Genomic DNA, 112,411 nt, shown 5'->3' with positions numbered 1-112,411 from the left:
TGAATGCCTTTGCCAACATGACCAGCAACTTCGCCGGTGTGCCCCTGGCCTTCGCGTTCATCATTCTGCTGGGGTTCAACGGCAGCTTCACCATCATGCTCAAGCAGGCCGGGATCATTCAGGACTTCAACCTGTACTCGAAAACCGGGCTGATCATTCTGTACACCTACTTCCAGATCCCATTGGGCGTGCTGCTGCTCTACCCGGCTTTCGACGCCTTGCGCGAAGACTGGCGTGAGTCCGCCGAGCTGCTCGGCGCCAACGGCTGGCAGTTCTGGCGCCACATCGGCTTGCCGGTGCTGACGCCTGCGCTGCTCGGCACCTTCGTGATCTTGCTGGCCAACGCCCTCGGCGCCTACGCAACGGTCTACGCGTTGACCACCGGCAACTTCAACGTGCTGCCGATCCGCATCGCGGCGATGGTTTCCGGCGACATTTCCCTTGATCCGAACCTCGCCAGCGCCCTGGCCGTGGTGCTCGTGGCGTTGATGACCCTGGTGACCATCGTGCATCAGTTGCTGTTGAAGAGGAGCTACCATGTCTCGCGCTGAACTGGGCCCCGTCGGTGTCTATCACCGGGTGGTGGTGTACTTGCTGTTTGCCATTCTGTTATTGCCGCTGGCCGGGACATTGATCTACTCGATCTCCAGCAGTTGGTCGGCGACCATTCTGCCCAGCGGCTTTACCTTCAAGTGGTACATCCAGCTGTGGAGCGATCCACGCTTTCTGCATGCCTTCGGGCAGTCGCTGCTGGTGTGCGTCGGCGCGTTGATTCTGTCGGTGGTGCTGATTCTGCCGCTGCTGTTCGTGGTGCATTACCACTTCCCCAAACTTGATGCGCTGATGAACATCCTGATCCTGCTGCCCTTCGCGGTGCCGCCGGTGGTGTCGTCGGTGGGGCTGTTGCAGCTCTATGGTTCCGGGCCGTTTGCGATGGTCGGGACGCCGTGGATTCTGATCGGCTGCTACTTCACCATCGCGCTGCCGTTCATGTACCGGGCGATCACCAACAACCTGCAAGCGATCAACCTGCGCGACCTGATGGACTCCGCTCAATTGCTGGGCGCCAGCACCTGGCAAGCCGCGTTCCTGGTGGTGCTGCCAAACCTGCGCAAGGGTTTGATGGTGGCGTTGCTGTTGTCGTTCTCGTTCCTGTTCGGTGAGTTCGTATTCGCCAACATCCTGGTCGGCACCCGCTACGAAACCCTGCAGGTCTACCTCAACAACATGCGTAACAGCAGCGGCCACTTCACCAGTGCGCTGGTGATCTCCTACTTCTTCTTTGTGCTGGTTCTGACCTGGGCGGCCAATATCTTGAACAAGGACAAAAGCGAATGAGCTATGTCAGCGTCCAACACCTGCAGAAAAACTACGCAGGCACCACGGTATTCAGCGACATCAACTGCGAAATCCAGAAAGGTGAATTCGTCACCCTGCTCGGCCCGTCCGGTTGCGGCAAGTCCACGCTGCTGCGGTGCATCGCCGGCCTGACCTCGGTGGATGGCGGCAAGATTCTGCTTGATGGTGTCGACATCGTGCCGTTGAGCCCGCAGAAACGCGGGATCGGCATGGTCTTCCAGAGTTACGCGCTGTTCCCGAACATGACCGTGGAACAGAACATCGCCTTCGGTTTGCGCATGCAGAAGGTCAACGCCGACGACAGCCACAAGCGCGTCGCCGAAGTGTTGAAACTGGTGGAGTTGAACGACTTCGCCGCGCGTTATCCGCATCAACTGTCGGGCGGCCAGTGCCAACGCGTGGCCCTCGCCCGCTCATTGGTCACCCGTCCACGACTGCTGTTGCTGGATGAACCGCTGTCGGCCCTCGATGCACGGATTCGCAAGCACCTGCGCGAACAGATCCGTCAGATCCAGCGCGAACTCGGCTTGACCACGATCTTCGTCACACACGATCAGGAAGAAGCACTGACCATGTCTGACCGGATTTTCCTGATGAATCAGGGAAAGATCGTACAGAGCGGCGACGCCGAAACCCTTTACACCGCGCCCGTGGATGTTTTTGCCGCGGGCTTTATCGGCAACTACAACCTGCTGGACGCCGACAGCGCCTCGAAACTGCTGCAACGGCCGATCAACCACCGCATTGCGATTCGCCCGGAAGCCATCGAACTGAGCCTCAATGGCGAGCTTGATGCGCAAGTGCGCAGCCACAGCTTGCTGGGCAATGTGATTCGTTATCGGGTCGAAGCCCGCGGCGTGGAATTGGTGGTGGATGTGCTGAACCGCTCGGCGGCCGATCTGCATCCCGATGGTCAGCGCCTGGCACTTTCCATCGATCCGACTGCCCTGTGTGAGGTAGCTTGAAAGCAGCGGCAAGCTTCAAGCCATAGGCTTCAAGTTGTAGACTGCTGAGCACCTCAATCCACTCTTGCAGCTTTTAGCTTGAAGCTTGAAGCTGTTCTCGAAGAGAACCCCACTGATGGCCCTGGCAATTTTTGATCTGGACGAAACCCTGATCCGCGGCGACTGCGCCACCCTCTGGAGCGAGCAAATGGGCCGCCTGGGCTGGGTCGATCCCGAGTCGTTCATGCGTCAGAACAACGAACTGATGGACGCCTACAGCCACGGCAAACTGCGGATGGAGGACTACATGACCTTCAGCCTGGAGCCGATGATCGGGCGCACACCCGAAGAGGTCGACCATTTGGTGGGGCCGTGGGTGGAAGACTTTATCGAGCCGATCATCTTCAGTGACGCCACCAAAGCCATCGCAGCCCATCGCAAGGCCGGCGACCGGATTCTGGTGATTTCGGCGTCGGGCACGCACCTGGTGAGGCCGATTGCCGACCGTTTGGGCATCGACGAAATTCTCGGCATCGAGCTGGAAGTGTTACACGGGGTTTATAGCGGCCACACCGTCGGCACCCTGACCTACCGCGAAGGCAAGATTACTCGCTTGCTGGAGTGGCTGGATGCGGAAGAAGAAAACCTGGAAGGTGCGAGTTTCTATTCCGACTCACGCAACGATTTACCGCTGCTGTTGAAGGTGGATTTCCCACACGTGGTGAACCCGGATCCGGTGCTGCTCGAGCACGCCGAAAAAGCTGGCTGGCCGATCCACCTCTGGAAATAACCAAAATCCCTGTAGGAGCGAGGCTTGCCCGCGAAAGCGGTGTATCAGTCAACACAACTGTTGAATGTAATTACGCCTTCGCGGGCAAGTCGGATCGCCGCACCGCTCGCTCCTACAAGGATCGGTGTTGTCAGGTCAGGCTTGGGTCGATCACCAAGACCAACTTCCCCGCCACCTTATTACTCGCCAGCTCGGCAAACGCCGCTTCCGCATCCTTGATCGCAAAGGTCTTCGCCAACTGCGGACTCAACCGCCCTTCAGCAAACAACGGCCACACATGCTGGTTCAAATCACTGAACAAATCCGCCTTGAACTGCTCATCGCGACTGCGCAAGGTCGAACCCAGCAGTTGCACGCGCTTGGCCAGGACCTGGGCCAGATCCAGCGTCGCTTCACGACCGCCCATCAAACCGATCAGCACCCACCGACCATCCTGAGCCAGCATCTTCAGGTTCAGCGCGGCGTAGTTGCCACCGACCGGATCGAGAATCACATCGAACGGCCCCAGATCACGCAAGCTGTCCAGGTCGCCAGTGCGCACAACACCACCCTGCGCACCCAGCGCTTCGCAATACGCCAGACGCTCGGCGGAGCCGACGCTGACCCAGACCGGGTTACCAAAGGCCTTGCACAGCTGAATGGCAGCTGAACCGATTCCACTTGCTCCGGCGTGCAGAAGAACTTTCTCACCCGGTTTGAGCGCAGCCAGTTGAAACAAATTCAGCCAAACGGTTGCATACACTTCCGGCAACGCCGCCGCCTCGGCCAGGGACAAACCTTCGGGGACGGGGAGCACGTGCCGTCCGTCGACAACTACCTCCTCGGCCATCCCGCCCCCGGCCAGCAAGGCGCAGACCCGATCGCCGACCTGCCAGGACGAGCCCGGGCCGACCTCGCTGATCACCCCAGAACACTCAAGACCCAGTACCTGACTGGCTCCCGGCGGTGGCGGATAAAGCCCCGCTTTCTGTAACAAATCGGCGCGATTGAGGCCCGCTGCCGCCACTCGAATACGAACTTGTCCTACATCGCATGTAGGACTGGGCTCTTCAACCCACTCCACTTGACCTTCCACGCCTTGCAATGCCTTCACAGTGCCTCCATAGTGAGTCTGGACTGAGCCCGTAGCTGTAGCGCCGGGCTTTCTTGCATTATGCGACCGGCCCCTGTGGAACCGGCGACTTCAAAGACGGCCTAATATGCGTGATCAATTGTCCCCGCGTCGAATCAGCATGAAGCATTTTTTACCCAGCACCGCCCTAGCCCTATTCATTGGTATCGGCCTGTTGCCGATGTCGAGCAGCACATTCGCAGCCAATAGCTGGGACAAGCTTCAGCCTGATCGTGACGAAGTGATCGCCAGCCTGAACGTCGTCGAACTGCTCAAGCGCCATCACTACAGCAAGCCGCCGCTCGATGACGCGCGCTCGGTGATCATCTATGACAGCTACCTCAAGCTGCTGGATCCGTCGCGCAGCTATTTCATGGCCAGCGACATTGCCGAATTCGACAAGTGGAAAACCCAGTTCGACGACTTCCTCAAAAGCGGCGACCTGAACGCCGGGTTCACCATCTACAAGCGCTACCTGGACCGCGTCAAAGCGCGTCTGGACTTTGCTCTTGCCGAGCTGAACAAGGGCGTCGATAAAATCGACTTCAACGCTAAGGAAACCTTGCTGATCGATCGCAAGGACGCCCCTTGGCTCAAGTCCACCGCCGAACTCGACGACCTGTGGCGCAAACGCGTCAAGGACGAAGTCTTGCGGCAGAAGATCGCGGGCAAGGACTCCAAGCAGATTCAGGAAACCCTGACCAAGCGCTATAAGAACCAGTTGGCGCGCCTGGACCAGACCCGTGCGGAAGACATCTTCCAGGCGTACATCAACACCTTCGCCATGTCCTACGACCCGCACACCAACTATCTGTCGCCGGATAACGCGGAAAACTTCGACATCAACATGAGCCTGTCCCTCGAGGGCATCGGCGCCGTGTTGCAGAGCGATAACGATCAGGTAAAAGTCGTGCGTCTGGTGCCTGCCGGCCCGGCCGACAAGACCAAGCTCGTGGCTCCAGCCGACAAGATCATCGGCGTTGCCCAGGGCAACAAAGAGATGGTCGACGTGGTCGGCTGGCGTCTGGACGAAGTGGTCAAGCTGATCCGTGGTCCGAAAGGCACCGTGGTGCGCTTGGAAGTGATTCCGGCCAGCAATGCCCCGAACGACCAGACCTCCAAGATCGTGCCGATCACCCGTGAAGCGGTGAAACTTGAAGACCAGGCCGTGAAGAAGTCGGTCCTCAACCTGAAACAGGACGGCAAAGACTACAAACTGGGCGTCATCGAGATCCCGGCCTTCTACCTCGACTTCAAGGCTTTCCGTGCCGGTGATCCGGACTACAAGAGCACCACTCGCGACGTCAAGAAACTGCTGACCGAGTTGCAGAAAGAGAAAGTCGACGGCGTAGTCATCGATCTTCGCAACAACGGCGGCGGCTCCTTGCAGGAAGCCACCGAGCTGACCAGCCTGTTCATCGACAAAGGTCCGACCGTGCTGGTGCGTAACGCCGACGGCCGGGTCGATGTGCTGGAAGATGAAAACCCGGGCGCCTTCTACAAAGGCCCGATGGCGTTGCTGGTCAACCGCTTGTCCGCCTCGGCTTCGGAGATTTTTGCCGGCGCCATGCAGGACTACCATCGCGCACTGATCATCGGCGGCCAGACCTTCGGTAAAGGCACCGTGCAGACCATTCAGCCGTTGAACCATGGCGAACTGAAACTGACCCTGGCCAAGTTCTACCGGGTTTCCGGCCAGAGCACCCAGCATCAGGGCGTACTGCCGGACATCGATTACCCGTCGATCATCGACACCAAGGAAATCGGCGAAAGCGCCCTGCCGGAAGCCATGCCGTGGGACACCATCCGTGCGGCCATCAAGCCGGCGGTCGACCCGTTCAAACCGTACATCGCGCAGCTCAAGTCCGAGCATGATTTGCGCTCTACCAAAGACGCAGAGTTCGTGTTCATCCGCGACAAACTGGCCCTGGCCCAGAAGTTGATGGAAGAAAAAACCGTCAGCCTCAACGAAGCCGATCGTCGTAAGCAACACGCCGACATCGAAGCCAAGCAACTGGTCATGGAAAACCTCCGTCGCAAGGCCAAGGGCGAAGAACCGCTCAAAGAGCTGAAGAAAGAAGACGAAGACGCGATCGCGGCCGAGCCGGACAAGACCAAGCCAGAAGACGATGCCTATTTGAGCGAGACCGGGCGGATTCTGCTGGACTACTTGAAACTCAACACTGCGGTAGCCAAGCACTAAGTGGTTACGAGCAAGATGATGGCAATTTAATGCTGACGCTCTCCGGAGCGTCATCATACAGTCATCATTCTGTCGTGAAATACAGGACTGGGAGCCCTCTTGAACAAGAGCGTGCTCCCAGTCCTTTTTTTATCGCCAGAGATTGCCATGACCACGACAGAACAGCTGAGTGCCTTGAGTTCCATACTGGCTCAAAGCGGCTTGCACAGCCTGTTCCAGCCGATCATCTCCCTCTCTGAACGACGCATTGTCGGCTATGAAGCCCTCTCCCGCGGCCCCTCGAACAGTCCGCTGCACTCCCCCATCGCATTGTTTGCGGTCGCGCGTCAGGCCGGTCGCTTGAACGAGCTGGAAATCGCCTGCCGTGAAAGTGCCTGCCGACGCTTCAATGAACAGCAGTTGCCCGGCAAACTGTTTCTTAACGTCTCTCCGGAATCCCTGCTTGAAGCCGCTCATCAACCGGGGCGAACCCTGCAATTGCTCCAGGACTTCGGCATACCGCCGAGTCAGGTGGTGATTGAACTCACCGAACAGACCCCGACCGACGATTTCCAGTTACTGCAAAACGCCCTGCATCACTATCGGGCGATGGGGTTTTCCATTGCGCTGGATGATCTGGGCGCCGGCTACTCAAGCTTGCGATTGTGGTCTGAACTGCGTCCGGACTATGTGAAGATCGACCGGCACTTCATCGACGGCATTCATCAGGACGCGCTCAAGCGTGAGTTCGTCGGCTCTATCCTGCAAATCGCCAAGGCCTCGCGGGCGCAGGTGATCGCCGAAGGTATCGAACTGCCCGAAGAACTCGCGGTGTTGACCGAGATGGGTGTCGATCTGGTGCAAGGCTATTTGCTGTGCCGGCCTCAAGAGCATCCACCTCGCGATGCCCGAGCCTTGATGCCCAAACACGACAGCACCGCCGTGGCGCTGAATGACGAAAGCAGTGACCTCAGCGCCTTGCTCAACGATCAACCAGCCGTGCACCGGGACACACCGACAGCCACGGTGCTGGAAGCCTTCCGCCGCCAGGCCAACCTGAACTCACTGGCGGTGCTCGACGAGCAAGGCCATCCCTGCGGCATCGTCCATCGACATTCGCTCTCGGACGCACTGCTCAAACCCTTTGCGACCGACCTGTTTGCCCGCAAGCCCATCAGCCGCTTGATGAACGACGATTTCCTCGCCGTGGAGATGAGCCAGTCACTGCAGCAGGTCAGCCGCTTGATCACCAGTCGCGCGCGTCAGCGCATTGAAGAAGATTTCATCATCACCCTCAACGGCGGTTATCTGGGATTGGGCCGGGTGATCGATGTGCTCAAGCTGATTACCGAGCTGAAAATCCAGCAAGCCCGTTACGCCAACCCGCTGACCCTGTTGCCAGGCAACGTGCCCATCCAGCAATGCCTGACACGGCTGCTGCAACAGGAACGGGAATCGGTGATCTGCTACGTCGACATCGACAGTTTCAAACCCTTCAACGACATCTACGGCTACGGCCGTGGGGACGAAGTCCTGCTGTGCCTGGCGCAATGCCTGAACGATCGCGTCGACCCGTCCCGCGACTTCGTCGGCCATATCGGCGGTGATGACTTCCTGCTGGTGCTCGGCCCGGAAGACTGGCGCAAACGTTTGAACCAGCTGCTGGACGACTTCCAGAGCCAATGCCGACGCTTCTACCGCAGCGAACACCTGGAAGCCGGCTGCTTTATCGCGCCAAATCGCCAAGGCGTGCGCCAGGAATTTCCGCTGCTGTCATTGTCGATCGGCGTGGTGCATTTGCACCCACAGGCCTGTGGACACCTCGATGCAAGCCAGTTGGCGGAAATGGCCTCGCAGGCCAAGCATCACGCGAAGAATGTGCCGGGGTATAGCGTGCATGTGATTGATAGTCTGGCGGTGCCGGTGCAGAACGAGGAATTGTTCATTGGGCAGCGGTGATTGAACGGACGCCTTCGCGGGCAAGTCGGATCGCCGCACCGCTCGCTCCTACAGAGTTTGGTGTCGTTCGCAATTATTGTGAACAACTCAACCTCTGTAGGAGCGAGCGGTGCGGCGATCCGACTTGCCCGCGAAGAGGCCCGACCAGACAACCAAAATCTCTGGAATTAATCCGCTTCTGACCTCGCCCCCAACCGCCGCCCAACCACATCCAGCACATCACAGCCATCGCGGAATGGAATCGCACATAGCAATGCGAAGTCGCTGAGAATCATGGAGTCGCACTCAATCGAACCGCGCATGGACAGGTTCTCCAGCACTTGGGTTACGGCTCGGATTCGATAGCGGGCAGCGTCGGTCAAAATATCGAGCGGCGCGTGGGTGTCGACGAACAAGGTGGGCATGTCGCTGCAGTTGCTGGTGAGCGCCATGAAGCGGTTCTTTGGATGGGAAACCGGTTTTTCGTAGGGTGGATCAGGATGAAGTGTTGGCATTTGAGACCTTCCGATGAAAATGGGGGCTGCCAAAAAGCCTTCCTACAGGCTTGGGTGGCAGCTATACGCGGGGTAGGAATACCGAGCATCGGAGACTCGACCACGCCGAAGCGTGCCCGCGCATAGCCGCCGCAACTGATCTTACGGACGCACATGGACGGCCGCAAACCCGGTTTCGACGCTTACGCAATACCGATGCTGAAAGGGTTCCTACACCCCACCACTGAATTTTCAGTGACCATCAAAGGCTATCGGTTGAACTCACTTCGCACCAGTTCATGGAAACCGCCGCAACTCGAAGGAAATCTCCGATGGATTTACACGGCATCAAACGCGGAGGACTTTGCGGGTGCTCGATCAGAAAAGAAGCCAGCAAAGGATGATGATGGCGTAGGACAATTCCCTAATACGCCGCCACCAATTCAAGAACCGTCAGAAACGCAAACGTGGCGGGAGGTTTCCCTCACGCCACGCTTGTTCTTCGGGCAACGATGGGTTACTTCGCAGCATCGCGAGGCGCCAACACTTTCAGCTTCATCTCGAAAAAAAACGGGGCGGATCTATTTTTTCGTGCATTTGCACCCACAGGCCTGTGGACACCTCGATGCGAGCCAGTTGGCGGAAATGGCCTCGCAGGCCAAGCATCACGGGAAGAATGTGCCGGGGTATAGCGTGCATGTGATTGATAGTCTGGCGGTGCCGGTGCAGAACGAGGAATTGATCATTGGGCAGCGGTGATTGAACGGACGCCTTCGCGGGCAAGTCGGATCGCCGCACCGCTCGCTCCTACAGGGTTTGGTGTCGTTCGCAATTATTGTGAACAACTCAACCTCTGTAGGAGCGAGCGGTGCGGCGATCCGACTTGCCCGCGAAGAGGCCCGACCAGACAACCAAAATCTCTGGAATTAATCCGCTTCTGACATCGCCCCCAACCGCCGCCCAACCACATCCAGCACATCACACCCATCACGCAACGGAATGGCGCAGAGCAGCGCGAAGTCGCTGAGAATCATGGAATCGCACTCAATCGAACCGCGCATGGACAGGTTCTCCAGCACTTGGGTGACCGCACGGATTCGGTAGCGGGCGGCGTCGGTCAAAATATCGAGGGGCGCGTGGGTGTCGACGAACAGCGTGGGCATGTCGCTGCAGTTGCTGGTGAGCGCCATGAAGCGGTTGTCTGGATGGGGAATTTGTGGGGTGTATGGCGGATCCGGAGTCAGTGTTTTCATAATTTAATGCCTAACGTATGGATTGGAGCCGCCAGAAATCACTTCCACGCGATAGGTGGCGGCTGAACGCGGGTGTGGAAGACCGAGACGTTAGGCACTCGGCGCACTCGAAAGCGCCCCGCGCACAGCCACCATAAAACACAGACGAAAAACGCCGAACTGGTGGCGCTTGACGCGCCTAACGATAGAAGGGCTTCCACGCCCTGTCACTGAATTTGCAGTGACCGCCAGAAGACTATCGATGAGACACGACGCGCACCAGTTCATGAAAGCCGCCACAACTCGAAGGAAATCTCCGATGAATTTGCCCGGCTTTAAACGCGCTGCACTTTGCGGGTGATCAATCAGGAAAGAAGTCAGGAATGGACGAAGTTGAAGTAGGGCGATTCTCTAATACGCCATCACTAATAAACGAACCGTCAGAAACGCAAACGTGTCGAGAGGTTTCCCTCACGCCACGTTCATTTGTCGAACCGCTATGTCTTTATTTCGCAGAATCGCGAGACGCCATCTCTTTAAGCTTCATCTCAGCCAACGGATGCCCCGCCTTCGCCGCCATTCCCCAAAACCGCGCCGCTTCATCCGGATCCGGCGCCTTGCTCGGCGTCCCCGCCAAACTGATCACGCCCACCTGATACGCCGCTTTGCCATCCCCCGCCAACGCCGCCAGGCGCAGCAATCGAACGCCTTCCTCACGAGCCCCAAGGCCAACGCCGCGAAAGGTCAGGATGTGGCCATAGAAGCTTTGCGCGCCGACGTCACCCAGATTGGCCATGCGCGCGAACTGGCCTTCGAGCCAGCTCCAGCCACGGGGCTGTCGCACGAACCACGACCAGTGAAACAACCGGCGGGCCAGCCAGTAACCGGCCCGTGCCTTGAGCTTTAAAAACACTCAGGCCTCCGCCGATTCCGGGTACTCGTATTCGAACACGCGCACCACTTCCGAGGCGTGCCACGAGGCGGCAGCAACGCCGTCGGACGGCCCGGAGAAACGCCCCAGACGTTCGACGCACTCGAAGAAACCGGTGCGTGGCAAGCGACTGGCGCCCTGGCTGATCACCAGCGAGCTGCGCAGCGGCTGCTCGGCCTTGGCATCCAGCGCGGCCAGATGCTCCAACGCAGCGGTGAGTGTTTGCATGGCCGGCGTGGGCAACTGCAAGCGCTCCAGCAAGGCTCGATAAGTCAGCAGATGGCGCTGGCGCCGGGCCTGATCCAGCTCACCCAGCAACCCGTCCCAATGTTGACGACTGATGCGTACGCTCACGTTTCATCCCTCCACCCTGGCACCGTCAGTTCCCAGGCCAGGCTGCGGCGAATCGCAGCGTCGGGCAGACGCTCGCCACTTTCGATCAAGGCCAGATAAGACGGGCTGATGCCTACCGTGCGGGCGAGCGCCTCAATGGCGATGCCCTTCCCTTCGCGCAAACTGCGTAGTTGATCCAGCCCCGGAAGAATCTGGTCTGGTGATGCTGCGTGACGCGCCGGCTTATCGGGTGCCGGTTGTTCGTTGATGCCTGCTGCTTTCAGTAGAGCCTGGTACTGAGCCCACGGCAAAACCGCGTATTCGGGCTCGCCTTCGCGTGTGATTATCTGAATATCCATGACTTCCCCGTAGGACAACGACACTTAGCGAGTCGGCACTTTTCCCTAGAAGTGTAATCCTAACAGCGGCCACGGTCGCGGGGGGTATGAATATAAGGGCGATCCTCACTCAAATCAGGTTTTTTTCGGGCCCTGAAGCTGAAGCTGCTCTGGGGTATCGGGGAGGCGCTCAGCCATCGCGAGCTTCTCCGGCAATTGGCGATTACGCCAGGCACGGAACGCATTGAGTTCGTCATCGAGGACTTTCATCAACCAGGCCAGCACGGCGATGTCATCGAGCATGCCGAATAACGGGATGAAGTCCGGGATCGCATCCACCGGGCTGAGGAAGTACATCAGGCCGGCAACCACCGAGAGCAACGCCTTCGGGCTGATGGCGCGGTACTCGCCGCGCCAGTAGGCCAGGCACAGTGCCTGCAACAGGCGCAAATCGTCCTTGAGTTTGCCCAATCGGTTGCCTTGGCTGGCACCTTTGCTGGCGACGGCGAACAGCAGGGTCGGCAAACGCCCACGGGCGAGCAGGCGTCCGGCGAGTGGCAGGAAACGAGCGAAATTCCAGGGTGCTTTCATCATTCCTCCCTCTGAAATGTTATCCACACAAATTGTGGATAACCTTGTGAACAGAGCTATTTTTCACGGCTGAAAGCCACGTTTCATAAGGGCTCAACTCAGATCGGGCGTTTTTTACTCACATAAAAAAACCCAAGATTTCATTGACTTGGCGCACCGGCGCGGCTAGCACGGCGTCCTCAATGGCTATGACTGCAACGTACAGCATCCGTTCGCTTTGTTTACCCTCGCTGAACGCCAGATGCAACAACGCCCCGCATAAAGCGAGGCGTTGTTTTTAAATCAGACGCTAATTACTTGGCGGCGTCTTCTTTTGCTGGATCCTTGATCGCCAGCAGTTCCAGGTCGAATACCAGCACCGAGTTGGCTGGAATCGCCGGGCTTGGGCTTTGGGCGCCGTAGGCCAGTTCGCTAGGGATGTACAGTTTGTACTTCTCGCCAACGTGCATCAGTTGCAGGCCTTCGACCCAACCCGGAATCACGCCGCTGACCGGCAGATCGATCGGGCTGCCACGATCGACGGAGCTGTCGAAGGTAGTGCCGTTGGTCAGCTTGCCGGTGTAGTGAACAGTCACTACGTCGGTCGGCTTAGGCTGTGCGCCATCAGCTTTCTTGACCACTTCGTATTGCAGACCCGAAGCAGTGGTGGTTACGCCGGCTTTCTTGGCGTTGTCTTCGAGGAATTTCTTGCCGGCGGATGCCGACTCTTCGCTCATTTTGGCCATACGCTCTTCAGCACGCTTCTGCAGTGCTGCGAAGGCTTCGACCAGCTCGTCATCCTTCAGCTTCTGTTCTTTCTTGCCGACGGCATCTTCGATGCCTTGGGCTACGGCTTTGGAATCAAGGTCATCCATGCCTTCCTGAGCCAGGCTCTTGCCCATGTTCAGGCCAATCCCGTAGGAAGCTTTTTGCGCCGGGGTTTTCAGCTCTACGCTGGTCTGCGAATCACAACCCGCAAGTACCAGGCTAACCAGGGCCACCGCCGCCGCCAACCGATGCTGTTTCATGCTATTTCCTTGTTCATGCGCCTAAAGGGCAATCGAGTAAAGCCGCGAGCTTATCAGGCGGCCACGACCAATGGCTACCGGCATGAGAGCAGGAAACTTCTGATAAGTTCAGGTGTTTTAACGCATTTCGGGATTGGAATGATGAAGCTTCTGTCATCTTGGGCTCACAGAGATGGGTGCCGTATCCCACAGCATCTGGCGTAATGGCCACTTGCCGCACCTCGAACACTGAGGCATAAGAGAGCTACAAATCGACAAGGATGTTTATCTTGCGCCTCTTATTCCGCCTGCTGGTGCTGTTCGCTGTGCTGTTGGGGCTGGGCCTGGCCGTGGTTCTGTATTACGTCGCCAACCCGAAACTGCCGACCTGGTCCCCCGTACAAAAGGTGCGTTATCTGGATCAGTGGAGCGCCGCTGACCGCCAGACTTACTACTTCACCCCCCAGGGCACTCAAGTCAAAGGCCTGCGCTATGACTGGTTCAAGGAACTCGAACTGCCCTTCTCGGAACAACGATTCGCCGCCCCCGAGTATCTCGCGCGCTTTGGTTTTCTGATCGACCCCGAGCAAAAAACCACGCCGAACAACAATCCCGGCAACTTGCCCGTGGGTTTTGCCCGCCATCAAAACCCCGGCAGCCAGGACGAGTACCTCGACATCACTTGCGCCGCCTGCCACACCGGTGAGTTGCGCTTCAATGGCCAGGCCGTGCGCATCGATGGAGGTTCGGCCCAGCATGTCCTGCCTTCCAGTGTTCCTACACTGCGCGGCGGCAGTTTCGGACAGGCGCTGGTGGCCAGTCTGATCTCGACTTACTACAACCCGTGGAAATTCGAACGCTTCGCCCGCAACGTGCTGAAAGAGAACTACGACACCCGGCACCAACAACTGCGCGAGGACTTCAAAACCTCTCTGTATACCTTCGTGAAGGTTGCCTGGAACGATACCCATCGTGGGCTCTATCCGACCGAGGAAGGCCCTGGCCGAACCGACGCCTTCGGACGCATCGCCAATGCCAGCTTCGGCGACGCGATTTCAACCGATAACTACCGCGTGGCGAATGCCCCGGTGGACTACCCGCAACTGTGGGATATGTGGACCTTTGACTGGGTGCAATGGAACGGTTCGGCGCAGCAACCAATGGCCCGCAACATTGGCGAGGCGCTGGGCGTTGGCGCCACCCTGAATTTCTTCGACGCCAACGGCCAACCGCTTAAAGGTGACGAGCGCTATCCGTCGAGTGTCCGCTTGCGCGATTTACACAAGATCGAACAAACCCTGCAACGGCTCAAACCGCCGGCCTGGCCGGAAGAAGAGCTGGGCGCTGTCGACAAGCCAATGGCCGTCAAAGGTCGCGAATTGTTCAGCGAAAACTGCGCCGGTTGCCACGTGCCTCGATCGGTCCAGACCAACGGCCGCTGGGTGCAACATCTGAAAATGCTGCCGGTGGACTACATCGGCACAGACCCGGGCGCGGCCAATAACATTGCCGACCATCGCTTCGACCTCAGCGCCTTGCAATGGGACCCGGCGGAACTGGCGAAACTGGATGTGCAGTTGCAGCCACCGCCCGCCGACCCCCTGGACATGAGCAAACTCTCGTCCGCCAAGGGCCTGGCCTACGTCACCGCGTTCGTAGGAAACCGCGCTTACCGCGAGGCGAAAATCCCCGAGGCCGAGCGCCCGGACATGGATGGCTTCGGCCTGCCGATTGGTGTGCGCGAACTGCGCGCCTACAAGGCCCGCCCATTGGCCGGTGTCTGGGCGACGGCGCCGTTTCTGCACAACGGTTCGGTGCCGAGCATTTATCAACTGCTCTCGCCCCAGGATGAACGCGCAACGACCTTCTACAATGGCACGTTCGAGTACGACCCCAGGCATCTGGGTTATCGCACCGAGGCCTTCACCAATGGCTTCAAGTTCGACACGCGCATCACCGGTAATCACAACAGCGGGCACGAATTCCGCGCCGGCAAGCTTGGCAACGGCGTCATTGGTCGCCTGCTGCAACCGGAGGAGCGCTGGGCGCTGCTGGAGTATCTGAAAGTGTTGGGCGGCCCGCTGGAGGCACAATTGCCATGAGCAGACTCTGGATCTGGTTTGGCGCGTTTCTCGGCAAAGCCCTGTTTTGCTTGTTCGGCTTGGGATTGCTGGGTTGGGCGCTGGCCACGGCCTGGTTTGCCTGGCAGCACCGGGGGCCGGTCTCGGCTGAAGAGCTGATCCCGGACGGTGAAGCGGCGATGACTCAGGCCATCATTCAGACCGCCGTGCGCATCGTCGATCAGCACCGTGAAAGCACCCGCTACCTGCGCGATGCGCATGCCAAGGCGCACGGTTGCGTGAAGGCCGAAGTCCAGGTGTTGCCGGATCTGGCGGACGGGCTGCGTCAAGGCGTGTTCAGCGAACCCGGTAAAACCTGGCAAGCGACGATGCGGCTGTCCAACGGCAATGCCTATCCACAGTTCGACAGTATCCGCGATGCCCGGGGCATGGCGATCAAGCTGCTCGATGTGCCCGGCAAACAACTGCTCGCCGATCAACAAAGCCGTGGTGAACAGGACTTCGTGATGTTCAGCCACCCGAATTTCTTCGTCAGTGATGTCGCCGAATACCGTCAGAATGTGGCCGCTCAGGCCGATGGCAAGAAGCTGACGGCGTTTTTCCCCGGCTGGGATCCGCGCACGTGGCAGGTTCGGCATCTGTTTATTGCCTTGGCGACACTCTCCCCGGCGCCGGAAAGTCCGACGCAGACCACTTACTTTTCGGTTTCGCCCTACAAGTTCGGTGACGCCAACGCCAAGTTCCGGGTCATGCCGGACCCCGACAGTTGCCCGGCCTACACCTTGCCGACTCAGAATCAGAAGCTGCCGAATTTTTTGCGCAATGCGCTGAACCAGCAATTGTCGACGGATCGGGTGCCGGCGTGCTTCGTCTTGCAGATCCAGCGGCAGGATCCGGACAAATACATGCCGATCGAAGACACGAGTATTGAATGGAAGGAAAAAGATGCGCCGTTCGAAACCGTGGCGCGAATCAAACTGCCCGCCCAGGACTTCGATACACCGGCGCTGAACCTGCAATGCGACAACCAGTCGTTCAATCCGTGGTTCGGGCTTGAGGCCCATCGACCGATTGGCGGCATCAACCGCCTGCGCAAAGCGGTGTATGAAGCCGTGAGCGATTACCGCCATAGCCGCAACGCAGAACAATGAGAAGCAGGCAGGAATAAAACGCCTCTACGATCGACGCGGGCCAACGCACTACCGCATACGCGCAGCTGGCGAAGCCTGCGTTCGGCTGCGCAGCAGTCGCAAAACCACACAACGCGGTGAGTCAGATCCATCCGAGACTTAGGATTTACGACTGCTGCGCAGCCGAACGCAGGCTTCGCCAGCTGCAGATCGCATGATCGCGTGATGGCAGGATTCGCTTTTCATCGATTGTCGGCAAAAACCCAAATCCCGAACAGCAAAAAGCCCGCATTAAGCGGGCTTTCTGTGTGGTGACCTGGCGTTCAGCGTTCCAGGTTACCGAATATGGCGCAGCGGACGGGACTCGAACCCGCGACCCCCGGCGTGACAGGCCGGTATTCTAACCGACTGAACTACCGCTGCGCGTAGCGTTGAAAGTAAGTGGTGGGTGATGACGGGATCGAACCGCCGACATTCTGCTTGTAAGGCAGACGCTCTCCCAGCTGAGCTAATCACCCTTTACCTTCGTTGCGGGGCGCATTGTGCCACAGATTTTCATAAAGTGTTGATTTAATTGAATAATTTTTCAAAAAAATCTGAAAACCGGTAAAACGACACGACCTGCAGGAACAACGTACAAACTTCGGGCAGAAAAAAACCCGCGTGAGCGGGCTTTTCCGTGGTGACCTGGCGTTCAGCGTTCCAGGTTACCGAATATGGCGCAGCGGACGGGACTCGAACCCGCGACCCCCGGCGTGACAGGCCGGTATTCTAACCGACTGAACTACCGCTGCGCGTAACACTAAAGCGAATGGTGGGTGATGACGGGATCGAACCGCCGACATTCTGCTTGTAAGGCAGACGCTCTCCCAGCTGAGCTAATCACCCTTCACTTTCGGTGTGGCGCGCATTCTACGGAGCGACCCAACCTCTGGCAAGCACTTTTTTAAATAATTTTTGCAGGCCTTCCAAAGGCTTAGAGAAGGGTTGGCCTATGGCTTCGCTAAGAGAATAATGCCCCCCTTTGTATAAAGGAGAGACTCGCCCCATGTGGTTCAAAAACCTGCTTATCTATCGCCTGACCCAAGATCTGCCTTTTGATGCCGAGGCGTTGGAAACTGCACTGGCCACCAAACTGGCGCGTCCATGTGCAAGCCAGGAGTTGACCACCTACGGTTTCGTCGCGCCCTTCGGCAAAGGCGAAGATGCACCCCTGGCGCACGTCAGCGGCGACTTCCTGCTGATCTCCGCCCGTAAAGAAGAGCGCATCTTGCCGGGCAGCGTCGTGCGTGACGCCGTGAAGGAAAAGGTCGAAGAGATCGAAGCCGAACAAATGCGCAAGGTCTACAAAAAGGAACGCGACCAGATCAAGGATGAAATCATCCAGGCGTTCCTGCCGCGTGCCTTTATCCGTCGTTCGTCGACCTTCGCCGCCATTGCGCCGAAACAGGGCCTGATCCTGGTCAACTCGGCCAGCCCGAAACGTGCCGAAGACCTGCTGTCCACCTTGCGTGAAGTGATCGGCACCCTGCCGGTGCGTCCACTGACCGTTAAAATGTCGCCGACCGCGACCATGACTGAATGGGTCACCACCCAGAAAGCCGCGGACGACTTCTTTGTGCTGGACGAGTGCGAACTGCGCGACACCCACGAAGACGGCGGCATCGTGCGTTGCAAGCGTCAGGACCTGACCAGCGAAGAGATTCAGCTGCACCTGAGCACCGGCAAAGTGGTGACTCAGCTGTCGCTGGCCTGGCAAGACAAGCTGTCCTTCGTCCTCGACGACAAGATGGTGGTCAAGCGCCTGAAGTTCGAAGACCTGCTGCAAGACCAGGCGGAACAGGACGGTGGCGAAGAAGCCCTCGGCCAGCTGGACGCCAGCTTCACCCTGATGATGCTGACCTTCGGTGACTTCCTGCCGGCGCTGGTTGAAGCGTTGGGCGGTGAAGAGCTTCCGCAAGGGATATAAAGTCTTGTGATTACTACTGTGGGAGCGAGCCTGCTCGCGATGGCGGAGTGTCAGTCAACATCAATGTTGAATGTCAGTCCCTCATCGCGAGCAGGCTCACTCCCACATTGGTTTTGTGGTGTTCAATAAAATAAGGATCAGCCCGTGCGCGCCCTCGCTACATTGAGTCGTTTTGTCGGCAACACCTTTGCTTATTGGGTTCTGATATTCGCGGTCGTGGCGTTTCTTCAGCCGACGTGGTTCATCGGCCTGAAAGGCGCGATCGTGCCCCTGCTGGGCCTGGTGATGTTCGGCATGGGCCTGACCCTCAAACTCGAAGACTTCGCCGAAGTCGCTCGCCATCCGTGGCGCGTGGCGTTGGGCGTGGTTGCACATTTCGTGATCATGCCGGGCGTGGCGTGGTTGCTCTGCCAGGCGTTTCACCTGCCGCCGGAAATCGCCGTCGGCGTGATTCTGGTCGGTTGCTGCCCAAGCGGTACTTCGTCGAACGTGATGACCTGGCTGGCGCGCGGTGACCTGGCGCTGTCGGTGGCCATCGCCGCCGTCACCACCCTCCTCGCTCCGTTGCTGACACCCGCGTTGATCTGGCTGTTGGCTTCTGCGTGGCTGCCGGTGTCCTTCATGGAGCTGTTCTGGTCGATCCTGCAAGTGGTGCTGTTGCCAATTGTGCTTGGCGTGTTTGCCCAGCGCCTGTTGGGCGATCGGGTTCGCCATGCAGTGGAGGTGTTGCCGCTGATTTCCGTGGTGAGCATCGTGATCATCGTCACCGCCGTGGTGGCCGCCAGCCAGGCGAAGATTGCCGAATCCGGCCTGCTGATCATGGCCGTGGTGATGCTGCACAACAGTTTCGGCTACTTGTTGGGCTACTTCACCGGACGCCTGTTCAAATTGCCGCTGGCCCAGCGCAAATCCCTGGCACTGGAAGTCGGCATGCAGAACTCGGGGTTGGGTGCCGCGTTGGCCAGTGCGCACTTCTCGCCATTGGCGGCGGTGCCTAGCGCGTTGTTCAGCGTCTGGCACAACATTTCGGGGGCGTTGCTCTCGACGTATTTCCGCCGCATGAGCGAGAAACAAGACCGGAAAATCGCGGCTCAGCAAGCGGCCAAGTAACCCGAAAACTTGATCCCCGGATTAATGATGGGCACTCTATGGCGCAACGCGAGGACGACCTCGCGGCTCGATCGAGTCATTAATCTGGGGACGACCCCGTCAATCGATGGAGGTCTTTCATGTCTTGGATTATTCTGTTTTTCGCCGGCCTGTTCGAAGTGGGCTGGGCCGTCGGCCTGAAATACACCGACGGTTTCAGCCGCCCACTCCCCACCGCATTGACCGTTGCCGCCATGGCCATCAGCCTTGGCTTGCTGGGCCTTGCCATGAAGGAATTGCCGCTGGGCACAGCCTATGCGATCTGGACCGGCGTGGGTGCGGTGGGCACGGTCATCGCCGGGATCATTCTGTTTGGTGAATCGATGGCGCTGTTCAGGCTGGCCAGTGTGGCGTTGATTATTGCCGGGTTGGTTGGCCTGAAGGTTAGCGCCTGACCTTACGATCGCCTTCGCGGGCAAGCCTCGCTCCTACATGGATCTGTTAACCCTGTAGGAGCGAGGCTTGCCCGCGAAGAGGCCCTTACAATTACCGACTACCTGACGGTCCCACGCAAATCCCCCACCATCGCTTGCAACGCCGCAGGCTCAGCCACCTCAACCGCCACCGCCGGCCCCGCCACCAATGTCACCCGCGACCACAACCGACGAAACAGCCCCTTGCCCGGATCGCGGCTGAAGAAACTCCCCCACAACCCTTGCAACGCCAGCGGAATCACCGGCACCGGTGTCTCTTCGAGGATCCGCACCAGCCCGCCCTTGAACTCGCTCATCTCCCCGTCAGCGGTCAACTTGCCTTCCGGGAAGATGCACACCAGTTCGCCGTCCTTCAGATATTGAGCAATCCGCGTGAAAGCCTTTTCGTAGATTTGAATGTCTTCCTGGCGCCCCGCGATCGGAATCGTCCCGGCCGTGCGAAAGATAAAGTTCAGCACCGGCAGGTTGTAGATCTTGTAGTACATGACAAAGCGAATCGGCCTACGGACCGCGCCGCCAATCAGCAACGCATCCACAAACGACACATGGTTGCAGACCAGCAATGCCGCGCCTTCATCCGGGATCAAATCGAGGTTGCGATGCTCCACGCGGTACATGGAATGGCTGAGCAGCCAGATCATGAAGCGCATGCTGAACTCGGGGACGATGCTGAAGATGTAGGCGTTGACGCCGATGTTCAGCAGCGACACCACCAGAAACAGCTGCGGGATCGACAGCTTGACCATACTCAGCAGAACGATCGAGACAATCGCCGACACCACCATAAACAGTGCGTTGAGAATGTTGTTGGCGGCAATCACCCGCGCCCGCTCGTTCTCGGGGGTGCGCGACTGAATCAGCGCATACAGCGGCACAATGTAGAAACCGCCAAAAATCCCCAGCCCCAGAATATCGATCAGCATCAGCCAGGTGTGGCCAAAACCAAGGATTTCGATCCAGCCATGGCCGTCAACGCTGCCTGGAATACCGCCGGAATGCCACCACAGCAGCAAGCCAAACACCGTCAGGCCGAACGAGCCGAACGGCACCAGACCGATCTCGACTTTGCGCCCGGAAAGCTTCTCGCAGAGCATCGAGCCGAGGGCGATACCCACGGAGAACACCGTCAGAATCAGCGTCACCACGGTCTCGTCACCGTGCATCCATTCCTTGGCATAGGCCGGGATCTGCGTCAGATAAATCGCCCCGACAAACCAGAACCACGAGTTGCCGACGATGGAACGCGACACCGCAGGCGTTTGCCCCAGGCCCAGTTTCAAGGTGGCCCAGGATTGGCTGAAGATGTTCCAGTTCAGGCGCATCTCCGGCGATGAGGCCGCCGCCCGGGGAATGCTGCGACTGGCCAGGTAACCGAGCACCGCAACACCGATGATCGCAGTGGAAACTATGGGCGCGTAATGACTGGAGGACATCATGATCCCGGCGCCGATGGTGCCGGCCAGAATCGCCAGAAACGTGCCCATTTCCACCAGCCCGTTACCGCCCACCAGCTCTTCTTCGCGTAGAGCCTGGGGCAGGATCGAGTATTTCACCGGCCCGAACAGCGCTGAGTGCGTGCCCATGGCGAACAGCGCCACCAGCATCAGCGACAGGTTATCGAACAGGAAACCGACCGCGCCGACCGCCATGATGGCGATCTCCCCGAGCTTGATCAGACGAATCAGCGCATCCTTGGCGAACTTTTCCCCGAACTGGCCGGCCAGTGCCGAGAACAGAAAGAACGGCAGGATAAACAGCAACGCACACAGGTTGACCCAGATCGAACGGTCACCCTCGATCGTCAGCTTGTACAGAATGGCGAGGATCAACGACTGCTTGAAGATGTTGTCGTTGAACGCCCCGAGGGACTGCGTGACGAAGAACGGCAGGAAGCGCCGGGTGCGAAGCAAGGTGAACTGTGAGGGGTGGCTCATCTTCCATGTGTCCCTGATGTTGGGTAAAGAGTGGCGAGGCGATGGTTATTGGAATGTCGAACGTCGATCCAGGCCACACATTACCTAATCTTTGCCGGTTATTTGTTTAATCCTGCAATGCACGGCGAGACAAATAACTCGCCCCGCCACGCGCCCTGCACCGTGCGTAGGGAGACGATCAGCCACATCACCGCCAACATCGCCACCAGCACGCAGCCAAAGACACTGAAAAAGGTCAGGTTCAGGGTGCTGCCCAGCTTCAACGTCGTCAGAGAATAGACGCCCAGCGGGAAGGTGAAGCCCCACCAGCCAAGGTTGAACGGGATACCGTCGCGCAGGTAACGCACGGTGATCAGTACCGCCATCAGCATCCACCAGAAGCCGAAGCCCCAGAGCGTGATCCCGGCCACCAGACCCAACCCGGCGGCAATTTCACCGATGCCCGGCAGGCCGTTGGCCGCGAAGATGGCCGGCGCGTCGGCGCCCAGCAGCAACATGCCCAACGCCCCGGTGCCGATCGGCCCCAGCGCCAGCCAGCTGGAGGCGGCCATGTTTTCGTGAGGCAGTTTATGGAGCGCCATGCGCAGCAACAGAATAGTCAGAATGCTGAACGCCACCGGCAGGGAAAAGGCCCAAAGCACGTAGCTGGTTGTCAGCACCACCAGTTGCGAATGGGCATCGGCCAGGTGCGGTGCCAGCAAACCACCGCTGGCGGCCGCCACTTCCGCCGCGACCACTGGCAGCAGCCAGACTGCTGTCATCTGGTCGATGCTGTGTTCCTGACGGGTGAACATCATGTAGGGGATCAGCACGCCGCAGGCCACAGACATGGCCACATCGAGCCACCACAGCACTTCAGCGACATGAATCACGCCGTCGCCCCAGCGCGGCAAACCAAACACCAGGAAGCCGTTGATGATGGTCGCCAACCCCATGGGAATGGTGCCGAAAAACATCGAGACCGTGGAGTGGCCGAAAATCCGTCGCGCCTCATCGAAAAACAACACCCAGCGTGCCGCGTACGCTGCGGTGAACAATGCAAACAGGCAGATATTGAGCAGCCAGAGACCTTCGGCCACCGCGTGCAGACCGGGTATGACTACGGGCAATTGCGCCAGCGCCAATGCCAGCACGCCCGTCCCCATCGTTGCGGCGAACCAATTGGGGGTGAATTGGCGAATGGCCTCAAGCGGATGCTGCAAATGGCTGAGCGGTTTGAAACCGGGGGTGGTGGTGTTGGGGCATGTCATGGCGAATTCCTCTTCCTCTTGTGAGGTGGAATTCATGGTAGAGCTGAATCGAATATCTATATAACGGGTAATATCTCTAACTGTTATCTGTTTTGCAGATATAGCGTCACACGCTACCTTCCGTCTCGATCACCAGGATCCTCGCCGCGCCTAGCGGGTGGGCGACGTGTTCCGTGCCCACCGAGGCGTAAAAAATGTCGCCGACATCAAGCAGCGTGTCCTTTTCAAGACCGCCCTCGCGATAGCGCATCTGCACCTGGCCATCGAGTACGACGAACACTTCCTGCCCATCGTTGACGTGCCATTTATACGGCTGGTCAGTCCAGTGCAAACGGGTGGTGATGCCGTTCATGTTGGCGATATCCAGGGCGCCCCAGGCACGGTCAGCGGTGAAAGATTTGCTGCGGATAATCTTCATGGGGCGGTCCGTCGAAATGAATGACGAGGCCAAGGCTAGCGGTCATCGAAGATCGACGCCACAGACTTTGACAGGCCGCTGCCGCATCAACCCGAGCAGTGCACCGACCGACAGGACTATCAGCACCGCGCCATAGCCATCGGTCGTGGTCACCAGACCAAAGGCTCGCGTCAGATTCCCCGCCAGCAGCGACGGCAGGCAGAACGCCAGATAACTCAGCACATAAAACGCCGACATCAACCCGGCCCGTTCGTGAGGCAAAGCCATCGGCACCACACTGCGCAACGAGCCGAGGAAACTGGCGCCGAAACCGCATCCGGCGACCAGCGTCCCGATGAAAAACAGCGGCAGGCTGGCGCTGTGGACCGCCAGTAAAACCAGCGCCACACCCACGGGCAGAATGCTCGCGCCGATCAGCAAGACTTTGTCCGCGGGGCGACTGCGCAGACTGTAGATCATCAACGCGCCCGTGACAGTCAGCACGGCCACTGTGGCGCCGCCAATCAGATTCGACGTCGATCCGGTGGCCGTGCGCACAAGGGACGGAGCGAGTGACGCATAGAAACCACCCAGCGCCCACGCGGCGGTGTTGATCGGCAGCACCAGCCACAACGCACGCCGCGCCTGGACGGGCACATGCAGGGTTGGACGCAGCGAAGCCAATGCACCCCGTTGCGCACTGACGCTTTCCGGCAGACGCCAGACGCACAGCGCCTGCATCCCGAACAACGCGAGCAGCACCCAAAAAGTCAATTGCAGCGGCAGCGGCGCGAACTCGGCCAACAAGCCGCAGCCCATGGCGCCAACCGCCATGCCGAGCAGCGGCGCGACACTATTGACCAGCGGCCCTTGCTGGCGATCAGTGTCCAGCAACGCGGCACCCAACACAGCCGTGGCCATCCCGGTAGCAAAGCCCTGAAGCACTCGGGCACTGATCAACAAGGCGACGCTGTCGGCATTGATAAACAGCAGCATGGCCAGCATGTTCAGCGCCACCGCGGTGAAAATCACCGGTTTGCGGCCCAGGTAATCCGAGAGCGAACCGACCGTAAGCAGCGCCGCGAGCAGGCTGATGGCGTACACGCCGAAAATCAGGGTCAGGGTCGCTGCCGAGAATTGCAGGTGTTCCTGATACAAGTGGTACAGAGGCGTCGGCGCAGTGGAAGCGGCGAGAAAACTCAGTAAAGTGATCGCCAGAAACCACAGGCTGGAACGGTTTGATATCGAGCTGGACATGCGCACACTCCGCAAAAGCTAATTTATTGCTTTTGCGGAGTGTGCTACTGGCCAGCGCTTAAAGCAAATTCTTTGTGTTAAGGTCCGCCGTATGGCTATTAAAGAAGGTTTACGCCCGGGCGGCCGAAGCGCCCGGGTGCAAGAGTCGATTCATACGGCTGTCCGCGATCTGCTTGAAGAACAGGACCGCTCGACCGTGACCGTGCCGCAAATTGCTGCGCGCGCCGGGGTGACGCCGTCGACCATCTATCGTCGCTGGGGTGACTTGCCGACGCTGCTGGCCGACGTCGCCCTCGCCCGCCTGCGCCCGGACAGCGAGCCGGCCAACACCGGCAGCTTGCACGGTGATGTGCGGGCCTGGGCGGAGCAGTACCTGGACGAGATGAGTTCCGAACCCGGCCGCAACATGCTGCGCGACGTGCAATGCAGCGCCACACCGGTCTATTGCGCGACGATCATTGGCGGACAATTGCAGGCAATTCTGGATCGCTATCCGGATCAGCCGAGACCGAGTGTCGACCGATTGATCAACCTGGTGGCGGCACCGACGGTGTTTCGTATCCTGTTTTCGTCGGCGCCGTTAGAGGTTGAGGAGTTGCATCGGTTGATCGAGATTGCGTTGAATCAGTGAGGCCGCCTTCGCGGGCAAGCCTCGCTCCTACAGGTTCTGTGTCGTACACATAATCGGTGAACAACACGAAACCTGTAGGAGCGTGCGATGCGGCGATCCGACTTGCCCGCGAAGAGGCCCGCCCAAACACCAAAGATCCAACAGACAAACACCCTGCGACACCCCACCACGCCACGACCTTGGTCGACACTGACTAACCCCTGCCATCGTGCGAGACTGTCTGACCGGGCGGGAGTCCCGGGTGTCCTTTGTCTGGAGTTCCCATGTCGCTGTCCAGCGGGCTGATCGCCGCCGTCGCCCTGGCCTATATGGCCATCATGTTCGCCATCGCCTTTTACGGCGACCGGCGCAGCACGCCGTTGCCGCCGCGTGTGCGCGCGTGGGTGTACAGCCTGTCACTGGCGGTCTATTGCACCAGTTGGACCTTTTTTGGCGCAGTCGGCCAGGCCGCCGAACAACTCTGGTCTTTCCTGCCTATCTACCTCGGGCCGATCCTGCTGCTGGTCTGCGCGCCGTGGGTCCTGCAAAAAATGGTGATGATCAGCAAGCAGGAGAACATCACCTCCATCGCCGACTTCATCGCCGCCCGCTATGGCAAATCCCAGTCGCTGGCGGTGGTCGTGGCGCTGATCTGCCTGGTCGGCGTGTTGCCCTACATCGCGCTGCAACTCAAGGGCATCGTCCTCGGCGTGAACCTGCTGATCGGCGCCGGTGCCGACGCCATGGGCACCCGCGCGCAGGACACGGCGCTGATCGTGTCGCTGGTGTTGGCGCTGTTCACCATTGTCTTCGGTACCCGCAACCTCGACGCCACGGAACACCACCGCGGCATGGTGCTGGCGATTGCCTTCGAATCACTGGTCAAGCTGTTCGCGTTTCTTGCGGTTGGCGCGTTCGTGACCTACGGCCTGTACGACGGCTTCGACGACCTGTTCAACCAGGCCATGCTCGCCCCACGCCTGGAGCAATACTGGAAGGAAACCATCAACTGGCCGTCGATGGTGGTTCAGACCGGCGTGGCGATGATGGCGATCATTTGCCTGCCCCGGCAGTTCCACGTGACGGTGGTGGAAAATATTGATCCGCAGGATCTGCGCCTGGCGAAATGGGTGTTCCCGGCTTACCTGGCGCTGGCGGCGTTGTTTGTCGTACCGATCGCCCTCGCCGGTCAGATGCTGCTGCCCAGTTCGGTACTACCGGACTCTTTCGTCATCAGCCTGCCCCTAGCCCAAGCGCACCCGGCCCTGGCGATGCTGGCCTTTATCGGTGGTGCCTCGGCGGCGACCGGCATGGTGATCGTTGCCAGCGTGGCGCTGTCGACCATGGTCTCCAACGACATGTTGTTGCCGTGGTTACTACGGCGAAACAACGCCGAGCGGCCGTTCGAAGTGTTCCGCCAGTGGATGCTGTCGGTGCGCCGGGTCAGCATCGTGGTGATTCTGTTGCTGGCTTACGTCAGTTATCGCCTGCTTGGCTCCACCGCAAGCCTGGCGACCATCGGCCAGATCGCCTTCGCCGCCGTGACCCAACTGGCCCCGGCCATGCTGGGCGCGCTGTACTGGAAACAGGCCAACCGCCGGGGCGTGTTCGCCGGCCTCGCCGCCGGGACATTCCTCTGGTTCTACACCCTGATTTTGCCGATCGCGGCCCACAGCCTCGGCGTGTCCCTGAGCAGCTTCCCGGGGCTGGCCTGGTTGCACAGCAACCCGCTGAACCTGCCACTCACCCCGCTGACCCAAGGCGTGGCGTTGTCGCTGGCGGCCAACTTCACGCTGTTCGCCTGGGTGTCGGTGCTGTCACGCACGAGGGTTTCGGAGCACTGGCAGGCCGGGCGTTTCATTGGCCAGGAAATCAGCGCCCGCCCCAGCGCCCGCTCGATGCTGGCGGTACAGATCGACGATCTGCTGCAACTGGCCGCCCGCTTTGTCGGTGAAGAACGGGCGCGGCAGAGCTTCATCCGATTTGCCTACCGCCAGGGCAAAGGCTTCAACCCGAACCAGAACGCCGACGGTGAATGGATTGCCCATACCGAGCGCTTGCTGGCCGGTGTACTCGGCGCTTCGTCGACGCGCGCGGTGGTAAAAGCCGCCATCGAAGGTCGGGAAATGCAACTGGAGGATGTCGTCCGGATCGCCGACGAAGCCTCGGAAGTGTTGCAGTTCAACCGCGCTCTGCTGCAAGGCGCTATTGAAAACATCACCCAGGGCATCAGCGTGGTCGACCAATCGCTGAAACTGGTGGCCTGGAACCGGCGTTATCTGGAGCTGTTCAATTACCCGGACGGGCTGATCAGGCTTGGCCGACCGATTGCCGACATCATTCGCTACAACGCCGAGCGCGGACTGTGCGGCCCCGGCGAGGCCGAAGTGCACGTCGCCCGCCGTCTGCACTGGATGCGTCAGGGGCGCGCCCATACCTCTGAAAGACTTTTCCCCAACGGACGTGTGATTGAGCTGATCGGCAACCCGATGCCCGGCGGCGGTTTCGTCATGAGTTTCACTGACATCACCGCGTTCCGCGAGGCCGAGCAGGCGCTGACAGAAGCCAACGAAGGCCTGGAGCAGCGGGTCACCGCGCGAACCCACGAACTGTCACAACTCAACGTTGCCCTGACCGAAGCCAAGGGCACCGCCGAATCGGCCAACCAGTCGAAAACCCGCTTTCTGGCAGCGGTCAGCCATGACTTGATGCAACCACTGAATGCCGCACGCTTGTTCTCCGCCGCCCTCTCCCATCAAGACGATGGCCTGTCCAGCGAGGCGCAGAAACTGGTGCATCACCTCGACAGTTCGCTGCGCTCGGCCGAGGACCTGATCAGCGACCTGCTGGACATTTCCCGCCTGGAGAACGGCAAGATCAACCCGGACCCCAAACCCTTTGTGCTTAACGAGTTGTTCAATGCGCTCGGTGCCGAATTCAAGGCGCTGGCTCAGGAACAAGGGCTGAAATTCCGTGTTCGAGGCAGCACGTTGCGGGTCGACAGCGACATCAAACTACTGCGCCGGATCCTGCAGAATTTCCTGACCAACGCTTTCCGTTACGCCAAGGGGCCCGTGCTGCTCGGCGTCCGGAGGCGCAAGGGCGAGTTGTGCCTGGAGGTCTGGGACCGTGGGCCGGGGATTCCCGAAGACAAACAGCAGGTGATTTTCGAAGAATTCAAACGCCTCGACAGCCACCAGACGCGCGCCGAGAAAGGTTTGGGCCTGGGACTGGCGATTGCTGACGGGCTGTGTCTCGTTCTGGGTCACACCTTGCGCGTACGGTCCTGGCCAGGGCGCGGTAGCGTGTTCAGTGTCAGCGTGCCGCTGGCGCGGGCACAAACCGTCGCGCCGGCCAAGGTCATCGAACTCAATGGCCATGTGTTGAGCGGCGCGCAGGTGCTGTGTATCGATAACGAAGACAGCATCCTGATCGGCATGAACAGCCTGCTGACACGCTGGGGCTGCCAGGTCTGGACCGCACGCAACCGTGATGAATGCGCGGCGCTGCTGAGCGACGGTGTACGTCCGCAGTTGGCGCTGGTGGACTACCACCTGGACCATGGCGAGACCGGGACGGAGTTGATGGCGTGGTTGCGCACCCAACTTGGGGAGCCGGTGCCCGGGGTGGTGATCAGTGCCGATGGCCGGCCGGAGACGGTGGCCCAGGTGCATGCGGCGGGCCTGGATTACCTGGCCAAACCGGTGAAACCGGCGGCGTTGCGGGCGTTGTTGAGTCGGCATTTGCCGTTGTGATGCGGCAGGTTTTAACCCTGAAGTGTCTGAACTGACGCCATCGCGAGCAGGCTCACTCCCACAGTAGAGCGGTGTCGTTGCACAAATAGAGTGAACAACACAAAAACCCTGTGGGAGTGAGCCTGCCCCGGGCGGCGTTCCGACGATGCTTTTAGCTTTTTGGCTATTCAGGCAACTCGGCCAATCCATCGACATCGGTCATCGCCCGCTCCAACAGATCGGCCGGCAAGCTCTTGCTGGCCCGTGCACCCAGCAACTTCAACTGCTCACTGCGACTGACCAGGTTGCCGCGCCCTTCTGTCAGCTTGTTGCGCGCTGAGCTGTAGGCCTTGTCCAGTTGCTGCAAGCGATTGCCGACTTCGTCCAGATCCTGGATGAACAACACGAACTTGTCGTACAGCCATCCGGCGCGCTCGGCGATTTCCCGGGCGTTCTGGCTCTGGCGTTCTTGCTTCCACAGGCTGTCGATGACTCGCAGAGTCGCCAGCAGCGTGGTCGGGCTGACGATGACGATGTTGCGATCAAACGCCTCTTGAAACAGTGTCGGCTCCGCCTGCAAGGCAGCGGAAAACGCCGCTTCGATCGGCACGAAGAGCAAGACGAAATCCAGGCTGTGCAAGCCGTCGAGTCGCTTGTAATCCTTGCCCGACAGGCCTTTGACGTGATTACGCAGCGACAGCACGTGCTGCTTGATGGCGACTTGGCCGATGGCATCGTCTTCGGCCGCCACGTACTGCTGATAGGCCGTGAGACTGACTTTGGAATCGACCACCACCTGCTTGTCGCCCGGTAGATAAATGATCACGTCCGGCTGGAAACGCTCACCGTCCGGGCCCTTGAGGGTGACCTGGGTCTGGTATTCGCGGCCCTTCTCCAGCCCGGCGTGTTCAAGCACGCGCTCAAGAATCAGCTCGCCCCAGTTGCCCTGGGTTTTCTGCCCTTTCAACGCACGGGTGAGGTTGGTGGCTTCGTCGCTCAGGCGCAGGTTCAGCTGCTGCAAACGCTCCAACTCTTTGGCCAGGGAAAACCGTTCGCGGGCTTCGGCTTGATAGCTTTCCTCGACGCGTTTTTCGAAAGACTGGATGCGTTCCTTCAAAGGATCGAGCAGTTGGCCCAGACGCTGCTGGCTGGTTTCGGCGAAACGCTGTTCACGCTCGTCGAAGATCTTGCCCGCCAGTTCGGCGAACTGTGCTCGCAGCTCGTCTCGCGAGCCTTGCAGGTCGTTGAGGCGCTGCTGATGGCTGTCCTGCTGCTCGCGCAGTTCGGCGTTGAGCGAGGCCGCCTGGGCGTCGAGGCGCCGCAGCTCGGCTTCTTTGCCGGCACGTTCGATGTTCCAGGCGTGAGACGCGTCGCGGGCGTCGTCACGCTCGATTTGCAGCAGTTCAATTTCACGGCGCATGGCCGCCATGTCTGCCTGCTTGGCGGCGTTGGCCTGGCCCAGATCACCGATTTCATCGCGGCAGGTTTCGAGCTGGGCGTTCAAGCCGTCCTGCGCCAGTTGCGACATGGCCAGACGCTCTTCCAGCATGGCCAGCTCGGCTTGCCCTGCGCTCGCACGGCGCTGGATTTGCCAGGCCAGTACCAGCAATGGCAGTGCAGCGCCCGCCAGACCCAGCAAAATGCTGGTCAAGTCCATAGCCATAGCGACTCCTGCCGATGAGATAAAGCTTGAAGGTTAACCAAGGCGTCAGAACTTGGACAGCTCAGTCTTCGATCAGGCCCAGTTCCTGTTGGGCGCGCCGATCGCCTGCTCGCGCGGCCTGGCGCAACAGGTCCTGACCAATGCGGCGATCCCGGGCGTTGCCGCATTCGCGGCACATCAGCTGGCCGAGACGACTTTGCGCGGCCACCACACCTTCGCGGGCAGGCTGCTTGAGCAAATGTCCGGCGAAGTGTTTGACGTTGGTGTTTTCACTCAGGCGCGGGCTGTCCAGCAACCACTCCGCCACGCGCATCGAAAAGCGCTTGGGAGGGGTAACACTGGGGGGTGTGGAGGTGGCAGAAACTGATACGGAGCGAAACTTCATAAAGCACTGTGGGGCAGATCGGAAGGCGCGCCACTCTACTCTTTTTTTCTTACAGGTAAAGCCTAAAAAAACCCGGCACGCCCGTCCTAGAGCAAGCGCTCGGGACAATCCACAGAAGCTGTGGATAACTCAGTGGACAACCGCCCTTGAACTCGCGCAAAGCCCTGTGGAATGGGGCTCGCAGTCAAACTGACGATTTTTTCACCAGTAAAAAAAAGCGATGTTTTTCATTGACTTAAATTTCCAATACAGGCACCCACTGCGGTCGGGGCGCGGATGACAGTCCGGTTACAGTCTGCGCAACTTATGTGCACAAGTACCTTCGTGGCAGTTATATCGATGCGCTTTTTCGGAGCGTTTTGTAGGGCGTTTCTGGGGATAACCCTGGCAAACCCTTGCCCCAGGCTTGTGCCGGACCGACGACCAGTGGTCGGAAATTGCCCCATTGCGGAGCGAGATTGAGGGACTTAGGAATTATTTCGCCTTTATGCTTCCCTTCGCTCACTCGATCCGTTAGTATCCGCGGCGTTAGTACCAAGCTGAAAGTCAATTCTGGTCGAACAAATCCTCCCGGTCAGCCTTCCCAAAGGAAGCCTCCACCGAACAAGCGGGATCGACCACCTCGATGGTTTCCAGGTAAACCTTGCGCCAACACAGCCTTTGAATCGAAAGCAAAGGGTGTTGCGAAGCTCACTTACTCTGACCGAACCAGCCTGCAAATTGATCAGGATCTTCACCCCGGGCCCAGAACCTTTGCCCTTGATGTGTTGCCTGCCCTCCTAAGTACCTACCTGCCAGCCCAAGCGCGCCAATTATCAGCGCTTCAAACTGGCTGCTTTGTTCCAGTCGGGTTCTTCGTTCGACCAATGGTGGTCGTCGTCACTGGAACGTTTTAATTTTGCACGGCTCTTATCCGTGTCGCTTGTAGGAACACCCATTTAATGACTACTCAAATCCACACCCAGGATGCCATTCGCACCCTAACCAACGCTTTTGCTCCAATGAATTGCCTGATCATGGCCGCTCGCAAAGGCTGCTTCAGCTTCACCCTGGTCAACGAACACGGCATCGCTCGTCACAGCGAACGCCTGTACCCCGATCAATACTCCAGCGCAGAACCGCTGCAGGCAGTGATCGAGCGTACCCGTCAGGCACTGGTTGCCTGATACGCCAGAAAGGCTGAAAACCTCAAAGCCCTGCTCGAAAAGCGGGGCTTTTTATTGCCCGATATTTCTCATTTCGCGGAATGCGCCTAAGCACTAACCGATATAACGGTTATAACTCGAAGCCGGAAATATTTTAAAAACAGACCTTTACAGCGCGAATATGACACTACACTTCAACTCAAGCGGCTTGAGCCGCTTCCGGCGAGCCTGATTCGATTCACCCGCTGCCAACGCTCCCTTCAGGTTTCGCCGCCCACTTCATGTTTCGAGGGCTTTATGGGTATCGCTGCCAGCGAACTGTGCCGTTATGTGATCCGTCCGACATTGATTTACCTCGGACGCCATAGCGCGACTGCCGAAGCCCTGTTACTGGGCATCGCCGCCAGCCAGTCAGCCCTCGGCTCCGCCCTGCATGACCGCCGTGGACACGGCCTGTACCGAATCGCCGAACCCCGCCATCAGGCTCTCTGGGATCACTACCTGGCATTGGACCCGGAGCGCGCGAGCCTCGTGCGCGGCCTCGCCAGCCAGCATGCCTTCCTCAGCGGGCCGCACCTGGAATTGACCGTCAACCTGCGTTACGCCACTGCCATTGCCTGGCTGCTGGTAGAAGAACAGAACACTCCCCTCCCCGCCGCGGATGACTTGTTGGGTATGGCCCGAATCTGGCGCCAGACTTTTCAGCCTCAAGGACGCCTGCGCGACTTTACCTACGCCTGGCATACCTGTGTTTCACCCATGAATCAGGTCGCCTGCTGACCCACCGGTTTCCAAAGATCCTGTAACGGGTCGCGAATTCGGTCGGATTGTCCTACAAAACCGCTCTAACTCAAGCCATACAGCCTATAGCGCTGGGACGAAAATGTTGGTAATTTTCGCCCCGGTGATCACCAGGAGTTCTAATAATGAAAAAAGTAATGCTCAAAACCACCATTAGCCTCGCCGTTGCCATGGCATCCACCCAGATCTTCGCAAGTGGCTTTGCCCTCAACGAACAAAGCATCAGCGGGATGGGAACAGGTTTTGCCGGGCGATCTTCCTCTGCCGACGACGCATCCACCATTGCTGGCAACCCTGCCGGCATGTCTCGCCTGAAGCGCGAACAAGTGACCGGCGGTGTTGCATTCATCGACGCGCACACTGACATCAGTGACGCCAGCTCCAGACCGAATGGCGGGACCAACAAAGGTGACATGGTCCCTTTCATGGGCGTGCCGATGGGCTACTACGTCAAGCCAATCGATGACCATTGGGCAGTCGGTTTCGGCGTCTACGCTCCATTCGGCCTGGTGACCGACTACGAGAATGGCTTTGCCGGCCGTTACTTCGGCAGCAAGAGCGAAGTCAAGATCGTCACCCTGCAACCGACTGTCAGCTACGCCTTCAACGACAAGGTCTCCATCGGTTTCGGTCCGACCATCAACCGTATTGACGGCAAGCTGGAATCGAACCTGTCGCTGAACCCGCTCGCTGCGGACGGCACCGTCAAGATCAAGGGTGATGACACCGCGCTGGGCTACAACTTCGGTATCCTGGTTCAAGCCACCGACAGCACTCGCGTCGGCCTGACCTACCACTCGAAAGTGAAGTACAAGCTTGAGGGCGATACCAAGGTCAACTACAACCTCCTCAGCGCCCTGGGTCAGAACCCAAGCCAGAAGTACGACGCGTCGCTGGACATCACCACGCCTGAGTCGGTCGACTTCTCGGTTACTCACCAGTTGGACGACCAATGGACTCTCTACGCAGGCAGCACCTGGACTCGCTGGAGCCGCCTGAAAGAAATCAGCGTTGAGAACAGTGGCGTTCCTGCTGCTCTGAACAGCCGGTTTGGTACCATCACCGAAGAGCAGAACTGGCACGACACCTGGGCCCACGCCATTGGTGCTTCGTATAAGGTGAACAAGCAATGGATCCTGCGCACCGGTTTCTCCGTGGATCAGGCTCCGACCAATAACGAAAACCGTTCCCCACGCATCCCGACTGGCGATCGCAAGATTTTCAGCCTGGGCGCTGGCTGGAGCCCGACCGACGACCTGACCATCGACGTTGCGTACTCGTACCTGGTCGAAGAGTCGGTCAAGGTCAACAATAGCAACGGCCGCCAGACCTACAGCGCCAAGTATGAAAACTCGGCGAACGGTTTCGGTGTCGGTGCGACCTACCGCTTCTAAATCACGGCGCGCCTGAATCACTCGCCGCCTGAATTGAAAAAGCCCCGCGCTCTTGTACAGAGGTGGGGCTTTTCAGTGGGCGTCAATCAGGGTTGCGAGGCCAGGGCTTTTTCCACCGCGGCGATGAACTCGGGATCATCGGGCTTGGTCAGGCTGGAGAAATTGGCAATCACCTTGCCCTTGCGATCGACCACGTATTTATAGAAATTCCACTTCGGTGCAGTGCTCTGCTTGGCGATGATCTTGAACAAGTGAGTCGCGTCATCACCGCGGACTTTCTGCGGCTCAGTCATGGTGAACGTCACGCCGTAGTTCACGTAGCAGACCTTGGCAGTCTCTTCGCCATCCTTAGACTCTTGCTTGAAGTCGTTGGACGGAACGCCGATCACCTCCAGCCCCTGATCCTTGTAGCGCTGATTAAGCGCTTCAAGGCTTTTGAACTGCGGGGCAAAGCCACAGAAACTTGCGGTATTGACTACGACCAGCGGTTTACCCTCAAACCGTTGGCACAGGTCGATGGATTCCTTGGCGCGCAGCTTGGGCAACGAGCCCTGCAACAGTTCCGGGCACTCGGCCGCCTGTGCCAATCCGGTAAACGCCATCAGCAACGCGGGGACTGCAATCCAGCGCATCAGCATGTCGGTGCATCCTTGTTCAATGGTCACAAACGAAGTTACTCGCCCTCGCCTGTTCCTAGCAAGCGCCCATGCCCAACTGCATCAGCGCCAGTCCGCCCTGATGCCAGCCCCACCAGGCCAGCGCCAGCAGCAAGGCGCCGACAGCGGCTACTGCTATTCGCGGCCAGAGACTGTTCATATCGCACTCAACCGGGTTTGCAGGCGCTCTACCGGCTGCTCACGCACCGGCCAGTTCAGGGCCGCGGCCAACAGACTCAACAGAATCGCCACTTGCCAGATCAAGTCATAGCTCCCGGTTCGGTCATACACCACCCCACCCAACCAGCCGCCGAGGAACGAACCGAGCTGGTGGAAGAGGAAAACAATCCCACCGAGCATGGACAGGTTTCGCACACCGAACAAGGTCGCCACCGTGCCGTTGGTCAACGGCACGGTCGACAACCACAAGAAACCCATGGCCATGCCGAACAGGTACGCGGTGGTCGTAGTGACCGGCGCCCACAGGAACAGCGTAATCACCACCGCCCGCAGCAGGTACAACCCGGTGAGCAAACGCGGTTTGGACATGCGACCGCCAAGCCATCCTGCGGTGTACGTGCCGAAGATATTGAACAGCCCGATCAGCGCCAGCACCGTGGTGCCCACCGTGGCCGGAAGGTGCTGATCCACCAGATACGCCGGCAAGTGCACGCCGATGAACACCACCTGGAAACCGCAGACAAAAAAGCCGAACGCCAACAGCCAGAACCCCGAATGGGAGCAGGCTTCGTGCAGCGCTTCGGAGAGGGTTTGTTCATGGCCGAGGACTGGCAGCGGTTTGTCCTTGAGCATGCTTACCAGCGGGATGATAAGCGCCACCAGCAGGCCCAGCACCAGCAATGCCGCGGACCAGCCCAGCCAGCCGATCAACCCCAGTGTACCGGGCAACATGGCGAACTGACCGAAAGAACCGGCGGCACTGGCGATGCCCATGCCCATGCTGCGTTTCTCCGGCGGCACGGCGCGACCGACCACGCCGAGGATCACCGAGAACGACGTGCCCGAGAGGCCTAAGCCGATCAACAGACCGGCACTGAGGGACAACGTCACAGCCGAGTCGGACAAGCCCATGAACACCAGGCCCAAGGCGTACAGAACACCGCCGACCAACACCACTTTCGCCGCGCCAAAGCGGTCAGCCAGCGCGCCGGTGAATGGCTGCGCCAAGCCCCAGATCAGGTTCTGCAAGGCAATGGCAAACGCAAACGTCTCACGGCCCCAACCGAACTCGGCACTCATGGGTGCCAGAAACAGGCCGAAGCCGTGTCGCACGCCCAAAGACAATGCCAGGATCAGCGCACTCCCCACCAATACCCAACCGCACGTACGCCACATCGAGTTCATTCTTATTCTCCGGTAGCGGGTATATACCCGCTTAAGATCGGAAAAACCGGCATCACGCCAGTTCGTCCAGCAATCGCAACAAGGTTTCACGCTTCTCGGCGCCCAGACGGTCGACCAATCGCTGCTGCGCCGCTTCCCACGCAGGCAAGGCCGCGGCCAGGCGATCGGCGCCCGCCTCGGTCAACCGGACGATGCGATTACGCATGTCCTCGCCCTCGACCAGCGTGACCAGGCCCTCACCTTCCAGCACCCGAAGATTGCGCCCCAGGGTGCTGCGGTCCAGGCCCATGGCTTCGGCCAGGGTGGAAATACTCGGTTCATTCAGACGCTGCAGATTGCACAGTAAAGAATACTGGGCAACGTTGATCCCGAAGCCGTCGAGAGCGCCGTCGTAATGCCTGCTGACGCCACGGGCGGCGCGACGCAGGTTGATGCATAAACATTGAGAGTCGAGCATGGTGCGTGTATATACCCGCGAGTGTGTTAAATCAAGTTACAGATGGGTTTAATCAGCGATATAGAAATGTCTGGCAGACCGCTATCGCGAGCAGGCTCGCTCCCACAGTGGATCTTCAGTGGAAGTTGAATTTATGTACGACGCCATCAATGTGGGAGCGAGCCTGCTCGCGATGAGGCCGGCACATCCAGCCCACAAACCATCAGACCAACGCCAATCCTACCAGCACCGCCATCTCCAGCAATTCCAGCATCGCCCCGGCCGTATCGCCAGTCGTCCCGCCCAATCGCCGCAGCATCACCTGCCGCAACCAAACGAACATCACCCCCGCCAGCACAAGCGCCCAGACACCGCTAAAGCCTGCGATCAGCACACACGCCAACGCACTGACCGCCAACACCTGCTTGCCTGCAGAACGCGGCAAATGATCCGCCAACGCCTGCCCCAACCCGCCAGCACGCACATACGGTGTGGTCAGGAACAATCCCAGCAGCGCGCCACGGCCAATCAGTGGAACGATGATCAGCACAACGCTGTGCTGCTGCTCGATCAACGCCAGCAACGCGGCGAATTTGAGCAGCAACACCAGCACCAGCGTCACCACCGCAATCGGTCCGCTGCGCGGGTCTTTCATGATGGTCAGCGTGCGGTCGCGGTCGCCGAATCCACCGAGCCAGGCATCGGCGCTATCGGCCAGACCGTCCAGGTGCAACGCGCCGCTGAGCAACACCCAAACAGTCAGCAACAACGCGGCGTGAAGTAATAGCGGCGTGCCGAGCAACAGCCAGTTCAGTGCCCATAAAAGTGCGCCGAACAGCAGTCCGACCAGCGGATAAAACAGCAGCGACCGACCCAGTTCCTGAGGTGCGGGCATGCCGGGCAGACGAATCGGCAAGCTGCTGAGAAATTGCAGGGCGATCCAGAAGGGCAACATGGTCAGATCGCTTCCTTGAGAATGACGCCTGACTCAACGCTCAACGAAAACAGCGAGCCATGGCCGACTTCGACATTCAGCAACTGCTCACGGGGCAAACCCCGCGCCTGAGCCAGCAACAAACGCATGACGCCACCATGGCTGATCAGCAAGATCCGTTCGCCTGCATACGCTGCGTGCAAGCGCTCCACCGCCGCCAGCACCCGCGTCGAAAAATCCCCGACCGGTTCTCCCTCAGGCGGCGTAAAGGAATAAGGATCGGCCCAGAACAGGCCCAACCCTTCGGCGTCTGTCTCCATCAGCGCCGCCGCACTCTGCCCTTCCCAGGCACCGAAGTGCAGTTCTTGCAGATCTTTGTCGAGGTGCACGGGTAACCCCAACTGCGCACCCAGCTCATCGGCAAACCGCGCACAACGTTGCAGCGGCGAACTGATCAAGCGATCCCACGGGCCTTGCTCGACCACCGCCGCGCGCATCTGCTCCCAGCCCTTGGCGGTCAGTGCATCGTCGAGGCTACCGCGCAAACCGCCACCGAGCTCGGTTTCACCATGGCGCAGCAGATCCAGACGCAACGTCATGCCGGACGATCCGCCACCGCCGCTTCGGCGAAGGTTGCCATCTGCCCGTGAAGATCGCAGGCCAGACGCAGCAACGGCACGGCCAACGCGGCGCCACTGCCCTCGCCCAGACGCAGGCCGAGGTCCAGCAGCGGCTCGGCATTGAGGGTTTCCAGCACATGGCGATGGCCCGGCTCTGCACCGCGATGACCGAACAACAGCCATTCCCGGCATTCAGGGTTCAAGCGCACCGCCACCAACGCGGCGACGCTGCAAATAAAGCCGTCCACCAGCACCGCAACGCCTTCCTGGGCGCACGCCAGATACGCACCGACCAACGCCGCAATCTCAAACCCCCCGAGGTTGAACAGGGTTTGCAACGCATCACCGCGCTGAGCGCCGTGCAATGCCAAGGCACGTTCGATGACCAGCGCTTTATGGCTGACACCCGCCGCGTTCAAACCGGTGCCCGGTCCGGCCAGATGCACCACCGGGCAATCGAGCAAGGCACAGGCCAGTGCGCTGGCCGCCGTGGTGTTGCCGATGCCCATCTCGCCACCGATAAACAACTGCGCGCCTGCGTCGACCGCACGCAACACGCTGTCGCGACCGGCCTGCAAGGCGAGTTCGCCCTGGGCCTGCGTCATGGCCGGGCCTTCGACGAAATTGGCAGTGCCCGCACCGATGTTGAGATGACGCACACCCGGCAGGTTCAACGCCGGGGTCACTGTGCCGAGGTCGATCACTTCCAGCGAAGCGCCGAGCTGGCGCGCCAGCACGCTGATTGCCGCACCACCGCTGACGAAGTTATGCAGCATCTGCCCGGTGACTTCCTGAGGGAACGCCGAGACGCCTTCTGCAACCACACCATGGTCACCGGCAAAAATGGCAATCCACAGCTGATCGAGATTTGGTTTGACCTGCCCCTGCAGCCCCGCCAATTGCACGGCCACCGATTCAAGTCGGCCGAGAGAACCGGCCGGTTTGGTCAGCTGCTGCTGGCGTGCCTGCGCCTGTTCGACGGCTTGAGCGTCGATCGGCTTGCACGGGGTCAGCCACCAGGATTGAGTCATAACGCGGTTCCTTTCAAAGTCAGGGGCAGGCCAGCGACGGTCAGGACGACACGTTGGCAGCGCTCGGCCAGGGCTTGATGCAGCCAACCGGCTTCATCGACATAGCGGCGAGTCAATTCGCCCAGTGGCACGACACCCATTCCGGTCTCGTTGCTGACAAAAATGATTTCACCCGGCAATGAAGCCAGGCAGTCCAGCAGGGCTTCGCGTTCTGCGCTGAGGCGTTCGGCGTTGTCGAGCATCAGCAGATTGGTCATCCACAGGGTCAGGCAATCCACCAGCAGGCAACGGTCGGCGCGGGCGCTTTCGCGCAATACGCGAGCAAGCTCGATCGGTTCTTCGATCAACGCCCATTCGGCCGGACGACGAGCGCGGTGATGGGCGACGCGCTCGCTCATTTCACCGTCCAGCGGTTGGCTGGTGGCGATGTAGGTAACCTGAAGCTGGCTATCTGTCGCGAGTTTTTCAGCGAGGCGACTTTTGCCGGAGCGGGCGCCGCCGAGGATCAGTTGGAGCATGGTTACATCCTATAAATGTGCGGTGTAGCTACTGGCCTCTTCGCGGGCAAGCCTCGCTCCTACAGGTCTGAGTCGCTCTTGACCTTGTAGGAGCGAGGCTTGCCCGCGAAGGCGTCCTCTCATCCACCTCAAATGCCACAGAGTTCACGCAACAACGCGGTATCCAAATGCTTCTCCACCAGATCCGCCAGCCGCTCGATATCCCGCTCGCGCAACCCGTGGTAATCCACTGCCTGCACATCCTGCAAACCCGCCCAGCGCAGCAGCGCACTGCACGCTGCCGGGGATTCAAACAGGCCATGCAGGTAGGTGCCGAAAATCTGCCCGTCAACACTTTGCGCGCCATCGCAGCGACCATCGTCCAGCTGCACGGCAGCGTTTTCCAGCGCTGGCCCGGTGGTCACCCCGGCATGAATTTCGTAGCCGCTGACCTCGGCATCTTCCAGCGCCAGACGACCGTGCACATTGCGCAATTGCTTCTCTTCTTCGAGCTGCGTTTCGAACGCCAGCAAGCCCAGACCGGCACTGGAACCCGGCTCGCCTTCGAGGCCCAGCGGGTCATGCACCTGCTCACCGAGCATTTGCAGACCGCCGCAAATCCCCAGCACTTTTCCACCGTAGCGCAGATGACGACTGATCGCCGTGTCCCAGCCATTGGCGCGCAAATACCCGAGGTCGCTGCGCACGCTTTTTGAGCCGGGGAGAATGATCAGGTCGGCCGGCGGGATCGCCTGGCCAGGGCCGATGAATTGCAGGTCCACTTGTGGATGCAGGCGCAGCGGATCGAAATCGGTGTGGTTGCTGATGCGCGGCAGTACCGGCACCACCACTTTCAGCACGCGCTCAGCCTTGTCGGTCTGGCGCTGATCGATGCCGTCCTCGGCTTCCAGGTGCAGATCCATCACATACGGCAGAACGCCGATCACCGGTTTGCCGGTGCGCGCTTCCAGCCAGTCCAGCCCCGGTTGCAGCAAGGCGATGTCGCCGCGAAAACGGTTGATGATGAAGCCTTTGACCCGCGCCTGTTCGGTCGGCGACAGCAGTTCCAGCGTGCCCACCAGATGCGCGAATACACCGCCGCGGTTGATGTCGGCGATCAACACCACCGGGCAATCCACCGCTTCGGCAAACCCCATGTTGGCGATATCGCCGGCACGCAGATTGATCTCGGCCGGCGAACCCGCGCCTTCGACCATCACCACCGGATACGCCACGCTCAATCGTTCATGGGAGGCCAGCACCGCTTGCATGGCGATGGCTTTGTAGTCGTGATAGGCCACCGCGTTCATCGTCGTGACCGCGCGACCATGAATGATCACTTGGGCACCGGTATCGCTGTTGGGTTTGAGCAGCACCGGGTTCATGTCGGTGTGCGGCTCAAGGTTGGCCGCCTGGGCCTGAACCGCCTGGGCGCGGCCGATCTCGCCACCGTCGGCGGTCACGGCACTGTTAAGCGCCATGTTCTGCGGTTTGAACGGCACGACGCGCACGCCCTGACGCGTGACCCAGCGACACAACGCCGTCACCAGCGTGCTTTTACCGGCATCGGACGTGGTGCCCTGCACCATTAGCGTGGTCATTGGGATTCCTTGGCGAAGGCCTGAAGTGCTTGTTCAAGACGCAGCCAGTCCGCCTCATCCGCAGGCAAGCCGAAACGCACACTGCTGTTGTGGGCGAACAACCGCAGCAAGATGCCACGTTGTGCCATGAACTCGTGAAGCGCTTCGGCATGCTCGGTGATCAGCCATTGAAACAACGCGCAGCCACCCTGCGGCTGGAAACCATACTGCCCGAGCAAAAGCGCGAGGCGTTCGCTGGCCTCTTCGCTGCGCACTCGTTGCCTTGCGTGGCCTTCGGTGTCCAGCAAACAGGCTTGGCCCAACACCCGTGTCGGCCCGCTGACCGCCCAGGGCCCGACCTGCTCGGCAAGCAATTTGAGCAGTTTGCGCTCAGCCAGCACAAAGCCCAGCCGCACACCGGCCAGGCCAAAAAACTTGCCGAAGGAACGCAACACGATCAAGCCGACCTGATGGGCAAATGGCGCCACGCTCAACTGCGGCGTGTTGTCTATGAACGCTTCGTCCACCACCAGCCAGCCACCGCGCGAGGCCAACCGGGCATGCCAGTCGAGCAGACGACTCGGGGTCAGGCTCAGTCCCGTCGGGTTGTTCGGGTTGACCACCACCAGCACGTCGAGGCTGTCGATGTAGAAGTCGACTTCCTGCTCCAGCACCTCTCGCACGATGTAGCCATTGCGCCGCCATGCCTCAGCATGTTCGGCGTAACACGGCGACAGCACGCCGACCTTGCCGGCACGACGTAAACGCGGCAGCAACTGGATGGCCATTTGCGAACCGGCGACCGGCAGCACCTGGGCAGCGCCGTAATAGTCGCAAGCTGCCTGCTCCAGACCGTCATCGGTTTCCGGCAAACGCGCCCAGGCCCGCAGCGGAATGTCCGGGATCGGGAATGGCCACGGCGCGAGGCCGCTGGACAGGTCCAGCCAATCGGCTTCGGCAATGCCGTATTCGAGCGCCGCCTTGCGCAAGCGGCCACCGTGCTCAAGCATAGAATTCAGCTCCCACGCAGAGAATCAGCAGCCATAACCATACCCCGCGCTGGACCAATTGCCAGCCACGGTCGATGGAGTCGGCATCCGCCGGCACACCTTCGCCCAGTTGTGGACGCTGATGCAGTTCACCGTGATAGATCGCCGCCCCGCCCAACTCAACGCCGAGCGCACCGGCACCGGCCGCCATCACCGGCCCGGCGTTCGGGCTGTCCCAGGTCGGGCCCTGGGTGCGCCAGCATTTCAACGCCAGTCGGGTTTTGCCCAGCAGCGCGTAGGTCAATGCCACCAGGCGCGCAGGAATGTAGTTGAGGACGTCGTCGATCTTCGCCGCTGCCCAACCGAAACGTTCGAAGCGTTCGTTGCGATAACCCCACATCGCGTCCAGGGTGTTGCTCAAACGGTAGAGCACCACGCCAGGCGCGCCGGCCACGGCAAACCAGAACAACGCAGCGAATACCGCATCGCTGCCGTTTTCCAGGACTGATTCAGTGGCGGCGCGAGCGACTTCGGTTTTATCCAGTTCACTGGTCTGACGGCTGACCAGATAGCCGACACGGATGCGCGCCTCATCCAGATCATCGCTGCGCAGGGCCTTGGCCACCGGTTCGACGTGTTCGCCGAGGCTGCGCATGCCGAGGGCGCAATAGAGCGCGAGAATCTCGACGATCCAGCCGACATAAGGCGCCCAGGAAAACGCCGTGGCCAGCAAGGTCAGCGGCACGACTGCAATCACCCAGGCGGTGACGCCGTGACTGCGCCAGCCACGCCCCTCACCATTGAAACGTTGCTCGATGCGGTCGGCAAAACGGCCGAACGCCACCAGCGGATGCCAGCGTTTGGGTTCACCCAGCAGCGCGTCCAGCGCCACCGCGGCGACACTCAATAACGCCACACTCATTGACTCACCCCCCAATAATTTTCATACAGCAACTCACTGAGCGGACGCGCCTGCGCCCACCCTTCGAGTACCAGCATCGGCGCCGGATAGAATTCCTTGACCGGGCCGAGGCAAAGAACCGCCAATGGCTTGGCCCCGGGCGGCAAACCCAGCAGATCCGCCAACGCTTGCGGCTCGAACAGCGACACCCAGCCCATGCCCAGACCTTCGGCGCGGGAGGCCAGCCAAAGGTTCTGGATCGCGCAGGACAACGACGCCATGTCCATTTCCGGCAAAGTGCGACGCCCGAAGATGTGGCGCTCGCGATCGTCCATCAGCGCGGCGACCAGCACCTCGGCGCAATCGTTGATGCCTTCGACCTTGAGCTTCATGAATTCGTCGGTGCGCTCGCCGAGGGCTTCGGCGGTGCGGATGCGTTCTTCTTCCACCAACTGCTGGATCTTGCCGCGCAGTGTGCGGTCGCTGATGCGGATGAAACGCCAGGGTTGCATCAGGCCCACGCTGGGGGCCTGATGGGCGGCTTCGAGCAGGCGCCGTAATAACTCGGGCTCGACGGTGCCGCCGCTGAAGTGGCGCATGTCGCGGCGTTCGCCGATGGCTCGATAAACTGCGTCGCGTTCGGCCTGGCTGAATGCGTTGTCAGTCATGGCCTCTTAGCGAGCAGGCTCGCTCCCACATCAGATGGAGTTCTGCCTGACGAAACGCGGTCCCCTGTAGGAGTGAGCCTGCTCGCGATGGCTGTCTCACGGTCAGGCACAAACAATGCGGCAACCGCCGATGGATTGGACGGAAAATAAAAGTGCACATAAGAAGCCGTCATCCGCCCCTCACGATAAACCGCCTCCGCCCCACGCCCGCCATTCGGGCTCAACCCACGAGCAATCGGCTCAAGCTCGGTGCTGGTCAGCGAGTGGTGATAGGTGTGCCCGCGCAACGAACCTTCCGGCAACTCAACCGCTTGCAACGCCAGCGCAGCCAGGCGTTTCTGCATCACCGCATCACCGGCCAGCAAACCCACCAGTTCAGCGCGAGTGCCTTCGACGTCGGTCAACGAATCAAGCAGGTACAACATCCCACCACACTCGGCCAACAACGGTTTGCCGGCGGCATGATGGGCGCGGATCGCATTCAGCATCGAGGTGTTCTGTGACAGCGCCACATGGTGCAATTCCGGATAACCGCCTGGTAGATAAAGGCTGTCAGCCTCTGGTAAATCAGCATCGCGGATCGGCGAGAAAAACAGCAATTCGGCGCCCATCGCCCGCAGCAGATCCAGGCTCGCACCGTAGGTGAAGGCAAACGCTTCATCACGGGCCACGGCGATTCGCACACCGGCCAGCAAAGGCTCAGCGACAATCATTTCAGGCGCGGCGAATTCCACGGCGGGCGGCAGCGCCACATCGCAACTGCTGGCCAGCGATTCGGCCGCCGCATCGAGGCGCAGGTCGAGATCGTTCAACTCGCTGGCCTGGACCAGACCGAGATGACGACTCGGCAGTTCAATCCCGGTCTCGCGCGACAACGCGCCGTACCAGCGCAAACCTTCGGTCAGGCTGCCTTCGAGCAATTGCGCATGACGCAACGTGCCAACACGATTGGCCAACACACCGGCAAACGGCAAGTCCGGCTGATACTTCGCCAACCCCAGCGCCAGCGCACCGAACGTCTGCGCCATGGCCGTGCCGTCGATCACACCGAGCACCGGCACACCGAAGTGCCGCGCCAGGTCAGCGCTGGACGGCGTGCCGTCGAACAGCCCCATGACGCCTTCGATCAGGATCAGGTCGGCTTCACCGGCGGCTTCCCACAACAGTCGGCGACTTTCCTGCTCGCCGACCATCCACATGTCCAGTTGATACACCGGCGCACCGCTGGCGCGCTCGAGAATCATCGGGTCGAGAAAGTCCGGGCCGCACTTGAACACGCGAACCTTGCGCCCCTGATTGCGATGCAAACGGGCCAGCGCGGCGGTGACGGTGGTCTTGCCCTGACCGGAGGCCGGCGCGGCAATCAGCACCGCCGGGCAATGACGTGGTTGCTTCACAGCTCGACGCCTTTTTGCGCTTTGATCCCGGCCTGGAACGCGTGCTTGATCACACCCATTTCGGTGACCGTGTCGGCCAGCTCGATCATCTCCGGCTTGGCGCCGCGACCGGTGACCACCACGTGTTGCATTGGCGGACGCGCCTGCAGATCAGTGAGTATTTGATCGAGGTCGAGGTAACCGTGCTTGAGGGCGATGTTCAGCTCATCCAGCACCACCAGGCCGATCGATGGATCGCGCAGCAGTTCGCGGGACACTTCCCAAGCAGCTTCGGCAGCGGCGATGTCACGCTGGCGGTCCTGGGTTTCCCAGGTGAAGCCCTCGCCCATCACATGAAAACGCACCTGCTCCGGGAAGCGGCGGAAGAACAATTCTTCGCCAGTGCTGTTGCGCCCCTTGATGAACTGCACCACACCACACTGCATGCCGTGGCCCATGGACCGCGCAAGCATGCCGAACGCCGAACTGCTCTTGCCTTTGCCGTTGCCGGTCAGCACCAGCAGCAGGCCGCACTCATTCGGCGAGTTGGCAATGCGTTCGTCGATCACGGCTTTTTTGCGCTGCATGCGCGCCAGATGGCGTTCGTCACGATCAGGGGAATCAGTCATGGGGGAGCTCTCCGTTGAGGCTGGATAACGGCGGGCAGGCACAAGAATAGACGGCAAGAAGCCTGGCATCGCCCACCGTGATGCCGTTGGATGAATCAGGCCGGTCTCCGGGCTCACGAGCGGCTTGCGCCCGACTGCGCGCCTTCCCATGTCGTCGACACAGTGGCTCAAGGCGCAGTCTTCACTCATTTACCGTTGCGGGGGCAGCGCCGGGATCATGACACTTCGTCGCTTGAAGGTAGTCACTCACCGGCTTCCCTGTTTCACTCTGTCGGCCACCGCCACAGAGCACCTGAAACAAGCCGCGAAGGTTAGAGGGTTGGGGGTGGAGCGTCAATTGAAGACAAAGCGCGGGCGAGCGATATACTGCCGCCGATTAATTTTCTGACACCCGACTTGCACCACACTGTCAGCAGTGATATCAACGCGCCATAACCCAACATCACAATTACAAGGGTAAGCAACATGCAAGGCATGATCATCAGCAATCCGAAGCTGGAATTCCTGCGGCCGGTGCTGGAACGCTGGTTTGACTGTATCGACCGCTACAACGTCGTGCGCGGCGATAACGATACCCCTTACTGGTACGACGAAAAAGCCAATCTCGGCCTGCTCTCCGCCGCGGCCTGGATGGCGGAAATGGTCACGCTGCAACAAGCGCCGACGCGCAAGCAGAGCGAAGAAGGTGAACGCAACGGTCGCGCCGACCTGCTTATCGCCACTCCTGAAGCCACCGCCGAACAACGCGCCTACCTTCAAGCCACTCAACGCTGGCCGCGGGTCAATAGCCTGAACCTGACTCAGGCACTGCAGGAGATCACCAGCGAGGCCAAGCGGATCAGCTATGCCAGCGACCTGAAAATCGGTTGCCTGTTCGTTGCGCCGCAAAAAGCTCAGCAGAGTGCTACACCGGAAGAACTCCAGGACATGCTCGACGACCTGCAAAAGGAACCCAGCTGCGCCGTAGCCTGGTATTTCCCGTACGCCTACCGCAAGCTGCGCAATGAAGCCGGCAACTACCATCCCGGCATCGCTGTCCTGCTCAAGGAAGCCCGCGGCTGACGGGTTGAACCATCGAACGTCTACTCTTCTCTATGATTACGTCAATGCATTCATAGGGAAGATCAGTAATGCGCAAACCCCAGCTCGTTTTCATCATCGCGCTCGCCGGAGGGCTCGCCGCCTGTGGTGAAACCTCCAGCCTGCAAGTCTCGGACGGCACAGGCCCGTCGCCCAAGCTGCCAGAACCGAATAAAACCCTGATCCCGACGGTGAACATCGCCCCGGCGATCGGCTGGCCTGAAGGTAAGAAACCCGTCGCCGCGGCAGGGACTCAAGTGGCGGCGTTTGCCGAAGGCCTCGATCATCCGCGCTGGCTCTATGTGCTGCCCAACGGCGACGTGCTGGTGGCGGAAACCAACGCACCACCCAAACCCGATGACGGCAAAGGTATTCGCGGCTGGGTCATGAAGAAAGTCATGGGCCGTGCCGGCGCTGGCGTCCCCAGCCCAAACCGCATCACGCTGCTGCGCGACAAGGATCACGACGGCGTCGCCGAAACCCGCACGGTGTTCCTGGAAAATCTCAACTCGCCGTTCGGCATGACCCTGGTCGGCAATGACCTGTACGTCGCCGACACCGACCGTTTGCTGCGCTTTCACTATGAAAACGGCGACACGGCGATCAAGTCGCCGCCGATCAAGGTGGTCGATCTGCCGGGTGGCACGCTGAATCACCACTGGACCAAAAACGTCATCGCCAGCAAGGACGGCAGCAAGCTGTACGTCACGGTAGGCTCCAACAGTAACGTCGGCGAAAACGGTCTGGATCAGGAAGAAGGTCGTGCGGCGATCTGGGAAGTGGATCGCGCCACCGGCAATCACCGGATCTTCGCCTCGGGCATTCGCAATCCAAACGGCCTGGCCTGGGAACCTCAGACCGGCGCCCTGTGGACGGCGGTCAATGAGCGGGACGAAATAGGCAGCGATCTGGTGCCGGACTACATCACTTCAGTGAAGGATGGCGGGTTTTACGGCTGGCCCTTCAGCTACTACGGCCAGCACGTCGACATTCGCGTCGAGCCGCAAAACCCCGACCTGGTGGCCAAGGCCATTGCGCCGGACTACGCAGTCGGCCCGCATACCGCGTCGCTGGGCCTGTCGTTTGCCGAGGGCACCACGCTTCCAGCGCAGTTCAAGGAAGGTGCCTTCATCGGCCAGCACGGCTCGTGGAACCGCAAGCCGCACAGTGGTTACAAAGTGATTTTCGTCCCGTTCGCGGGCGGCAAGCCGACCGGGCAACCGATTGATGTGCTCACGGGTTTCCTCAATGAGGATGAGAAAGCCATGGGCCGGCCGGTGGGCGTGGTGATTGATCAGCAGGGAGATTTGCTGGTTGCCGATGATGTGGGGAACAAGGTGTGGCGGGTGTCGACCGCGAAGTAGCTGCACCCGCCCTTGTAGGAGCGAGGCTTGCCCGCGAAGGCGTCGGCACATCCAACAGTGATGTTGCCTGACCTACAGCCTTCGCGGGCAAGCCTCGCTCCTACCAGGATCAGCGTTTGCGGCACAGAGTTAAACCATCTCCTAACGGCAACAACGACAGATCCACACGCGAGTCATCCTTCAAGGCGCGATTGAGCGCCTGGATGGCTCGGGTGTCTGCACTTTCGGGATTGTGCTCAAGCACTCGCCCGCTCCACAGCGTGTTGTCGAACACCGCCAGTCCGCCGACGCGCAGCAGGCGCAGTGCGTGTTCCAGATAGCCGGGGTAATTGGCTTTGTCGGCATCAATGAAGATCAGATCGAACTGCCCAGGCTGATCCAGCGTGGCGAGGGTTACCAGCGCAGGCGCCAGACGCAGATCAATTCGCTCGGCAAGCCCTGCTTCCTGCCAGTAACGGCGTGCGATCGCGTTGTAGTCACCGGGGATATCACAGCAGATCAGCGAACCGTCCTGCGGCAACGCAGCAGCCATGCACAAGGCGCTGTAACCAGTGAACGTGCCGACTTCCAGCAAGCGTTTTGCGCCGATGAGTTTGACCAATAACGCGAGGAACTGCCCCTGCTCCGGCGCCACCTGCCAGCGAGCCATGGGCAGCGCCTGGGTTTCTTCGCGCAAGCGCTTGAGCAGCGGCGTTTCCCTCAGGGAAACGTCGAGCAGGTATTGATACAGGGAATCGTCGAGATTAAGAGTGCGGGCGGTCATGACGACCTCTGCGAACTAGGGATTACGCGCCAGGTGCTCTGGCTGCAGAACACGCTTGGCGCTCAGATAAGCCTTCTGCCAGTAAGCCTTCGACAAGCTGTCGAGCTTCACCGTGCCCCCAGTGGCTGGCGCATGGACGAAGCGGCCTTCACCGACGTAGATACCGGCATGGCTGACCTGGGAGCCGCCATTGGTGGCGAAGAAGATCAAGTCACCGGTTTGCAGGCCTTCCTTGCCGACGCTGGCCGCTTGCATGCTGATCATTTCGCGGGTGGTACGCGGCAGGGAAATACCGGTGACATCACGGTAGACGTAACCGATCAGGCCGCTGCAATCAAAGCCCGAATCCGGCGTGTTACCACCCCAACGATACGGCGTGCCCACCAGGCCAAGCGCGCGGAACAGCACGTCTTCTGCCTCGGGGGAAAAGGGTTGCGGGTTACCGAAAACAATGGGGGCGCGAACCACCGTCGCAGGAGGCGGTGTGCGACTGGCGCAAGCGCTGAGCAGGGCTGCGAAGAGCATGATGGTGAGGCGGGCCGACATCGTCATTAGCAGAACATCCTGATCTGGCTGCGGCTTTTTCTGCCGGGAAGACAGAAAAGAAAACCGCCTGCGCAGGACGCAGGCGGTTTGCCATCAATAATAGATCTGGATTCTAGCGGCTATCGGCCAAACTTCAAGTAAGACTTTAAGTTCGCCTTACAAACTGTCCGCCTACTTCCTTGCGAAGAGGCTTTTTGTCGCCACTGACGTGGCGACAAGCTGAAGTTTTACTTGCGGGCGGTGACCACGGTCGGGGCCATAGCGAGTGCGCGCTTGGCTTCGATGAAGGTCTTGCTCCAGTAGCTGTCGCCCAGGCTATCGACCCGGACACCACCGCTTTTGCGGCTGCTGGAGTGGATGAACTGGTTGTCACCCAGGTAGATCCCGGCATGACTGACACGACCGCGACGACCATTGGTGGCGAAGAACAGCAGGTCACCCGGCTTCAGCGCGCTGCGAGAAACAAGTGGCGCGTCAACGTTGATCATTTCACGGGTGGAGCGCGGCAGGTTCATGCCGGCTTCTTCACGAAACAGATAACCGATGAAACCGCTGCAATCGAAACCGGCCTCGGAGGTGCCGCCGAAACGGTAACGGGTACCGATCAGGGACATGCCACGCTCGAGGATGCTGTCGGCCAGAACCGGAAGCTGGTAAGACTTGCCATCGGCGAAGTTTGCCAGTTCTTTATCGGTGGCCAAGCCGTCCTGGTAAAGATCTTCCTGGAAAAGAACGGAAGTAGACTGGGCGGTAACTGAATTCTTGACCTGCTGTTGTTGCTCTTGCTGGGTCACTGGAGAGTGAGCAGCGCAACCGAACAACAGGGTAACGAGTGCGAGAGGCACGAGGGGTGCGAAGCGCTTTAGCATGGGCACGACCGTGGCTGATAGTTGTAAAGAAGCCGAGACTATGCCCGCTATCATCCTCATTTGCAAATTCAATCGAACTTAATGTGACTTCCTGGTTTCGCGTTTACATCTAAGCGCTTAAGCCCATTTTAGACGCCTGCGCAGCCTACAACTTGTAGGAAAGCGGATTTTCTGACGCCTGAAATATGCCAAAACCCAAGCCAGGCTTGGGTTTTATCGGAATTTTTTACCAGCCCAGCGTTTCTTTCAGGAAAGGAATTGTCAGCTTGCGCTGAGCTTGAAGGGAGGCCTGATCGAGACGCTCAAGCAGCTCGAAAAGCGCACTCATGCTGCGGGTACCGCGAGTCAAAATAAAGTGCCCGACTTCATCGGTCAGGTGCAGGCCGCGACGGGAAGCACGCAGTTGCAAGGCGCGCAATTTGTCTTCGTCGGAGAGCGGACGCATCTGGAAGATCAGCGCCAGGGTCAGGCGCGACTTCAAGTCAGCCAGCTTCACCGGCAGTTCGCGCGGCGAGGTCGATGCAGCAATCAGCAGACGCCGACCGCTGTCGCGCAGACGATTGAACAGATGGAACAGCGCCTCTTCCCAATCCGCCCGGCCGGCCACCGCCTGCAAATCATCGAGGCAGACCAGTTCGTATTGCTCGAGGTTGTCGAGAATGGAGATACCGCGATCCAGCAGCTCGGCCAGCGGCAGATACACCGCAGGCTCCCCCAGTTGCTCGAAGCGCAGGCAGGCGGCCTGCAACAAATGCGTACGCCCTACCCCGTCCTTGCCCCAGAGATAAATCAGGCTTTCGGTCCAGCCGGCGTCGGCTTCGCATAGCCGCTCGACATAGCCGAGTGCAGCGGCGTTCGCGCCTGGGTAGTAATTGATAAAGGTAGCGTCATCACGCAGACGCACACCTAGGGGCAGCTGAATCGGTTTCATGCTGACTGAACAGTTCCAAAGGAACCGTTAGTGGCCTCTGTGTAAAGTTTGCGAAGTTTATACCCGTGAGGCGGGTCGCACAATGCGACAGACCACAAGCAAAATCAAAGGTTTGCGTTGACGCCCTGATTTTATGACAGTTTCTTTGGCGGCGCATGTGACAGTAGCGCGGGGGAAACGGGCCAACCCGGCATGAAACCAGGCCGCCCGCCGTGAGGCTTCAACGCCCCTTATAGCTCAGGTTCGTCGACACCACTGTAGATATCCGAATCTTTATACAAATCATGCACATGGCGCACCAGCACCATGATCACCGCCGCCACCGGCAACGCCAGCAATATGCCGGTAAAGCCGAACAGCTCGCCGCCGGCCAGAATGGCGAAGATCACCGCCACCGGGTGCAGACCGATACGATCGCCCACCAGCAAGGGCGTCAGCACCATGCCTTCCAGCGCCTGGCCAACCATGAACACCGCAACGATGCCGACCATGGGATACAGATCGCCACCAAACTGGAACAGGCCGGCAACCAACGCCGCGCCGATCCCGATCACAAAGCCCATGTACGGCACGATCGCCGCCAAACCGGCAATCATGCCGATCAGCAACCCTAACTCCAGCCCTATCAACATCAGGCCCGCCGAGTAGATCACCCCCAGCGCCACCATCACCAGCAACTGCCCGCGCACGAATGCACCCAGCACTTCATGGCATTCACCGGCCAGGGTTACGACGCGCTCTTCGTTTTCACGGGGCAGCAGGCTGCGGACCTTGGCCATCATCACGTCCCAGTCCCGCAACAGGTAGAAACTCACCACCGGGATCAGCACCAGGTTCGCCAGCCAGCCAATCAACGCCAGCCCGGAAGCCGTCGCCTGACTCAGCACCACGCCGACAATGTCGGTGGTCTGGCCCATGTGCTCGCTGATGGCCGCCTTGAGCTTGTCGAACTTCCAGAAATTATCCGACAGTCCAAATTTCGATTGCGCCCACGGCAGTGCGGTGTGCTGCAGCCAGTCGAGCATCTGCGGCGCCAGCTCATACAAACGGAACAGCTGCTTGGCGAGCATCGGCACCAACACCAGCAGCAATGTCGTGAAGATCAAGGTAAACAACGCGAACACCGCCACTACGCCCCAGGTGCGTGACAGGCCGGCCCTTTCCAGCCGATCCACCAGCGGGTCGAACAGATAGGCCAGCAGCAACGCGACCAGAAAAGGCGTCAGGATCGGATGCAACAACCAGACAAACACGCAGAGCAGAACCACTCCACCCAACCAGAACCAACGCCGCGTATCGGCCATGTACCACTCCATATGCTTCTATATAAAGAAAGAAAACCTTACCAACGGAATCGCAACTGCGGCACCCGTGCCGGCGTTGGCGCCACCACAGGCGCCGAACCCTCGGCCACTGGTTGCACAGGCGCTACCGGAGCTGGCGCCTCACCGGCCGGCACCTCTTGCAACTTCGCCAGGGACAGCTGAGAGCGTAACTGCTCGGCGCTGCCATTGACCCGATAGAGAATGCGCTCACCGTCGACACTTTGCAGGCGCGCACCAAAAGGCTCCAGCAAGCGCCCAAGGGCGGCGTAGCGTTCCAGGTTCATGCCCTGCACTTCCAGCAATTGTTCGCCCGAAGCCCCCGGCTTGACGACAAATCGCGGCGCCAGACGCTCACTGACTGCCAGCATCACCGCATCGGCCACAGCGGCCTGGTCCGCGCCCTGCACGCTGCCTGCCTCTTTCTTGTCGCCGAGCCAAAAATTCCACTTGGCCTGCCACTGCCCGCCCTCTTCCCGGGCATGCACCGCGAGCAAGCCGTCAGCGTTGTAACGGTCCGATGCACCGCGCAGTGGCGCTGCATCCGTGCCTTCAAGATTCGGCGCCGTGGCGACCAGTTGCTCACTCAGGTCGGCCAACGGCAGACGCAACGGCAGACCACGGTGTTGTGCCGCACGACGCAACGGCACGGCGCTGGCTTGGCCATCTCCCACCAGACTCGAACCCTCGGCGGAGTCGTTCAACCACCAACTCAGGATCGACGGCCGATTCGCCCCCCATAAAGACAACCCGGCGCGGCGCAAGGCCTGCTCGGTGGTGGCCGGGTCGAAATCGACTTTCAGCACTTCCGGCGGGCCAGCGTCGAAACCGTATTGGCTGATGATCTGTTGCGGGTCTTTGCGCAGCGCCGCCAACCCCGGACTTTGCGAAGCCTTGGGATCACCGGTCAGACGCAACACCAGCGTATCAAGCGCGCGCTGTGTCGCCTGATCGCGTTCCTCGGCCGACTGACTGCTGACAGGCTCGCGCACTTGATACAGGCCTTTGACGGTTTCGGCCTGACTGGCCAGACTGACCACGGACAAACAGCCTGCAAACAAAAATCTGGAAAAAAAACGCATGGAAGATTCCTGACGACAAGAGCGGCTGGAACAGACCGCATGAAGATGATCGAGCAAGGCTGTGACCACGTCCCTGCGCAAAACATTCACCACGATCTGACTAAGTTTTCGCACTGTCATAACGATAGACGGTTAATCGCGATACCTTATACAGCCATCGAGGAGGCGACCAACACAGGCAATAACGGTTTTTTTCGGCCGATATGCCCCTGCCGTCGGCGTGAGGATGGCCGCTGCCCCTCAAGCCTGATAAAATCGCGCGCCTTCGCAGACCGGCAACAGCCGGGCAGTGTCGGAATAGCGCGCAAGGCTCTCGCCTACGCCGTTTCGGCGGCCCCACTGGACTCGGTCGTTACCCCTGAATCCCCCCTAAAGGCCTGGATCATGAGCAAGCAACCCTCCCTGAGCTACAAGGACGCCGGTGTAGACATCGACGCCGGTGAAGCATTGGTCGAACGCATCAAGAGCGTCGCCAAGCGCACTGCGCGCCCGGAAGTCATGGGCGGCCTGGGCGGTTTCGGCGCCCTCTGCGAAATCCCGGCCGGCTACAAGCAGCCTGTACTGGTTTCCGGCACCGACGGCGTGGGCACCAAGCTGCGCCTGGCACTGAACCTGAACAAGCACGACAGCATCGGCATCGACCTGGTAGCCATGTGCGTGAACGACCTGGTGGTCTGCGGCGCCGAGCCGCTGTTCTTCCTCGACTACTACGCCACCGGCAAGCTCAACGTCGAAACCGCGACCCAGGTCGTGACCGGCATCGGCGCTGGCTGTGAATTGTCCGGCTGCTCCCTGGTCGGCGGCGAAACCGCTGAAATGCCTGGCATGTACGAAGGTGAAGACTACGACCTGGCCGGCTTCTGCGTCGGCGTCGTGGAAAAATCCGAAATCATCGACGGTTCGAAAGTCGCAGCCGGCGATGCCCTGCTCGCCCTGCCGTCTTCCGGCCCGCACTCCAACGGCTACTCGCTGATCCGCAAGATCATCGAAGTGTCCGGTGCCGACATCGAAAACATCCAGCTCGACGGCAAACCGCTGACCGACCTGCTGATGGCCCCGACCCGTATCTACGTGAAGCCGTTGCTCAAGCTGATCAAGGACACCGGCGCCGTCAAAGCCATGGCCCACATCACCGGTGGCGGCCTGCTGGACAACATCCCGCGCGTTCTGCCAAAAGGCGCCCAAGCGGTGGTTGACGTTGCGAGCTGGACCCGTCCTGCCGTGTTCGACTGGCTGCAAGAGAAAGGCAACGTCGACGAAAACGAAATGCACCGCGTGCTGAACTGCGGCGTCGGCATGGTTATCTGCGTGGCTCAAGAGCACGTCGAGACTGCGCTGAACGTCCTGCGTGAAGCCGGCGAGCAGCCTTGGGTCATCGGTCAGATCGCCATCGCGGCCGAAGGCGCGGCTCAGGTTGAACTGAAGAACCTCAAGGCTCATTGATGTCCCAGACCTGTGATGTGGTGGTGCTGTTGTCCGGCACCGGCAGTAACTTGCAGGCCTTGATCGACAGCACGCGGACCGGCGACAGCCCGGTCCGCATCGCCGCGGTGATTTCCAACCGCGCCGACGCTTACGGCCTGCAACGCGCCAGGGACGCGGGTATCGACACCCGCTCCCTGGATCACAAGGCTTTCGAAGGCCGCGAAGCCTTCGATGCCGCGCTGATCGAACTGATCGACGCTTTCAACCCCAAACTCGTGGTACTGGCCGGTTTCATGCGCATTCTCAGCGCTGACTTCGTGCGCCACTACGCGGGTCGCCTGCTCAACATCCATCCCTCGCTGCTGCCCAAATACAAAGGGTTACACACTCATCAGCGCGCGTTGGAGGCCGGCGATACGGAACACGGCTGCTCCGTGCACTTCGTCACCGAGGAACTCGATGGCGGACCACTGGTCGTACAGGCAGTAATACCGGTAGAGTTGCACGATTCGCCGCAGAGTCTGGCGCAGCGGGTCCACGTTCAGGAACACCTGATTTACCCGATGGCCGTACGCTGGTTTGCCGAAGGTCGTTTATCGCTCGGTGAACAAGGTGCTTTACTGGATGGAAAGTTACTCGCGGCCAGCGGCCACTTGATTCGAAACTAGGAGATTTTATGCGTCGCGCCCTGCTCTTCGCTTGCGCTCTGCTTGCACTGCCATTTGCGCAGGCTGCAGAACTTCAACCTTTCTCCGCCAGCTACACCGCCGACTGGAAACAGCTGCCCATGAGCGGCACGGCTGAACGCAGCCTGACCAAGGAAGCCAACGGCGTCTGGAAGCTCAGCTTCAAGGCATCGATGATGATCGCCAGCCTGACTGAAGAAAGCACCCTGACCGTAGACAAGGACACCTTGCTGCCACAGTCCTACCACTTCGAACGCGGTGGTCTGGGCAAAGCCAAGAAAGCGGACCTGGACTTCGACTGGACCAACAAAATGGTCACCGGCACCGATCGCGGTGATGCGGTAAAGATCCCGCTCAACCGCGGCATGGTCGACAAATCCACCTATCAGCTAGCGCTGCAGCACGATGTGGCTGCCGGCAAGAAAAGCATGAGCTATCAGGTGGTCGATGATGGCGAAGTCGATACCTATGACTTCCGCGTGCTGGGTTCGGAAAAAGTCGACACCAAGGCCGGTCAGATCGATGCGATCAAGGTCGAGCGCGTGCGCGACCCGACACAAAGCAAGCGCATCACCGTGCTGTGGTTCGCCAAGGACTGGGATTACCTGCTGGTCCGCCTGCAACAGGTCGAAACCGACGGCAAGGAGTACAACATCATGCTCCTCGACGGCAAGGTCAACGGCAAGGCTGTCAAAGGCAGCTGATCCGGCTCGACACGAAAATCCGGAATCCGCCAAGGATTCCGGATTTTTTTTGCCTGTTGAACGTTAAATCCGCGACAGCGCCTGGGCCAGGTCGGCGCGCAGGTCTTCGACATCCTCAACCCCCACCGACAAGCGCACCAGCGCATCGCCGATCCCGAGTTGCGCGCGGGTGTCGGCGGGGATGGTGGCGTGGGTCATGATCGCCGGGTGCTCGATCAGGCTTTCCACCCCGCCCAGGCTCTCGGCCAAGGCGAATATCTGCACACTTTCGAGGAAGCGTCTGGCGCCGGCCAGATCGCTATTCAGATCGAGGGAAATCATCCCGCCGAATCCACGCATCTGCTGCCGGGCCAATTCGTGCTGCGGGTGCGACGGCAGGCCCGGGTAGTAGACGCGCGCCACCTGCGGCTGACGTTCCAGCCATTGCGCCAGTTCCAGCGCATTGCTGCAGTGGCGTTCCATGCGCAGTGCCAGGGTCTTCACACCGCGCAGGGTGAGGAACGCGTCAAACGGCCCGGCGATAGCGCCCACCGCGTTCTGCAAAAAGCCCAGGCGTTCGGCCAGTTCGGCGTTCTGCCCGACCACCGCGATGCCGCCGATCACGTCGGAGTGACCGTTCAGGTACTTGGTCGTCGAGTGCACCACGATATCGAAACCCAGCTCCAGCGGGCGCTGTATCCACGGGCTGGCGAAGGTGTTGTCGGCCACGCAAAGGATGCCTCGCTCGCGGCAGATACGTGCAATGGCGGCCAGATCAGAGAGGCGCAGCAAAGGATTGCTCGGCGTCTCGACGCAGACCATCCGCGTGTCGTCCTGCAACGCCGCTTCGAAGGCCGACAGGTCGGTCAGGTCGACGTAGGTGAAGCGATGCCCGGCGCTGCGTTGACGCACCTTGTCGAACAGTCGAAACGTGCCGCCGTACAGGTCGTTGCCGGAGACGATGTGCGCGTTGGCGTCGAGCAGTTCCAGTATGGTGGAAATCGCCGCCAGCCCGGAGGCAAAGGCAAACGCCCGGGTCCCGCCCTCAAGGTCGGCCACGCAACGTTCCAGCGCAAAACGCGTCGGGTTGTGCGAGCGCCCATAGTCGAAGCCCTTGTGTACGCCGGGGCTCTGCTGCAAATAAGTGGAGTTGGCATAAATCGGCGGCATCAGCGCCCCGGTGGAAGGATCGGGAGTCTGTCCGGCATGGATCACACGGGTGCCGAAGGCGCGTGGCGAGCCGGATTCATCGTGCTGACTCATGTAAGGGATCTCCGTAAGTGATTGAGCATGTCGACTCGCGTAATCAAGCCGTGGAAACCCGAGGCGTCGGCGATGATCGCCACCAGCCCACGATCGAGCTCCGCCTGCAGTTCGGCCAGACTGGCGCCAGCCGGCAGGGTTTGCAACTTGTCAGTCATGGCGCTGGCCACGGGCTTGCGCAAGTGCGAAGCGTCTTCGTGCACGCCCAGCAGAATATCGGACTCGTCGATCACGCCGACCAGCCGCTTTCCGTCTGCCAGCACCGGCAGTTGTGAGACATCCGCCAGGCGCATGCGCTGGAAGGCGGTGAGCAGCGTGTCGTCCGGGCCGACGCTGATCACTCGGCCATCTTCGAAGCGACGCGCAATCAGGTCACGCAGATCGCCGTAGCGTTTGTATTGCAGCAGGCCCTGATCGTTCATCCATTGGTCGTTGTAGACCTTCGACAGGTAGCGGGTGCCGGTGTCGCAGACGAAGCTGACCACCCGTTTCGGCTCGGTTTGCTCGCGACAGTAGCGCAGGGCCGCCGCCAGTAATGTGCCGGTCGACGAACCGCCGAGAATGCCTTCGGCGCGCAGCAACTGGCGGGCATGATCGAAGCTTTCCTCGTCGCTGATCGAATAGGCGTGGCGCACGCTGGAAAGGTCGGCAATCGACGGAATGAAGTCTTCACCGATGCCTTCCACCGCCCATGAACCGGCCTTGCCGAGGATGCCGCTGCGGCTGTACTCGGCCATCACCGAGCCGACCGGGTCGGCCAATACCATTTCCAGATTCGGCTGCACGCGCTGGAAGAAACGGGTCAGCCCGGTCAGCGTGCCGGCCGAACCGACACCGACGACGATGGCGTCCAGATCGTGCTGTGTCTGCGCCCAGATCTCCGGCGCGGTGCTGCACTCGTGGGCCAGCGGGTTGGCCGGGTTGTTGAACTGATCGGCGAAGAACGCGTCGGGAATCTCCTGCGCCAGCCGCGCTGCGACGTCCTGATAATAATCGGGATGGCCCTTGCCGACGTCGGAGCGGGTGATGTGCACCTCGGCGCCCATCGCCTTCAAGTGCAAGACCTTCTCGGTGGACATTTTGTCCGGGACCACCAGCACCACTCGATAGCCTTTGGCACGGCCGACCAGGGCCAGGCCCAGGCCAGTGTTGCCAGCGGTGGCCTCGACGATGGTGCCGCCGGGTTGCAGACGGCCATCGCGTTCGGCGGCGTCAATCATCGCCAGACCGATGCGGTCCTTGATCGAACCGCCAGGGTTCTGTGATTCGAGTTTGAGAAAAAGTGTGCACGGGCCGGTATCAAAGCGGCTGACGCGCACCAGCGGCGTATTGCCGATCAGTTCAAGCACGGCAGGGCGGGAGTCGTTTGGCATGTCGTTACCTCGCTGCGAGAATCCGCACTTGATGGACAGCAACTCGCGCTGAGTCATCGCGCTAGTCGCCAGTAATGCCTCGCAAGGAACATAGGCAGGGATTGCGCCATCCGCAACCGTGCGCAGCCAATCGGTCGCCTGGCCGCCTGATCGTGTCGCGCAAGAAAGTGGAACGCGCACCCGTAGGAATGCTCTATAACTTCGAAGTCTTTTTTGATCGAATGATTTTTTAGCCTGGGAGGCTCCCCATGACCGTTACCGTCAATACCGTTTCCGCCGAAGGTTTTCGCCACAGCGTCCAGATCGATGACCATGAACTCTTTGCCGATGTGCCGACCACGTCTGGCGGTGAAGGTACGGCCCCTGAGCCACACGACTACTTCGACGCCGCCCTGGGTGCCTGCAAGGCCCTGACGCTGAAGATGTACGCGAAGAAGAAAGACATCCCGCTGACCGGCGTCACGGTTGAAGTCAAACGTGACAACAGCCAAGAGCAGAAAGGCAAATATGCCCTGCACGTCAAACTGACCCTCAAGGGTGTGCTCACCGACGCTCAGCGCGACGAGCTGCACCGCGTGGCCGACCGTTGCCCGGTCCACAAGCTGATGACCAGCACTGAAGTGAGCATCGAAACCCATCTGTCCGAAGGTGCCTTCAGCCAATAGCGGCAAGGGCTGCGCAAGCGGGTTATGCTCCACGCGTCACCCGCTCAGCCTGGAATGCACCATGAACACTCCGCTCGTGATCCGCCCTCGCGCCGAAGATGTCGAAGGCCAGCCGATTTTGCGCCCGCTGCCGTCAGCCAAATGCCGTAGCGTCGGGCCTTTCGTGTTTTTCGACCACATGCTCGAAACCCGTTATCCGGCGGGTAAAGGCATGAACATTCGTCAGCATCCGCACATTGGCCTGTCCACCCTCACCTATTTGTTTGAAGGAAAAATCCAGCACAAGGACAGTCTCGGCTCCGACCAGGTGGTGGACGCCGGCGACGTCAGCTGGATGACGGCGGGCAGTGCAATCGCCCATGTCGAGCGCACACCTGAGGCGTTGAAGGACACCGGTTTCACGATGCACGGTTTGCAGGTTTGGCTTGCATCGCCCAAGGAGCATGAACAGGGGCCCGGCCACTACAGCCATCACCCGGCGGCGACGTTGCCGGTCAGCGATAACCTTGGCGTGAAGATCCGGATGATTGCCGGGTCAGGCTTTTGCCTCGAATCGCCGGTGCCGGTGCTTTCTGCGACGTTGTATGCAGAATTGAACCTGCAAACGGCGACCACCTTGCTGATTCCGACCGAGCATGAAGAGCGGGCGTTGTATGTGCTCAGTGGCGAAGCGCAGCTGGATGGCGAGCTACTGGAACCACATGCGCTGGTGGTGTTGCCGGCCGGAGAGGAAATGACATTGTTCGCCGAGAGCGACTGTCATGCGGTGCTGTTTGGTGGGGCACCGCTGGATGGGCCGCGGCGAATCAACTGGAATTTTGTGGCGAGCGATCCGGCGGCGATCGATGAAGCGCGGCGGCGCTGGGCGGCCGGGGAATGGCCGACGGTGCCCGGGGAAGTTGAGCGGATCGAACTGCCCTAGGATTTTCGACATCAGTTATACCGCCATCGCGAGCAGGCTCACTCCTACAGGGGGAATGCGTTCCAATGTGGGAGTGAGCCTGCTCGCGATGAGGCCGGCACTAACAGCAAAAGTGTCAGAACCAAAAACAGCTATCAGCCTTTAAAAACTTCATCCAGCAGATTGTGCATCGCGGTAAATGCCCGCCCCGCCGTCTTCGCGTCATACATCATCTTCCCCGGCACATTGGCATGCGGATCAGTAAACGAATGCACCGCGCCACCGTAGCTCAGCAGTTGCCAATCCACGCCCGCCGCATTCATTTCCTCTTCAAACGCCGGCAATTGCTCTTTCGGCACCAACGGGTCGGATGCACCGTGCAGCACCAGCACCGAGCCCTTGATGTTTTTTGCATCATTGGCGTTCGGCGTATCCAGCGTGCCGTGGAACGAAACGGCCGCTTTTACCGCCGCGCCCGTGCGGGCCAGTTCGAGCGCGCAGCAACCACCGAAGCAGAAACCGAACGTCGCCAGCTTCGAAGTATCAACCGCCGCCTCGCCCTGCCCTTGCAACTGCTCGAACGCCGCCTGCATGCGCTTGCGCAGCAACGCGCGGTCGTTCTTCAGCGGCATCATGGCTGCACCCGCCTCGTCGCCGTTCTGCGGTCGCACCGACTGGCCGTACAGGTCCGCGATCAGCACCACATAACCCTTGGCCGCCACCGACTTGGCGATCTCCTCGGCACCGGCGCTGACACCCATCCAGTTCGGCGCCATCAACAGACCGGGGCGCGGGCCTTTATGGTCGGCATCGAACGCCAGACGGCTTTCATACGACTGGCCATCAATCTGATAAGCGACAGAACGAACAGTGATTTGGCTCATGACTAACTCCCAGTAAAAGGCACCAGAATGAAAAAACCCGCCGAAGCGGGTTTTTGTACAACTCGGTTAAACCGACAGTTCAACCAGCAGCTTGTTGAGGCGGCGCACATACGCGGCCGGGTCCTTCAAGCTGTCGCCGGCCGCCAGGGCCGCCTGATCGAAGAGGATGTGCGACAGGTCGCCGAAGCGCTCGTCGCTCTGCTCGTTGTCGAGTTTCTCGATCAGCGGGTGAGCCGGGTTGAATTCGAAGATCGGCTTCGACTCCGGAACCTTTTGACCGCTGGCTTCGAGGATCTGACGCATCTGCATGCCCAGGTCCTGCTCGCCGATGGCCAGAATCGCCGGGGAATCGGTCAGGCGGTGGGAAACCCGTACTTCGGCGACGGAATCGCCCAGTGCAGTTTTCAGACGCTCAACCAGGCCTTCTTTGGACTTGGCGACTTCTTCCGCGGCTTTCTTGTCCTCTTCCGAGTCCAGGTTGCCGAGGTCCAGGTCACCACGTGCCACGTCGACAAAGCTCTTGCCGTCGAAGTCGCTGAGGTAGCTCATCAGCCACTCGTCGATGCGGTCGGTCAGCAGCAGCACTTCGATGCCTTTCTTGCGGAAGACTTCCAGGTGCGGGCTGTTTTTGACTTGCGCGTAGGTTTCGCCGGTCAGGTAGTAAATCTTGTCCTGACCTTCCTTGGCGCGAGCCAGGTACTCGGTCAGACCTACCACTTGCTCGCCTTCATCACCGGTGGTCGACGCGAAACGCAGCAGGCCAGCGATTTTCTCTTTGTTGGCGAAGTCTTCTGCCGGGCCTTCTTTCATGACCTGACCGAAGTTTTTCCAGAAGCCTTTGTATTGCTCAGGCTCGTTCTTCGCCAGTTTTTCCAGCATGTCCAGAACGCGCTTGGTCAGCGCCGACTTCATGGAATCGATGATCGGGTCTTTTTGCAGGATTTCCCGCGACACGTTCAGCGACAGGTCGTTGGAATCGACCACGCCTTTGATGAAGCGCAGGTACAGCGGCAGGAACGACTCGGCCTGGTCCATGACGAATACGCGCTGTACGTACAGCTTCAGGCCTTTCGGCGCTTCACGCTGGTACAGGTCGAACGGAGCACGGGTCGGCACGTACAGCAGCGAGCTGTATTCGAGCTTGCCTTCGACCTTGTTGTGGCTCCAGCTCAGCGGATTTTCGAAATCGTGAGCGATGTGTTTGTAGAACTCCTGGTATTCCTCGTCCTTGATCTCGGTGCGAGGACGGGTCCACAGGGCGCTGGCGCGGTTGACGGTTTCCCATTCGGCAGCAGGCTTCTCTTCGCCTTCGACAGCGGCCACTTCTTTCGGCAACTCGATCGGCAAAGCGATGTGGTCGGAGTACTTCTTGATGATGTTGCGCAGACGCCAGCCGTCGGCGAATTCGTCTTCACCGGACTTCAGGTGCAGGACGATACGGGTGCCGCGCTCGGCTTTCTCAACGGTGGCAACTTCAAAATCGCCTTCGCCCTTGGACGACCAGTGCACGCCTTCGCTGGCGGCAGCACCGGCACGACGGCTGAACACGTCAACTTTATCGGCGACGATGAACGCCGAGTAGAAACCGACACCAAACTGACCGATCAGGTGCGAGTCTTTCTTCTGATCGCCAGACAGGTGCTTCATGAAGTCGGCAGTGCCGGATTTGGCGATCGTACCCAGGTGGGTGATCGCGTCTTCACGGCTCATGCCGATGCCGTTGTCTTCGAGGGTGACGGTTTTGGCGTCCTTGTCGAAGCTCACACGGATTTTCAGTTCGGCGCCACCTTCCAGCAGTTCAGGCTTGGACAGGGCTTCGAAACGTAATTTGTCGACAGCGTCAGAGGCGTTCGAGATCAATTCGCGAAGGAAAATTTCCTTGTTGGAATACAGCGAATGGATCATGAGGTGCAGCAGTTGCTTCACCTCGGTCTGGAAGCCCAGGGTTTCCTTTTGAGTTTCCACACTCATGGTCATCAAACTCCAATCAGATGGCAGTGGCCGTGACCTTCAGGGTCGACGGCGGGTTGTCATCAAAGTTGGGGGCTGAGTTCAGGATTTCAAGGGCTCTTCAATTTTGAAATGGGCGCGGGCCGTGGCAATCGGTTCGGCTTCGGTGGTTTGCCAGGCCGTAATCGCTACGTTGGCGACGCGTCGGCCCTGACGGCAGACCTGACATTTGGCCCAGGTATCGCGAAACTGCCCGGTTCGCAGGTAATCGAGAGAAAAGTCGATGATCTTCGGCACACCGGGCGAACCGGTGAAAATCAGCAGGTGCAGCGCTGCGGACAGCTCCATGAAACCGGCAATCACCCCACCATGGATGGCGGGCAGTAAAGGGTTACCAATGTTGTCCTTGTTGGCCGGCAAGCGAAACAGCAACTCATCCCCGACACGCGAACACTCGACTCCGATCAGTTTGGCGTAGGGAAGCAGGTGCAGCAGCGAAGCGTAGTCCCCTTGCTCATGGGCCTGCTGAAGTTGCTCCTTGAACGTGTCAGTCATTTCGCACCTCCGGCGATTGCACCGCCAAACCCCTTGGTGCCTTTGATGGCTTTGCCCATGCGCATGAACGTGCCAACGACATGTGCGATGGGCTGTTCGGGATCGTCCTGGTAGGCAAATCCCCGAGCGAAGATCACGTCGGTGGTCACCCGGTAGCATTGGGCGAAACCGTAGACATCCTTATGAGGTTCGGCGGCGTGCATGTAGTCGATACGCAAATCGAGGGTCGGACAGACTTCAAATTCGGGCAGGACGCAGAGAGTCGACATGCCGCACGCGGTGTCCATCAGGGTCGTCAGCGCCCCGCCATGGATCACTCCGGTTTGCGGGTTACCGACAATTTGCGGGCTGTATGGCAGGATGACCGTCAGTCCGTCGCTGCTGGCGCTGTGAACGCGCAAACCCAGTACCTGACAATGCCTGAGTGCTGAAAGAAATCGCGTCGCGCGCTCAAAAACGGGGTTTTCGGCCATGTGATAAACACTCTTCTTAGTATTCGGAGATCGTATTCAGCGTATTCGTAAAAGTTCCCGTGGGAATAATCTTATATATCTGAACGAATTGAGGAACTTAACCCTGATGGCTGTGCTCGAAAGGCCAGTAGATATTTTCCATAAGGAGATACACCCCATGCGTAAGACTTTAGCTATTGCCTTGATGTTGACCGCTTCCCTCGGTCTCGCTGCCTGCGATAAAAAATCCGAGGACAAAGCTCAAGATGCTAACCAACATGCTGAGCAAGCACAAAAAGAAATGAACAAAGCTCAGGAAAATGTGAACGACGCTGCGAAAGAAAACGCCAAAGCTGCCGAAGCTAAGGCTGAATCGGAAGCAGCGGCAGCAAAAGAAGCACCTAAAAACTAAAACAGTTTTTAGCGTGATAAAGAAAACCCGCCAAGTGCGGGTTTTCTTTTGCCTGTGATTTGCCCCGTTAGAGCAATATGGTTCTAAAAGTCGGACTAATCATCAGCAGCAAGGAACACACTAGTCCGATGAACCACACCAGACTCCGCTGCCAGGCAAGATCAGCCCAATAGCACAATAAATAAACGATTCGGGTAATCACAAAGATGATTGCCAGCGAATCGATCAGCCACCCCGCCGTTTGAGTGGTGTGTGCCATCAGCACCCCCACCGCAAACAATATGAACGCCTCGAAGCAGTTTTGATGCGCCGCGACCGCACGGGCGCCAAAGCCTGTGAGTTGCGCTTGTTGCTGACGCGGCAGGTGGTTGTTGTAACCGCCCTGCTCTTTCATGGCCCTGGCCACGGGCATGCGGGCCACGTAAATCAGCAATGCGCTGATAAACACGCACCAGAACGGAATACTCATCAAGCGGCCTCTTTGTTGGCTTCGGGCAATGGCGCCTCTGTAGGGGTATAGACCATCACATCGAGAACGTCGGAATGGAACTCCCGGCGATACAACACCAGCACCACGCCCGCACTCATCAACATGAACAGCCACGGGCTGACGAACCAGGCCAGCATGGTCATGCCGAAGTAGTAAGAGCGCAGGCCAAAGTTGAATTGGTTGGCAGCCATGGAGATCACCCGGGCCGCTCGGGCCGCGAAGGCTTTGCGCTCTTGTTCGGAAACGTGGCGCTCACCAATCATCGGTGCCGAGCCAATCAGAATCGCGGCGAAGTTGTACTGGCGCATGCACCAACTGAACGTAAAGAACGCATAGACAAACACCAGCGCCAGGCACAGCAACTTGATCTCCGACATGCCCTGGGACGCCTGCTGCACCATCGGAATATCCGCCAGCAACGACACGGCCCGTTCAGACGCGCCGAGTACCGTAAGAATACCGGCCAGGATAATCAGGGTGCTGGAAGCGAAGAACGAGGCATTACGCTCCAGGTTGCCGACCACGCTGGCGTCTGCGATGCGGTTGTCGCGCAGCAACATGCGACGCATCCAGTCTTCACGGTACAGGTGCAGCACACTGGCCAGGCACGCGGTGTCGCGGCCCTTCCACGAGGCATACCGGGTGTAACCGCCCCAGCAAATGACAAACCAGACGGCGGCGAGGATGTGGATGATGTTGGCGTGGATGAACGACATGCAGGTCCTTGTGATGTAGAGACTGAACACCGAAACCTTTGTGGGAGCGAGCCGGCTCCGGGCGGCGTTCCGACGATGACGGATTTACATTCAACTCGGATGTTGACTGATCTACCGCTATCGCGAGCAGGCTCGCTCCCACAGGGGATTTGCAGTGCTTCGACGTTTGCTGACAAAAAAAGACACTGCATCACGCGCATAAAAAATGCCCCGTATCGATTGATACGGGGCATTTCTGTAGAGGCTCAAGACCCGCTTGTGACGGGTCGTGAAGCCGCTTAAGCCAGCGCTTCTTCGCGCTTGCCCAGCAGACGGTCGCAAACCACCGCGACCACCAAGGTCATGACCGACGGCACCAACCACGCCAGGCCCTGCTCGCTCAGTGGCAGGTGGGACAGCTGAGTCGGCATCCAGTCCGCCAGACCCGCGCCCTTGAGCGCATCGATCAGGCCGAAAATGAACGAAACCAGCATTACCGGGCCAACGATGCGGCCCTGTTCATGCCAGAAATCCTTGCAGAAGCTCAGCGCTACCAGGGCGATGCACGGCGGGTAAATCGCTGTCAGCACCGGGATCGAGAACGCAATCAGCTTGGTGAGGCCCAGGTTGGACACAAACAGCGAGAACACCGCCAGGATGATGACCAATGTCTTGTAGGACAGTGGCAGCACGCGACTGAAGTACTCGGCACAAGCGCAGGTCAGGCCGACCGCCGTCACCAGACAGGCCAGGGAGATCAGCACCGCCAGGAAACCGCTGCCCAACGAACCGAAGGTGTGTTGAACATAGGCGTGCAACACCGCAGCACCGTTGGTTGCACCGGCCGCTACTTCATGGCTGCCTGAGCCGAGACGGAAAAGGCTGACGTAAACCAGCGCCAGGCCCACGCCGGCAATCAGACCGGCAATGATCGCGTACCGGGTGATCAGCACCGGCGACTCGACGCCACGGGAACGGATCGCGTTGACGATGACGATGCCGAACACCAGCGCGCCGAGGGTATCCATGGTCAGGTAACCATTGATGAAACCCTGGGAGAACGGTGCCGCCACGTATTCCGGGGTGGCCACGCCAATGTCGCCGGCAGGCAACGCGAACGCGGCGATGCCGAGTGCGGCCAGGGCGATGATCTTCAGGGGGGCGAGGAAACGTCCTACGGTATCCAGCAAACGGCCCGGATAGAGCGAAATGAAGAACACCAGCAGGAAGTACACCGAGCTGTAGAGAAACAGCGCGAGCGGACTTTCGCCGGTCAACGGCGCCAGGCCCACTTCGAACGACACGGTCGCGGTGCGCGGCGTGGCGAACAGCGGCCCGACGGCGAGGTAGCACGCCGCGGCCAGCAGGCCACCGGCGATTTTGCCGATCGGGCTGCTCAGCGCATCCATTGCTCCACCGACTTTCGCCAGGGCCACCACAGTGATCACTGGCAGACCGACCGCGGTGATCAGAAAGCCCAGCGCCGCCATCCAGACATTCGGCCCGGACTGCAAACCGACGATAGGCGGGAAGATGATGTTACCGGCCCCGACGAACAGGGCAAACGTCATAAAACCAAGTGCCAGGATGTCCTGACCTTTCAAAACTTTCATTAAGGAAATACCACACTACTGAATCGGAATTTAGAGAGGGATTTCCCTTGTGGGTGAGGGAAATGCTGTCGGTCCGTATAGGACTGACCCTTTAGCGCGTCGCTTCCTTGTGGGCCGCGTTTCGCAAAATGGCTGCTAGCCTAACGAATTTGCCCGACAAACGCACTGTTAAGGGGCGATCTATCCGATACGCGACATTTCTGTGTCGCGTTTTTGCATGTTAATGGTTATCGCCTGTAAGTCAGTCTTCGCGGGCAAGCCTCGCTCCTACGGGTTTACGGCGTATGGGTAAGGAGCGCTTGACACAAAGTCTGTAGGAGCGAGGCTTGCCCGCGAAGAGGCCCGCACGGCAAAAGCAAACACCAGAAACGACAAAGGCCACCCGAAGGTGGCCTTTGTTTGGTGAAGCGTCAGCTAAGCGCGAAGCTTATTTGACAGCCCAACCGGTCAGCTCGGACAAAGCCTTGCCGATGTCTGCCAGCGAACGCACGGTTTTCACGCCTGCGTCTTCCAGGGCAGCAAACTTCTCGTCTGCAGTGCCTTTGCCGCCGGAGATGATTGCGCCAGCATGGCCCATGCGCTTGCCTGCAGGGGCAGTCACACCAGCGATGTAGGAAACAACCGGCTTGGTCACGTGTGCCTTGATGTAGGCAGCCGCTTCTTCTTCAGCCGAACCGCCGATCTCGCCGATCATGACGATCGCTTCGGTCTTCGGGTCTTCCTGGAACAGCTTCAGGATGTCGATGAAGTTCGAACCCGGGATCGGGTCACCGCCGATGCCGACGCAAGTCGACTGACCGAAACCGGCGTCAGTAGTCTGCTTCACAGCTTCGTAGGTCAGGGTGCCGGAACGGGAAACGATACCGACCTTGCCTGGCAAGTGAATGTGACCTGGCATGATGCCGATCTTGCATTCGCCTGGAGTGATCACGCCTGGGCAGTTAGGGCCGATCAGGACTACGCCCAGCTCGTCGCACTTAACTTTAGCGTCCAGCATGTCCAGGGTAGGAATGCCTTCGGTGATGCAGACGATCAGCTTGATGCCGCCGAAAGCTGCTTCCAGGATCGAATCTTTGCAGAAAGGAGCTGGAACGTAGATCACGCTGGCGGTGGCGCCAGTGGCAGCTACAGCGTCTTTCACGGTGTTGAACACTGGCAGACCCAGGTGCTCGGTGCCGCCTTTGCCAGGAGTAACGCCACCCACCATCTTGGTGCCGTATTCGATGGCTTGCTGGGTGTGGAAACTACCTTGCGAACCGGTAATACCCTGGCAGATAACTTTGGTGTCTTTATTGATCAGGACGCTCATTATTTGCCCTCCGCAGCTTTAACGACTTGTTGAGCAGCGTCGGTCAGGCTGGTAGCAGCGATGATGTTCAAACCGCTTTCTGCCAGTACTTTAGCGCCCAGCTCAGCGTTGTTGCCTTCAAGGCGAACAACAACCGGGATTTTCACGCCGACTTCTTTCACTGCACCGATGATGCCTTCGGCAATCATGTCGCAACGAACGATGCCGCCGAAGATGTTGACCAGTACTGCAGCGACGTTAGTGTCGGACAGGATGATCTTGAACGCTTCGGTAACGCGTTCTTTGGTAGCACCGCCGCCCACGTCGAGGAAGTTGGCTGGTTTGCCGCCATGCAGGTTGACGATGTCCATGGTACCCATGGCCAGGCCAGCACCGTTGACCATGCAACCGATGTTGCCTTCCAGCGCTACGTAGTTCAGTTCGAACTTGGCAGCGTGCGCTTCGCGCGGATCGTCTTGCGACGGATCGTGGAAAGTCTTCAGCTTAGGCTGACGGTACATGGCGTTGGCGTCGATGTTGATCTTGGCATCGAGGCAATGCAGATCGCCGTCAGCCTTGATCACCAGCGGGTTCACTTCCAGCAGAGCCAGGTCGTGATCCTTGAACAGTTTGGCCAGACCTACGAAGATCTTGGCGAACTGAGCAACTTGCTTGCCTTCCAGACCCAGCTGGAATGCCAGCTCGCGACCCTGGAATGGCTGAGCGCCAACCAGTGGATCGATAGTGGCTTTCAGAATTTTTTCTGGAGTGTCGTGAGCGATTTTCTCGATGTCCACGCCACCTTCGGTGGAAGCCATGAACACGATGCGACGGCTCGAACGGTCAACGACAGCGCCCAGGTACAGCTCTTTAGCGATATCAGTGCACGATTCAACCAGGATCTTGGTGACTGGCTGACCATTGGCATCAGTCTGGTAAGTCACCAGACGCTTGCCCAACCACTGTTGAGCGAATGCTTTGGCGTCTTCTTTGCTGCGAACCAGCTTGACGCCGCCCGCTTTACCGCGACCACCTGCGTGAACCTGGGCTTTGACAACCCATTCGGTCCCGCCGATTTTGTCGCACGCTTCTGCTGCTGCTTCCGGGGTGTCTACGGCGAAACCCTGGGATACTGGCAGGCCGTATTCAGCGAAGAGCTGCTTACCCTGATACTCGTGAAGATTCATGCTTATTACCGTCTTCGTTAGGTACTGCGCATTCGGTGCTGCACTTGTTCAAGTGCCGCACCACCTGTGACTGCTGCTCGCGTAGCCTTTCCGGTCTACCGGTGCAACTACGCGAGACTGCGTCCAGCGGATATTCCGCGGTGAGTCTTGCATGCAAGGCTCACGACGGGCCATTCCGCCGTGGTTTCTTATTGTCTTAACGCTTCTTGCGGTTGGCGATGTGAATGGCGCCGCCATTCACTGCCAGAGCTGCTTCGTGCAAGGCTTCGGACAGGGTCGGATGGGAGAAAACCATCATGCCCAAGTCTTCCGCGCTGGTGCCGAATTCCATACCGATTGCGCCCTGCTGAACCAGTTCTGCAGCGCTCGGGCCAATCACGTGGACGCCCAATACGCGGTCAGTCTTGGCATCGGCAATGACTTTCACGAAACCGCCGGTGTCGTTGGCTGCCATGGCACGGCCACTGGCTGCGAACGGGAAGGTGCCAACGTTAACTTCAACGCCCTCAGCCTTCAAGACCTGCTCGGTTTTGCCGACCCACGCGATTTCCGGGTGAGTATAAATAACAGACGGGATCAGGTCATAGTTGATTTGGGCTTTGTGGCCCTTGATGCGCTCAACCACCATGATGCCTTCTTCGGACGCCTTGTGCGCCAGCATCATGCCGCGAACCACGTCACCGATCGCGTAAACGCCCGGTACGCTGGTGGCGCACTGGTCGTCAACGAATACGAAACCGCGCTCGTCGATGTTCACACCGCTGTCGGCAGCCAACAGTTCGGTGGTCACTGGACGGCGACCAACGGCAACGATCAGCTTGTCGAACGTGATGTTCTGTTCGCCATTGGCATCGGTGTAGTTCACGACAACTTCGTTGCCGTTCACTTTGGAACCGGTGACGCGAGCGCCCAGCTTGATGTCCAGACCTTGTTTGGTCAGGGTCTTGTAGGCTTCTTTGGAAACCGCGTCGTCAGCCGCTGGCAGGAACTTCTCCAGAGCTTCCAGGACAACCACCTCCGAACCCAGACGCGACCAGACCGAACCCAGTTCCAGACCGATCACGCCAGCGCCGATCACGCCCAGACGCTTAGGTACCGATTGGAATTCCAGTGCGCCGGTCGAATCGACGATCACGTTCTGGTCAACCGGAGCCGGTGGAATGTCGATCGGACGCGAGCCCGACGCCAGAATCACGTTCTCGGCTTCGATGATTTCAACGGTGCCGTCTGGCTTGGTCAGTTCAACTTTCTTGCCGGCCAGCAGTTTGCCGTGGCCTTGCAGGGAAGTGACGCCGTTTGCCTTGAACAGGGTGGCAACGCCAGAGGTCAGGCCTTTGACGATGTTGGCTTTACGGCCAACCATTGCTGCCACGTCCATGGTCACGCCAGCGTGATTGATACCGTGGATCGCGAAGCCTTCTTTGGCTTCCTTGTATTTCCAGGAGCTGTCCAGCAGCGCCTTGGATGGAATGCAGCCGACGTTCAGGCAAGTACCGCCGAGGGCCAGTTTGCCTTCCTTGTCGGTGTATTTCTCGATGCAGGCAGTGGAGAGGCCCAGTTGCGCTGCTTTAATGGCAGCCACGTAACCGCCAGGGCCCGCGCCAATCACTACCACGTCGAATTTCTGAGTCATAAAAAAGATTCCCTTTTAGCAGCAAGCTTCAAGCCGCGAGCTGCAAGTTGAAGCCCATGCGCAGGCTTGCGCTTGGGGCTTGAAACTTGCAGCTTGCAGCTGCTTTTTAGATATCCAGCAGCAAACGAGCCGGGTCTTCCAGCAGGTTCTTGATGGTAACCAGGAAGGTCACAGCTTCTTTGCCATCGATCAGACGGTGATCGTAGGACAGCGCCAGGTACATCATCGGACGGATTACGACCTGACCGTTGATCGCCATAGGACGCTGCAGAATGTTGTGCATGCCCAGGATGGCCGCTTGCGGCGGGTTGACGATCGGCGTCGACATCATCGAACCGAAGGTACCACCGTTGGTGATGGTGAACGTACCGCCGGTCATCTCGTCCATCGACAGTTTGCCGTCGCGAGCCTTCTTGCCGAAGGTGGCGATGCCGCCTTCGATTTCAGCCAGGCTCATCAGTTCGGCGTTACGCAGAACCGGAACAACCAGGCCGCGGTCGCTGGAAACAGCGACACCAACGTCGGCGTAGCCGTGGTAAACGATGTCGGCACCGTCGATCGACGCGTTGACAGCCGGGAAGCGTTTCAGCGCTTCGGTGGCCGCTTTCACGAAGAACGACATGAAGCCCAGGCGTACGCCGTTGTGGGACTTCTCGAACAGGTCCTTGTACTTCGAACGCAGGGCCATGACTTCGGTCATGTCGACTTCGTTGAAAGTAGTCAGCATCGCCATGTTCGACTGGGCTTCTACCAGGCGCTTGGCCACGGTAGCGCGAACGCGGGTCATCGGAACGCGCTTCTCGATGCGGTCGCCAGCGGCGAACACAGGAGCAGCGGCAGCCGGAGCAGCAGCCTTGGCAGGCGCGGCAGCCGGAGCGGCTTTCTTGGCAGCAACGGCTGCAACCACGTCTTCCTTGGTCACACGACCGCCTTTGCCGGTGCCGGCAACGGAAGCGATGTTGATACCGTTTTCTTCAGCCAGCTTGCGAGCAGCCGGTGCAGCAACAGGATCGTCTTCGCCTTCAGCGGCTGGAGCAGCCGCTTGCGCAGCCGCCGGAGCAGCGGCAGCAGCTGGAGCGGCAGCAGCGCCGCCCGCTTCGATGGAGCCCAGGACTTCGTCGGACAGAACGGTGTCGCCTTCGTTCTTGACGATAGCGCCCAGCACGCCGTCAGCAGTAGCCAACACTTCCAGCACAACCTTGTCGGTTTCGATGTCGACGATCAGGTCATCACGCTTTACAGCGTCGCCCGGTTGTTTGTGCCAGGTGGCAACGGTGCCATCGGCAACCGATTCCGGGAAAGTGGGGGCTTTGATTTCGATAGCCATTATCTGTGAGTCCTTAAATTCGGTTTCAGGTGCGCGAAGGCGTTAAACAGTAAAGGCGTCTTGCAGCAGTTTTTCCTGCTGCTCAGCGTGCATCGATGCATAACCACAAGCAGGTGCAGCAGAAGCATCACGGCCGGCGTACTCGAGAACGAGCGCCTTGTTGTGATTGCCAACGATGCGGCGCATGTGATGCTGGCTGCAGTACCAGGCACCCTGGTTCATCGGCTCTTCCTGACACCAAACGATATGTTTGAGGTTGGTGTACGGAGCCAGGACTTCGTTCAAGTCGTCCTCAGGGAATGGGTACAGCTGCTCGATACGCACGATGGCGATGTCGTCACGACCTTCGGCACGGCGTTTTTCCAGCAGGTCGTAGTAGACCTTGCCGCTACACAGAACAATGCGCTCGACCTTTTTCGGGTCTTGGGCATCGATTTCCGGGATCACGGTCTGGAACGAACCTTCGGCCAGATCTTCCAGGGTCGAGATGGCCAGTTTGTGACGCAGCAGCGACTTCGGAGTCAGAACGATCAGTGGCTTGCGCAGCGGGCGAATCACCTGACGACGCAGCAAGTGGTAGATCTGAGCCGGGGTAGTCGGTACCGCCACCTGAATGTTGTGCTCGGCGCACAGCTGCAGGTAACGCTCCAGACGAGCCGACGAGTGCTCCGGACCCTGACCTTCATAACCGTGCGGCAGCAACATGGTCAGACCGCAGAGACGGCCCCACTTGTGCTCGCCACTGGTGATGAACTGGTCGATAACCACCTGGGCACCGTTGGCGAAGTCGCCGAACTGGGCTTCCCAGATCACCAGCGCCTCAGGCGTGGTGGTCGAGTAACCGTATTCGAACGCCAGTACGGCTTCTTCGGACAGGAACGAATCGTACAGGTCGAAACGTGGCTGGCCCTTGTACAGGTTTTGCAGCGGGACGTAGGTACCCGCGTCTTTCTGGTTGTGCAAGACAGCGTGACGGTGCGAGAACGTACCGCGACCGATGTCCTGACCCGTCATGCGAATCGGGTGACCTTCGAACGCCAGGGTCGCGTACGCCATGGTTTCGGCGTAACCCCAGTTGATCGGCAGGCCGCCGGCTTGCATCTTCTGACGGTCTTCGTAGATTTTCGAGACCTGGCGCTGAACCACGAAGCCTTCCGGAATTTCCAGCAGCTTGGCGGACAGTTCCTGCAAGGTTTTCAGATCGAAACGCGTGTCGTGACGTGCAGTCCAGGCGTGGCCCAGGTACGGACGCCAGTCCACGAACAACTCTTTGTTCGGCTCTTTGACCAGGCTTTTTACAACATGCAGACCGTTGTCCAGCGCGTTGCGGTATTCATCGACTTTCGCCTGAACACGCTCAACGTCCAGCACGCCGGACTGAGTCAGACGATCGGCGTACAGCTCACGGGTGGTGCGCTGTTTGGTGATCTGCTGATACATGATCGGCTGGGTGCCGCTAGGCTCGTCGGCCTCGTTGTGGCCGCGACGACGGTAGCAGACCAGGTCGATCACCACGTCACGCTTGAACTGCATGCGGTAGTCGATGGCCAGCTGGGTCACGAACAATACGGCTTCCGGATCATCACCATTCACATGGAGGATCGGCGCCTGGATCATTTTCGCAACGTCGGTCGCGTACTCGGTGGAGCGCGAGTCCAGCGGGTTGCTGATGGTGAAACCGACCTGGTTGTTGATCACGATGTGCACGGTGCCGCCGGTCTTGAAACCGCGGGTCTGCGACATCTGGAAGGTTTCCATCACCACGCCCTGACCGGCGAATGCCGCGTCACCGTGGATGGAAATCGGCAGAACCTTCTCGCCGGTAGGGTCGTTACGACGATCCTGACGGGCGCGAACCGAACCCTCGACCACTGGAGATACGATTTCCAGGTGGGACGGGTTGAACGCCATCGCGAGGTGAACTTCACCGCCGGTGGTCATGACGTTGGACGAGAAGCCCTGGTGATATTTAACGTCACCGGAACCCAGCTCGACCTTCTTCTTGCCTTCGAACTCGTCGAACAGCTCGCGCGGGTTCTTGCCGAAGGTGTTGACCAGCACGTTCAGACGACCACGGTGGGCCATGCCGATGACGATTTCCTTGGTGCCGTAGGAACCGGAACGCTGGATCAGCTCGTCGAGCATCGGAATCAGGCTCTCGCCGCCTTCCAGACCGAAACGCTTGGTACCCGGGTATTTGGTGCCCAGGTATTTTTCCAGGCCTTCACCGGCGGTAACGCGCTCAAGCAAGTGACTCTTGATGTCGGCGGAGTACGTCGGACGACCACGCACGCTTTCCAGACGCTGCTGGAACCACTGGCGCTGCTCGGAATCGGTGATGTGCGTAAATTCAGCGCCGATGGTGCGGCAATATGTCTGCTGCAACGCTTCGTGAATTTCGCGTAGGCTCGCCTCCTCTTTGCCGATGAACAGGTCGCCGGCACGGAAGGTCGTATCAAGATCGGCATTGGTCAAGCCGTAATGATTGATCGACAGGTCTGCAGGTGCAGGACGCTGCCACAGCCCCAGCGGGTCAAGCTGGGCTGCCTGGTGGCCACGCATACGGTAGGCCTGGATCAATCGCAGCACTTCAACTTGCTTCTTCTCGTGCTCACTGCTCACGCTCCCGGCGGAAACCGGTTGGGCGCGGCGCTGGTTCTTTGCCAGCAAGACGAAATGATCGCGAATTGTGGAGTGCGAAACATCGGTGGCAGTGTTGCCGTCAGCCGGCAACTTCTGGAAGTAGGTGCGCCACTCTTCTGGCACAGCGTTAGGGTCGTGCAGGTAGAGCTCGTAGAGCTCTTCCACATAGGCAGCGTTACTACCGGATAGGTAGGCGCTGTTCCACATGCGCTGCATCACGCTTTCTTGCATGCTTGGTCACCCTCGGTTAGGGGAACACCACCGGCGTCGACACCGAGCAAACTTGCAGAAGTCCGAATGCAGCGACCAAAACAAGCCACTTAGGATCACGCTGATAGTCCGGGTACCAGCCCGGATGCCCCTGCTTGTCTCATTTCTTCAAAATAAGAGCCGCAGCCTTATAAGCTGCTGCTCAGGTTAAAACTACGGCGCCGGTTGAAGCCTGCGCCGTAGCATCTACGGGTACAGCGGTCCTGCGTTTACAGCTGAATCACACGCCGCTTTGCAGCAGCATGTTACGTACGTGACCGATGGCCTTAGTCGGGTTCAGGCCTTTCGGACAGACGTTGACGCAGTTCATGATCCCGCGGCAGCGGAATACGCTGAACGGGTCATCCAGCGAAGCCAGACGCTCGGCAGTCTTGGTGTCGCGGCTGTCTGCCAGGAAGCGGTACGCTTGCAGCAGAGCAGCTGGACCCAGGAACTTGTCCGGGTTCCACCAGAAGGACGGGCAAGAGGTCGAGCAGCAAGCGCACAGGATGCACTCGTACAGACCGTCGAGCTTTTCACGCTCTTCAGGGGTCTGCAGACGTTCGATGGCCGGAGCCGGCGTGTCGTTCTGCAGGTATGGCTTAACCTTCTCGTATTGCTTGTAGAAGATGCTCATATCGACGACCAGGTCACGGATAACCGGCAAACCTGGCAGTGGACGAACGATCAGCTTGTTACCTTTTACGACAGCGGACAGCGGCGTGACGCACGCCAGAGCGTTTTTGCCGTTGATGTTCATGCCGTCGGAACCGCAAACACCTTCACGGCAAGAGCGACGATAGGAGAAACCTTCGTCCTGCTCTTTGATCAGGGCCAGCACGTCCAGCACCATCAGGTCTTTACCACCGGTATCGACCGAAAATTCCTGCATGAACGGCGCAGCGTCCTGATCAGGGTTGTAGCGATAAACACTGACTTGCAACATGGCGGCCACCCTTAATAAGTCCGAATCTTAGGTTCAAAAGTCGGAACAGTCTTCGGCGAGAAGTTCACGGCACGCTTGGTCACGCGCTTGTCACCCGGGAAGTACAGGGTGTGGCACAGCCAGTTTTCGTCGTCGCGATCTTCGTAGTCTTCACGGGCGTGAGCGCCGCGGGACTCTTTGCGGATCTCTGCAGCGATGGCGGTGGCTTCGGCCACTTCCAGCAGGTTCTGCAGTTCCAGCGCTTCGATACGAGCCGTGTTGAACGCCTGGCTCTTGTCGTTGATCTTGACGTTGGCGATACGGCCACGCAGATCAGCCAGCTGGGCAATACCCTTCTGCATGTATTCGCCGGTACGGAATACACCGAAGTAGTTCTGCATGCAGCTTTGCAGCTCTTTACGCAGGGTGGCGACGTCTTCGCCTTCGGTACGCGAGTTCAGGCCATCGAGACGTGCCAGGGCAGCGTCGATGTCGGACTGGCGAGGACGGGCGTAATCAACGCCTTCTTTCAGGGTCTGCTCCAGGAACAGGCCGGCCGCACGGCCGAATACCACCAGGTCGAGCAGCGAGTTGCCGCCCAGACGGTTGGCACCGTGAACCGATACGCAAGCCACTTCGCCCACTGCGAACAGACCAGGAATGATCTGGTCGACGCCGTCGGCGTCCTGGGTGATTGCCTGACCGTGAATGTTGGTCGGCACGCCGCCCATCATATAGTGGCAGGTTGGAACGACCGGAATCGGCGCCACGGCTGGATCGACGTGGGCGAAAGTCTTGGACAGTTCCATGATGCCTGGCAGACGACTGTGCAGAACTTCTTCACCGAGGTGATCGAGTTTCAGCATTACGTGGTCGCCATCCGGGCCGCAACCGTTGCCGGCGATGATTTCTTTAACCATCGAGCGAGCAACAACGTCACGACCAGCCAGGTCTTTGGCGTTCGGAGCATAACGCTCCATGAAACGCTCGCCGTGCTTGTTGATCAGGTAACCGCCTTCACCGCGGCAGCCTTCAGTCACCAGAACACCGGCGCCGGCGATGCCGGTCGGGTGGAACTGCCACATTTCGATGTCTTGTACCGGCACACCAGCACGCAGAGCCATGCCGACGCCGTCACCGGTGTTGATCAGGGCGTTGGTGGTGGACGAGTAGATACGACCTGCACCGCCGGTCGCCAATACGGTGGCGTTAGCGCGGACGTAGGAGGTTTCGCCGGTTTCGATGCAGATGACGATCATGCCGACAAAGGCACCGTCTTCGTTCTTCACCAGGTCGACGCCGTAGTATTCGTTGAGGAATACGGTGCCGGCCTTGAGGTTGGCTTGATACAAAGTGTGCAGCAGGGCATGACCGGTACGGTCGGCAGCGGCGCACGTACGTGCAGCCTGGCCACCTTTACCGAAGTCTTTCGACTGACCGCCGAACGGACGCTGATAAATGCGGCCCTGTTCGGTACGGGAGAACGGCAAACCCATGTGCTCGAGTTCGAAGACCGCTTCCGGGCCTACGGAACACATGTATTCGATAGCGTCCTGGTCACCGATGTAGTCGGAACCCTTGACGGTATCGTACATGTGCCAGCGCCAGTCATCGTTCGGATCTGCCGAAGCGATGGCGCAGGTGATGCCACCCTGGGCGGATACAGTGTGCGAACGAGTAGGGAAAACCTTGGTAACTACGGCAGTCTTGTGACCACCTTGTGCTAGCTGCAGCGCAGCGCGCATGCCAGCACCGCCGCCGCCAATGATGATGGCGTCGAACGAAAGCGTATTAACGGTAGTAGACATGAATCAGATACCCCAGAGAATCTGCACACCCCAGACGAAGTAAGCGAACATCGCAACGCCGCATACCGCCTGGAAAAGGAAACGTATTGCAGTCGCGGACTTGCCGAACGCCATTGGCGTCAGGTAGTCGGTCGCGATGGTCCACATGCCGACCCAGGCGTGAGCGCCGAGGGCAACGAGAGCCAGGAGACTGAAAATACGCATCCAGTTGCTTGCGAACAGTTCATGCCATTGGGCGTAGCCGATGCCAGGGTTGGCGACGACGTATCCGATCAGGAAAATGAAGTAAGCCGCGAGAACGACCGCAGACACACGTTGTGCCATCCAGTCATAGAGGCCCGAACGCGACAGGTTCGTGACGTTAGTTACCATATCCAAACTCCTGCCAGAACGATTACCACCACGGAAACGGCGATAACGATTTTCGAGCCCAGTTTGCCGCCTTCAAGCGACTCGCCGATGCCCATGTCCATGATCAAATGGCGCACACCGGCAACCAGGTGATACAGCAAGGCGGACAGGATGCCCCATGTCACTAGCTTGGCTAGCGGACTGGTCAGACACGCTTTCACCTGGCCGAAACCTTCTTCCGAGTCGAGCGACTTGTCCAATGCATAAAGCATGATGGCCAGGCTGACAAAGAGGATGATTCCGGAGATTCGGTGAAGAATGGACGTGTAAGCAGTGACTGGGAGTTTGATGGTCCTTAGGTCTAGGTTTACAGGTCGTTGGCTATTCACGGCTTTTTTTCACACTGAAGAGCCCCTAACAATCAGGGCAAAGTTGTTGGGGAGTGCACTGGTCAGGTACCCACCACCCAGGGAGTGCGACCCCCAATAAAGCAGGCCCAAAAGCCCCTGGCGGTCGGAGGCCGAGTATAGACAGTTAGGCTACTAATGACAACGCGTTCACCTTCCCCTAATAGCTCATTGCACAAGTTGGATAAAAGGCGTAAATGGCAGTCAATTTCGAGGAAAATGTCCGGTTAAAGCCTTCTGGAGCAAGACTTTAGGCAAATTGACATTCGAATTTATCTCACTATAGTGGTGCGGGCCCTGCGTGGGGGGTCTGTCTGATGATTTCAAGCATAAATAGGAGGCCACATGGCTGACAAAAAAGCGCAGTTGATCATCGAGGGCGCAGCCCCCGTCGAGCTGCCCATTTTAACCGGCACCGTTGGTCCCGATGTTATTGATGTTCGGGGCCTGACGGCCACGGGCCGTTTCACCTTTGACCCTGGTTTCATGTCGACAGCTTCCTGCGAGTCGAAGATCACCTATATCGACGGCGACAACGGCATTCTGCTGCACCGCGGTTACCCGATCGAACAGCTGGCTGAAAAGTCGGACTACCTGGAAACCTGCTATCTGCTGCTCAACGGCGAATTGCCGACCGCAGAACAGAAGGCCCAGTTCGTCAGCACCGTAAAGAACCACACCATGGTTCACGAGCAGCTGAAGACCTTCTTCAACGGCTTCCGTCGCGACGCCCACCCAATGGCCGTCATGTGCGGCGTAGTCGGCGCCCTCTCGGCCTTCTACCACGACTCCCTGGACATCAATAACCCGCAGCATCGCGAAATTTCCGCGATCCGCCTGGTTGCCAAGATGCCGACCCTGGCAGCGATGGTTTACAAGTACTCCATGGGCCAACCCATGATGTACCCGCGCAACGACCTGACGTACGCGGAAAACTTCCTGCACATGATGTTCAACACCCCGTGCGAGATCAAACCGATCAGCCCGGTACTCGCCAAGGCCATGGACCGGATCTTCATCCTCCATGCCGACCACGAGCAGAACGCATCGACTTCCACCGTACGCCTGGCCGGCTCTTCGGGTGCCAACCCGTTCGCCTGTATCGCCGCCGGCATCGCTGCACTGTGGGGCCCTGCCCACGGCGGCGCGAACGAAGCGGTTCTGACCATGCTCGATGAAATTGGCGATGTTTCGAACATCGACAAGTACATCGCCAAGGCCAAGGACAAGAACGATCCGTTCAAACTGATGGGCTTCGGTCACCGGGTCTACAAAAACCGCGACCCACGCGCTACCGTCATGAAGCAGACTTGCGACGAAGTACTGAAGGAACTGGGCATCAAGCACGACAAGCAACTCGAACTGGCCATGCGCCTGGAAGAGATCGCCCTGACCGACCCGTACTTCATCGAACGCTCGCTGTACCCGAACGTCGACTTCTACTCGGGGATCATCCTCAAGGCGATCGGCATTCCAACCAGCATGTTCACCGTGATCTTCGCTCTGGCGCGGACTGTCGGCTGGATCTCCCACTGGAAAGAAATGCTCTCCAGCCCGTACAAGATTGGCCGTCCGCGCCAGTTGTACACCGGTTACGAGTCGCGTGACATTACCAAGCTGGAAGATCGCAAATAAGACCTGTCTTGCGATAACGTCTTAACGTTGTACCGGGAACGGCCTCTATTTATATAGAGGCCGTTTTTGTTTGTGTGGCCTTAGAAGTCTCAGCGGCCTGAGGGCTGACTGGGTTTTTGGGATTTGGGATTTGTGTACATATCCGTTTCTGCGGTAACGGCTACTTATGGTTTCGCTCTTACAGCGACTCACTTTTTCAGACGCCAAAAAGGAACCAAAAGGCTTCGCCCCGGCGTACGGCGCCTCGCTGAGGCTCCGCGTTCCCTCGCTACGGTGTCCATCAGGGGGCATCGCCTACGGTCTGCTTCGCGACGACCTCCTCTCGATGTGTGCGGCTTCGCCGCACGGCGCTACGCGCCTAACCCCCTGATGAACACCTACGCTCGGCCTGCCGAAGGGGCGAGAGATCAAGATCAAGATCAAGATCAACGTCAAAAGCCAAAGCCAGAGCCAGAGCCAGAGCCAGAGCCAGAGCCAGAGCCAGAGCCAGAGCCAGAGCCAGAGCCAGAGCCAGAGCCAGAGCCAGAGCCAGAGCCAGAGCCAGAGCCAGAGCCAGAGCCAGAGCCAGAGCCAGAGCCAGAGCCAGAGTATCCTCACACCTGTAGGAGCAAGCCTGCTCGTGATGGCGGCAGTTCGATCAACATTGCTTTGCCTGACAAACAGCCATCGCGAGCAGGCTCACTCCCACAGTGAATTGATGTACGCCTGTAAGAAATCGGTCGGCTGTCAGGCCGCCTTCGCGGGCAAGCCTCGCTCCTACATAAAACAGATTGGCGCAGAGCTTTTGCTTCTCACCACTCATCAGGCCGAGCGTTAGCTCGCCTTCAGCTCTTGATCTTGATCTACCCGCCCCTTTCGGGAGGCTGAGTGGAGGTGTTCATCCGGGGAGTGGCGCGTAGCGCCGTTCGACGCAGTCGAACACGCTGCATGTAGGTGCAGCGAAGCCAACCGGAGGGCAGTGTCCACGGATGGATACCGGAGCGAAGGTACGCCGAGCCCAGGCGAGGGGCCGGACGCTTGGGGCGAGCGTTTTTTTGCTTACTTTTTTTAGGCGCTTGTAAAAAAAGTGAGTCGCCGTAAGGGCGAAACCCTAAGTGGCCGTTACCGCAGGAATGGATATACACACAACCACCAAGAACATGGTCGGCTATCAGGCCGCCATCGCTGGCAGGCCAGCTCCCACAGAGTCAACGCCGAGCCCAATAAAAAATGCCCCGATCTCTCGACCGGGGCATTTTTCGTTTAACGCAACTTACAAAGACAATCTCGAAGCCTTAGTGAGAGACTGCCCCACTCGCCCCCAACCCAGTCTGCGAACGAACAAACTGCGGGAAGAACAACGCACGCTCTTTAACGCCAGCCGCGGACTTGTCAGTGATCGAGAAGAACCAGATGCCGATAAACGCAATGGCCATGGAGAACAGCGCCGGGTACTCATACGGGAAGATAGCCTTCTCGTGATGCAGGATCTGCACCCAGATGGTTGGCCCAAGCACCATCAAACCTACGGCACTCACCAGACCCAACCAGCCACCGATCATCGCACCGCGAGTGGTCAGCTTCTTCCAGTACATGGAAAGCAACAGCACCGGGAAGTTACAGCTCGCCGCGATGGAGAACGCCAAGCCCACCATAAACGCAATGTTCTGGCTTTCGAACAGAATACCCAGACCGATCGCCAGCACCGCCAAAGCGATGGTGGTGATTTTCGAGACACGGATCTCGTCCTTCTCGTTGGCCTTGCCTTTCTTGATCACGCTGGCATACAGGTCATGAGACACCGCCGAAGCACCGGCCAGAGTCAAACCGGCAACCACTGCCAGAATGGTCGCGAACGCTACCGCCGAGATGAAGCCCAGGAAAATGCTGCCACCCACCGCGTTGGCCAGGTGCACCGCCGCCATGTTGTTGCCACCCAACAGCGCGCCAGCCGCATCTTTAAAGGCCGGGTTGGTGCTGACCAGCAGGATCGCGCCGAAGCCGATGATGAAGGTCAGGATGTAGAAGTAGCCAATGAAACCGGTTGCATACAGCACGCTCTTGCGAGCTTCTTTTGCGTCACTCACGGTGAAGAAGCGCATCAGGATGTGCGGCAGGCCTGCGGTACCAAACATCAGTGCCAAGCCGAGGGAGAACGCGGAAACCGGATCTTTCACCAGACCGCCCGGGCTCATGATCGCTTCGCCTTTGGCGTGAACCTTGATCGCCTCGGAGAACAGCGTGTTGAAGTCAAAGTTGACGTGCTTCATTACCATCAGTGCCATGAACGAGGCACCAGACAGCAACAGCACGGCCTTGATGATCTGCACCCACGTGGTCGCCAGCATGCCGCCGAACAGCACGTACATGCACATCAGGACGCCGACCAGGATCACCGCTACGTGGTAATCCAGACCGAACAGTAACTGGATCAGCTTGCCGGCCCCGACCATTTGCGCAATCAGGTAGAACGCCACCACCACCAGCGAACCGCAAGCGGACAGCGAGCGAATCTGGGTTTGCCCAAGGCGATAGGACGCCACATCGGCAAAGGTGTACTTACCCAGGTTACGCAGGCGCTCGGCGATCAGGAACAGAATGATCGGCCAGCCCACCAGGAAGCCGATCGAGTAGATCAGGCCATCGTAGCCGGAAGTGAACACCAGGGCGGAAATACCCAGGAAGGACGCCGCGGACATGTAGTCACCGGCAATCGCCAGACCATTCTGGAAACCGGTGATCTTGCCGCCGGCCGCATAGTAGTCGGCTGCCGAGTTGTTTTTCTTGGAGGCCCAGTAGGTGATATACAAAGTCGCGCCGACGAACGCCACGAACATCAGGATCGCAGCGACGTTCAGCGGTTGTTTCTGAACGGCGCCGGTCAGGGCTTCAGCCGCCCAGGCACCCGGTGCGAAGGCTGCAACACTCAATAAAGCCAATAGACGCCGGATCATTGCTGAGCCTCCTTGAGAATCAGATTGTTCAGGTCGTCGAATTCGCCATTGGCGCGTCGTACGTAGATCGCAGTCAGGACAAAGGCCGAAAGAATCAGCCCGACACCAATCGGTATCCCCCAGGTAATCGAAGATTCGGGGCTGATTTTCGCCCCCAGAATATGCGGCCCGTAAGCAATCAAAAGGATGAATCCGGAGTAAAGCCCAAGCATGATCGCTGAAAGAATCCAGGCGAACTTTTCTCGCTTACTAACCAGCTCCTTGAAGCGCGGGCTGTTTTGAATCGAGAGGTAAATGCTGTCGTTCATTGTTTTTATCCTCGCAGCACAGATTAAAGTTGGAACGTTATCCACTCTATGCGGCTGCGGAACAGGTTCCAGACGACCTTAGTATTAGAACGACATGACAGAATCGCCATTTCCCAGCATTCACTAAAACAATGTGGGAGTGAGCCTGCTAGCGATAGCGGTGTGTCAGTCAACATCATCGCTGACTGACACACCGCTATCGCGAGCAGGCTCGCTCCTACAGGGGAAAGCAAAAGGCCCCTTGGCAACGATGCCAAGGGGCCTTTGAGAGGTACTGACCAGAGCCGTCAGCTCAAATCATTTGGTCCAGTCTGCAACGCGCTCCGGGTGTTTCGCCACCCAATCCTTCGCAGCAGCTTCAGGCTTGGCGCCATCTTGAATCGCCAACATCACTTCGCCGATTTCGTCTTTCGACGCCCACTGGAAGTTCTTCAGGAACTTAGCCACTTCCGGTGCCTTGGTCGCCAGTTCTTTGCTGCCGATGCTGTTCACGGTTTCAGCCGCGCCATAAACGCCTTTCGGGTCGTCCAGGAAGCGCAGTTTCCACTTGGCGAACATCCAGTGCGGCACCCAACCAGTCACAGCAATGGATTCGTTTTTCTTCTCGGCACGGGTCAGCTCGGCAATCATGCCGGCGCCGGAACTGGCCTTGAGTTGATACCCGGTCAGGTCGTAATCCTTGATTGCCTGCTCGGTCTTGAGCATCACACCTGAACCGGCGTCGATGCCGACGATGCGTTTTTTGAAGCTGTCATCGGTTTTCAGGTCATCAAGGGTTTTAGCCTTGACGTACTCCGGCACGATCAAGCCGATTTTTGCATCCTTGAAGTTAGGACCGTAATCGACGACTTGATCCTTGTTCTTGGTCCAGTAGTCGCCGTGAGTCACCGGCAGCCAGGCGGATAACATGGCGTCGAGTTTGCCGGTGGCCACACCCTGCCACATGATCCCGGTGGCGACTGCTTGCAGTTTCACGTCATAACCCAGCTTCTGCTTGATCACTTCGGCGGCCACATGCGTGGTCGCGACGCTGTCGGACCAGCCGTCAACGTAACCGATGCTCAGGGTTTTGCTCTCGGCATTGGCCACAGTGGAGCCAATCGCAAGCACCAGAGCGGCACCGGCGCCTAAAAGTCGTCGCATCTTCATCGTTACTTCCCCGAAAGTGCTGCGCTCGACGGGTGCCGAGTCGCGTCAACGTATTGTTATGGTGCACAGCGCCCCCATCACGCCCACCGCAAACTCGTTAGAACATCAGCGTGATTTATCTATGAGAGCACTGATGCGTCGATAATCAACCTGACGCCAACCAGGACCTGTGCTGTCAGCGACCTCAAGGCATCGAGAAACGACATCAGAACGCCATTAATCACGACCAACCCGGAGGCGCCGACCAACCCGCCCGAACTTTGCATGTCAAAATCATGCAAGGCCCCTAGCGCGGGGCAAATACAGGTAACATGCGCGGCTTTGCTCCCAGACGGCCTGACCATGCCCGCGACATCCCGCTTTCCTTTTCCGGCTTATCTTTTCGCGTGTCTGCTGGGGCTGTTTGCCCTTGGCGGCTTCTGGTACGGCCTCGGCAAACCGGTGATTCTGCCGGACGTAGCCAGCGCGACGCACAAGCTGCAATGCGCCTCCTACACGCCGTTCGACAAGGACCAGTCGCCGTTCGACGTGCCGTTCAAGTTGCGCCCCGAGCGCATGGACGCGGACCTCGCGCTGCTGGCCAAAAGCTTCGAATGCATCCGCACCTATTCCATGACCGGTCTCGAGGCGTTGCCCGATCTGGCGCGCAAGCATGGACTGAAATTGATGATCGGCGCCTGGGTCAACAGCAACCCGGTGGACACCGAGAAAGAGGTCGACCTGCTGATCGCCTCGGCTAACGCCAATGCGGACGTGGTGACCTCGGTGATCGTCGGCAACGAAACCCTGCTGCGCAAGGAAGTCACCGGTGCGCAGTTGGCGAAGCTGATCAATAAAGTCAAAAGCCAGGTCAAGCAGCCGGTCACTTACGCGGACGTCTGGGAGTTTTGGCTCAAGCATCCGGAAATCGCCCCAGCGGTGGATTTCCTGACCATCCATTTGCTGCCGTACTGGGAAGATGATCCCTCGAACATCGACGCCGCGCTGCAGCATGTGGCTGAAGTGCGTCAGGTGTTCGGTAACAAATTCGCACCTAAAGACGTGGTGATAGGCGAAACCGGCTGGCCGAGTGAAGGCCGCCAACGGGAAACCGCCCTGCCGAGCCGGGTTAACGAAGCCAAATTTATTCGCGGCTTTGTCGTCATGGCCGAGCAGCAAGGCTGGCATTACAACTTGATCGAAGCCTTCGACCAGCCGTGGAAACGCGCCAGCGAAGGCGCGGTCGGTGGTTACTGGGGGTTGTTCGATGCTGATCGTCAGGACAAGGGCGTGCTGGCCGGTCCCGTGTCGAACGTGCCGTACTGGTCACAGTGGCTGGCCGTTGGTGGATTGATTTTCCTCGGCACGCTGTTCCTTGGCGGACGTGTATGTACCACGCGCGCTGCACTGGTGCTGCCGCTGCTCGGCGCGCTGGCAGCTTGCTCGATCGGCGCTTGGGGCGACCTGGCACGTGTCACGACGCGTTTTGCCAGTGAATGGTTGTGGGTGGCGTTGCTGACAGGTTTGAATCTGCTGGTGTTGGCGCATGCCGCGTTGACGCTGAGTGCTCGCACCGGTTGGCGTGAGCGGGCGTTCAATGTACTGGAGCGTCGAGCGGGCTGGCTGGTCGCTGCGGCAGGTTTTGCGGCGGCGGTGATGATGCTGGAGCTGGTGTTCGATCCGCGATATCGCAGCTTCCCGAGTGTCGCCTTCATACTGCCAGCGCTGGTTTACCTGTGCCGTCCGGTGAGCGTGCCCCGTCGTGAAATCGCCCTGCTGACCTTTATCATCGGCGCCGGCATTGCACCGCAGCTGTATCAAGAAGGATTGCAGAACCAGCAGGCCTGGGGCTGGGCGCTGGTGAGTGTGTTGATGGTGGCGGCGTTGTGGCGCAGTTTGCGGGTTCGTAAGGGGTAAATTTTCAGCGTTGCTGCTGGCCTCTTCGCGGGCAAGCCTCGCTCCTACAGGAGCGAGGCTTGCCCGCGAAGACGGACTATCAGGCGCTATGGGATGCCCGAACCAGACGCAACCCCGCAATCACCACCGCAAACACCGCCAACGTCGTGTTGTACAACGCCAGCGCCGGAAACCCGAACACCAGTGCCAGCACCGCCAGCCACCATCCGGCCCGGCCCGGCACGACAAAACCGATGATCGCGGCGGCCAATGCAGCGAAGCCCAACACCTTGAAGTGAATCATCAAACCCAGGTTCGAACGAATCTGGCATTCCCAGCGGCTCGCCTCGTCCACGCAGAGGCCAACCCACTGCGCATCCTCCATAAAGCCATAACGCGCGCCATAACTGGCGGCCAGCCATATCGGCAGCAGAACGAGTAGCAGAATCACGGGAAGACGGCGGGACATGTAGCACTCCAATAAACGAAAACGGCGGCCAGCTTAATCCCCCGACAGCGCTAAGCAAACGCGCTTAACAGATAACTGGTCACGAAATAGCTGCAAAGTGTATCGTCCAGCTACTATTGATCCGAAATTAGGCCTGATTGGTGCCGCAGCATGGCACTTTGGCGCAAACCCCGTGGTCATAGCCTGCGAACTTCATTCGGCACCTTCCTCTAAGGGATCTAGTCATGCTCCGTTCCTTGCGCTTCGCCGCCCTGTTTGGCGGCCTTATTTTGAGTGCGTCCGCACTGGCGGTCGATATCGACGCTGCCAGTTATGGCTACCCCTTGACCAACCCGTTCGAGGCGACCATCGCCACGACTCCGCCGGACCTGCGTCCGGAGTTGCCGCTGGACGACGACATCGATCAGCAGACACGCAGCGTGACTCTGCGCCCGGAGCGTGCATTCGAACTGCCGGACAACTTCTGGCCGGTAAAAAAGCTGACTTACCGCATCGCCACGCAGGACAAGGCAGCCCCGCTGATTTTCCTGATCGCCGGCACCGGCGCGCGTTATGACAGCAGCCACAACGAGTACCTGAAAAAGCTCTACTACAAGGCCGGCTACCATGTGGTGCAACTGTCGTCGCCCACCAGCTTCGACTTCATGAGCGCGGCGTCACGCTTTGCCACACCGGGCATTACCAAGGAAGACGCCGAAGACATGTACCGGGTGATGCAGGCCGTGCGGGCGCAAAACCCGAACGTCGCTGTCACCGATTACTACCTGACCGGTTACAGCCTCGGTGCGCTGGACGCAGCATTCGTCGCGCACCTGGACGAAACCCGCCGCAGCTTCAACTTCAAGAAAGTCTTGCTGCTCAACCCGCCGGTCAACCTCTACACCTCGATCACCAATCTGGACAAACTGGTCCAGACCGAGGTCAAGGGCATCAACAACAGCACCACCTTCTATGAACTGGTGCTGAACAAACTGACCCGCTACTTCCAGCAAAAAGGCTACATCGACCTCAACGATGCCCTGCTCTACGACTTCCAGCAGTCCAAGCAGCACCTGACCAACGAACAGATGGCCATGCTGATCGGCACCTCGTTCCGCTTCTCGGCGGCCGACATTGCCTTCACCTCGGACCTGATCAATCGTCGTGGCCTGATCACCCCGCCGAAAACCCCGATCACCGAAGGCACCAGCCTCACGCCGTACCTCAAGCGTGCGCTGCAGTGCGACTTCGACTGCTACATCACCGAACAAGTGATCCCGATGTGGCGTGCACGAACCGACGGCGGCAGCCTGCTGCAACTGATCGATCAGGCCAGCCTGTATGCCTTGAAGGATTACCTGCATGACAGCCCGAAAATCGCTGTCATGCACAACGCCGACGACGTGATCCTCGGCCCGGGTGACCTCGGCTTCCTGCGCAAGACCTTCGGTGATCGTTTGACCGTTTATCCACTGGGCGGCCATTGCGGCAACCTTAATTACCGCGTCAACAGCGACGCCATGCTGGAGTTTTTCCGTGGCTAAATACCTCCTGCTTATCGCTGCGTTACTCTGTGCAGGCGTCGCCAATGCCGACAACAGCAAGGCCAACGCACCGGTTGTGATCGACAATGACGGTTTCAAAGAACCACTGAGCAAGCTCAAGTTCAACCCTGGACTGGATCAGCGCGAGTTCGAACGCTCGACGCTCAATGCGCTGAACGTCTACGACCCGCTGGAAGAGTGGAACCGCCGGGTTTATCACTTCAACTACCGCTTCGACCAATGGGTGTTCCTGCCGGTGGTCGACGGTTATCGCTACATCACCCCGAGTTTCCTGCGCACCGGCGTCAGCAACTTCTTCAATAACATCGGCGATGTGCCGAACCTGATGAACAGCCTGCTGCAGTTCAAAGGCAAGCGTTCGATGGAAACCACCGCGCGCCTGCTGCTCAACACCACCGTCGGCATCGCCGGCCTGTGGGACCCGGCCACCGCCATGGGCCTGCCACGTCAGGCCGAAGACTTCGGTCAGACTCTCGGCTTCTACGGCGTACCGGGCGGCGCCTACTTCGTGTTGCCGATCCTCGGCCCTTCGAACATCCGCGACACAGGCGGCCTGGTGGTGGACTTCAGCGCCGAATCGGCGATCAACTTCCTGAACGTCTCCGAAGTCAGCTCCAACCATCCTGAGGTCTGGGCCCTGCGCGGCGTCGACAAGCGCTACCAGAACAGCTTCCGCTACGGCCAGCTGAACTCGCCGTTCGAGTACGAGAAAGTCCGTTACGTGTACACCGAGTCGCGCAAGTTGCAGATTGCCGAGTAATTCATCGGCAACAAAAAAGGCCATTCGATGCAGATCGAATGGCCTTTTTCATGGTTTTTTCAAACACCAGAAAACCACTGTAGGAGCAAGCCTGCTCGCGATGAGGCCATAACATCCATCGGCAATATTGCCTGTTACACCGCTATCGTCGGAACGCCGCCCGGAGCCGGCTCACTCCCACATTTCTGGACAGTGCCGGACTTCAGCCTTTCAGCGCCTTGTAGATTTTGCTGACGACCATCACCCCCGCCAACACCACCGCACCCGCGACAATCCCCGCCACCGCATTCAGCAACGTCGGCACGATAAACCCGGCACCGCCCGCCCCTGCGCTAACGCTTTCAATCCAGTGATGAACCACCGGCACGCCATGGGTCAGAATCCCGCCGCCCACCAGGAACATCGCAGCCGTACCAATCACCGACAGGCTTTTCATCATGTAAGGCGCCGCACGCAGGATTGCACCGCCGATGCTTTTGGCCATCTGTCCGGGCTTCTGGGTCAGCCACAGGCCGAGATCATCGAGTTTGACGATGCCCGCCACCAGGCCATAGACGCCGACGGTCATGACGATGGCGATGCCTGAGAGCACGATGACCTGCTGGGTCAACGACGCACCTGCCACAGTGCCGAGGGTGATGGCGATGATTTCCGCCGACAGAATGAAGTCAGTGCGCACGGCGCCCTTGATCTTGTCCTGCTCGAACGCCACCAGATCAACCGCCGGATCGGCCACCGCCTCGACCAGTTCAGCATGCTCGGCCTGGTCTTCAGCCTTGGTGTGCAGGAATTTGTGGGCGAGTTTCTCGAAACCTTCGAAGCACAGATACGCGCCGCCGATCATCAACAACGGCGTGACTAGCCAGGGAATGAATGCGCTGATGGCCAGGGCTGACGGCACCAGGATCAGTTTGTTGAGAAACGAGCCCTTGGCCACCGCCCATACGACCGGGATTTCCCGCTCGGCACGTACGCCGCTGACCTGCTGGGCGTTGAGCGCGAGATCGTCGCCGAGCACGCCGGCGGTCTTCTTGGCGGCCATTTTGGTCATCAACGCCACATCGTCGAGAACCGCGGCAATGTCGTCAATCAGCAACAGCAAACTGCTTCCTGCCATGAATCAGGTGTCCTTCTGGAATGAATGCTGCGCAGCATAGCGCGACCGAGCGCCACACGGGGCATTCTTGAGCGCCGCGCGAGCCCGGTGCTACCATGCGCAACCGCCAGAACAGGCAAGGAACCCCCTGGTTTATGAGCACTATCCGCGAGCGCAACAAAGAACTGATCCTGCGTGCCGCCAGTGAAGAATTTGCGGACAAGGGCTTCGCTGCGACCAAAACCAGTGACATCGCAGCCAAGGCGGGACTGCCCAAGCCCAACGTCTATTACTATTTCAAATCCAAGGAAAACCTCTACCGCGAGGTCCTGGAAAGCATCATCGAGCCCATCCTGCAGGCCTCGACGCCGTTCAACGCCGACGGTGTGCCCAGTGAAGTGCTGAGCGGCTACATCCGCTCGAAAATCCGCATCTCCCGCGACCTGCCCTTCGCCTCCAAAGTGTTCGCCAGCGAAATCATGCACGGCGCCCCGCACCTGAGCGCCGACCTGGTCGAACAACTCAACGGCCAGGCCAAGCACAACATCGACTGCATCCAGACCTGGATCGACCGCGGCCAGATCGCCCCCATCAACCCCAACCACCTGATGTTCAGCATCTGGGCCGCGACGCAGACGTATGCCGACTTTGACTGGCAGATCACCGCCATCACGGGCAAGGCCAAGCTCGATGAAGAGGATTATGAAGCGGCGGCGCAGACGATTATTCGGTTGGTGCTGAAGGGGTGTGAGCCGGATCGTTAGACCTCGGTGCGACCATTCGCGAGCAGGCTCGCTCCTACATTTGGAATGCATTTCACTGTAGGAGTGAGCCTGCTCGCGATGAAGGCGACACGGTTACTGCTCAAACCCTAATGGCATCCCACAGCGGATAGTCACCAAGCTTTTCTACCAGACCAGCCCGCAACGGGTTGGCCACGACATACCGCGCCAATTTCACCAAATCCTCTTCCCGTCGCAGTGCCCGATCATGAAATCCTCTCTGCCAGAGATTGGTAGTTCGACCGGTAGACTGCTTCACGGCTTTGGTACTCATCGACTTGGTTTTCTGCATCAGCTCACTTAAAGACCCGTTCTTCAACTCAATCAACCAATGAAAATGGTCGGGCATGACCACCCAGGCCAACGAGTTCGCAAAGCCAAGATTCTGTGCATTTCGAAATTGATCGACCACCAGCCTGCCCAAGGTGAAATCCTTGAAAACCGGGGTCCTGTGAAGTGTATTGGTGGTTAACAAATAAATTCGACTGGCTTCGGCATAGCGCCCGACTCGCAATCGGTGTGCAGCAGGTAAATCCGGCATTCCTTTGCCTCCCATGATCAGGTCATGAGAAGCCTAGCTCTGTGGATTCAAGTGGGAGGGCAAACTGTTGGCGGAATGTGTCTGGAAGATAGCTATCGCGAGCAGGCTCACTCCTACAGGGGATTTGTGGTGTTCAGACATTTTGTGTCCAACCCCGATCCTTGTAGGAGTGAGCCTGCTCGCGATTGCGTTTAATCAGTCACCACAAATCAAGCCGTCACCCCCGCATCCGCCCGCAACCCCAACGCCTCAATCGCACTGATCGCACATTGCTCATCAACATCCGACAGATCCCCGCTGATCCCCACTGCCCCCAGCACGTTCCCGTCCTGATCCCGAATCAACACACCACCCGGTGCCGGCACGACGCTGCCCTGCCCCAGGCTATTTAGCGCGGCGAAGAAGGCCGGACGTTGTTGGGCGTCCAGCGCCAGCAGGCGTGAGCCTTTGCCCAGGGCGATGGCGCCCCAGGCTTTGCCGATGGCGACCTGCGGGCGCAGCAGGCTGGCGCCGTCTTCGCGTTGCAGGGTAATCAAATGCCCGCCGGCATCCAGGACCGCGATGGTCAGTGGAGCCGCCGAGATTGCACGCCCTGCGGTGATGGCCTGATTGATCAAGTTGACTGCAACTTTCAAGGTTAAAGCGCTCATGGTGCCGTCCTCATTTTGTTATAGGGAAAGCTGTTGGGCTGCGCGGAAGGTCTCACGCTTGCGTCGCAGTCCGATGCAACAAATAGAACACAATGAGTTATTTTTTTGTATACAATAATTCTCGAAAAGCGCCACATGCGACGAAAAGCCACAGCAGCACGGGCTTCCGACGAATGAAACAGTCGCTTGAGAAAATGGATTGACCTGCGCCGTCCGCCGTGAATAAACTCTGCGCAAAGCCACTTGTATACAATTACAAAACGTAAGAGGCACAAAACAATGAGCAAAATGAGAGCAATCGAAGCCGCCGTTCTGGTGATGCGCCGTGAAGGGGTTGATACCGCTTTTGGCATCCCGGGCGCCGCGATCAACCCGCTGTACAACGCCTTGCAGAAGGTCGGTGGCATCGATCACGTCCTCGCGCGCCACGTTGAAGGTGCCTCGCACATGGCCGAGGGCTACACCCGCACCAAGGCCGGCAACATCGGCGTGTGTATCGGCACCTCCGGCCCGGCCGGTACGGACATGGTCACCGGGCTCTACAGCGCCTCGGCTGACTCGATCCCGATTCTGTGCATCACCGGGCAAGCCCCCCGCGCCCGTATGCACAAGGAAGACTTCCAGGCCGTCGACATCACCACCATCGTCACGCCAGTGACCAAGTGGGCAACCACCGTCATGGAGCCTGGCCAGGTGCCGTATGCATTCCAGAAGGCCTTCTACGAAATGCGCTCCGGCCGCCCAGGCCCGGTGCTGATCGACCTGCCGTTCGACGTGCAAATGGCCGAAATCGAATTCGACATCGACGCCTACGAGCCACTGCCGCTGGCCAAGCCGACCGCTAACCGCGTGCAAATCGAGAAGGCCCTGGCCATGCTCGATCAGGCCGAGCGCCCATTGCTGGTTGCCGGTGGCGGCATCATCAATGCCGACGCCAGCGAATTACTGGTGGAGTTCGCCGAGCTGACCGGCATTCCGGTCATCCCGACCCTGATGGGCTGGGGCACGATCCCGGACGATCACCCGCTGATGGTCGGCATGGTTGGCTTGCAGACGTCGCACCGTTACGGCAACGCGACCCTGCTGAAGTCCGACGTGGTATTGGGCGTCGGTAACCGTTGGGCCAACCGTCACACCGGTTCGATCGATGTGTACACCGAGGGCCGCAAGTTCATTCACGTGGACATCGAGCCAACGCAAATCGGCCGCGTGTTTAACCCGGACCTGGGCATCGTTTCCGACGCCGCTGCCGCGCTGACCGTGTTCATCGAAGTCGCTCGCGAATGGCAAGCCGCCGGCAAGCTGAAAAATCGTAGCGCCTGGCTGCAAGACTGCCAGCAGCGCAAAGCCAGCCTGCAGCGCAAGACTCACTTCGACAACGTGCCGGTAAAGCCGCAGCGCGTGTATGAAGAAATGAACCAGGTGTTCGGCAAAGACACGTGCTACGTCAGCACCATTGGTCTGTCGCAGATCGCCGGCGCGCAGTTCCTGCACGTCTACAAGCCGCGTCACTGGATCAACTGCGGTCAGGCCGGCCCGTTGGGCTGGACCATTCCGGCGGCACTGGGCGTGGTCAAGGCGGATCCGACCCGCAAGGTCGTGGCGCTGTCGGGCGACTATGATTTCCAGTTCATGATCGAAGAGTTGGCGGTGGGCGCGCAGTTCAAGCTGCCGTACATCCACGTTGTGGTAAACAATTCGTACCTGGGGCTGATCCGTCAGGCTCAGCGCGGTTTCGACATGGACTACTGCGTACAGCTGTCCTTCGATAACCTGAACGCTCCGGAACTCAACGGTTACGGTGTCGACCACGTCGCGGTTGCCGAAGGCCTCGGCTGCAAGGCGCTGCGAGTGTTCGAACCGGGTCAGATCCAGCCTGCCTTGCGCAAGGCTCAGGAACTGATCGAAGAGTTCAAGGTGCCGGTAATCGTCGAGATTATTCTGGAGCGCGTGACCAACATTTCCATGGGTACCGAGATCAACGCCGTCAACGAATTCGAAGACCTGGCGCTGGTCGGCAACGATGCGCCAACCGCGATTTCGTTGCTGGACTAACAGCTGAACGCTCCCCCTGTAGGAGCGAGGCTTGCCCGCGAAGGCGTCGTAACCTTCAACATTGATGTCGACTGACCGACGCCTTCGCGGGCAAGCCTCGCTCCTACAGGGGGCCCTCACAGATTTACGGGAGACCACCATGCCGCGTTTCGCAGCCAACCTGTCCATGCTGTTCACTGAACAGGACTTTCTCGCCCGTTTCGAAGCGGCCGCCAAGGCCGGCTTCAGTGGTGTCGAATACCTGTTCCCCTACGACTTCAGCTCCGCCGAGATCAAGGCCAAGCTCGACGCCAACGGCCTGACCCAGGTGCTGTTCAACCTGCCGGCCGGTGACTGGGCCAAAGGCGAACGCGGTATCGCGTGCCTGCCGGACCGGGTTGAAGAGTTCCGCGCCGGTGTCGATCTGGCGATCGCTTACGCACAAGTGCTGGGCAACACCCAAGTCAACTGCCTGGCCGGTATTCGTCCACAAGGCGTCGACGATGCCACCGTGGAAAAAGCCTTCGTCGCCAACCTCAAGTACGCCGCCGACAAGCTGCAAGCGGCGGGCATCAAGCTGGTGATGGAAGCGATCAACACCCGCGACATCCCGGGTTTCTACCTGAACAACACGGCGCAAGCCCTGTCGATTCGCGAACAGGTCGGCAGCGCCAACCTGTTCCTGCAATACGACATTTACCACATGCAAATCATGGAGGGCGACCTGGCCCGCACCCTGCAATCGCGCTTGGGCGAGATCAACCATGTGCAGTTGGCGGACAACCCAGGACGCAACGAACCGGGCACCGGTGAAATCAACTACCGCTTCCTGTTCGAACACCTCGACCGCATTGGTTATCAGGGTTGGGTTGGCTGTGAATACAAGCCGCTGACCACCACTGAAGCGGGACTGGGCTGGCTGAAAACTCATAACGCGATCTGATCTGACACCGCGTCATCGTTCTTCGCGGGCAAGCCTCGCTCCTACGGTTTTGTGTCGATCACACAATCGCGTATCAACTGATCCTGTAGGAGCGAGGCTTGCCCGCGAAGGCGTCCTCGCTCATACCCCACGAATTTTGCGAACAGAGCAATAAAAACAAGAGGAATTTCTCATGGCTAAAATCGGATTTATCGGCACCGGCATCATGGGCCACCCAATGGCGTTGAACCTGCAGAAAGCCGGTCACAGCCTGTTTCTGTCGGCGCACCACGACGCCGCGCCTGCCGACCTGATCGCCGCTGGCGCCGTCGCACTGGCGAACCCGAAAGAAGTCGCCCAGGAAGCTGAAGTCATCATCATCATGGTGCCGGATACCCCGCAGGTTGACGACGTGCTGTTCCGCGCCGACGGCGTTGCGGCTGGCGTGGGCAAAGGCAAAATCGTCATCGACATGAGTTCGATCTCGCCGACCGCCACCAAAGCCTTCGCGGCCAAGGTCAACGAAAAAGGCGCGCAGTACCTCGACGCGCCAGTATCCGGCGGTGAAGTTGGCGCCAAGGCAGCGACCCTGAGCATCATGGTCGGCGGCGATGCTGACGCTTTCGAACGCGTTCTGCCGCTGTTCCAGGCCATGGGCAAGAACATCACCCTGGTCGGTGGTAACGGCGACGGTCAGACCGCGAAAGTGGCGAACCAGATCATCGTGGCGCTGAACATCCAGGCCGTGGCCGAAGCCCTGCTGTTTGCCTCGAAAAACGGTGCCGATCCAGCCAAGGTGCGTGAAGCGCTGATGGGCGGTTTCGCTTCGTCGAAGATCCTCGAAGTGCACGGCGAGCGCATGATCAAAGGCACCTTCGACCCAGGCTTCCGCATCAGCCTGCACCAGAAGGACCTCAACCTGGCCTTGGCCGGCGCACGCGAGTTGGGCATCAACCTGCCGAACACCGCCAACACCCAGCAAGTGTTCAGCACCTGCGCGGCCATCGGCGGCAGCAACTGGGACCACTCGGCGCTGATCAAAGGCCTGGAACACATGGCGAACTTCTCGATTCGCGATAAGTAAGCCACCTCCCCGCTCCCCTGTAGGAGCGAGGCTTGCCCGCGAAGGGATCGCCTCGGTGCAGCAGAAACACCGTGGTGTCCGGTTCGCGGGCAAGCCTCGCTCCTACAGAGGGCGATGCAAGGCCCGATACCCCAATAACAAGAAATCCGGGAGCCCGCCATGTCGGTCAATCCGCAACAATTCCTGCGCGAGCTGTTTGCCACAGCCATCGACGCGGCCCATCCGCAGCAAGTCCTCGAAGCCCATTTGCCCAAAGATCGCAGCGGTCGGGTAATCGTCATTGGCGCCGGCAAAGCCGCAGCCGCCATGGCTCAAGTGGTCGAGCGTTGCTGGCAGGGTGAAGTGTCCGGTCTGGTGGTGACACGTTACGGTCACGGCGCCCCGTGCGAAAAAATCGAAGTCGTCGAAGCCGCTCACCCGGTGCCGGACGCGGCCGGTCTGGCCGTCGCCAAACGCGTATTGGATCTGGTCAGCAACCTGACCGAAGACGACCGCGTAATCTTCCTGCTCTCGGGTGGCGGTTCTGCGTTACTGGCCCTGCCTGCTGCCGGCATCACGCTGGCCGACAAGCAATCGATCAACAAAGCGCTGCTCAAATCCGGCGCCACCATCGGCGAGATGAATTGCGTGCGCAAGCACCTCTCGGCGATCAAGGGCGGCCGCCTCGGCAAAGCCTGTTGGCCTGCCACTGTTTATACCTACGCGATTTCCGATGTGCCGGGCGACCTCGCCACGGTCATCGCCTCCGGCCCCACCGTGGCCGACCCGAGCACCTCGGCCGAAGCCCTGGCGATTCTCAAACGCTACGGCATCGACGTTCCGGCCTCGGTACGCAACTGGCTGCAGAGCCCGGAATCGGAGACGGTCAAACCTGGCGATCCGAGCCTGGCGCGCAGCCACTTCCAATTGATCGCCCGTCCACAGCAATCGCTTGAAGCGGCCGCGGTGAAAGCCCGTCAGGCCGGTTTCAGTCCATTGATCCTCGGTGACCTGGAAGGTGAATCCCGCGAAGTGGCCAAGGTTCACGCCGGCATCGCCCGGCAAGTGGTCCTTCACGGCCAACCGTTGGCGGCGCCGTGCGTGATTTTGTCTGGCGGCGAAACCACCGTCACCGTGCGCGGTAATGGCCGTGGCGGACGCAACGCCGAATTCCTGCTCAGCCTCACAGACAGCCTCAAAGGCCTGCCCGGTGTCTACGCCCTGGCCGGTGATACCGACGGCATCGACGGCTCTGAAGACAATGCCGGCGCCATCATGACCCCGGACAGCTACGCCCGCGCCGCCGCCCTCGGCTTGAGCGCCAGCGACGAGTTGGACAACAACAATGGCTACGGTTATTTCGAGGCGCTGGACGCACTGATCGTCACCGAACCGACCCGCACCAACGTCAACGACTTCCGCGCCATCCTGATCCTCGAGAGCCCTAAAAATGACGCCTGACAAGAAGGTTAAAATCCTCGCCACCCTCGGCCCTGCCACCGACGGGATCGACGACATCCGTGAGCTGGTGCAGGCCGGGGTCAACATCTTTCGCCTGAACTTCAGCCACGGCGATCACGCCGACCATGCTCAGCGTTATCAGTGGATTCGTGAAGTCGAGCGCCAGCTGAATTACCCGTTGGGCATTCTGATGGACCTGCAAGGCCCGAAACTGCGGGTCGGCAAGTTCGCCGAGGGCAAGGTGCAACTGCATCGCGGCCAGGCCCTGCGCCTGGACCTCGACCCGACGCCGGGTGATGAGCGCCGGGTCAACCTGCCTCACCCGGAAATCATCGCCGCGCTGGAACCCGGCATGGACCTGCTGCTGGACGACGGCAAGCTGCGCCTTCGCGTGGTCACCAAGTACGCCGACGCGATCGACACCACTGTGCTCAACGGCGGCGAGCTCTCGGATCGCAAAGGGGTGAACGTGCCGCAAGCGGTGCTGGAGTTGAGCCCGCTGACCGCCAAGGATCGTCGCGACTTGAGCTTCGGTCTGGAGCTGGGTGTGGATTGGGTCGCGCTGTCGTTCGTGCAGCGTCCGGAAGACATCCGCGAAGCCCGCGAACTGATCGGCGACAAAGCGTTTTTGATGGCCAAGATCGAGAAGCCATCGGCGGTGACTCAATTGCGCGAGATCGCCGAATTGAGCGACGCGATCATGGTTGCTCGCGGTGACCTGGGCGTGGAAGTGCCGGCCGAAAGCGTGCCGCAGATTCAGAAAAACATCATCAGCATTTGCCGCGAACTCGGCAAACCGGTGGTGGTGGCGACGCAGATGCTCGAATCGATGCGCTTCTCCCCTGCACCGACCCGCGCCGAAGTCACTGATGTGGCCAACGCCGTGGCCGAAGGCGCCGATGCGGTGATGCTGTCGGCGGAAACCGCGTCCGGCGAGTACCCGCTGGAAGCCGTGCAGATGATGAGCAAGATCATTCGCCAGGTGGAAAACGGTCCGGATTATCAGGCACAACTGGACGTGAGCCGGCCGAAGGCTGAGGCGACCGTTTCTGACGCGATCAGTTGCGCGATCCGCCGCATCAGCAATGTGCTGCCGGTGGCGGTGCTGGTGAATTACAGCGAGTCGGGGACGTCGAGTTTGCGTGCGGCGCGGGAGCGGCCGACGGTGCCGATCCTGAACCTGACGCCGAACCTCCAGACCGCGCGCCGCTTGACCGTGGCGTGGGGCGTGCATTCGGTGGTCAATGATCGGCTGCGGCAGGTGGACGAGGTGTGTTCGACGGCGCTGGAGATTGCGCAGGCGCAAGGGATGGCGCAGCGCGGGGACACCTTGTTGATCACCGCGGGTGTGCCGTTTGGGCAGCCGGGATCGACTAACTCGTTGCGTATCGAGACATTGATCTAGAGCGCCCATACCGGCCCCTTCGCGGGCAAGCCTCGCTCCTACAGGATTTGCGTCGTGCCAAATGTCGCGTTCACGTAAACCCTGTAGGAGCGAGGCTTGCCCGCGAAGAACGATGACACGGTCTTCCTGACACACAAAAAAATGCCTGCCAACCACTTCAACACCCACTGCCCCGATTGGGCGACTGCCCTGCTCAACGGCTTCAGCCAGATCTTCCTCCAGCGCCATCCGCTCTGCGGTCTGCTGTGCCTGTTGGCGATTCTTTTCACCGCACCCACTTTGCTCGGCGGTGCGCTGCTGGGCGGTGTCGCCGGGTTGCTCACCGCGCAACGTCGCGGTTATGCCAAGGCCGACCGTCAGGCCGGGCTGTTCAGTTACAACGGTGTTTTGCTCGGCCTGCTGCTGAGCCTCTACTTCCCTTGGTCCGCGCTGTTGCCGCCGCTGATCATCGCGGCGGGTGGACTGAGCGCGATGTTCACTCAACAGTGGCTCAAACGCGTCCGGGTCAGCCACTACCTGCCTGCCTATACCGCGCCCTTCGTGGGGCTGGGCTGGTTGCTGCTGTGCTTCGCCACGCCCTCGACCAATGCGCACTTGATCGAAATCACAACGCTGAACATGCTCGCCGCCCCCCTGAAAGGCCTCGGCCAGGTAATGTTCCTCGGTCATCCGCTGGCCGGTGCAATGATTGCCGTGGGTTTGCTGATCGCTGATCGCCGCGCATTCTGCTGGGCGTTGTTAGCGTCTGTCGCAGGCATGGGCTGGAGCCTGCTGCATCACGACTTCTATAGCGCATTGATCGGCCTCGGTGGCTATAACGCCGTACTCGCCGCCCTCGCCTTCAGCTCGCAGCGCCAAAAGCCCTGGCTGCCGCTGATCGGTATTGCATCAGCGCTGTTGCTGACGCCGGTGTTTGCCGCCATCGGTCTGCCAACGCTGACCGCGCCGTTCATCCTCGCCTGCTGGCTGATTCGCACGGTTGTTCAAATGCTCGGCAAGACCCCTGTGGCCCGTACGCCTTGCACTCTGGAGGAGAATCAACCTAGGCTTCGCTGATCATTGGTTCAGGCGGTATCCATGGACAGCAGCAAAAACTGGCGTGAAGACCTTTACGTCATGGTTTTCCAGAGCGACACCAAGGCCGGGCGGCGCTTCGACGGCATTCTGCTGTTGATCATCCTCGCCAGCATCATCGTCGTGATGCTCGACAGCATCGACACGGTCCACAAGAACTACGCCGACGTGCTGGCGTACATCGAGTGGGGCTTCACCGTCATATTCGCCATCGAATATGGCTTGCGTCTGTACTGCTCACCCAAGCCATTGCGCTATGCGTTCAGCTTTTATGGGCTGGTGGATTTGCTGGCGATCGTGCCCGGTATCCTGGCGCTGTATTACGCCGATGCGCAGTACCTGCTGATCATCCGGATCATTCGGATGCTGCGGATTTTCCGCGTGCTCAAGCTCAGCCCGTACCTCAAGCAAGCCAACTACCTGATGTCGGCGCTGCGCGGCAGCAAGCAGAAGATCGTGGTGTTTTTGGTCAGCGTCTGCACGCTGGTGACGGTGTTCGGCACGTTGATGTACGTGATCGAAGGCCCGGAACACGGCTTCACCAGCATTCCCAAAGGCATCTACTGGGCGATCGTCACGTTGACCACGGTGGGCTTCGGCGACATCGTGCCCAAGACGCCGCTGGGCCAGGTGGTTTCGTCGCTGGTAATGATCACCGGTTACTCGATCATCGCCGTGCCCACCGGGATTTTCACCGCCGAACTGGCCAATGCCATGCGCGGTGAACAGCTGCAACACGACTGCCCGGTGTGCAAGAAAAACAGCCATGAACACGGTGCAGCGTTTTGCTCCCGTTGCGGGAATGCATTGTTTAAGAAACTGGAATAAGCAAAGTGCTTTTTAATCTTTAAAGGCCTATGCGAGCCCAGTTATAGTCGCTGGCAAATTGCCTCACTTTTTATATAAAAACTTTCGAACAAGGACTGCGCAGTGAAAAAACTCTTTGGCGCCTCACTTCTGGCCGCTGGCCTGGCACTGACCAGCGTGGCTCAGGCCGCACCGACCCTGCTCAACGTTTCCTACGACGTGATGCGAGATTTCTACAAGGACTACAACACTGCGTTCCAGAAACACTGGCAAGCCGAACACAACGAGAACATCACCCTGCAGATGTCCTTCGGCGGCTCCAGCAAACAGGCGCGTTCGGTGATCGATGGCCTGCCGGCTGACGTCATCACCATGAACATGGCCACCGACATCAATGCCCTGGCGGACAACGGCCAACTGGTACCGAAGGACTGGGTCACCCGCCTGCCGAACAACAGCGCGCCGTTCACATCGGCCACCGTGTTCATCGTGCGAAAAGGCAACCCGAAAGCCTTGAAAGACTGGCCAGACCTGCTCAAGGACGGTGTGCAAGTCATCGTGCCGAACCCGAAAACCTCGGGTAACGGTCGCTACACCTACCTGTCCGCCTGGGGTTATGTGCTGAAAAACGGCGGTGACGAGAACAAGGCCAAGGACTTCGTCGGCAAGCTGTTCAAGCAAGCGCCGGTGCTGGATACCGGTGGCCGTGCAGCCACCACCACGTTCATGACCAACCAGCTCGGTGACGTGCTGGTGACCTTCGAAAACGAAGCGGAAATGATTGCCCGTGAGTTTGGTCGCGATCAGTTTGAAGTGATCTACCCAAGCGTCTCCGCTGAAGCCGAGCCGCCAGTGTCGGTGGTCGACAAATCCGTCGACAAGAAAGGCACCCGTGCTGCGGCCGAGGAATACCTGAAGTACCTGTGGTCTCCGGAAGGTCAGGAAATTGCGGCGGCCAACTACCTGCGTCCGCGTGATCCGGCGGTGCTGGCCAAGTACACCGACCGCTTCCCGAAAGTGGATTTCCTCTCGGTAGAGAAGACCTTTGGTGACTGGCGGACTGTGCAGAAGACCCACTTCAATGATGGTGGGATCTTTGATCAGATTTACAGCGGTCAGTAATTTCTGAGCCCAACAAAAAGGCGACCTGATGAGGTCGCCTTTTTTTGTGGGAATTGCATTCACACAATTCCCCTTGTGGGAGCGAGCCGGCTCCGGGCGGCGTTCCGACGATGGCGTAGTGTCAGGCACTTCATTCATGACTGAACGATCGTCATCGTCGGAACGCCGCCCGGAGCCGGCTCACTCCTACAGAGGTTGGGGCAAGTTCCTACATCGGTGGTGTAACGCCATCCTTCCCGGCCGAAATGGATTGCGCGGTCAGCGTCCCGTCCGCCCCTTGGGTAACAAACGTCACGATCTTCACGCCCACCTTCAGCAAGCTGCGATCCCCCGGCATCAAGTTCACGATCGGCACATCTTCCGGCACCAGGATCTTCTGCTGCCCGCCCTTGTAGTTGACGGTCAACACCCGGCCATTGCTGACCACCAGATCGCCCACGCTGCCGTTGGTCATGCTGCTGCCCTTGACCAGATCGAACGGCCGGTGCCCGTCGCCACTGCCCGCCAGCTCCGGCGGAAAGACGTGGACTTCCAGTGCCTTCAAGGTGCCGTCGTCTTGCGGAATGGCCGCCGAGCCGATGTAGCTGCCCGGTTTGATGTCTTCGATATTGGCCAGTGTGACTTCGCGGACTTTGGTGTCGTTGGTCAGGTTGATCACCACGTTTTCGCCGCTGTTGACGTGGACTTTCAAGACGTCGGGGCTGACGCCGGTGATCTCGCCGCGCACACCGATGCGCATGCCCGGCGCGTCGGCGGCCTGGGCCAGGCTCGCCGTGAACAAGCCGACCAGGGTAACAACTGAAGCGCCGCGAATAAGGTAACGAAACATCGCATTCATGGAAGTGCCTTCCGGTCAGCAAACGTGAGGAGAGAAGCTAAGCACGCTATCGAACAGGATGTAAGTGAATGTATCATCGGACCTCAATATTTTGACGCAAGGTTCGTCGAGGGACATCACCCATGTCCCTCACTCATTCCGCAACGGAATGATTGCTATCACTCCAATCCCTCTTCTGCCGAATCCGATACCTCTTTAGCCTGCGCGCATTCCCTTCTGTTCAGCGAGACACGTTATGAACCCAGCGACTCAGGTGCCCCACGGCACCGCGACAATGACCAAAGGCATGGTGATGCTGTTCGCCTTCTGCTGCGGCGCGATTGTGGCCAACATCTACTATGCCCAGCCGATCATCGGCCTGATCGCGCCGGACATCGGCCTGACCAGCACCATGGCCAGCCTGATCGTTTCGCTGACCCAGATCGGTTACGCGTTGGGTCTGTTCTTCCTGGTGCCGCTGGGTGATCTGCTGGAAAACCGCCGATTGATGATCATCACGACCGTGGTGGCGATTGCCAGCCTGTTGGGCGCGGCGTTCACCGATCAGCCGAATGTGTTTTTGCTGATCTCGTTGCTGGTGGGTTTCAGCTCGGTGTCGGTGCAGATCCTGATTCCGCTGGCTGCGCACCTCGCGCCGGAAGAGTCACGCGGTCGAGTGGTCGGCGGGATCATGGGCGGCTTGTTGCTGGGCATTTTGTTGGCGCGGCCGGTGTCCAGCGTCGTGGCTGACCACTTCGGCTGGCGCGCGATGTTTGTGATCGCGGCGGTGTTGATGGCAGCGATCAGCCTGGTGCTGGCGTTGACGATTCCCAAGCGCCAGCCTGATCACAGCGCTTCTTATGGCCAATTGCTCGGTTCTCTGTGGACGCTGTTGCGCCAACAACCGGTGTTGCGTCAGCGCGCGTTCTACCAGGGCTGCATGTTTGCCACCTTCAGCCTGTTCTGGACAGCCGTGCCGCTGGAACTGGCGCGCAACCATGGCCTGTCGCAAACCCAGATCGCGATCTTCGCCCTGGTTGGCGCCATCGGCGCCATCGCCGCGCCGATTGCCGGTCGACTGGCCGATGCCGGCCACACCCGCATCGCCTCATTGCTGGCCCTGCTGTTCGCCAGCCTGAGCTTTCTGCCCGCGTTCATCCACCCGGTCTACAGCGTCATCGGCCTCGCGGTCACCGGCGTGGTGCTCGACTTCTGCGTGCAGATGAACATGGTCCTCGGCCAACGCGCGGTCTACGCCCTCGACGCCAAAAGCCGCAGCCGTTTGAATGCGTTGTACATGACCAGCATCTTCATCGGCGGCGCCTTTGGTTCCTCGGTGGCCAGCGCGGTGTATGAGCATGGCGGCTGGTTGTGGATCGTGATTGTGGGCAGTGCGTTTCCGCTGTTGGCGTTGTTGCGGTTTTTGAGTGTTTCGCCGAAGGCTTCGTTGGCGACGGCTTAAGACGTCAAAAGCTTCGCGGGCAAGTCGGATCGCCGCACCGCACGCTCCTACAGGACCGAGGTCGCCTGCGATTGCTGTGTGACTGACACCACTCAGTACCGGACCAACTTCTCCATCGCCGCATCGGCCAGAAAAGAAGAGCGACTTTTGACATTGTGCTCGCGCACATAACGATCAATACGCTGAATCACATAACCAGGCAGCGTCACGTTGACCTTCTCGGTTTTGCCCATGTACGACGAGATATCCAGCTCCAGCATTCCCCATCCCATGTCGGCAAAGTCCGGATTTGCACGGTGGGTGGCCGCTGAAGTGGGCATCGGAATCAACTCTCCGTCAGCTGCTATCTCTTGAAGCATGATGTGAGCAACCTCGACCGCCGCGTTGTAAGCATCTTCAAACGTATCCCCGGCCGTTACAGCACCTGGAATATCGGGGATCTGAATACCGATAGCGGTGTTTTCGTCTCCCCACTCGATACAGATTGGATATTGCATTATGGATCTCCTGCATTGCTGGCTCCCGGGCAGTACAGCCCGGCTCGCCTCCTGATGCTCTTGACCGTCCCGATCGGCAAATCCTTCTTCGGATGAGGGACGGGTATCGTGTACGGGTTGTATCGGTGTTTGAAGATATGATGACTGCCGGCAATCCGATCCAGTACCCATCCTGCGTCCTCCAACTCCTTGATCAATAGCCTGCTCTGCACCAATAGCCTCCTTGCTCAGGCTCAAACAAAAATAACCCTAGAGTTATCTTTACTCAAGCACAAAAATCCGCAGTACGACGCTCGGTTGTTTTACAGAGTGTGATTCAAGCATCCTCACTGCCGCTGATACCGGCGCGTTATGTGATCGGTCAAGCTGGCCTGATTCGTTACGCCGAGGCCAACCCGGATTACACTCAGCGTCCAGAGCCTGAAGCGATGCTGGATGCGATTCGCGGCTGACCCGTCAAATGCCGCCTGCCCCGGCGGCATGTTTTTCAAGGAGTTTGCAATGACCCGACGTACCTTTCTCATTACCGGTGCCAGCAAAGGCATTGGCCGGGCAGTGGCCGAGCATCTGGATCGTGCGGGGCATCGGGTGGTCGGGATTGCCCGAACGCCGGACCTGACGTTCCCCGGGATTCTGTTTCCGCTGGATTTGAGTGACAGGACGCTGACTCAGGAGGTGCTGGCGGATCTGGCCAAAACTTACGAATTTGATGGACTGGTGAATAACGTCGGCCTGGTTCGCCCGCAAGTGCTGGGCGAAATCGACCTCGACACCTTCGACGACGTGATGCGGGTCAACCTGCATTCGGCGTTGCAGGCCACTCAGGCGCTGCTGCCGAACATGCGCGCCAAGGCTTGGGGGCGGGTGGTGAATATTTCCAGTTTGACCGTACTCGGGATCACCCAACGCACGGCGTACGCCGCGGCCAAAGCGGCGCTGATCAGCTTCACGCGTTCCTGGGCGCTGGAACTGGCGCAAACCGGCGTGACGGTGAACGCCGTCGCGCCGGGGCCGACTGAAACCGAGCTGTTTCGCACCAACAACCCGCCGGGCAGCGAAGGTGAAGCGCGGTATCTGGCGGGTGTGCCGATGGGGCGCTTGGGGCAGCCAAATGAGATCGCGGCGGCGATTGCGTTTTTGCTGTCCGAGCAGAGCGGGTTTATTACCGGGCAAACGTTGTTTGTCGACGGCGGCTCTTCAATCGGTAAAGCCGCGTTCTGACCAACTACACAAATCCCCTGTGGGAGCTAGCCTGCTAGCGATGGCGGACCGTCAGTCACATTAATGTTGGATGTGCCGCCATCATCGCGAGCAGGCTCGCTCCTACAGTTTGATCTCCACAAGGACTTCGGATGGACCGCCTTGGCGCAATGGAAACCTTCGTCTACGTGGTGGAAACCGGCTCATTTTCCGCCGCGGCCCGGCGCCTGAATATCGGCCAGCCCGCCGTGTCAAAAACCATTGCGCAACTGGAAGCGCGTCTCGCGGTTCGCCTCCTGTTGCGCTCGACTCGCGGCCTGACGCCCACCGAAGCCGGGCTGGCGTTCTTCGAACGAGCCAAGCGCGCCATCGAGGAAGCCGATGAGGCCGACAACGCCGCACGCGGTGCCGCCAGCGGCCTCACCGGCAACCTGCGGATCTGCGCTGCCGTGACCTTCGGCCGACTGCACATCGTTCCGCACCTCGGACCGTTTCTCGATCAAAACCCGGACCTGAACATCGACCTGATGCTCGACGACCGCAACATCAATCTGGTCGAAGAAGGCGTCGACATCGCCCTGCGCCTGGGCGCCCAGAGCGACTCCGGCCTCACCGCCCGCAAAATCGCCGAATGCCGGCGCGTGGTGCTGGCCACGCCCGCCTATTTCGAAAAACATGGCGAGCCCACCTGCCCGGCCGATCTGAGCAAACACCAGGCTGTCGTCTACAGCTTGGGCGGCGGTGCAAACTGGCAGTTTCGCAACGGGACAGATGAGCAGTCAGCCATCATCAGCGGCCGAGTCCGCGTCAACGCCGCCGAAGGTCTGCGTGCCGCCGTGCTCGCCCATCAAGGGCTGACCCTGGCATCGGAATGGATGTTTGCGCCGGAGTTGGCCAGCGGTGCGGTCAGGGAAGTGATGAAGGATTGGACGCTGCCGAATCAGGACCTGTGGGCGGTGTTTCCCACGGGCAGAATGGCCAGCGCGAAAGCTCGGGCGTTTGTGGAGTATGTGCAGGGGTTGTTAGCAAAACAGGCCTGACGTTTCGATTATTTCGTTTATTGCGATTTTCGATTATTTCGAATAGCCTGCCCACTTCGACTATTCAGAATATTGGAAACCGCCATGTCGCCCGTCATCCACCCGCCGATCACCTTGCCTATGGAGCGCGAAGTAGAAGCTGCCATCGAAGGACAGCGTGCCTTGGCGGCCTACCTCGCCACTCAATTCGACACTCAGCACATCCAGATTTTCGACGAGCAGAACGAAGCTCACCGTGTCGAGCTCCCGACCTCGGCCCTGCGGTTGCTTGTCGACATCCTGGCTGAGCTTGCCGCGGGCAACGCCGTAAAGGTGGTCCCGGTTCACGCTGAACTCACCACCCAGGAAGCGGCGGACCTGCTCAACGTCTCACGCCCGCACCTGATCAAACTGCTCGAATTCGGCGACTTGTCCTACCACAAAACCGGCAAGCACCGACGTGTGCGCTTTGCCGATTTGATGGACTATAAAAACCGGCGCGACACTGCCAGCGAGCAAGCAATGACGCTTCTCGCCGAGCAGGCACAAGCGTTAAGGACAGGATACGAGTGAGGCACTCTTGTTTTTCCGCTGTATATGACGCCTGTGTGCTGTACCCCGCTCCCTTGAGGGATTTTCTGATGTGGCTCGCGTCTCCGGGCGTTTCAGAGCGAAATGGTCTTTGGAGATACACAACGAGTGGAAACGTAATCTGCTTAAAAACCGCCCGGATTTGACCGCAGAACAACTGAACCGCACGTCCGACCTGATGGACCAGGCCTTACCCGACGCTTGTGTAACGGGTTACGAAGACCTTATTGAAGGATTAACGCTCCCGACATTGATGATCGACCTGTGCTGGCTGTCGCCATTCGTTGTAACGCCAGCGTCATCGTCACTTTCAATCAGAAAGATTTTCCCGGTGCAGCGCTGGGCTCTTTCGGTATCGAGGCTCAGCATCCTGACGAGTTCGTCGGCAATCTCTTTGGCCTGGATCCGGCAGCAGTGGTCGCGGCGGCGCAGCGTCAACGACAGCAGCTGAAGATGCCGCCGATGAATGCCGAAACCTACCTTGATCTACTGATCCGTCAGGGCCTGATCAAATCGGTCAAAGCGTTGATTCCATATCAGTCCATTCTCTGAATCTTTCACAGACGCCAAATAGCAAAACGGCGATCCTGAGATCGCCGCTTCAATTTACTCCCCGAACTGCCGTCCCAACCCACCCGGCACACCGTGGATATTAGTCTCTTCCCACGGCCCGTTCGGGCTGATCGACCGGCTCCAGCCGTTGTTCCAGCGGTAGTAGGTGCGCTGGCGGTAGAAGGTGTTGGGTTGGTCATCAAGGACGTAGACGCCGAGCTTGGCATCCCAATGGCTGTTGCCCCCCGGTGGCGGCGCGAAGCTGGCGGAGGTGCGCGGCAGCGGCTTGGCGGGTTTGGCCGGGGTGCCTGGTTTGCTCGGTGCCGTCGATGGCGTCGGTTTGGTACTCGGCTGCGACGGCGGGATCGGTCGCGGGGTTGGCTGCTCAGGTGGCCGCTGGACCGCACAAGCGCTTAACCCCAAAACCAGGCTGAGCAGGGTGATACGAGCGATGGCGGTCATGGTGGCTTTCCTGTTATTTGTCCGGGCTGTCGATGGTCAATTTTTGCGCTGCGGTGGTGCTGCTGGCCAGGGGCTGGCTGCGACCGATCCATTCGCCGGCAGTCGGTTGGCCGGCGCGGGAGATGCGCGCAACCAGTTGGACTTCAGGGAAGTTCGACAGTTTCAACTGCGGCATCATTGCGTCGGCATCGCCCAGTTCGACGGTGGCCGGCAAGTCGGCGACGGTCAGGCGCTTGGCGGCCAGCGGTGCCGGTGGACCTGAAGTGGCGCGGGCGAAAATGAACACGCTGTCGCCGGGCTGGACCTTGGCTTTGAGCTCAGGCGCCAGATCGACGGTGACTTTAAGCTTCGCTGCCGCTTTGGCCGCTGGGGCTTGGGCGACTTTGCCGCCGCTGGCTTCAAGCTTCTCGGTCGCCCGGGTGATTCCGCCCTGCAGCGCAGCACGGGAACTGTCTTCCGGCGGCAGCTGTGCCAACAGGCGATTCCAGTAGTCGATGGCGTCCTGATATCGCTGGCTTTCAAAGGCCGCTATACCCAGCAGGCCAAGGCTGGTGACTTCTTTCGGGTCGGCTTTCAGCGCTTCGTCAGTCAGCGCCTGAATCTTGTCCGACCACTTTTTGCCATCGGCGAAGTACTGGGCCTGAGCCCATTGGCCGAGCAGTTCCGGCTGACGACCGGCCAGGCTCACCGTGCGTTCGAAGATCTTCGCCGCGTCGCCAGGACGATCCTGAGCCATGTACGTGCGACCGAGGAAGTACAAGCCTTCAGCCGAATCCGGCTGAGCCGCGACCGCGCGCTCCAGGCGCTGGGTCATCTCTTCCATCGACTGCGGCGCCTGGGAAAATTCGCGGGTCAGTTCGACTTTGTCGCTGGCGCCGAAATGCAGGTACAAACCCAACCCCAGGACCGGCACCAGAATCGCCGCCAGCAAGGGCAACGGTTTGCCCAGGCGCGCCACGCGCGGTGCCTCGACGCCTTCGGTGTCGGCGAGCAACTCACGGGCCGCTTCGGCGCGACCGGTTTCCAGTTGCGCAGCGTTGAGCACGCCCTCTTCCTGCTCGGTTTGCAACTCAGCCACGCGCTCTTGATACAGCGCGACGTTCAGGGCGGTACGATCCTCTTCAAGCTGGGCGCGACGGCCACGCAAAACGGGGATCAGCAGAAAACTCAGGGCAACCAGGAGTAGCAGACCTGCAGCGAGCCAGAAATCAATCATTCTTGGTTTTATCCAACAGGTGGTCGAGGCGCTCGCGCTCCTCGGCAGAAAGCTCGTCTTTGGTGTCCGTGCGTTGCACGCGACGACGGCGGACGATCACGGCGATGATCACAAAACCGCCCAGCAGCAGGCCGGCGGGGCCGAACCAGAGTAAGGCGGTCTTGGCATTCAGAGCGGGTTTGTAGCGGACGAAATCACCGTAGCGATCGACCATGAAGTCGATGATCTGCTGATTGTCCTTGCCCTCGCCCAGCATGCGGAAAATCTCTTTTCGCAGGTCAGCGGCGATCGGTGCGTTGGAATCGGCGATGTCCTGATTCTGGCACTTGGGGCAACGCAACTCTTTGGTCAGTTCGCGAAAACGCTCGCGATCGCCTTCTTTGGCGAACTCGTAGGTGTCGATGGCCGCGTGCGCCACGCCGGCCATGCTCAAACCCAAAACAACAGCGGCTATCCAGCGTTTCATGGCTTGGCCTCATCGACCAGCGCCTGATACCTGGCCGCCAGTTTTTCGCGCCAGACCTGCTCGTCGATCACGCCGACGAACTTGTCGCGGATGATGCCTTTGGCGTCGATGAAGAAGGTTTCCGGCGCGCCGTATACGCCGAGGTTCAAGCCCAGCGAACCCTCGGCGTCACTGATGCCCAACTGGTAAGGGTTGTGGAACTCGACCAGCCACTTCTTCGCGTCGGCGTTGACGTCCTTGTAGTTGATGCCATAAATCGTCACGCCCTGCTGGGCCAGCTTGTTCAGTACCGGATGCTCGACCTTGCAGGCGATGCACCAGGTGGCCCACACATTGACCAGTGCCGGTTTACCGAGAATGTCGGCCTTGGTCAGGGTCTTGTCGCCCTCCACGGTCGGCAGGGAAAACGCCGGGAACGGCTTGCCGATCATCG

108 protein-coding genes, 4 tRNA genes, 1 pseudogene and 1 riboswitch (2 of these 114 only partly in view) are annotated in these 112,411 nt (G+C 59.4%); of the genes and pseudogenes, 43 read left to right on the top strand and 70 right to left on the bottom strand.

The features are described 5' to 3' along the window. The 4 genes from ACYZTY_RS07320 to ACYZTY_RS07305 form a co-directional block, all read left to right on the top strand. Positions 1-551, top strand: partial view of an ABC transporter permease gene (locus ACYZTY_RS07320; RefSeq protein WP_461959266.1) — the 3' portion only. The gene continues 286 nt to the left of window position 1, outside the view; the window shows 551 of its 837 coding nt (coding positions 287-837); the start codon falls outside the window, past its left edge; it ends in the stop codon at positions 549-551. Then, a complete protein-coding gene (locus ACYZTY_RS07315; RefSeq protein ID WP_131063436.1) occupies positions 538-1,338 on the top strand; it encodes an ABC transporter permease in 801 nt (266 codons plus the stop codon). The genes ACYZTY_RS07320 and ACYZTY_RS07315 overlap by 14 nt, the downstream gene beginning before the upstream one ends. Beyond that, positions 1,335-2,324, top strand: coding sequence for an ABC transporter ATP-binding protein (locus ACYZTY_RS07310; RefSeq protein WP_461957901.1), 990 nt, complete (start codon positions 1,335-1,337; stop codon positions 2,322-2,324). The genes ACYZTY_RS07315 and ACYZTY_RS07310 overlap by 4 nt, the downstream gene beginning before the upstream one ends. A 115-nt stretch (positions 2,325-2,439) precedes the next feature. Continuing rightward, on the top strand, positions 2,440-3,093 hold the full coding sequence (locus ACYZTY_RS07305; protein ID WP_461957900.1) for an HAD family hydrolase: 654 nt from the start codon (positions 2,440-2,442) through the stop codon (positions 3,091-3,093). A gap of 130 nt (positions 3,094-3,223) precedes the next feature. Here ACYZTY_RS07305 and ACYZTY_RS07300 read toward each other — a convergent pair whose 3' ends face one another. After that, complete coding sequence (locus tag ACYZTY_RS07300) at positions 3,224-4,186, bottom strand: NAD(P)H-quinone oxidoreductase (protein ID WP_461957899.1); 963 nt, start codon at positions 4,184-4,186, stop codon at positions 3,224-3,226. A 139-nt stretch (positions 4,187-4,325) separates the two neighbouring features. On the opposite strand from ACYZTY_RS07300, the gene ACYZTY_RS07295 reads away from it, so the two are divergent. Then, positions 4,326-6,407 (top strand): carboxy terminal-processing peptidase, encoded by a 2,082-nt coding sequence (locus ACYZTY_RS07295; protein ID WP_461957898.1) that lies wholly within the window; start codon positions 4,326-4,328, stop codon positions 6,405-6,407. Between the two features lie 147 nt (positions 6,408-6,554). Further along, a complete protein-coding gene (locus tag ACYZTY_RS07290; RefSeq protein ID WP_461957897.1) occupies positions 6,555-8,345 on the top strand; it encodes a bifunctional diguanylate cyclase/phosphodiesterase in 1,791 nt (596 codons plus the stop codon). A gap of 167 nt (positions 8,346-8,512) precedes the next feature. Here the strand turns inward: ACYZTY_RS07290 and ACYZTY_RS07285 are convergent, their stop codons facing one another. Next, positions 8,513-8,839, bottom strand: coding sequence for a hypothetical protein (locus ACYZTY_RS07285; RefSeq protein ID WP_461957896.1), 327 nt, complete (start codon positions 8,837-8,839; stop codon positions 8,513-8,515). Positions 8,840-8,992: 153 nt separating this feature from the next. Between ACYZTY_RS07285 and ACYZTY_RS07280 the strand changes: the two genes are divergently transcribed. Further along, on the top strand, positions 8,993-9,577 hold the full coding sequence (locus tag ACYZTY_RS07280; protein WP_461959428.1) for a hypothetical protein: 585 nt from the start codon (positions 8,993-8,995) through the stop codon (positions 9,575-9,577). 167 nt (positions 9,578-9,744) lie between these two features. Here ACYZTY_RS07280 and ACYZTY_RS07275 read toward each other — a convergent pair whose 3' ends face one another. The 6 genes from ACYZTY_RS07275 to ACYZTY_RS07250 form a co-directional block, all read right to left on the bottom strand. Continuing rightward, entirely contained in the window at positions 9,745-10,071 is a 327-nt protein-coding gene (locus ACYZTY_RS07275) for a hypothetical protein (RefSeq protein ID WP_461957895.1), read from the bottom strand. Positions 10,072-10,555: 484 nt separating this feature from the next. After that, positions 10,556-10,963: an SEL1-like repeat protein gene (locus tag ACYZTY_RS07270; RefSeq protein ID WP_461957894.1), complete on the bottom strand. Its 408-nt coding sequence runs from the start codon at positions 10,961-10,963 to the stop codon at positions 10,556-10,558. Continuing rightward, positions 10,964-11,335, bottom strand: coding sequence for a hypothetical protein (locus ACYZTY_RS07265; RefSeq protein ID WP_003223109.1), 372 nt, complete (start codon positions 11,333-11,335; stop codon positions 10,964-10,966). It abuts the gene before it with no gap. Next, the gene (locus ACYZTY_RS07260; RefSeq protein ID WP_461957893.1) at positions 11,332-11,673 is read right to left on the bottom strand and encodes a helix-turn-helix domain-containing protein; all 342 of its coding nucleotides are present in this window, start codon (positions 11,671-11,673) and stop codon (positions 11,332-11,334) included. Before ACYZTY_RS07260 ends, ACYZTY_RS07265 begins: the two co-directional genes overlap by 4 nt. Positions 11,674-11,787: 114 nt before the next feature. Further along, positions 11,788-12,243: a YkvA family protein gene (locus ACYZTY_RS07255; RefSeq protein ID WP_461959265.1), complete on the bottom strand. Its 456-nt coding sequence runs from the start codon at positions 12,241-12,243 to the stop codon at positions 11,788-11,790. A 293-nt stretch (positions 12,244-12,536) separates the two neighbouring features. Continuing rightward, positions 12,537-13,250 carry an FKBP-type peptidyl-prolyl cis-trans isomerase gene (locus ACYZTY_RS07250; RefSeq protein WP_461957892.1) on the bottom strand — a complete coding sequence of 238 codons (714 nt, stop codon included), beginning with the start codon at positions 13,248-13,250 and terminating at the stop codon, positions 12,537-12,539. A 269-nt stretch (positions 13,251-13,519) separates the two neighbouring features. On the opposite strand from ACYZTY_RS07250, the gene ACYZTY_RS07245 reads away from it, so the two are divergent. Further along, entirely contained in the window at positions 13,520-15,331 is a 1,812-nt protein-coding gene (locus ACYZTY_RS07245) for a di-heme-cytochrome C peroxidase (protein WP_461957891.1), read from the top strand. Continuing rightward, positions 15,328-16,461, top strand: a complete 1,134-nt coding sequence (locus tag ACYZTY_RS07240) for a catalase family protein (RefSeq protein WP_461957890.1) — start codon at positions 15,328-15,330, stop codon at positions 16,459-16,461. Before ACYZTY_RS07245 ends, ACYZTY_RS07240 begins: the two co-directional genes overlap by 4 nt. A 325-nt stretch (positions 16,462-16,786) precedes the next feature. Here the strand turns inward: ACYZTY_RS07240 and ACYZTY_RS07235 are convergent. From ACYZTY_RS07235 to ACYZTY_RS07220, 4 genes are all read right to left on the bottom strand, one after another. After that, positions 16,787-16,863: transfer RNA gene (locus ACYZTY_RS07235), tRNA-Asp, on the bottom strand. 19 nt (positions 16,864-16,882) lie between these two features. Continuing rightward, positions 16,883-16,958: transfer RNA gene (locus ACYZTY_RS07230), tRNA-Val, on the bottom strand. Between the two features lie 199 nt (positions 16,959-17,157). Continuing rightward, positions 17,158-17,234: transfer RNA gene (locus ACYZTY_RS07225), tRNA-Asp, on the bottom strand. 18 nt (positions 17,235-17,252) lie between these two features. Beyond that, positions 17,253-17,328 (bottom strand) — tRNA-Val (locus tag ACYZTY_RS07220). Positions 17,329-17,488: 160 nt separating this feature from the next. On the opposite strand from ACYZTY_RS07220, the gene rdgC reads away from it, so the two are divergent. The 3 genes from rdgC (at position 17,489) to sugE (ending at position 19,953) form a co-directional block, all read left to right on the top strand. Then, positions 17,489-18,409, top strand: coding sequence for a recombination-associated protein RdgC (gene rdgC, locus ACYZTY_RS07215; RefSeq protein ID WP_461957889.1), 921 nt, complete (start codon positions 17,489-17,491; stop codon positions 18,407-18,409). A 144-nt stretch (positions 18,410-18,553) separates the two neighbouring features. Next, entirely contained in the window at positions 18,554-19,519 is a 966-nt protein-coding gene (locus ACYZTY_RS07210; RefSeq protein ID WP_461957888.1) for a bile acid:sodium symporter family protein, read from the top strand. Positions 19,520-19,638: 119 nt separating this feature from the next. After that, positions 19,639-19,953 carry a quaternary ammonium compound efflux SMR transporter SugE gene (sugE, locus tag ACYZTY_RS07205; RefSeq protein ID WP_027922462.1) on the top strand — a complete coding sequence of 105 codons (315 nt, stop codon included), beginning with the start codon at positions 19,639-19,641 and terminating at the stop codon, positions 19,951-19,953. 98 nt (positions 19,954-20,051) lie between these two features. Here the strand turns inward: sugE and ACYZTY_RS07200 are convergent, their stop codons facing one another. The 4 genes from ACYZTY_RS07200 to ACYZTY_RS07185 form a co-directional block, all read right to left on the bottom strand. Then, positions 20,052-21,926: an MFS transporter gene (locus tag ACYZTY_RS07200; RefSeq protein WP_461957887.1), complete on the bottom strand. Its 1,875-nt coding sequence runs from the start codon at positions 21,924-21,926 to the stop codon at positions 20,052-20,054. A gap of 98 nt (positions 21,927-22,024) precedes the next feature. Beyond that, positions 22,025-23,176 carry a TDT family transporter gene (locus ACYZTY_RS07195; RefSeq protein WP_461957886.1) on the bottom strand — a complete coding sequence of 384 codons (1,152 nt, stop codon included), beginning with the start codon at positions 23,174-23,176 and terminating at the stop codon, positions 22,025-22,027. A gap of 106 nt (positions 23,177-23,282) precedes the next feature. Then, positions 23,283-23,594 carry a cupin domain-containing protein gene (locus ACYZTY_RS07190; RefSeq protein WP_461957885.1) on the bottom strand — a complete coding sequence of 104 codons (312 nt, stop codon included), beginning with the start codon at positions 23,592-23,594 and terminating at the stop codon, positions 23,283-23,285. Between the two features lie 42 nt (positions 23,595-23,636). Beyond that, entirely contained in the window at positions 23,637-24,830 is a 1,194-nt protein-coding gene (locus ACYZTY_RS07185; protein WP_461957884.1) for an MFS transporter, read from the bottom strand. A 91-nt stretch (positions 24,831-24,921) separates the two neighbouring features. Between ACYZTY_RS07185 and ACYZTY_RS07180 the strand changes: the two genes are divergently transcribed. Next, positions 24,922-25,461, top strand: a complete 540-nt coding sequence (locus tag ACYZTY_RS07180) for a TetR/AcrR family transcriptional regulator (protein WP_461957883.1) — start codon at positions 24,922-24,924, stop codon at positions 25,459-25,461. A gap of 263 nt (positions 25,462-25,724) precedes the next feature. Then, the gene (locus ACYZTY_RS07175; RefSeq protein WP_461957882.1) at positions 25,725-29,195 is read left to right on the top strand and encodes a hybrid sensor histidine kinase/response regulator; all 3,471 of its coding nucleotides are present in this window, start codon (positions 25,725-25,727) and stop codon (positions 29,193-29,195) included. Between the two features lie 163 nt (positions 29,196-29,358). Here the strand turns inward: ACYZTY_RS07175 and ACYZTY_RS07170 are convergent, their stop codons facing one another. Together ACYZTY_RS07170 and ACYZTY_RS07165 are read right to left on the bottom strand one after the other, a co-directional pair. After that, on the bottom strand, positions 29,359-30,723 hold the full coding sequence (locus ACYZTY_RS07170; protein WP_461959264.1) for a DNA recombination protein RmuC: 1,365 nt from the start codon (positions 30,721-30,723) through the stop codon (positions 29,359-29,361). 175 nt (positions 30,724-30,898) lie between these two features. Beyond that, entirely contained in the window at positions 30,899-31,222 is a 324-nt protein-coding gene (locus tag ACYZTY_RS07165; protein ID WP_461957881.1) for a sel1 repeat family protein, read from the bottom strand. A 941-nt stretch (positions 31,223-32,163) separates the two neighbouring features. On the opposite strand from ACYZTY_RS07165, the gene ACYZTY_RS07160 reads away from it, so the two are divergent. The 3 genes from ACYZTY_RS07160 (at position 32,164) to ACYZTY_RS07150 (ending at position 34,562) form a co-directional block, all read left to right on the top strand. After that, entirely contained in the window at positions 32,164-32,388 is a 225-nt protein-coding gene (locus tag ACYZTY_RS07160) for a hypothetical protein (RefSeq protein WP_008031832.1), read from the top strand. A gap of 276 nt (positions 32,389-32,664) precedes the next feature. Then, positions 32,665-33,147 (top strand): hypothetical protein, encoded by a 483-nt coding sequence (locus ACYZTY_RS07155; protein ID WP_461957880.1) that lies wholly within the window; start codon positions 32,665-32,667, stop codon positions 33,145-33,147. A gap of 146 nt (positions 33,148-33,293) precedes the next feature. Beyond that, positions 33,294-34,562, top strand: a complete 1,269-nt coding sequence (locus ACYZTY_RS07150; protein WP_461957879.1) for an OmpP1/FadL family transporter — start codon at positions 33,294-33,296, stop codon at positions 34,560-34,562. An 86-nt stretch (positions 34,563-34,648) separates the two neighbouring features. On the opposite strand, the gene ACYZTY_RS07145 is transcribed toward ACYZTY_RS07150, so the two are convergent. From ACYZTY_RS07145 to cobO, 14 genes are all read right to left on the bottom strand, one after another. Then, positions 34,649-35,200, bottom strand: coding sequence for a glutathione peroxidase (locus ACYZTY_RS07145; RefSeq protein ID WP_461957878.1), 552 nt, complete (start codon positions 35,198-35,200; stop codon positions 34,649-34,651). A 55-nt stretch (positions 35,201-35,255) separates the two neighbouring features. Further along, positions 35,256-35,378, bottom strand: coding sequence for a hypothetical protein (locus tag ACYZTY_RS07140; RefSeq protein WP_256597486.1), 123 nt, complete (start codon positions 35,376-35,378; stop codon positions 35,256-35,258). Continuing rightward, the gene (locus ACYZTY_RS07135) at positions 35,375-36,583 is read right to left on the bottom strand and encodes an MFS transporter (protein ID WP_461957877.1); all 1,209 of its coding nucleotides are present in this window, start codon (positions 36,581-36,583) and stop codon (positions 35,375-35,377) included. The genes ACYZTY_RS07140 and ACYZTY_RS07135 overlap by 4 nt, the downstream gene beginning before the upstream one ends. A 52-nt stretch (positions 36,584-36,635) precedes the next feature. Further along, positions 36,636-37,040, bottom strand: coding sequence for a MarR family winged helix-turn-helix transcriptional regulator (locus tag ACYZTY_RS07130; protein ID WP_131062190.1), 405 nt, complete (start codon positions 37,038-37,040; stop codon positions 36,636-36,638). Between the two features lie 202 nt (positions 37,041-37,242). Then, positions 37,243-37,974 carry an adenosylcobinamide-GDP ribazoletransferase gene (locus tag ACYZTY_RS07125; protein ID WP_461957876.1) on the bottom strand — a complete coding sequence of 244 codons (732 nt, stop codon included), beginning with the start codon at positions 37,972-37,974 and terminating at the stop codon, positions 37,243-37,245. Positions 37,975-37,976: 2 nt separating this feature from the next. Further along, entirely contained in the window at positions 37,977-38,552 is a 576-nt protein-coding gene (gene cobC, locus ACYZTY_RS07120) for an alpha-ribazole phosphatase family protein (protein ID WP_461957875.1), read from the bottom strand. Then, positions 38,549-39,604, bottom strand: a complete 1,056-nt coding sequence (gene cobT, locus ACYZTY_RS07115; protein ID WP_461957874.1) for a nicotinate-nucleotide--dimethylbenzimidazole phosphoribosyltransferase — start codon at positions 39,602-39,604, stop codon at positions 38,549-38,551. Before cobT ends, cobC begins: the two co-directional genes overlap by 4 nt. Then, complete coding sequence (gene cobU, locus ACYZTY_RS07110; protein WP_461957873.1) at positions 39,601-40,122, bottom strand: bifunctional adenosylcobinamide kinase/adenosylcobinamide-phosphate guanylyltransferase; 522 nt, start codon at positions 40,120-40,122, stop codon at positions 39,601-39,603. Before cobU ends, cobT begins: the two co-directional genes overlap by 4 nt. Before the next feature lie 128 nt (positions 40,123-40,250). After that, on the bottom strand, positions 40,251-41,702 hold the full coding sequence (locus ACYZTY_RS07105; RefSeq protein ID WP_461957872.1) for a cobyric acid synthase: 1,452 nt from the start codon (positions 41,700-41,702) through the stop codon (positions 40,251-40,253). Next, on the bottom strand, positions 41,699-42,691 hold the full coding sequence (cobD, locus tag ACYZTY_RS07100; protein ID WP_461957871.1) for a threonine-phosphate decarboxylase CobD: 993 nt from the start codon (positions 42,689-42,691) through the stop codon (positions 41,699-41,701). The genes ACYZTY_RS07105 and cobD overlap by 4 nt, the downstream gene beginning before the upstream one ends. Further along, on the bottom strand, positions 42,684-43,592 hold the full coding sequence (gene cbiB, locus ACYZTY_RS07095) for an adenosylcobinamide-phosphate synthase CbiB (protein WP_461957870.1): 909 nt from the start codon (positions 43,590-43,592) through the stop codon (positions 42,684-42,686). Before cbiB ends, cobD begins: the two co-directional genes overlap by 8 nt. After that, complete coding sequence (gene bluB / locus ACYZTY_RS07090) at positions 43,589-44,239, bottom strand: 5,6-dimethylbenzimidazole synthase (RefSeq protein ID WP_461957869.1); 651 nt, start codon at positions 44,237-44,239, stop codon at positions 43,589-43,591. Before bluB ends, cbiB begins: the two co-directional genes overlap by 4 nt. Then, positions 44,236-45,636, bottom strand: coding sequence for a cobyrinate a,c-diamide synthase (locus tag ACYZTY_RS07085; protein WP_461957868.1), 1,401 nt, complete (start codon positions 45,634-45,636; stop codon positions 44,236-44,238). Before ACYZTY_RS07085 ends, bluB begins: the two co-directional genes overlap by 4 nt. Beyond that, a complete protein-coding gene (gene cobO, locus ACYZTY_RS07080; RefSeq protein WP_461957867.1) occupies positions 45,633-46,244 on the bottom strand; it encodes a cob(I)yrinic acid a,c-diamide adenosyltransferase in 612 nt (203 codons plus the stop codon). The genes ACYZTY_RS07085 and cobO overlap by 4 nt, the downstream gene beginning before the upstream one ends. Before the next feature lie 81 nt (positions 46,245-46,325). Next, a riboswitch (cobalamin riboswitch) is annotated at positions 46,326-46,555 on the bottom strand. A 154-nt stretch (positions 46,556-46,709) separates the two neighbouring features. Between cobO and ACYZTY_RS07075 the strand changes: the two genes are divergently transcribed. Both ACYZTY_RS07075 and ACYZTY_RS07070 read left to right on the top strand, forming a co-directional pair. Continuing rightward, positions 46,710-47,306, top strand: a complete 597-nt coding sequence (locus ACYZTY_RS07075) for a hypothetical protein (protein WP_461957866.1) — start codon at positions 46,710-46,712, stop codon at positions 47,304-47,306. Positions 47,307-47,374: 68 nt separating this feature from the next. Next, on the top strand, positions 47,375-48,688 hold the full coding sequence (locus tag ACYZTY_RS07070) for a PQQ-dependent sugar dehydrogenase (protein WP_461957865.1): 1,314 nt from the start codon (positions 47,375-47,377) through the stop codon (positions 48,686-48,688). A 109-nt stretch (positions 48,689-48,797) separates the two neighbouring features. On the opposite strand, the gene ACYZTY_RS07065 is transcribed toward ACYZTY_RS07070, so the two are convergent. The 6 genes from ACYZTY_RS07065 to ACYZTY_RS07040 all read right to left on the bottom strand — a co-directional run bounded on the left by ACYZTY_RS07065 (position 48,798) and on the right by ACYZTY_RS07040 (position 54,201). Continuing rightward, positions 48,798-49,451, bottom strand: a complete 654-nt coding sequence (locus ACYZTY_RS07065; protein WP_461957864.1) for an O-methyltransferase — start codon at positions 49,449-49,451, stop codon at positions 48,798-48,800. A gap of 15 nt (positions 49,452-49,466) precedes the next feature. Further along, positions 49,467-50,003 carry a C40 family peptidase gene (locus ACYZTY_RS07060; RefSeq protein ID WP_461957863.1) on the bottom strand — a complete coding sequence of 179 codons (537 nt, stop codon included), beginning with the start codon at positions 50,001-50,003 and terminating at the stop codon, positions 49,467-49,469. Positions 50,004-50,224: 221 nt separating this feature from the next. Next, complete coding sequence (locus tag ACYZTY_RS07055; protein WP_461957862.1) at positions 50,225-50,866, bottom strand: C40 family peptidase; 642 nt, start codon at positions 50,864-50,866, stop codon at positions 50,225-50,227. Positions 50,867-51,092: 226 nt separating this feature from the next. Next, a complete protein-coding gene (hda, locus tag ACYZTY_RS07050) occupies positions 51,093-51,797 on the bottom strand; it encodes a DnaA regulatory inactivator Hda (RefSeq protein ID WP_010456804.1) in 705 nt (234 codons plus the stop codon). 230 nt (positions 51,798-52,027) lie between these two features. Beyond that, positions 52,028-53,101: an AI-2E family transporter gene (locus tag ACYZTY_RS07045; protein ID WP_461957861.1), complete on the bottom strand. Its 1,074-nt coding sequence runs from the start codon at positions 53,099-53,101 to the stop codon at positions 52,028-52,030. Positions 53,102-53,139: 38 nt separating this feature from the next. After that, positions 53,140-54,201 (bottom strand): DUF2066 domain-containing protein, encoded by a 1,062-nt coding sequence (locus ACYZTY_RS07040; RefSeq protein WP_461957860.1) that lies wholly within the window; start codon positions 54,199-54,201, stop codon positions 53,140-53,142. Positions 54,202-54,585: 384 nt separating this feature from the next. Here ACYZTY_RS07040 and purM point away from each other — a divergent pair, with 384 nt between their 5' ends. Genes purM through ACYZTY_RS07025 form a run of 3 tightly spaced genes read left to right on the top strand, consistent with a single transcriptional unit; the run spans position 54,586 to position 57,016 of the window. Further along, complete coding sequence (purM, locus tag ACYZTY_RS07035; protein ID WP_438660776.1) at positions 54,586-55,644, top strand: phosphoribosylformylglycinamidine cyclo-ligase; 1,059 nt, start codon at positions 54,586-54,588, stop codon at positions 55,642-55,644. Further along, entirely contained in the window at positions 55,644-56,294 is a 651-nt protein-coding gene (gene purN, locus ACYZTY_RS07030; RefSeq protein ID WP_077749781.1) for a phosphoribosylglycinamide formyltransferase, read from the top strand. The genes purM and purN overlap by 1 nt, the downstream gene beginning before the upstream one ends. An 8-nt stretch (positions 56,295-56,302) precedes the next feature. Further along, positions 56,303-57,016, top strand: coding sequence for a DUF3108 domain-containing protein (locus ACYZTY_RS07025; RefSeq protein ID WP_461957859.1), 714 nt, complete (start codon positions 56,303-56,305; stop codon positions 57,014-57,016). Between the two features lie 63 nt (positions 57,017-57,079). Here the strand turns inward: ACYZTY_RS07025 and ACYZTY_RS07020 are convergent, their stop codons facing one another. Both ACYZTY_RS07020 and ACYZTY_RS07015 read right to left on the bottom strand, forming a co-directional pair. Continuing rightward, entirely contained in the window at positions 57,080-58,258 is a 1,179-nt protein-coding gene (locus ACYZTY_RS07020; protein WP_461957858.1) for a trans-sulfuration enzyme family protein, read from the bottom strand. Further along, a complete protein-coding gene (locus ACYZTY_RS07015) occupies positions 58,255-59,631 on the bottom strand; it encodes a pyridoxal-phosphate dependent enzyme (RefSeq protein WP_461957857.1) in 1,377 nt (458 codons plus the stop codon). The genes ACYZTY_RS07020 and ACYZTY_RS07015 overlap by 4 nt, the downstream gene beginning before the upstream one ends. A gap of 248 nt (positions 59,632-59,879) precedes the next feature. Between ACYZTY_RS07015 and ACYZTY_RS07010 the strand changes: the two genes are divergently transcribed. Continuing rightward, positions 59,880-60,296 (top strand): OsmC family protein, encoded by a 417-nt coding sequence (locus ACYZTY_RS07010; protein WP_461957856.1) that lies wholly within the window; start codon positions 59,880-59,882, stop codon positions 60,294-60,296. Between the two features lie 61 nt (positions 60,297-60,357). Further along, the gene (locus ACYZTY_RS07005; RefSeq protein ID WP_461957855.1) at positions 60,358-61,218 is read left to right on the top strand and encodes a pirin family protein; all 861 of its coding nucleotides are present in this window, start codon (positions 60,358-60,360) and stop codon (positions 61,216-61,218) included. A gap of 134 nt (positions 61,219-61,352) precedes the next feature. Here ACYZTY_RS07005 and ACYZTY_RS07000 read toward each other — a convergent pair whose 3' ends face one another. The 4 genes from ACYZTY_RS07000 to ACYZTY_RS06985 all read right to left on the bottom strand — a co-directional run bounded on the left by ACYZTY_RS07000 (position 61,353) and on the right by ACYZTY_RS06985 (position 65,059). After that, positions 61,353-62,081, bottom strand: a complete 729-nt coding sequence (locus ACYZTY_RS07000; protein ID WP_461957854.1) for a dienelactone hydrolase family protein — start codon at positions 62,079-62,081, stop codon at positions 61,353-61,355. 66 nt (positions 62,082-62,147) lie between these two features. After that, positions 62,148-64,052 (bottom strand): molecular chaperone HtpG, encoded by a 1,905-nt coding sequence (gene htpG / locus ACYZTY_RS06995; protein ID WP_461957853.1) that lies wholly within the window; start codon positions 64,050-64,052, stop codon positions 62,148-62,150. Between the two features lie 81 nt (positions 64,053-64,133). Continuing rightward, complete coding sequence (locus ACYZTY_RS06990; protein WP_461957852.1) at positions 64,134-64,586, bottom strand: PaaI family thioesterase; 453 nt, start codon at positions 64,584-64,586, stop codon at positions 64,134-64,136. Then, entirely contained in the window at positions 64,583-65,059 is a 477-nt protein-coding gene (locus ACYZTY_RS06985; protein WP_461957851.1) for a PaaI family thioesterase, read from the bottom strand. The genes ACYZTY_RS06990 and ACYZTY_RS06985 overlap by 4 nt, the downstream gene beginning before the upstream one ends. A gap of 157 nt (positions 65,060-65,216) precedes the next feature. Between ACYZTY_RS06985 and ACYZTY_RS06980 the strand changes: the two genes are divergently transcribed. Continuing rightward, a complete protein-coding gene (locus tag ACYZTY_RS06980) occupies positions 65,217-65,450 on the top strand; it encodes a hypothetical protein (protein WP_461957850.1) in 234 nt (77 codons plus the stop codon). Positions 65,451-65,517: 67 nt separating this feature from the next. Here the strand turns inward: ACYZTY_RS06980 and ACYZTY_RS06975 are convergent, their stop codons facing one another. The 12 genes from ACYZTY_RS06975 to sdhC form a co-directional block, all read right to left on the bottom strand. Further along, entirely contained in the window at positions 65,518-65,919 is a 402-nt protein-coding gene (locus ACYZTY_RS06975) for an MAPEG family protein (RefSeq protein WP_461957849.1), read from the bottom strand. Then, complete coding sequence (locus tag ACYZTY_RS06970; protein ID WP_461957848.1) at positions 65,919-66,656, bottom strand: DUF599 domain-containing protein; 738 nt, start codon at positions 66,654-66,656, stop codon at positions 65,919-65,921. The genes ACYZTY_RS06975 and ACYZTY_RS06970 overlap by 1 nt, the downstream gene beginning before the upstream one ends. A gap of 278 nt (positions 66,657-66,934) precedes the next feature. Continuing rightward, positions 66,935-68,248, bottom strand: coding sequence for a branched-chain amino acid transport system II carrier protein (gene brnQ / locus ACYZTY_RS06965; RefSeq protein WP_438660788.1), 1,314 nt, complete (start codon positions 68,246-68,248; stop codon positions 66,935-66,937). A 427-nt stretch (positions 68,249-68,675) separates the two neighbouring features. Beyond that, positions 68,676-69,557, bottom strand: a complete 882-nt coding sequence (gene sucD, locus ACYZTY_RS06960; RefSeq protein ID WP_003210566.1) for a succinate--CoA ligase subunit alpha — start codon at positions 69,555-69,557, stop codon at positions 68,676-68,678. Further along, on the bottom strand, positions 69,557-70,723 hold the full coding sequence (sucC, locus tag ACYZTY_RS06955) for an ADP-forming succinate--CoA ligase subunit beta (protein ID WP_008148602.1): 1,167 nt from the start codon (positions 70,721-70,723) through the stop codon (positions 69,557-69,559). Before sucC ends, sucD begins: the two co-directional genes overlap by 1 nt. A 196-nt stretch (positions 70,724-70,919) precedes the next feature. Further along, positions 70,920-72,356 carry a dihydrolipoyl dehydrogenase gene (lpdA, locus tag ACYZTY_RS06950; protein ID WP_095130080.1) on the bottom strand — a complete coding sequence of 479 codons (1,437 nt, stop codon included), beginning with the start codon at positions 72,354-72,356 and terminating at the stop codon, positions 70,920-70,922. A 106-nt stretch (positions 72,357-72,462) separates the two neighbouring features. Then, positions 72,463-73,683, bottom strand: coding sequence for a 2-oxoglutarate dehydrogenase complex dihydrolipoyllysine-residue succinyltransferase (odhB, locus tag ACYZTY_RS06945; protein WP_033056077.1), 1,221 nt, complete (start codon positions 73,681-73,683; stop codon positions 72,463-72,465). A gap of 42 nt (positions 73,684-73,725) precedes the next feature. Then, the gene (locus ACYZTY_RS06940) at positions 73,726-76,557 is read right to left on the bottom strand and encodes a 2-oxoglutarate dehydrogenase E1 component (protein WP_131062224.1); all 2,832 of its coding nucleotides are present in this window, start codon (positions 76,555-76,557) and stop codon (positions 73,726-73,728) included. A gap of 259 nt (positions 76,558-76,816) precedes the next feature. Beyond that, positions 76,817-77,521: a succinate dehydrogenase iron-sulfur subunit gene (locus ACYZTY_RS06935; RefSeq protein ID WP_046048041.1), complete on the bottom strand. Its 705-nt coding sequence runs from the start codon at positions 77,519-77,521 to the stop codon at positions 76,817-76,819. Positions 77,522-77,532: 11 nt separating this feature from the next. Next, positions 77,533-79,308 (bottom strand): succinate dehydrogenase flavoprotein subunit, encoded by a 1,776-nt coding sequence (gene sdhA / locus ACYZTY_RS06930; RefSeq protein WP_090181632.1) that lies wholly within the window; start codon positions 79,306-79,308, stop codon positions 77,533-77,535. Between the two features lie 3 nt (positions 79,309-79,311). Beyond that, positions 79,312-79,680, bottom strand: a complete 369-nt coding sequence (gene sdhD, locus ACYZTY_RS06925) for a succinate dehydrogenase, hydrophobic membrane anchor protein (protein ID WP_007945134.1) — start codon at positions 79,678-79,680, stop codon at positions 79,312-79,314. Next, the gene (gene sdhC / locus ACYZTY_RS06920) at positions 79,674-80,048 is read right to left on the bottom strand and encodes a succinate dehydrogenase, cytochrome b556 subunit (protein WP_461957847.1); all 375 of its coding nucleotides are present in this window, start codon (positions 80,046-80,048) and stop codon (positions 79,674-79,676) included. The genes sdhD and sdhC overlap by 7 nt, the downstream gene beginning before the upstream one ends. A 363-nt stretch (positions 80,049-80,411) precedes the next feature. Here sdhC and gltA point away from each other — a divergent pair, with 363 nt between their 5' ends. Then, on the top strand, positions 80,412-81,701 hold the full coding sequence (gene gltA / locus ACYZTY_RS06915; RefSeq protein ID WP_010456856.1) for a citrate synthase: 1,290 nt from the start codon (positions 80,412-80,414) through the stop codon (positions 81,699-81,701). Positions 81,702-82,975: 1,274 nt separating this feature from the next. Here the strand turns inward: gltA and ACYZTY_RS06910 are convergent. The 3 genes from ACYZTY_RS06910 to ACYZTY_RS06900 form a co-directional block, all read right to left on the bottom strand. After that, the gene (locus tag ACYZTY_RS06910; RefSeq protein WP_461957846.1) at positions 82,976-84,634 is read right to left on the bottom strand and encodes a cation acetate symporter; all 1,659 of its coding nucleotides are present in this window, start codon (positions 84,632-84,634) and stop codon (positions 82,976-82,978) included. Then, a complete protein-coding gene (locus ACYZTY_RS06905) occupies positions 84,631-84,942 on the bottom strand; it encodes a DUF485 domain-containing protein (protein WP_131061562.1) in 312 nt (103 codons plus the stop codon). The genes ACYZTY_RS06910 and ACYZTY_RS06905 overlap by 4 nt, the downstream gene beginning before the upstream one ends. A gap of 297 nt (positions 84,943-85,239) precedes the next feature. Then, positions 85,240-86,091, bottom strand: coding sequence for a glycine betaine ABC transporter substrate-binding protein (locus ACYZTY_RS06900; RefSeq protein ID WP_461957845.1), 852 nt, complete (start codon positions 86,089-86,091; stop codon positions 85,240-85,242). A 342-nt stretch (positions 86,092-86,433) separates the two neighbouring features. On the opposite strand from ACYZTY_RS06900, the gene ACYZTY_RS06895 reads away from it, so the two are divergent. Then, complete coding sequence (locus tag ACYZTY_RS06895; protein ID WP_461957844.1) at positions 86,434-87,987, top strand: glycoside hydrolase family 17 protein; 1,554 nt, start codon at positions 86,434-86,436, stop codon at positions 87,985-87,987. Positions 87,988-88,066: 79 nt separating this feature from the next. On the opposite strand, the gene ACYZTY_RS06890 is transcribed toward ACYZTY_RS06895, so the two are convergent. Continuing rightward, a complete protein-coding gene (locus ACYZTY_RS06890; RefSeq protein ID WP_461957843.1) occupies positions 88,067-88,435 on the bottom strand; it encodes a hypothetical protein in 369 nt (122 codons plus the stop codon). Positions 88,436-88,659: 224 nt separating this feature from the next. Here ACYZTY_RS06890 and ACYZTY_RS06885 point away from each other — a divergent pair, with 224 nt between their 5' ends. Both ACYZTY_RS06885 and ACYZTY_RS06880 read left to right on the top strand, forming a co-directional pair. Continuing rightward, positions 88,660-89,958 carry a serine/threonine protein kinase gene (locus ACYZTY_RS06885; protein ID WP_461957842.1) on the top strand — a complete coding sequence of 433 codons (1,299 nt, stop codon included), beginning with the start codon at positions 88,660-88,662 and terminating at the stop codon, positions 89,956-89,958. Further along, on the top strand, positions 89,951-90,739 hold the full coding sequence (locus tag ACYZTY_RS06880; protein WP_461957841.1) for an MlaA family lipoprotein: 789 nt from the start codon (positions 89,951-89,953) through the stop codon (positions 90,737-90,739). Before ACYZTY_RS06885 ends, ACYZTY_RS06880 begins: the two co-directional genes overlap by 8 nt. A 202-nt stretch (positions 90,740-90,941) precedes the next feature. On the opposite strand, the gene ACYZTY_RS06875 is transcribed toward ACYZTY_RS06880, so the two are convergent. Then, positions 90,942-91,856: a DUF808 domain-containing protein gene (locus ACYZTY_RS06875; RefSeq protein WP_461957840.1), complete on the bottom strand. Its 915-nt coding sequence runs from the start codon at positions 91,854-91,856 to the stop codon at positions 90,942-90,944. 134 nt (positions 91,857-91,990) lie between these two features. On the opposite strand from ACYZTY_RS06875, the gene ACYZTY_RS06870 reads away from it, so the two are divergent. Next, entirely contained in the window at positions 91,991-92,599 is a 609-nt protein-coding gene (locus tag ACYZTY_RS06870; protein ID WP_461957839.1) for a TetR/AcrR family transcriptional regulator, read from the top strand. A gap of 100 nt (positions 92,600-92,699) precedes the next feature. Here the strand turns inward: ACYZTY_RS06870 and ACYZTY_RS06865 are convergent, their stop codons facing one another. Next, the gene (locus ACYZTY_RS06865; RefSeq protein WP_461957838.1) at positions 92,700-93,158 is read right to left on the bottom strand and encodes an REP-associated tyrosine transposase; all 459 of its coding nucleotides are present in this window, start codon (positions 93,156-93,158) and stop codon (positions 92,700-92,702) included. A 209-nt stretch (positions 93,159-93,367) separates the two neighbouring features. Then, complete coding sequence (locus ACYZTY_RS06860; protein ID WP_461957837.1) at positions 93,368-93,808, bottom strand: GlcG/HbpS family heme-binding protein; 441 nt, start codon at positions 93,806-93,808, stop codon at positions 93,368-93,370. Positions 93,809-94,087: 279 nt separating this feature from the next. Between ACYZTY_RS06860 and gcl the strand changes: the two genes are divergently transcribed. From gcl to ACYZTY_RS06820, 8 genes are all read left to right on the top strand, one after another. Further along, entirely contained in the window at positions 94,088-95,863 is a 1,776-nt protein-coding gene (gcl, locus tag ACYZTY_RS06855; RefSeq protein WP_461957836.1) for a glyoxylate carboligase, read from the top strand. A 139-nt stretch (positions 95,864-96,002) separates the two neighbouring features. Beyond that, positions 96,003-96,785 (top strand): hydroxypyruvate isomerase, encoded by a 783-nt coding sequence (gene hyi, locus ACYZTY_RS06850; RefSeq protein ID WP_461957835.1) that lies wholly within the window; start codon positions 96,003-96,005, stop codon positions 96,783-96,785. A gap of 172 nt (positions 96,786-96,957) precedes the next feature. Beyond that, entirely contained in the window at positions 96,958-97,848 is an 891-nt protein-coding gene (locus ACYZTY_RS06845) for a 2-hydroxy-3-oxopropionate reductase (RefSeq protein WP_461957834.1), read from the top strand. 159 nt (positions 97,849-98,007) lie between these two features. After that, positions 98,008-99,288 carry a glycerate kinase type-2 family protein gene (locus ACYZTY_RS06840; protein WP_461957833.1) on the top strand — a complete coding sequence of 427 codons (1,281 nt, stop codon included), beginning with the start codon at positions 98,008-98,010 and terminating at the stop codon, positions 99,286-99,288. Next, positions 99,278-100,693 (top strand): pyruvate kinase, encoded by a 1,416-nt coding sequence (gene pyk, locus ACYZTY_RS06835; protein WP_131061576.1) that lies wholly within the window; start codon positions 99,278-99,280, stop codon positions 100,691-100,693. The genes ACYZTY_RS06840 and pyk overlap by 11 nt, the downstream gene beginning before the upstream one ends. A gap of 141 nt (positions 100,694-100,834) precedes the next feature. Continuing rightward, positions 100,835-101,749 carry an urea transporter gene (locus ACYZTY_RS06830; RefSeq protein ID WP_461959263.1) on the top strand — a complete coding sequence of 305 codons (915 nt, stop codon included), beginning with the start codon at positions 100,835-100,837 and terminating at the stop codon, positions 101,747-101,749. A 21-nt stretch (positions 101,750-101,770) separates the two neighbouring features. Continuing rightward, positions 101,771-102,595: an ion transporter gene (locus ACYZTY_RS06825; RefSeq protein ID WP_461957832.1), complete on the top strand. Its 825-nt coding sequence runs from the start codon at positions 101,771-101,773 to the stop codon at positions 102,593-102,595. Positions 102,596-102,697: 102 nt separating this feature from the next. After that, positions 102,698-103,696 carry a sulfate ABC transporter substrate-binding protein gene (locus ACYZTY_RS06820; protein ID WP_461957831.1) on the top strand — a complete coding sequence of 333 codons (999 nt, stop codon included), beginning with the start codon at positions 102,698-102,700 and terminating at the stop codon, positions 103,694-103,696. 208 nt (positions 103,697-103,904) lie between these two features. Here ACYZTY_RS06820 and ACYZTY_RS06815 read toward each other — a convergent pair whose 3' ends face one another. Continuing rightward, positions 103,905-104,534 (bottom strand): hypothetical protein, encoded by a 630-nt coding sequence (locus tag ACYZTY_RS06815; RefSeq protein ID WP_461957830.1) that lies wholly within the window; start codon positions 104,532-104,534, stop codon positions 103,905-103,907. 235 nt (positions 104,535-104,769) lie between these two features. Between ACYZTY_RS06815 and ACYZTY_RS06810 the strand changes: the two genes are divergently transcribed. Next, positions 104,770-105,975: an MFS transporter gene (locus ACYZTY_RS06810; RefSeq protein ID WP_461957829.1), complete on the top strand. Its 1,206-nt coding sequence runs from the start codon at positions 104,770-104,772 to the stop codon at positions 105,973-105,975. A gap of 92 nt (positions 105,976-106,067) precedes the next feature. On the opposite strand, the gene ACYZTY_RS06805 is transcribed toward ACYZTY_RS06810, so the two are convergent. Continuing rightward, complete coding sequence (locus ACYZTY_RS06805) at positions 106,068-106,472, bottom strand: type II toxin-antitoxin system HicB family antitoxin (RefSeq protein ID WP_461957828.1); 405 nt, start codon at positions 106,470-106,472, stop codon at positions 106,068-106,070. Next, the gene (locus tag ACYZTY_RS06800; RefSeq protein ID WP_461957827.1) at positions 106,472-106,684 is read right to left on the bottom strand and encodes a type II toxin-antitoxin system HicA family toxin; all 213 of its coding nucleotides are present in this window, start codon (positions 106,682-106,684) and stop codon (positions 106,472-106,474) included. The genes ACYZTY_RS06805 and ACYZTY_RS06800 overlap by 1 nt, the downstream gene beginning before the upstream one ends. Positions 106,685-106,973: 289 nt before the next feature. On the opposite strand from ACYZTY_RS06800, the gene ACYZTY_RS06795 reads away from it, so the two are divergent. The 4 genes and pseudogenes from ACYZTY_RS06795 (at position 106,974) to ACYZTY_RS06780 (ending at position 109,834) form a co-directional block, all read left to right on the top strand. Next, positions 106,974-107,693: an SDR family oxidoreductase gene (locus tag ACYZTY_RS06795; protein WP_461957826.1), complete on the top strand. Its 720-nt coding sequence runs from the start codon at positions 106,974-106,976 to the stop codon at positions 107,691-107,693. Positions 107,694-107,824: 131 nt separating this feature from the next. Then, on the top strand, positions 107,825-108,712 hold the full coding sequence (locus ACYZTY_RS06790) for a LysR family transcriptional regulator (RefSeq protein ID WP_461957825.1): 888 nt from the start codon (positions 107,825-107,827) through the stop codon (positions 108,710-108,712). An 84-nt stretch (positions 108,713-108,796) separates the two neighbouring features. Then, positions 108,797-109,264: a helix-turn-helix domain-containing protein gene (locus ACYZTY_RS06785; protein WP_461957824.1), complete on the top strand. Its 468-nt coding sequence runs from the start codon at positions 108,797-108,799 to the stop codon at positions 109,262-109,264. Beyond that, positions 109,261-109,834, top strand: a pseudogene (locus ACYZTY_RS06780) (PIN domain-containing protein). The gene ACYZTY_RS06785 and the pseudogene ACYZTY_RS06780 overlap by 4 nt, the downstream one beginning before the upstream one ends. Before the next feature lie 54 nt (positions 109,835-109,888). On the opposite strand, the gene ACYZTY_RS06775 reads toward ACYZTY_RS06780, so the two are convergent. The 4 genes in view from ACYZTY_RS06775 to ACYZTY_RS06760 are tightly spaced (at most 13 nt apart) and all read right to left on the bottom strand, a layout consistent with a single transcriptional unit that may run on beyond the window. Next, positions 109,889-110,296: a hypothetical protein gene (locus tag ACYZTY_RS06775; RefSeq protein ID WP_461957823.1), complete on the bottom strand. Its 408-nt coding sequence runs from the start codon at positions 110,294-110,296 to the stop codon at positions 109,889-109,891. 13 nt (positions 110,297-110,309) lie between these two features. Beyond that, entirely contained in the window at positions 110,310-111,512 is a 1,203-nt protein-coding gene (gene ccmI, locus ACYZTY_RS06770) for a c-type cytochrome biogenesis protein CcmI (RefSeq protein ID WP_461957822.1), read from the bottom strand. After that, positions 111,505-111,978 carry a cytochrome c-type biogenesis protein gene (locus ACYZTY_RS06765; RefSeq protein WP_109628611.1) on the bottom strand — a complete coding sequence of 158 codons (474 nt, stop codon included), beginning with the start codon at positions 111,976-111,978 and terminating at the stop codon, positions 111,505-111,507. Before ACYZTY_RS06765 ends, ccmI begins: the two co-directional genes overlap by 8 nt. After that, positions 111,975-112,411 carry the 3' portion of a DsbE family thiol:disulfide interchange protein gene (locus tag ACYZTY_RS06760; protein WP_403099509.1) on the bottom strand. 100 nt of this gene lie beyond the right edge of the window, so 437 of the gene's 537 nt are visible here — the last part of the coding sequence; its start codon lies beyond the right edge, outside the window; the stop codon is at positions 111,975-111,977. Before ACYZTY_RS06760 ends, ACYZTY_RS06765 begins: the two co-directional genes overlap by 4 nt.

This window comes from Pseudomonas sp. LB1P83 (assembly GCF_054897885.1).
Note: the sequence above shows the minus strand (reverse complement) of the source record. Positions and strands in the feature narration are given on the sequence as shown.

What these genes read in the sequence shown, in the direction of transcription:
- ACYZTY_RS07025 (WP_461957859.1), top strand. Translation starts at nt 56,303, where the DNA reads ATGCGTCGCGCCCTGCTCTTCGCTTGCGCTCTGCTTGCACTGCCATTT.
- gcl (WP_461957836.1), top strand. Translation starts at nt 94,088, where the DNA reads ATGAGCAAAATGAGAGCAATCGAAGCCGCCGTTCTGGTGATGCGCCGT.
- cobC (WP_461957875.1), bottom strand. Translation starts at nt 38,552, where the DNA reads ATGACGTTGCGTCTGGATCTGCTGCGCCATGGTGAAACCGAGCTCGGT.
- ACYZTY_RS07295 (WP_461957898.1), top strand. Translation starts at nt 4,326, where the DNA reads ATGAAGCATTTTTTACCCAGCACCGCCCTAGCCCTATTCATTGGTATC.
- ACYZTY_RS06790 (WP_461957825.1), top strand. Translation starts at nt 107,825, where the DNA reads ATGGACCGCCTTGGCGCAATGGAAACCTTCGTCTACGTGGTGGAAACC.
- ACYZTY_RS07055 (WP_461957862.1), bottom strand. Translation starts at nt 50,866, where the DNA reads ATGCTAAAGCGCTTCGCACCCCTCGTGCCTCTCGCACTCGTTACCCTG.
- ACYZTY_RS06875 (WP_461957840.1), bottom strand. Translation starts at nt 91,856, where the DNA reads ATGGCAGGAAGCAGTTTGCTGTTGCTGATTGACGACATTGCCGCGGTT.
- ccmI (WP_461957822.1), bottom strand. Translation starts at nt 111,512, where the DNA reads ATGATTGATTTCTGGCTCGCTGCAGGTCTGCTACTCCTGGTTGCCCTG.
- ACYZTY_RS06785 (WP_461957824.1), top strand. Translation starts at nt 108,797, where the DNA reads ATGTCGCCCGTCATCCACCCGCCGATCACCTTGCCTATGGAGCGCGAA.
- ACYZTY_RS07010 (WP_461957856.1), top strand. Translation starts at nt 59,880, where the DNA reads ATGACCGTTACCGTCAATACCGTTTCCGCCGAAGGTTTTCGCCACAGC.
- ACYZTY_RS06990 (WP_461957852.1), bottom strand. Translation starts at nt 64,586, where the DNA reads ATGACTGACACGTTCAAGGAGCAACTTCAGCAGGCCCATGAGCAAGGG.
- ACYZTY_RS07140 (WP_256597486.1), bottom strand. Translation starts at nt 35,378, where the DNA reads ATGAACAGTCTCTGGCCGCGAATAGCAGTAGCCGCTGTCGGCGCCTTG.
- ACYZTY_RS07165 (WP_461957881.1), bottom strand. Translation starts at nt 31,222, where the DNA reads ATGAAGTTTCGCTCCGTATCAGTTTCTGCCACCTCCACACCCCCCAGT.
- ACYZTY_RS07150 (WP_461957879.1), top strand. Translation starts at nt 33,294, where the DNA reads ATGAAAAAAGTAATGCTCAAAACCACCATTAGCCTCGCCGTTGCCATG.
- ACYZTY_RS07285 (WP_461957896.1), bottom strand. Translation starts at nt 8,839, where the DNA reads ATGCCAACACTTCATCCTGATCCACCCTACGAAAAACCGGTTTCCCAT.
- ACYZTY_RS07065 (WP_461957864.1), bottom strand. Translation starts at nt 49,451, where the DNA reads ATGACCGCCCGCACTCTTAATCTCGACGATTCCCTGTATCAATACCTG.
- sucD (WP_003210566.1), bottom strand. Translation starts at nt 69,557, where the DNA reads ATGAGCGTCCTGATCAATAAAGACACCAAAGTTATCTGCCAGGGTATT.
- ACYZTY_RS06985 (WP_461957851.1), bottom strand. Translation starts at nt 65,059, where the DNA reads ATGGCCGAAAACCCCGTTTTTGAGCGCGCGACGCGATTTCTTTCAGCA.
- sucC (WP_008148602.1), bottom strand. Translation starts at nt 70,723, where the DNA reads ATGAATCTTCACGAGTATCAGGGTAAGCAGCTCTTCGCTGAATACGGC.
- ACYZTY_RS06975 (WP_461957849.1), bottom strand. Translation starts at nt 65,919, where the DNA reads ATGAGTATTCCGTTCTGGTGCGTGTTTATCAGCGCATTGCTGATTTAC.
- odhB (WP_033056077.1), bottom strand. Translation starts at nt 73,683, where the DNA reads ATGGCTATCGAAATCAAAGCCCCCACTTTCCCGGAATCGGTTGCCGAT.
- rdgC (WP_461957889.1), top strand. Translation starts at nt 17,489, where the DNA reads ATGTGGTTCAAAAACCTGCTTATCTATCGCCTGACCCAAGATCTGCCT.
- ACYZTY_RS07170 (WP_461959264.1), bottom strand. Translation starts at nt 30,723, where the DNA reads ATGCTGGAAGAGCGTCTGGCCATGTCGCAACTGGCGCAGGACGGCTTG.
- ACYZTY_RS06775 (WP_461957823.1), bottom strand. Translation starts at nt 110,296, where the DNA reads ATGACCGCCATCGCTCGTATCACCCTGCTCAGCCTGGTTTTGGGGTTA.
- ACYZTY_RS06805 (WP_461957828.1), bottom strand. Translation starts at nt 106,472, where the DNA reads ATGCAATATCCAATCTGTATCGAGTGGGGAGACGAAAACACCGCTATC.
- ACYZTY_RS07000 (WP_461957854.1), bottom strand. Translation starts at nt 62,081, where the DNA reads ATGAGCCAAATCACTGTTCGTTCTGTCGCTTATCAGATTGATGGCCAG.
- sdhA (WP_090181632.1), bottom strand. Translation starts at nt 79,308, where the DNA reads ATGTCTACTACCGTTAATACGCTTTCGTTCGACGCCATCATCATTGGC.
- ACYZTY_RS06810 (WP_461957829.1), top strand. Translation starts at nt 104,770, where the DNA reads ATGAACCCAGCGACTCAGGTGCCCCACGGCACCGCGACAATGACCAAA.
- htpG (WP_461957853.1), bottom strand. Translation starts at nt 64,052, where the DNA reads ATGAGTGTGGAAACTCAAAAGGAAACCCTGGGCTTCCAGACCGAGGTG.
- cobU (WP_461957873.1), bottom strand. Translation starts at nt 40,122, where the DNA reads ATGCTCCAACTGATCCTCGGCGGCGCCCGCTCCGGCAAAAGTCGCCTC.
- ACYZTY_RS07260 (WP_461957893.1), bottom strand. Translation starts at nt 11,673, where the DNA reads ATGGATATTCAGATAATCACACGCGAAGGCGAGCCCGAATACGCGGTT.
- ACYZTY_RS07155 (WP_461957880.1), top strand. Translation starts at nt 32,665, where the DNA reads ATGGGTATCGCTGCCAGCGAACTGTGCCGTTATGTGATCCGTCCGACA.
- ACYZTY_RS07015 (WP_461957857.1), bottom strand. Translation starts at nt 59,631, where the DNA reads ATGCCAAACGACTCCCGCCCTGCCGTGCTTGAACTGATCGGCAATACG.
- ACYZTY_RS06765 (WP_109628611.1), bottom strand. Translation starts at nt 111,978, where the DNA reads ATGAAACGCTGGATAGCCGCTGTTGTTTTGGGTTTGAGCATGGCCGGC.
- ACYZTY_RS06940 (WP_131062224.1), bottom strand. Translation starts at nt 76,557, where the DNA reads ATGCAAGAAAGCGTGATGCAGCGCATGTGGAACAGCGCCTACCTATCC.
- ACYZTY_RS07195 (WP_461957886.1), bottom strand. Translation starts at nt 23,176, where the DNA reads ATGACATGCCCCAACACCACCACCCCCGGTTTCAAACCGCTCAGCCAT.
- ACYZTY_RS07190 (WP_461957885.1), bottom strand. Translation starts at nt 23,594, where the DNA reads ATGAAGATTATCCGCAGCAAATCTTTCACCGCTGACCGTGCCTGGGGC.
- ACYZTY_RS06825 (WP_461957832.1), top strand. Translation starts at nt 101,771, where the DNA reads ATGGACAGCAGCAAAAACTGGCGTGAAGACCTTTACGTCATGGTTTTC.
- bluB (WP_461957869.1), bottom strand. Translation starts at nt 44,239, where the DNA reads ATGACTGACAACGCATTCAGCCAGGCCGAACGCGACGCAGTTTATCGA.
- ACYZTY_RS06865 (WP_461957838.1), bottom strand. Translation starts at nt 93,158, where the DNA reads ATGCCGGATTTACCTGCTGCACACCGATTGCGAGTCGGGCGCTATGCC.
- ACYZTY_RS07020 (WP_461957858.1), bottom strand. Translation starts at nt 58,258, where the DNA reads ATGAGTCAGCACGATGAATCCGGCTCGCCACGCGCCTTCGGCACCCGT.
- ACYZTY_RS07280 (WP_461959428.1), top strand. Translation starts at nt 8,993, where the DNA reads ATGGACGGCCGCAAACCCGGTTTCGACGCTTACGCAATACCGATGCTG.
- ACYZTY_RS07160 (WP_008031832.1), top strand. Translation starts at nt 32,164, where the DNA reads ATGACTACTCAAATCCACACCCAGGATGCCATTCGCACCCTAACCAAC.
- ACYZTY_RS06905 (WP_131061562.1), bottom strand. Translation starts at nt 84,942, where the DNA reads ATGAACGACAGCATTTACCTCTCGATTCAAAACAGCCCGCGCTTCAAG.
- ACYZTY_RS07075 (WP_461957866.1), top strand. Translation starts at nt 46,710, where the DNA reads ATGCAAGGCATGATCATCAGCAATCCGAAGCTGGAATTCCTGCGGCCG.
- ACYZTY_RS06860 (WP_461957837.1), bottom strand. Translation starts at nt 93,808, where the DNA reads ATGAGCGCTTTAACCTTGAAAGTTGCAGTCAACTTGATCAATCAGGCC.
- ACYZTY_RS07180 (WP_461957883.1), top strand. Translation starts at nt 24,922, where the DNA reads ATGGCTATTAAAGAAGGTTTACGCCCGGGCGGCCGAAGCGCCCGGGTG.
- sugE (WP_027922462.1), top strand. Translation starts at nt 19,639, where the DNA reads ATGTCTTGGATTATTCTGTTTTTCGCCGGCCTGTTCGAAGTGGGCTGG.
- ACYZTY_RS07305 (WP_461957900.1), top strand. Translation starts at nt 2,440, where the DNA reads ATGGCCCTGGCAATTTTTGATCTGGACGAAACCCTGATCCGCGGCGAC.
- ACYZTY_RS06890 (WP_461957843.1), bottom strand. Translation starts at nt 88,435, where the DNA reads ATGTCCCGCCGTCTTCCCGTGATTCTGCTACTCGTTCTGCTGCCGATA.
- ACYZTY_RS07290 (WP_461957897.1), top strand. Translation starts at nt 6,555, where the DNA reads ATGACCACGACAGAACAGCTGAGTGCCTTGAGTTCCATACTGGCTCAA.
- sdhD (WP_007945134.1), bottom strand. Translation starts at nt 79,680, where the DNA reads ATGGTAACTAACGTCACGAACCTGTCGCGTTCGGGCCTCTATGACTGG.
- ACYZTY_RS07250 (WP_461957892.1), bottom strand. Translation starts at nt 13,250, where the DNA reads ATGAAACAGCATCGGTTGGCGGCGGCGGTGGCCCTGGTTAGCCTGGTA.
- ACYZTY_RS06830 (WP_461959263.1), top strand. Translation starts at nt 100,835, where the DNA reads ATGCCTGCCAACCACTTCAACACCCACTGCCCCGATTGGGCGACTGCC.
- ACYZTY_RS07105 (WP_461957872.1), bottom strand. Translation starts at nt 41,702, where the DNA reads ATGACCACGCTAATGGTGCAGGGCACCACGTCCGATGCCGGTAAAAGC.
- ACYZTY_RS07005 (WP_461957855.1), top strand. Translation starts at nt 60,358, where the DNA reads ATGAACACTCCGCTCGTGATCCGCCCTCGCGCCGAAGATGTCGAAGGC.
- ACYZTY_RS06845 (WP_461957834.1), top strand. Translation starts at nt 96,958, where the DNA reads ATGGCTAAAATCGGATTTATCGGCACCGGCATCATGGGCCACCCAATG.
- brnQ (WP_438660788.1), bottom strand. Translation starts at nt 68,248, where the DNA reads ATGAAAGTTTTGAAAGGTCAGGACATCCTGGCACTTGGTTTTATGACG.
- ACYZTY_RS06840 (WP_461957833.1), top strand. Translation starts at nt 98,008, where the DNA reads ATGTCGGTCAATCCGCAACAATTCCTGCGCGAGCTGTTTGCCACAGCC.
- ACYZTY_RS07130 (WP_131062190.1), bottom strand. Translation starts at nt 37,040, where the DNA reads ATGCTCGACTCTCAATGTTTATGCATCAACCTGCGTCGCGCCGCCCGT.
- ACYZTY_RS07045 (WP_461957861.1), bottom strand. Translation starts at nt 53,101, where the DNA reads ATGGCCGATACGCGGCGTTGGTTCTGGTTGGGTGGAGTGGTTCTGCTC.
- ACYZTY_RS07040 (WP_461957860.1), bottom strand. Translation starts at nt 54,201, where the DNA reads ATGCGTTTTTTTTCCAGATTTTTGTTTGCAGGCTGTTTGTCCGTGGTC.
- ACYZTY_RS07145 (WP_461957878.1), bottom strand. Translation starts at nt 35,200, where the DNA reads ATGCTGATGCGCTGGATTGCAGTCCCCGCGTTGCTGATGGCGTTTACC.
- gltA (WP_010456856.1), top strand. Translation starts at nt 80,412, where the DNA reads ATGGCTGACAAAAAAGCGCAGTTGATCATCGAGGGCGCAGCCCCCGTC.
- ACYZTY_RS06980 (WP_461957850.1), top strand. Translation starts at nt 65,217, where the DNA reads ATGCGTAAGACTTTAGCTATTGCCTTGATGTTGACCGCTTCCCTCGGT.
- cbiB (WP_461957870.1), bottom strand. Translation starts at nt 43,592, where the DNA reads ATGAGTGTGGCGTTATTGAGTGTCGCCGCGGTGGCGCTGGACGCGCTG.
- ACYZTY_RS06970 (WP_461957848.1), bottom strand. Translation starts at nt 66,656, where the DNA reads ATGTCGTTCATCCACGCCAACATCATCCACATCCTCGCCGCCGTCTGG.
- hyi (WP_461957835.1), top strand. Translation starts at nt 96,003, where the DNA reads ATGCCGCGTTTCGCAGCCAACCTGTCCATGCTGTTCACTGAACAGGAC.
- ACYZTY_RS06815 (WP_461957830.1), bottom strand. Translation starts at nt 104,534, where the DNA reads ATGAATGCGATGTTTCGTTACCTTATTCGCGGCGCTTCAGTTGTTACC.
- ACYZTY_RS06935 (WP_046048041.1), bottom strand. Translation starts at nt 77,521, where the DNA reads ATGTTGCAAGTCAGTGTTTATCGCTACAACCCTGATCAGGACGCTGCG.
- cobO (WP_461957867.1), bottom strand. Translation starts at nt 46,244, where the DNA reads ATGACTGATTCCCCTGATCGTGACGAACGCCATCTGGCGCGCATGCAG.
- ACYZTY_RS07275 (WP_461957895.1), bottom strand. Translation starts at nt 10,071, where the DNA reads ATGAAAACACTGACTCCGGATCCGCCATACACCCCACAAATTCCCCAT.
- ACYZTY_RS06900 (WP_461957845.1), bottom strand. Translation starts at nt 86,091, where the DNA reads ATGAAGATGCGACGACTTTTAGGCGCCGGTGCCGCTCTGGTGCTTGCG.
- cobD (WP_461957871.1), bottom strand. Translation starts at nt 42,691, where the DNA reads ATGCTTGAGCACGGTGGCCGCTTGCGCAAGGCGGCGCTCGAATACGGC.
- ACYZTY_RS07175 (WP_461957882.1), top strand. Translation starts at nt 25,725, where the DNA reads ATGTCGCTGTCCAGCGGGCTGATCGCCGCCGTCGCCCTGGCCTATATG.
- ACYZTY_RS06870 (WP_461957839.1), top strand. Translation starts at nt 91,991, where the DNA reads ATGAGCACTATCCGCGAGCGCAACAAAGAACTGATCCTGCGTGCCGCC.
- ACYZTY_RS06910 (WP_461957846.1), bottom strand. Translation starts at nt 84,634, where the DNA reads ATGATCCGGCGTCTATTGGCTTTATTGAGTGTTGCAGCCTTCGCACCG.
- ACYZTY_RS06795 (WP_461957826.1), top strand. Translation starts at nt 106,974, where the DNA reads ATGACCCGACGTACCTTTCTCATTACCGGTGCCAGCAAAGGCATTGGC.
- pyk (WP_131061576.1), top strand. Translation starts at nt 99,278, where the DNA reads ATGACGCCTGACAAGAAGGTTAAAATCCTCGCCACCCTCGGCCCTGCC.
- lpdA (WP_095130080.1), bottom strand. Translation starts at nt 72,356, where the DNA reads ATGACTCAGAAATTCGACGTGGTAGTGATTGGCGCGGGCCCTGGCGGT.
- ACYZTY_RS07200 (WP_461957887.1), bottom strand. Translation starts at nt 21,926, where the DNA reads ATGAGCCACCCCTCACAGTTCACCTTGCTTCGCACCCGGCGCTTCCTG.
- ACYZTY_RS07310 (WP_461957901.1), top strand. Translation starts at nt 1,335, where the DNA reads ATGAGCTATGTCAGCGTCCAACACCTGCAGAAAAACTACGCAGGCACC.
- purM (WP_438660776.1), top strand. Translation starts at nt 54,586, where the DNA reads ATGAGCAAGCAACCCTCCCTGAGCTACAAGGACGCCGGTGTAGACATC.
- ACYZTY_RS07070 (WP_461957865.1), top strand. Translation starts at nt 47,375, where the DNA reads ATGCGCAAACCCCAGCTCGTTTTCATCATCGCGCTCGCCGGAGGGCTC.
- cobT (WP_461957874.1), bottom strand. Translation starts at nt 39,604, where the DNA reads ATGACTCAATCCTGGTGGCTGACCCCGTGCAAGCCGATCGACGCTCAA.
- ACYZTY_RS07135 (WP_461957877.1), bottom strand. Translation starts at nt 36,583, where the DNA reads ATGAACTCGATGTGGCGTACGTGCGGTTGGGTATTGGTGGGGAGTGCG.
- ACYZTY_RS07185 (WP_461957884.1), bottom strand. Translation starts at nt 24,830, where the DNA reads ATGTCCAGCTCGATATCAAACCGTTCCAGCCTGTGGTTTCTGGCGATC.
- hda (WP_010456804.1), bottom strand. Translation starts at nt 51,797, where the DNA reads ATGAAACCGATTCAGCTGCCCCTAGGTGTGCGTCTGCGTGATGACGCT.
- ACYZTY_RS06895 (WP_461957844.1), top strand. Translation starts at nt 86,434, where the DNA reads ATGCCCGCGACATCCCGCTTTCCTTTTCCGGCTTATCTTTTCGCGTGT.
- ACYZTY_RS07315 (WP_131063436.1), top strand. Translation starts at nt 538, where the DNA reads ATGTCTCGCGCTGAACTGGGCCCCGTCGGTGTCTATCACCGGGTGGTG.
- purN (WP_077749781.1), top strand. Translation starts at nt 55,644, where the DNA reads ATGTCCCAGACCTGTGATGTGGTGGTGCTGTTGTCCGGCACCGGCAGT.
- ACYZTY_RS07240 (WP_461957890.1), top strand. Translation starts at nt 15,328, where the DNA reads ATGAGCAGACTCTGGATCTGGTTTGGCGCGTTTCTCGGCAAAGCCCTG.
- ACYZTY_RS07255 (WP_461959265.1), bottom strand. Translation starts at nt 12,243, where the DNA reads ATGAAAGCACCCTGGAATTTCGCTCGTTTCCTGCCACTCGCCGGACGC.
- ACYZTY_RS06885 (WP_461957842.1), top strand. Translation starts at nt 88,660, where the DNA reads ATGCTCCGTTCCTTGCGCTTCGCCGCCCTGTTTGGCGGCCTTATTTTG.
- ACYZTY_RS07125 (WP_461957876.1), bottom strand. Translation starts at nt 37,974, where the DNA reads ATGTTGCCCTTCTGGATCGCCCTGCAATTTCTCAGCAGCTTGCCGATT.
- ACYZTY_RS07060 (WP_461957863.1), bottom strand. Translation starts at nt 50,003, where the DNA reads ATGACGATGTCGGCCCGCCTCACCATCATGCTCTTCGCAGCCCTGCTC.